We start from the raw sequence: 111392 nt of genomic DNA on the forward strand, positions 1-111392 counted from the left end.
CTACCACAGGCCAGATAGGCCTCAACCCCGTCCACCTGATGGCAAACCTCGTCGGCCTCACCATATTTCCGTTCGTCGCCCGCCCAATCCTTCAAAAGGTAGCCGACGTCGACGACACCAAGTTCAACGAACTCATGCAACAACGAAAAGAGCTCATCCCCCTATGGATGAAAAGCATGCTCCAGGTCCATACCCCTAAATAAAACCCTTCCAGTCCGAACACAAATTTTTTTGCATACAAATTAATCAAATGATTAAATCAAATGTTTTACTGTCGCTGTTGTTCATCCACGCCGCGGCCACAGCCCAGGACACCACGACGACCGCGGGTAAAGACACTCTCTCCCTCCCCGTTGCTACGCCCTCGCAGAAACCAACTACCCCCTTACCCGCCAGCGCGCACTCATCCAAAAAACAAAAGAATACTCAATAGAGAACATCGCCAAAGGCATCTACCCACAGTTCGCCGTCAATGGCTCCGCAACCTACCAGTCGGACGTGACAAAGATCAGTATCCCCCACCTCCGGCATCAACTATCAACATACCCACCGTATCAAAAGACCAATACAAACTCCTACGGCGAGGTCTCACAGACACTCACCGACTTCGGCATCAACAAACAACGCCGGGACATCAGCCGCACAGACGGCGACCTCCACGAAGAGAACCTCAACGCCCAGCTCTACCAGCTGAAAGACCGCATCAACCAACTCTTCTTCGGCATCCTCCTCATCGACGGCCAGCTGCAGCAAAACACGCTCGCCGAAAAAGACGTCCGCACCGGGATCAAGAATACCCAGGCCGCCATCGCCAACGGAACCGCCTACAACAGCAGCCTCAACAAGCTCAGGGCCGAACTGCTAAAGACCAACCAGCAGGCCATCGAACTAAAGGCGTCGAGAAAAGCCTACACCGACATGCTTTCCCTCTTTATCAACGAGCCCGTAACAGAAACGACCACCATCATACGACCGGTACCTCCAACCCTTACCGACTCGATCCGCCGACCCGAACTAAAAGCCTATGACCTGCAGATCCAGTCCTACGTACAACAGAGCCGGCTTACCAGACTCAACACCTACCCGCAGCTGAACGCCTTCTTCCAGGGCGGCATGGGCAAACCCAATCCGGTCAATTTCCTTTCTACCCAACTCAGCGGCTACTATCTCACCGGCGTCCGCCTGACCTGGAACTTTGGCAACATCTATACTTCCAGAAAAGAGCAGCTCATTAATAAGAACAACCAGGAAATGACCCGCGCCGAACGAAGCACCTTCTTATTCAATACACAACAAACACTGAAACAAGAGAACGCAGACATCGAAAAATACCGCCAGCTCATCACCAACGACAACGAGATCGTCGACCTGAGAGAGTCCGTCAGCAAGACCTCGGCCGTACAACTACAGAACGGCGCCCTCACCGCCAACGACTACCTCCTCGACATCAACGCCGCGGCCCAGGCCCGTCAGGACCGACTCGTACACGAGATCCAGCTGCTCCTATCCCAATACAACCACCAGACAACTTCCGGCAATCAGTAAAAGCGGACCACCAGGAAAAAACCACTCATCCAAATCAATCGACACGACATGAAAAAGATACTGACACCAACCCTCTCCATCATCATCTTACTAACTACCGCCTGCAACAACCATAAACTCCAAACCGACGCATCCGGCGTATTCGAATCGGACGAGGTCATCGTCTCCGCCGAACAAAGCGGCAAACTCCTCAACTTCCCTATCCAGGAAGGCGGACTCCCTTACAAAAGGAGCGGTCATCGGCCAGATCGATATGTCCAACACCCAGCTGCAAAAACAACAAATAGAAGCCTCCATCGCCGCGCTCCACCAAAAGACAACCAACCCCACTCCACAGATCGAACTGATCAAACGGCAGCTCGCCGTCCAGCAGTCACAACTCGACCAGCAGCTCCGCGAAAAAACCCGCACCGAAAACCTACTCAAAGCCGACGCCGCCACACAAAAACAACTGGACGACATCAACGCCGCCATCGACCAGCTCCAAAAACAGATCGCCGTCAGCAAACAGCAGATCGCCCTCGATAACTCCAATATCTCCACACAAAACCGAACTATCTACAGCGAACAGGGCCCCCTCGAAAAATCGGCAGCCCAGATCCAGGACCTCATCAACAAAGGCCAGGTCGTCAATCCCATCAAAGGCACCGTACTCATCAAATATGCGCTGCAGGGCGAAACGACCACCACCGGCAAAGCACTCTACAAGATTGCCAACCTCGACACACTCACCCTTAGAGCCTATGTCACCGGTGCCCAGCTCACCCAGGTCCGCCTCGGCCAGCCCGTCAAAATATACTCCGACCAGGGCGCCGACAAATACAAAGAATACCCCGGCGAAGTCTACTGGATCAGCGACAAGTCCGAGTTCACCCCCAAAACCATCCAGACCCGCGACGAACGCGCCAACCTCGTCTACGCCGTCAAGATCCGCGTGAAAAACGACGGCTACCTCAAACTCGGCATGTACGGAGAAGTCAAATTTTAATTCCATGATCAACCTAACCAACATAAAAAAATCCTACAACAAAGGCCGGTCACCGCCGTCTCCAACATCAGCCTCTCGGTCGAACGCGGCGAACTCTTCGGCCTCATCGGCCCCGACGGAGCAGGAAAAACAACCCTCTTCCGCATCCTCACCACCCTCCTCGTCCCCGACGAAGGCACCGCCACAGTCGACGGCCTCGACGTAGTAAACGACTACGCAAAAATTCGCAGCCGCGTAGGCTATATGCCCGGCCGCTTTAGCCTCTATCAGGACCTCACCATCGAAGAGAACCTCAACTTCTTCGCCACCGTTTTCGGCACCACCATCAAAGAGAACTACCATCTCATAGAAGAGATTTACAATCAGATCGAACCATTCAAAGACCGCAGAGCCGGCAAACTATCCGGAGGCATGAAACAAAAGCTCGCCCTCTGCTGCGCCCTCATCCACAAACCTAAGGTCCTCTTTCTGGACGAACCCACCACCGGAGTCGACGTAGTCTCCCGCAAAGAATTCTGGGATATGCTCCAGCGGCTCAAACAGGAAGGCATCACCATCCTCGTATCCACTCCCTACATGGACGAAGCCAACCGCTGCGACCGCATAGCCCTCATACAAAAAGGCAACATTCTTTCCGTCAACACCCCAAAGGGCATCGTAGACGCCTTCCCCCAGGACCTCTTCGCCGTCCGCGCGGCGAAGACCCACCAGCTGCTGAAAGACGTAAGAGACTTCCCGGACACCGACACCTGCTTCGCCTTCGGAGAATCCCTTCACGTCACCTTTAAGCGCAACCCCCAGCCACTGATACCCTGGCTGCAACAAAAAGGGCAGGCCGACGCAACAATGGAAAAGATCACGCCCGGCATCGAAGACTGCTTCATTCACCTCTTAAAAAACTGACACATGGCCCCCGTCATCACCACAAACAAACTAACCAAACGCTTCGGCCAGTTCATCGCCGCCAACGCCCTGACCTTCGAAGTAGGCAAGGGCGAAATATTCGGCTTCCTCGGCGCCAACGGCGCCGGAAAGACGACAGCCATGCGTATGCTCTGCGGACTCTCCACCCCTTCCTCCGGCACAGCTACCGTCGCCGGCTTCGACGTATATACACAGACGGAAAAGATTAAACAGAACATCGGCTATATGAGCCAAAAGTTCTCCCTCTACGACGACCTCACCGTCGCCGAGAATATACGCTTCTACGCCGGCATCTACGGCATGAGCACGCAGGCCATCAAGGCCAAGACCAACCAGCTCCTCCAGGAACTCCAGCTCGAAAAAGAAGCAAAAACCCTCGTAAAAGCCCTCCCCTCGGCTGGAAACAAAAACTCGCCTTCTCCGTCGCCATCGTCCACGACCCCGACATCGTCTTCCTCGACGAACCCACCGGCGGAGTCGATCCCGTCACCCGACGCCAGTTCTGGGACCTCATCTACGCCGCCTCGGACAAAGGAGTAACCGTCTTCGTCACCACCCACTACATGGACGAGGCTGAATACTGCAACCGCGTCTCGATCATGGTGGACGGCGTCATCGCGGCCCTCGACAGCCCGGCCAGCCTCAAACAACAATTCGGCGCGACCAACATGGAAGACGTCTTCTATGAACTCGCCCGCAATGCCAAACGTAAAGCCGACTAGCCATGCGCCAACTATTCACCTTTATCCGAAAAGAATTCCTGCACGTCTTCCGCGACCGCAAGACCCTGCTCATGCTCTTCGGACTACCCATCGCCCAGATCGTCCTCTTCGGCTTCGCCCTCTCCAACGAGATAAAGAATTCCCGCATCGCCGTCGTGGACTACAGCAAGGACGCCACAACGACCCGCCTCATCAGCCGGATCGCCGCCAGCAGCTATTTCGACATCCAGCGCAGCCTGGCCAGCGCCGGCCAGCTGCAGGCAGCCTTTAAAAAGGTGATATCAAAATGGCCGTCATCTTCCCCGCCAGTTTCGGCGACGACCTCCAGCATACCGGCAAAGCGACCATGCAGGTCATCGCAGACGCCTCCGACCCCAACCAGGCCACGACCATCACCAACTACCTCAGCCAGATCGTCACCGACTACAACACCGAACTGGCAAAGGACGCCGGCCAGCCCATGCAGATCAACCCTGAGACCCAGATGCTCTATAACCCCGAACTGCGCGGCGCGCCCAACTTCGTCCCCGGCGTAATGGCCCTCGTGCTCATGCTGGTCTGCACCATGATGACTTCAGTGGCGATCGTAAAGGAGAAAGAGTTGGGGACAATGGAGATACTGCTCGTGTCACCCTTCAAACCCGTCTATATCATCATCTCCAAACTGGCGCCCAACCTGCTCATTTCCGTACTCAACCTTATTGTTATCCTGGTGCTGAGCTGGCTCTTCCTCGACCTTCCCGTAAAAGGCAGCCTTCTCCTGCTCATCACCTGCAGCATCCTCTTCATCCTCACCTCCCTGTCCATCGGCCTGCTCCTGTCCATCAACGCCCAGACACAACAGGCAGCCATGATGGGGTCACTGATGGGCATGATGCTCCCGACCATGCTGCTCACCGGCTTCCTGTTCCCGATAGAGAACATGCCGCCCGCGCTGCAGATACTCTCCAACCTCGTACCTTCCCGCTGGTATTTCATCATTGTCAAAAGGGTGATGCTCAAAGGCCTCGGCATCACCGCCGTCTGGCGCGAAATGCTCATCCTCGCCGGCATGTGCCTGCTGTTGTTCACAATAAGTCTCAGAAAATTTAAAATCAGACTACAATGAGGACCCTAATCTTCCTTCTCGAAAAAGAATTCCGTCAGATACTCCGCAACCGGCAAACTCTCCGGACACTGCTGATCGCCCCGGTGATCCAGCTCGATCATACTTCCCCTCGCCGCCGACTACTCGGTGAAAGATATTTCCCTGGCCATCGTGGACAACGACCATTCCCCTTTCTCCCAAAAGTTGATCAACAAGATCACCGCCTCCGGCCACTTCCGCCTTACCGGCTATGCCGCCTCCTATCCCGAAGCCCTCAAAATGGTCGAAGAGGATCAGGCCGACATCGCGCTCCAGATCCCCGCCCAGCTTCGAACGCGACCTCGTCCGCGAAAACAACAAACAACTCTATATAGCCATCAACGCCATCGAAGGCACCAAAGCCAGCCTCGGCGGCGCCTACCTCGCCAGTATCATCCGCGACTACAACACCGATATCCGCCTCCGCTGGCAGTCCACCTCCTCACCCGAAATCTCCCCACAGGTCGAAGCCGTCTCCACCAACTGGTATAACCCCCTCCTCAACTTCAAACTATATATGGTCCCCGCCATCCTGGTTGTCCTCCTCACCGCCATGGCCGCCATGCAGTCCGCCTTCAACATCGTACAGGAAAAAGAGAGCGGCACCATCGAACAGATCAATGTTACCCCCATCAAAAAACATATCTTCATTCTCGGAAAAATGGTCCCCTTCCTCGTCCTCGGCGTCATCCTCTTCACCCTGGGACTTTTGGTAGGCTGGATTTTCTATGGAGTAGTTCCCGCAGGCAGTCTTTGGGTGCTATATGCATCCCTGATCGTTTATCTGTTCGCCATGCTCGGCCTCGGCCTCCTCCCGGCCACCTATTCAGCTACACAGCAGCAGTCCATGTCCCTCGCCTTCTTCTTCATCAATATCTTCAACATCATGAGCGGCGTATTCACCGCCGTCGACAGCATGCCCGGCTGGGCCCAGGCCATCGTATCCACATTCCCCCCAGCCAGCTCATAAAGATCATGCGCATGGTTGTCCTCAAAGGCAGCGGCTTCAGCGACATCACCTGGCCCCTCACCGCCATGGCCCTCATCGGCCTCTTCCTCAACACCTGGGCCGTACTCAACTACCGCAAAACCTCCTAAAAAAAGGTCGCGTCCCATCACCTGGAACGCGACCCCGGTCATCCGACCCCAATATCAATTATAGAGATACTCCCCTCTTCCAGGGAATAAAATCATCCTGCACATGCCTCACCGCCGCCACCTGCGTGTCCCCGCTCGCCACACCGATCACATAATCCAGTATCCTGGCCCCAGCCTGCTGTATCGTCTCCTTACCCTCGATGATCGTACCCGTATTGATATCCATAATATCCCGCATCCGGTCGAATAACGCCGTATTCGTTGCGATCTTCACCACCGGCGCCACAGGATTCCCGGTCGGCGTGCCCAGCCCGGTCGTGAACAGCACGATATTCGCGCCGCTCGCTACCTCCGCCGTAGTCGACTCCACATCATTACCCGGAGTACACAACAAATTCAGACCCGGCCGCGTCACCTTCTCCGGATAGTCCAGCACCGCCGTCACCGGCGAAGTACCACCCTTCTTCGCCGCACCCGCCGACTTGATCGCATCCGTGATCAGCCCGTCCCGGATATTGCCCGGCGAAGGATTCATATCGAAACCGGAACCCACCGCCTTGGCCCGGTCATTATAGGTATGCATCAGATGCGAAAAACGTTCAGCCGTCTCCACATCCATACAGCGATCGCTGAGATTCTGCTCGACACCGCACAGCTCCGGGAACTCCGACAATATCACGGATCCGCCCAGCGCCACCAGCAGGTCCGACGTATAGCCGATAGCGGGATTCGCCGATATCCCCGAGAACCCGTCCGATCCGCCGCACTCCAGTCCGATACACAGCTTGCTCAGCGGCGCCGGCTGCCTCGTCTGCTGATTGGCCAGCATCACCCCCGCGAAAGTTTGCTTTATCGCTTCCGACAAAAGCTCGGACTCCTTGCCCACCTTCTGCTGCTCGAGAATATACAGCGGTTTGGCAAATTGCGGCGACCTCTTTTTGATCTCCTCCTCCAGCATGCTCACCTGCGCATTCTGACAACCCAGACTCAGCACTGTCGCGCCGGCCACATTCGGATGCGTGATATACCCTGCGAGCAGACCGCACAGCGCCTGCGCATCCTGCCTCGTACCGCCGCAGCCCCCGCTATGATTCAGGAATTTGATACCGTCCACATTAGGGAACAGACGCTGGTTCTCATTGCCGGCATAGTCGGCCTGCAGATCGGCTTCCAGTATCTCTTCCACGCTCTTCCCCGCCCTGTATAATTCCACCAGCTGCTTAGACTGGCGCTGATAGCTTCTGTTCCTTCCATATCCCAGATCCGTGACCAGCGCCTGCTGCAGGACATCCAGGTTCCTGTTCTCGCAGAACACCATCGGGATCACCACCCAGTAATTGGCCGTTCCCACACTGCCGTCCGCCCGATGATACCCTTTGAAGGTCCTGCCGGAAAAAGCCGACACATCCGGCTTAATCCAGTTAGTATCCCTGTCGCCGATTGTAAAATCGTTGGCCGCATGTTTTACGTTGGACGTGCTGATCAATCCGCCTTTTTTTATCGGCTGCTGAGCCTTGCCCACCAGCACCCCGTACATGATGATAGAGTCACCCGCAGCCAGATCCGCCGTAGCAAACTTGTGCTTCGCCTTCACCGGCTCCTGTATAATATAATCCTGACCTTCATAGTTGACGGTCATCCCCTTTTCGAGATTGACCAGCGCCACCAGCACATTATCGGCCGGGTGGACCTTTAAAATAATTTGAGCCCCCATAGTAACTTATTTTTTTGTATTCAGTTGAGCCAGCGCAGCCGCCGCCCCTTTATTCATCAACACATCGAGATTCTTCCGCACCGCCTCTTCGAAACCAGGCACCTCTGTCAGATCTGCGCCCCACAACCCCTGATCACTCAGCGCCGTCTTCACTACCACATCAGGTTCGTTCTGCCACAAATCCTTGAAATACGCTGCCCTATCATCCGTCACCGGGCCCGACTGACCCCGCATGAACAACAGGTAGGCAGCAAAGCCCAGCACTATATGCGGCGGAGGCTCCGGCTGATAGTGCTTCAGCAACACCGGTACCACCCTCATCCGGATCTTCGAGCTATACTGCATCGTAATACTGATCCACTGATGCTGTATATGCGGATTGCGGAACCTGTCCAGTACTTTCAATCCAAAATCCCTCGCCTCCGACAACGACAGCTCATACGGTATATTAGGCGCGATCTCCTTCAGCATCAGGTCCGAAACGAACGCAGAGAACGCCGGATCATCCATCGCACTCTTCACCGTCGGGAAACCCGCCAGTACAGCGAGCCCGCAGCTCAGCGTATGGGTCCCGTTCAGCAACCGCAGCTTCAACTCGCGGTAGATCTCGATATCAGGCGCGATGATCACCCCCGCATCTGCCCCCGCAAACGACAACACCTTCTTCACCTTCTCATCCCCCTCTATCGCCCACAGACGATACACCTCCGATATGGAAAGCAGGTCATCTTTATAACCAAGATCACGCTCCAATTGTTGAAGCGTCGCCGCATCCGGCTTGCCCGGTACGATCCTGTCCACCAGCGAGCTGCACCACCGGCATTGTCCGTCCATCCAGGTCAGGAACGCATCCTCCATCTTATTGAAATTCGCCAGCTGTTTCACAATGCCAGCCAGTTTCTTCCCGTTGTCCACGATCAGCTCGGTAGGCACGATCACCATCCCGCTGTCCGCACTCCCGGAGAACGCCTTATAACGCTCATATAGAAAAGCAAGCAGCTTCCCCGGAAAAGAGGCCGGAACCCGTCCTTCGATGGATTCTTCCACCAGCTGTATACCTACCTCCGTCGTATTGCTGACTATGATCTGCATCTCCGGCCGGTGGGCCAGCTGCAATATCTCCAGACCAGCTGTCCCGGGCAGACAACACCCGGCTGATGGCGCTACTGATAATATTCTCCTCTACTTTTTTCCTTCTTCGATACCCCGCACACACAAGGTATAAAGGCCGTCCTGGCGGTCAAAAGCGCCCGCATCACCGGAATCCGTCGACTTCACCACCACGACACGACCGCCGAACAGGCCCTGCCGGTTGGCCTTATCGATAAAATAATCCGGCAACCCCCTCAGCAACACACCGGTACCGAATTGCAATACTTTTTCAGGCAGAGCAAAGATCTCCGCCGACGGCTTGACCACAGCAGGCGTCTTTACCGACGCCAAGGTCTCTTTTGAAAGATTCATTATCCTTTATTATTTTCTTTTATGACCTCACGCGCGATCTTCAACGCTTTCAGCGTATTCTCATACAAAAGATCGTAATTCTCATTCTTTAAAATGTCCTTGCTGATCAGCTTGCTCCCAAGTCCCACAGCACATACCCCTGCCTTCACCCAGGCCCGGATATTGTTCTCGTCGATCTCCACCCCACCCGTCGGAATGAACAGCTGGTCCTGAAACAACTCCCTGATAGAGCTCACAAACTCCGGACCGAGAATATTCGCCGGAAACAGTTTTATCAGCGCCGCCTTATTCCGCTGCGCCGTATAAATTTCGCTCGGCGTCATACAACCCGGTACCCACAAAAGCCCCGCCTCGTCCGCAACCGCCGCCACCTCCGGATTCACGATGGGAGCGACGATAAAGTCCGCACCCGCCGCCACAAACGCCCGCGCCTCATCAGCCGACTTCACCGTTCCGATACCAAGGTACAGATCGGGCGCCTCGGCCGACAGCACCTTCTTCAACATGGAAAAATTGTCCAGAGCGGCTACACCCCTGTTGGTATATTCTACGGCCCTGACACCCGCCTTATACAGCGTCCGCATCACAGACAAACATACCGAAGGACTCTCCCAATAGAATAGCGGCAGAATACCCTGCCCAAGTATACTCTGTAAAATGACTTTCTTATCGTTCATATGCTGACATAAATTTTTTGATTTCCGTAGCGGGCATATCCGTAGCATCGCTCGGAATGTATAATTTCTGATACGCCGCCGCCGTGGCGAACTCCAGCGTATCCTGCACAGACTCGCCAGTATAAAGACCACGGATCAGCCCGGCCATGAAACAGTCTCCACTCCCCACCTTGTCCAGTATCTTCTCCGACACGTACTCCACGCTGTTATACAACTTCCCTCCGGTATACAGCGCGGTATAGTATTGAATACCACCCGCTCCCTTGTCGAAACGGAACGTGTTGGCCACGTATTTCACCCTCGGGAACCGCTCCATGATCCGCTGGCTGCTTATCAGCGCATGAGGCAGATAGTCCCCCGCAGCAACCAGCTCCTCATCCACCGGTATCCCCAGCATCTTCTCCGCCGCCCAAAGATTGCCCATCACCAGATCGCAGTGCTTCACCAGTCTGGGCATCACCTCCACCGGCGAAACCCCATACTGCCATAGCTTCGCCCTGTAGTTCAGATCGACCGAAATCGTCAGCCCCTTCCTGGCGGAGGCAGCCTCCAGCAACTCCTCGCACACCTGCGCCAATGGCCCGCTCAACGCCGGTGAAATGGCGCTGAAATGCAGCCAGCCAACATCCTCCAGCACCGCGTCCCAGTTCACCATCCCTGGCCGGAGGGCCGCGAACGACGAATGAGCCCGGTCATAAATGACACTGGCATTCTTGAGATCCTTCCCCTTGGGCAGGAAATATAAACCCAGCCTTTCTCCCTGGTAAAGGATGCGGGAGGTATCCACCCCTTCTCCTCCAGATAAGACGCCAGCTGACGACACAATAAATTATCCGGTAATGCAGTAAAATAGGCCGAAGGAACTCCCCATAAAGCCAGCGCCGTAGCTACATTGGCCTCCGCCCCGCCTACATAAAAAGGTAATACATTCTCCCTCACCCAGCCTCCGTCCGCATCCGGACAAATTCGCAGCAACAACTCTCCAAAAGACAAAACTTTTTTGCTCACAGATCAGTCAGTTTTATAATTCAACCATCGCTTTTATCACCCCGTTCGCAGGATCCAGCCAGCCTGCAAACTCATCCTTCACCCTGTCAAACCCGACCCTGTGCGTAATATAGGTAGTCGGATCGATCAGCCCCTTCTTCATCGAATCGATCACCCTTTCAAAATCTTCCCTTGTCGCATTCCGGCTGCTCATCAGTGTCGCCTCCCGCTTGTGAAACTCCGGATGACTGAACGCGATCTCTCCCTTTTGCAGCCCCACCAGCACATACCGTCCGCCATGCGCCATATATTGGAACGCATCCATGATCGCCTTCCGGCTGCCCGTAGCATCGATCACCACCGTAGGCATATCCCCCCGCGTGATCCGTTTCAGTTGTTCCAGCGGCTCCGAAGAAGCATTCACAGTATGCAGAACATCCAGCCGCTCACGACAGAATGCCAGCCTCGCCTCATTGATATCCATCGCAATCACCTCTCCTCCCGCGATCCGCGCAGACTCCATCGTCCCCAGTCCAATAGGCCCGGCGCCCACCACCAGCACAAACTCACCCGGCTGTATCGCCGCGCGGCGAACCGCATGCGCGCCGATCGCCAGCGGCTCGACAAGCGCCAACTGGTCGTGACTCAATCCGTTGCCATGCACAAGAAATTCCGACGGCACCGACAGATATCCCACCATCCCGCCGTCGATATGCACCCCGCAAACCTTTATAGTTACGCAGCAATTAGGCTTTCCATTCCTGCAGGCGATACAGTGCCCGCAGTTGAAGTAAGGGATGATCGTCACCGCTTCTCCGATCACAAATCCGGACGCCTTGTCCATATCGACCAGATCACCCGCCAGTTCATGCCCCAATATCCTCGGGTACTCGAAATAAGGCTGTGTCCCCTCGAATGCATGCAGGTCGGTCCCGCAGATCCCAATCCTCCTGATCTTCAGGATCGAATGCCCGGGCTTCGCGATCGGCGCCTCCGCCTCCTGATACTCCAACTCCCCAGGCTTTATACAAACTAGTGTCTTCATTCTCAAGTCTTCAATTATTTCATCAACAAATAGGCCGAACAGCGGCGGCGCAGTTCACACGAGCGCCGGCTCCACAAAACCCACACACCTCTACGCATTCGCCAGCGCCCTGTCCAGATGCACATACCCCCATCCACATGGATCAGCTGACCCGTCGTATGACTCGATACCTCCGACAACAAAAACACCGTCATATTCGCGATCTCCTCAGCCGTCGTCATCCTGCTTCCCAGCGGTATCTTGCCCTCTATCTCCCTCAACTTACCCGCCGGATCAGGCAGCGTCCTGATCCACTTCTCACTACAACGGCGTCCAGCACTCGGCCACAACGATCGCATTCACACGGATCCCGTACTTCAGCAACTCCACTGCCCATTCTCTCGTCAGCGCATTCCGCCCGCCATTGGCCGCGGCATGGGCAGAAGTCCCGCCCTGACCCGTCTCAGCCGTCTTGCTACTGATATTCACGATAGCCCCCTTCGACGCCTTCAGCGCCGGCAGCGCATGATGCGCCAGCAGATAATAGTGCACCAGACTCTTATGGAGAGAAGCCATGAACGCTTCATAGTTGCCATTCTCCAGACCCACCCCGTCATTCACTCCGGCATTGTTCACCAGTCCGTCGATACGCCCGCACCGGTCCATCACAGCCTGCACCGCAGCAGCGCATTCCTCCGGCCGTGTCAGCTCGGCCACCACCTGCATCGCCTTTCCACCCGTTGCCGCGACCGCAGCCAGATTGTCGGCTTCATTGCGTCCAATGATAAAAGGAATAGCGCCTTCCGCAGCCAGCACCTTTACAATACCCTCGCCGATACCCTTCGCGCCGCCCGAAACGATGATCACCTTGTCCTTTAATCCTAAATTCATAAATTATAAAATTTTATAGCGTTGCCCCCAAAAAAGGCAGCCTGCTCCGTCTCTGAAAAAGAAGAAAAATAGTCTTTTACGATCTGCAACACCTGCTGGTAGCTCGCCGCCACCAGACATACCGGCCAGTCAGACCCATACATGATCCTGTCCACGCCGAAAGCGTCCACCACCGTCTCGATATATACCCTGAAATGCTCCGGCTTCCAGTGCTTCCAATCCGCCTCGGTTACCATCCCGGAGATCTTGCACCAGGCATTGGGATGCGCTCCCACCGCATATATGGCGTCTTTCCACTCGTTGGTTATATAGCGGTCCCTGATATGCGGCTTCGCAATATGATCCACCACAAAAGGCTGCTCGGGAAACGCCGCGACAAAGTCCCTCGTGTACCACAGCTGATCCGGATAGATCAGGATATCATAGGTATACCCGTACTCCTTCAGCAATGCGATCCCCCGTTTGAAATCCGGACTCAGCATCATCGCCCTGTCCTTTTCCCCCTGCAGCACATGCCGGAAACCCTTCATCTTCGGGTAGCGTTTATAGTACGCCAGCTTCTCCTCCACATTCGGACTCCGGAGATCGACCCAGCCCACAACCCCTTTTACCCAGTTGTGAACCTCCGCATTAGCCAGCTGGAAATCGTTCTCGTCCTCCGACGAATCGGACTGGACGACAACACACCCGTCGATGCCCGCCGCCTGTAATACCGGCAGCAGGTCACCAGGCATAAAATCCCGCTGGATCACGGCCATATCCGACCCAATCCAGCTATCCCTTATGGGATCGAATTTCCAGAAATGCTGATGCGAATCGATTTTAAGCATACGCCTGTACTTTTTGCCGGGCCTGTCCCAGCTTGTCAATCCCCAATTCAACTACATCCCCCGGCTGCAGATAAACATTAGGGTTCATACCCAGACCCACTCCCGCAGGAGTTCCGGTAGAGATAACGTCCCCGGGCAGCAGCGTCATGAACTGGCTGGTATACGAAATGAGAAAAGGAATATTGAAAATAAAATTGGACGTCGTTCCGTCCTGCATCTTCTTACCGTTGACGGTCAGCCACAGCCGCAGATTGTGCACGTCTCCCACCTCGTCGGGCGTCGCCATCCAGGGGCCCATCGGAGCGAACGTATCACAGCCCTTGCCCTTGTCCCGGTGCCGCTGCGCTCGATCTGGAATTCCCGCTCGCTGACGTCGTTATGCAGACAATAACCCGCCACATAAGACATAGCCTCGGCCTCCGTCACATAGCTGGCCCGGCGACCGATCACCACCGCAAGCTCCACCTCCCAGTCCGTCTTTTTGGAGTTCTTCGGGATCACGATATTGTCATTCGGTCCGATCAGGGCTGTTGTAGACTTCATAAAGATCACCGGCTCCGGCGGCGGCGTAGCACCCGTCTCCCTTGCATGGTCGACATAGTTAAGTCCGATACACACGATCTTCGAAGGACGCGCTATCGGCGACCCCAGCCGGACACCCCCGGGAAGGGCCGGCAACGCCCCCAGATTCTTCATCACCCATATCTTCAGCCTGTTGAGCCCGTCCGTTTCGAAGAACCGCTCGTTATAGTCCTCTCCAAACGCCGACGTGTCATAAGAAATATTGTCCAGAATGATCCCTGTCTTTTCATTATTGAGCTCTCCGTGTCTGATTAGCTTCATGATAGATTAATTATTCAATTTTAAAAATCCCCGTCGATCGGGTAGTCACATCCGGTAATAAAGGAAGCCTCGTCGCTCGACAGATACAGGATCAGTCCCGCAATCTCCTCCGGCTTCGCCATCCGCCCTATTGGCTGCGTCTTCGACAATTTCTCGAACATCTCCTGTTCCTTTCCCGGATAGTTTTTCTTCAGAAAACCGTCTACAAAAGGCGTGTGTACCCGCGCCGGCGACACGCAATTACACCTGATCTTATCCTTTAGATGATCCTTAGCCACCGACAAGGTCATGGAATAGACCGCACCCTTCGTCATCGAATAGGCAAAACGGTCCGGTATGCCAACCGTAGCCGCGATCGAACACATATTGACGATCACCCCTCCGCCGGCCTTCCTCAGCAAGGGTATCCCGCCCCGGAGACAATTGTATACGCCCTTCACATTTACGCGGTACAAACGATCAAAATCTTCCTCAGACGTCGACTCCGCCGTCCCGATATGCGATACCCCCGCGCTGTTCACGAGTATATCCAGCCGAACCAGCCCCGCAAACATAGCCTCCACATTCTGCTGATTCGACACATCCAGAACCTTCGCCTCGGCCGTTCCACCCGCCGCTGCAATCTCCCTCACTACCTCGTTGGCCTGTTCCAAATTAATATCCGTAACATAGACCGTAGCACCCTGCCGCGCCAGCAACAAAGCCACCGCTTTCCCTATCCCACTGCCCGCGCCGGTCACTACCGCATGCTTATTCAACAAACTGAACATACCATTTATTTTTTTCGAGGCCCCTACAGGGCCTCCTGTAATGAAAAAATCCGATCCATCAACCGCCACTTCTCCCCCGGCTTACCACCGGGAATGGCTACCTGATACTTCCACATCAGCTCTTCCCAGCGCTGCACCGCCGGATTAGCCGCATCCATCGCCGCCTTTCGGTCAAAGCTAAAATCCGGCCCTACTTCCATGATCATGAACAACCGGTTTTCCAGCCGGTAGATCTCCATATTCACAATGCCGCTGTCCAAAATGCTCTTCCTGACCTCTGGCCAGATATCGGTATGCCAGTTCTCGTATTCCGCGATCAGCGCAGCATCCCCCGGCATATCCAGCCCTAAACAATATCTCATGACGCAATTGGTTTAATTTTATGCCCCTTCACCCCAAAGAACAGGATGTACACGAAGCAGACCAGGGGAACGGCATACGCCACCTGTATGCTGCCCGTCGCATCCGATATCGCACCCATCGCCAGTGGCGCCGCAGCCCCGCCGATGATCGCCATCACAAGAAATGACGCCGCCATCTTCGTCTCTTCTCCAAGGTCTTTGATACCCAGGGCAAAAATGGTCGGGAACATTATGCTCATAAAGAAAGGCGTAACCATAATGGCATACACCGCCACATGCCCCTTCGCCAGTACACCTATCGTCACAAGGATCACATTGATCGCCGCGTACAGTGTCAGCAGCCGGGCAGGCTTCACATATCCCATGATAAAGGTACCCAGGAACCGCCCGACCATAAAACCCGCCATGGCTATGAACCATTTCTGACCCGCTTCCCGCTCCGGAATATCTGCCACAAAACGCGAATACTTGACAAAGAAACTTCCCAGCCCCACCTGCGATCCCACATAAAAGAACTCGCCGAATACCGCCCACTTCAAATGGGAGAAACGAAACACTTTCCACGAGAACTGCGTGCCATGCACATCCCCATCCGGCTCTTTTATCTCAGGTAATTTTGTGAAAATGAAGCAGATGGTAACCAGGACTCACCACAGACGCAATCACCAGATAAGGCGGCTTTACCGTATTCGCCTCCGACTGCAGATAGGCCGCCAGCCTGACCATTCGCCTTCATCGTAGCCAGCTCCTGCGGAGTGTGCTCGATGCCCGACAAAATGAACTGCGCCCCCACCAGCGGAGCCACCATCGCCCCGAGACCGTTGAAGGACTGCGCCAGATTAAGACGCTGCTCCGACTTCGAGGGCTCTCCAAGATTGGCGATATACGGATTGGCTACCGTCTCCGGGAACGCCGCCCCGCTGCCACTGACGAACAGGGCGAAAATAAAGAACGGAAAACTCCGCTCCGACGCCGCAGGGATGAATAACAGCGCCCCCAGCGCATAGAGGATCAGCCCAAAAATAATGCCCCTCTTGTATCCATACTTATGCATGAACAGACCCGCCGGTATCGCAATCACGCAATACGCCAGGTAGATCGGAAAGTCTACGAGCGATGACTGGGTGTCATTCAGCTCACAGGCCTTCTTCAGGTGAGGGATCAATATCGGGTTGAGATTGTGCAGAAATGCCCATAAAAAAATAACGAAGTGACCAGGGCGAAGGGAAGTAAATACTTGTTTTTTGACATCGGACTCGTATGGTTAAGAAATCGCAGACTTTTATGTGCGGTATCAGGCTGTTACATCCACCTGATACCCTAAGTCCAAAGAAAACGCATTTCGGCGGAGAACGGACACACTATGTTATCAGACTATTAAGTTATTTTAACATAATTACTGCTAAAATACTGATTTTAAGGAATAAACAATACATCCCAGGCCTTCCCCTAATCATCCCGGGCCTTTTCCCCTGACCATCTCAGGCCCATTTCCCCCGTATCCCCCCCGCACTCATCCTCATTTTTTCATTTTCACCATACGATCCGCAAAATCCAGATACTGCTGCCAGTCATATAATAGAATATTATGCTTCCCGCTGCGGATATGATACCGGACCACATCCCCCACCGGATGCTCCACCCCCGGCATATCCCCGCTGCCAACCCCCTCTTTCCATAAAGACCATAGACTACTCCCGCACCCTGCGCTCCCAAAAACTCCCCCTTCGGATCGGAATTCAGATCTTCCGCCGCACTCGCCACATACAAAGGCCTCGGCGCCATCAACCCCAGCAGCATTGGCTGATCCACCGGCATAGCCGCAACATTGCTCCCATAACTTTTATAGACAGGGCTGAACCACCACGGGAATTTGGCGTTGATGATCGCTACCGTCTCCCCAAAATCCCGCTTCGACAACGCCGCCCCGCCTTCCCCCGATTCATTCGATACCACAAGCGCCCAGCGTGCATCCGACGCCGCCGCCCACAACGCCGTCTTACCCAGCCGCGAATGACCAAACACCATCAGCCGCCGTCCATCCACTCCTTTTTCCGTCTGCAGAAAGTCGGCAATCCTGTTCAACCCCAGGCCCAGGCTCCGATAGCACCCCACTCGGACGGCTCGATATGCAATGCCCCCGCCAGCCTCGTCCGGATCCCCGTCTGCCAGCCGTCATTCCTGTCCGGCTCTATATCCCAGTACCACGCGCTCGCCAAACCATACCCCCTCGACAAGATCTCCTTCAGAGGCCACTTGCGGCGACTCTTTCACTGTCTCATTAGCCCCAAAACTATACCCGACAAACACCGGCGCCTTCTTCGCCTTCACCGGCAGATACAATATCACCCTCAGCGCCGCAGCTTCACCCAAAAAATGTATCGTCACCTGCTTACGCACGCCAACTCCCTCAACTCCCAAAGAGTCCACCGCCTCCGTAGTATAAGTCACAGGCACGACAGCCGATGGCATACGCCCATATACGTTATGTTCAAAAAGTGCGTACAGATAAGGCCGTTGCACCGACTCCCATTCTTTCACAGAGCCCACAAGATGCCCGTCCGCGGCCTGCAGCACATTCGGCTCCCGATAAGCCGGCACCCGCGCCTCATCCAGATTTTCCGCGGCGCCCGACGCTATCTGATAGACCTCGGTCCCCGCCAGCAAAAAACACCCCAACCCATAGTCTTCAAAATCCGGGATCTTATCATAGGTCACCGGCTGCCCATCCTTCGGCTCCTTCCCAGTCCCCTGTACCCAACCCAAAAAGCCATTGGGATGCAGCGACTCCTTTACCATGGCATTCCATGACGCTACCACTACCGGCAGATAAGCTTTCTTGTCCAGATATCCCATCTTTATCCCCCACGCGATCCCATAAGTGAACAGCGCCGTACCCGACAACTCCTTCCCGCCAAAATGCGTCGAATCGTGCAGGCTCGCATTCCAGTATCCGTCCGCCCGCTGAAGGGGAACAATGGCGTGCACCATATCCAGATAGTCCTGCAGATACTCGGCCCTGTGCGGCTCGTTCAGCGGCAGCAGCGCCAACACCCGCACCAACGCCGCCAGTACCCAGCCATTCCCCCGGCTCCAGTAACAATTCTGCCCGTTCGGCTCCTTATACGGCGGCACAAAATCCTTGTCCCTCCACCACAAATGCTCCTGCTGATTATACAACCCGTTCCCGCCATGATTGAATTTCGTAAAATGATACAGGTCATACATCTTCCGGAAATACGACGTATCGTGATACATCACGCCCAGCCTCGTAAACACCGGCATCGCCATCTGGATCGCGTCTATCCAGTGCCAGTCATCGCACTTGTCCGTCTTTACCATATTGTCCATGGTAGCCCTGATAGCCGCCACCCGCTCGGGCCGCGGATCGATATTGAACAGATCGATATAGGTCTGACCACAGCACTGGTCATCCGCATTCCGCACGCTGGTCCCGTTGCGCGGCGTCCACTCATGCTTCACGCCCCAATCCACCGCATAGTCATAGTACGCGGCATTCCGGTCGATCGAATACAGCGCCATCAACCCCTCATAGTATACCGCCCGCGTCCAGATATGGCTCGGGCGCGCAATATTGGTCACGATCTGAATACCGGGATCGGGCCACTTCTTCATAAAATAGTCGTTTGCCCGCCGCATCGCCTGCAAGACATCCGGCTGCGGAGGCAGCTTCTGCGCAAACACCATCGGTCCGGCCAATACCAGGCTGACCCACAATAAATGCTTTCTATAGTTCATAAAAGTTATTTCAAGGCGCTGGATACAAGCCCTCCCACCGGACCTTCCACTTCCCGTTCTTCGGTATACCCGGCTCCGCGCCGCTGCCATCATAACCCGCACACATCAGCGCTATAGCCGAAAGCAGTCCGCCGTTGCCCGGCAAATAACAACGCAGCCGCTCGTCCTGGTAATTATGCCCATCCCTAAGATAAGTATTCTTCTGCACCGGCATCAGCAGCGCATCGATAGCTTTCTCCGGCATACCAAGCCGCGTAGCCGACATCGCCGTCAGCGGAAAATCCCACCCCCATGTCTCCTTCCAGATCCAGTTCGACCATATCCAGTCAAAGGTCCGCCGCATCATCGCCGTATCCAGCCCCTCCGTCGCCGGCAGGAAGCCATAGCCCGCCAGCACAGCCGGGTGGTCACCCCGGTACCTCGGGTTGGTATAAGCATCCCCCGCGCTCTCCGTCGGGAAATATAGCTCCTCCGCTCCAACCCTTCCATGCGGCAGCGCCGACAACCCTCGAATCACCCTCTCCCAATTACTGTCCGGCGCCATCCCCAACCGCTTCCTCCACTCCTGCGCCACACCCAACGCCCACCTCCAGTATGCCAGCTCAAAACACGGATTGAATGTACTGTCCTCCTTGAACCGCTCCTGCGCCGGTATCACACCCGGGCCAAGAACATACCTCCCCGCAGCACTGTCACGCCACGCATACGAAGCCATAAAATCTGCCGACGCAAACACCAGGTCCTTATATTTCTCCAGCACCGCCTTATCCCCCGCTCTGTAACACAACTCCGACATATAAATAAAATGAGGCTGCTGCCAGATCAGGAACGCCCCTACCGAGGATGGACTCTCCCTTCCCTCCGGGTCCGTCATCTTCTGCCAGCGCACCCCCGCATACCCCTGCCGCTCCGCTATCTCCCTGGCGCCGCCAGCCACTTTCTTATACCAGTCCAGCGAACGCTCCAGCAACTCCGGATGCCCCCACAGCGCATAGTGCGCCGCATGCCACCAGTGCATCTCCAGATGCGGCTTCCCATACCAGCTGTTATACGTAAGCCCCGTCTCCTGCGGCGGGTTATCCCCCGCTTCCTGCACCCGCATCAGATACCGCGACAACACCACCCTCCGCTCCAATTCAAAAGCTCTGGGGTCGGTGCTCCCGGAAAAATCAACCGCCGCACCCTTCATCCAGTAATCTTCCCACTCCTTCGCCGACGCCGCCGCCACCCCTTTAAAATCACCGCCAAATGCGTCCGCATAATGAGAGAACACAGCCGTAAACTCCCACTCCCTCCGGCCGACGGCGTTACAAGAAAATAATGCTTCCCTTTCTGCACTATACTCGCCTCTTTCAGCCACTGCATATCCACAAAATAGATCGTAGTATCCAGCTGATGACGGATGATTGCTCCCCATTTAAAGTTTGCCGACAAATGACTCTCATGCGCCCCGGGCTCCACCCAGTTGTCCCCGTCATCCGAAAACTCACCCGTCGGATAAGGAAACCGCACCCGCACTTTCAGCCTTCCCTGCAACAACAAGGACGACCTCACCTTCACTGACACCCCATCCACATAAGGATGCCCCACCGTCTGCACTTCCACAGAATCCCCCTCCAGAATAAAATGACTCGTCACCTCCCCGTCCAGCAATTCAATTCCTGATATATATCTTTTAGATCGGACATCACAGCCTGTGAACCATCCTTCTTTGTCAGTTCGAACCCGATATTGCCCAGTTGCAACCGGTGCAGATTCTGCCTGAACCAGTCCGCTGCCTTCTTATTCCGCTCAGGCTTCGACCACTGCACCGCATACGGCACCTTCCTCCCATGTATCGTATAATCCTTCAACGTTTCCGAAAATTTATAACCCGCGCTGTCGCCCCAACCGTGCCAGCCCCGCTCGGATTCCGTACCCAACGGAACGCCCTTGTCATACGCTTCAGGGAACGACTGCAAACCCGTCGCATCCACCGTCATCGCAAACCGCCCGTTCCCCACCGTGATCGCCCCCATCGGGTCAAATCCTGTATTGACCACATTATGCCTAATCACCAGCGCTTTCCGGTCAATGGAGAGCAAGCCCCCCTCTTTTTTACCCACCCCCGAAAAAGACATATCCTTCCCCGGCTTCAGTTCATCCGGTCCCCTCTTCGTATAACTCGAAAACACATACCTGCTAGGCTCCTCGAACAACCGCTTCACCACACCAAACCCAACCTCCCCCTTCGGTCTAAACTTATCCGACCCCATATATCGCTGTATACTATAATACAGCTGCCTCGCCGCCGGCCTGTCCTCACCTACACCCGGCCCCAGATCCGCAGAACTGACCACCAGCCTCCCCTTCCCCACCCTCGCCTCAAACACCAACCCCAGCCTGCGATTCAAAAACCAGGTGTCTATCGGCTGCACCACCGGCCGAAACCCCGCCGGAAAATCTTCCAGATGCATCACCTGCGTGTTCTTCAATATATCCCACCACTGCAGATCACTCCAATACCGCGTCGGAAAATCCCCGAACATCCCGCTCGCCGTGTCGATCACCAACCCCAGCGTATGCGGCGGCCTCATCTTGAACCACGACGTATTCCAAAACACCGGTGTAAACTGCATCACCACTTCCTTCCCCTTCACCACCTTCCCCGCCGCATTCAAAAACACCTTCCCCCTTGCTCCAATACTTCCCTGGCTCTATCATCCAATTCAGTCGTATAATAAACAGCTTTCTTCTCACCTACCCCTTCCCCACGGTTCATACCATCTCCCCCACTTCCACGGTTCACACCATCTCCCCTGATCACTCCTCCCCCACTTCCACGGTTTACACCTTCCCCGGCCCCGCCGGATACACCCAACAATCCCAGTCATTGACAACCCCCTCCCCCTAACCCCCACCTCTAACCGCAGCCTAACGGGCCCCTTCACCTTCTCCAACGGAACCCTAACCTCCCCAACCCCAAAACAATTTCCAATGGGAATATCCTTCGCACCAAACTCCCCCGAATCAACAACCCGCTGCCCATCCCTCAACACCCAATAAACCACCGCCCCTCTCAACGGCTCCCGGCCAAAATGATACATCTCCACCTTCGCCGTCAACACCTCTTTATTCGTAAACACAAACTTCGGCATCCGAACCAACGGCACCGTCGGCCCGCAAAACCGCGAAAACTCCTTTGCACTAACATACCCCTTCTCTCCCCACAATGCATTCAACACCCCCACCAAAGCCGTCCCCTGCCCCGAATAGTCGTTCAGACACAACAGCTGAAAACCCGCCCCACCAGGCGTCCTGAGCGACTTCTCGATCTCCATCTTATAACACAACGCCTGCAGCTTCCCCGAAGCAAACAGGAACCGCCGCGCCTCATCCCCCATTCCCTGCTCCTGCAACACCTCGCGGAACAACTCGAAATTCTTCTCTTTATAAACACCGGTATACTTCGGGATCTCCGTGAAGTCGGGATACGCACACCACTGCCCCATCTCATGCGTGACATAAGGCACCGCAAACCCTCCCACCACCGCTCCATAGTCATCCATCGACCCCGGCAGCACACTCCAGCTCAGCCCGCGGGGACCCGACTTCACCATATACTCATTGTCCGGCACCAACGGCCAGCTCATCCCAACCGAAGCACCCGTATACACCCTGCGGCTATCTTTTTCCTTCCAATATTTAACGAACCCGCTCAGCCACTCCGCCTGGTGCCCGCCCCTCGGTTCATTCCCATAGGCCAGCATGCACCACGAAGGATGATTACCATAAGCCGAAGACATCCGCTCCGTCTCAGTATAAATGAACTGATCTATCGGCTTCCCATCTCCAAGCGACGACCCATGATTCGCCCAGCTCGGACCCTCCGGCTGCAGATAGAACCCAACCCTGTCCGCCGCCTCAAAAGCAGCCTCCGGCGGACAATACGAATGAAACCGCATATGATTCAAACCCCAGGACCTCGCAATTCGAAACACCTGCTCCCAGCTTCGCCTCATCCATCGGCGCGTACCCAGTCAGCGGAAAGACGCAGTTCTCCACCGTCCCCCGCAGATAAACCGGGCGACCATTCACCTCGAACCTCGTCCCCTTCACCCTAAATTCCCGCATCCCAAACTCCACAAGCCGCTCGTCCCCTCCCAACACCCTAACTTTCAATCTGTACAACGCCGGATCAAACTCATCCCACAACACCATCTTATCTCCCATCGGCAACTCCACCATTACCGAGTCAGAACTATCCTTCAAATTATACGGCACCCGCACAACATCCGTGCTCACACTCACCCCCGTATTAAAACTCTTCGCCGACAACTCCACCATCCCCGATCCCACTGACCCCAGAGACGATCGGATCAGAATCCTCACCCTCGCCCGCCTCCCCGCAACATCCGGAAACACCTGCACATCCTCTACCCGAACTGGCGCCAGCGCCTCCAGCAATAGCTTACCCACCACTCCATTCCAGTTGCCCTGCGTCTGATCCGTCAGACTATGCGAATCCTGCCCAACATTGATATCCTTTATCCGGTTGTCGATGCGAAGCGTGATCCTGTGCCGCCCCGGGCTCAAAACCCCTAACCCAAACTCCTGGGCAGTACAGTAACCGAATTCAGTCCCAACCCGAATCCCGTCGACCCATACCGTAGTCTCGCTATGCGGTCGCTCCAGATATAACCGAACCCGCCGGCCCCTCCATCCGGAAGGCACCACGACCTCGCGCTGATACCAGGCCGCCCCCACATAATGCCTCGCAGGCGTCAGCCAGAACGGCAACTTAAGATTGTCTTTCTCCCGATACTTCGCCATCCGCGGATCAAAAACCACGAACTGTCATAGATACTCGCCGTCCACTTCGTGTCTACCGTCACCTCATCCCCCTTCCCATTCTCCGCCATCGATCCCGGCAGCCACACCGTCCCGGAAGTTCCCTCCTTTCCTGGCAGCCAAAAACGCCACTCCCCCGCCAGCGACAACGTGTCACCCGCAACGGCCCAACCGCCTACCAACACCAACAAAAAAGACAGGACTCCCCGAATCATCATCTATTTTAAGTATTTTTTCAACCCCAACCCATCCGCACCCCGGATCCCCTCCACCACCTTCCCCGCATTCAGCCTCGCCCCCGCCTCATTCGTATGCGTATGATCCCCCGGGAAGTACTCCTTTACTTTATCCGGCCCCAGCCTGTCATATTCATCCGCGATCAGACCATTCAGCTCGACAAAATAAGCCCCGGTCGAACTCGCCGTCTCCTTAGCCCATTTCCCATAGTCATCCGAAGCCCTCAATACCTTCCCGTCCGTAAATATATCCCGCGGGATCGGCGAACAGATGATCGCCACCGCTCCCTTCTCCCTGAGATCCGCCACATACTTCCGCATATACCACCCATAACTATGCACCGTCTCGGACTTCTTCATGATCGGATTGTAAATATCCTTCGACTCCTCACTCGTCCCCTTTATCGTTCCCCTCGCCCTCGCCGTATCGTCCAGCGGCCCTCCGTCATTATGCCCAAACTGCATGATCACATAATCTCCCTTCTTCAACTGCCCCAGCACCTGATCCCAGTGCCCTTCCGTTATAAAGGTCCTGCTGCTCCTCCCTCCAAGCGCATAGTTACGCACCGCCAGCTTCGACGTATCAAAATAGCTATCTAAATAACTGCCCCAGCCCCAGAGTCCCCCATCCCCCTTTCCCTTGCCGTTCTTCACCGTCGAATCTCCAATGATATATAAGGTCGGTCGCTGGTCGGAAAATGTCCCCGCCACCAGCAGCATGCAAACCAAAAAGCTCCTGAAGATCATAAATTTCTTAATTAAAATTAACACCAGTTGAATTCTTCACTACCACCTTCGAACCATCCTTCGACGTGACAACCGCTCGCCTGACCTCCCAGTCCCTGGCATAGTTGATCTCGCCCGCCGTACCGGCGTTTATCGTCACATTGTCGATATGTACCCCGCTGATCATCGACTGATCAAGCCCGGTAGACGAAATTGCCCGTTTGGCGCTTCTCACCTTCATTCCCGAAATATAAATATCCCTGAAATGCGGAATCCCCTTCTCCATCGGCTCCACCTTGTGTAACATGGTCTTCCAGTGCTGCGGCACCGAATCCGGATTATACCCCGCCGGCAGTGTCGAATAGCTGTAGGCAGGATTCCAGTTCATAGTGAACAATATCGCATTCCCCACGCTATCCATGGTAAAATTGCGGATATGAATGTCCTCTACTGTTCCCCCGCGCGTAGTCGCCGACTTGATATGAAACCCATTCCCCGTACCCTTTGCCGTCAGGTCGGTAGCCAGCACATGCCGGATGCCGCCGGAAGTCTCACTGCCCAGGGTCAGCAACCCGCCTCCCTTTCTTGCCGTACAATTGCGAATGACCACATATTCCGTCGGACGATTGACCCGCAGCCCATCCCAATCCCTCCCGGCCTTCAGACAAAAATCGTCGTCATTACAGTCGATATCGCAGTTCTCCACCAACACCCAGCTGCTGCTATCGATATCAACCCCATCGGTGCTCGGCCCATGGCCGTCTTCATTATTCCGTACCGTTATCCCGTCTACCGTCACATACTTCGAATACAACACCTGTACCGTCCAAAAACCCGCATCTACAAACCGAACTCCCTTTACCGTAATATCCTCCGCATCCTGGACCAGCAGCGTCCTGACACGTTTGGCGTCATAATCCACTATCCACCGCAATCCTTTGGCATCATATTCTTTTCTCATCGCCCAGTACTTGTCCCAACAGAACTTCCCCTGCGCGTTTACTGTCCCCTCTCCCGTAACCGCCGCCTTCTTCACTCCGATAATATTCAGCAGCGCAGCCGGCCACTTCATCTCGATACCCGCGATACGGGTCTGTATTTCCGGATAGTCCTCAAAATGCTGGCTACCCCGCAGCTCGACGCCCTTGTCGACCCGCAGCTCCACACCCTCCTTCAAAAAGATAGAACCCGTCAAATAAACCCCGGGCTGAAACACGACAACCCCTCCGCCCTGCTTCGCACATTCGTCGATCGCCGCCTGTATAGCCCGCGTCGCCAGTGCGGAACCATCCTTCGCCGCGCCATATTTATTGACCGCTATCGCCCGCTTTCCCGAAGGCGCAACCCTCGCCCCTACTTCCTTCGTCCACGCCGGATCCGCCGGCTCGCTACCCTTTACCCCCTTTACAGGGACCAACCTCACCGGTCCCATCAGCCCAGCCTCCTCCAGTGGCAGCTTCGTCGCATCGAACAACCCATCCGCTCCCCGGTCCGCCCTCTCATGCGCCGGAAAATTCGTATTGTAGAATTTCTTCCAGACCACTCCTCTCTTATCCAGATCCTCGACCCGGTTGAGCATTCCGCCCGATACCCGAACCTCTAACTTATTCATGGTTCGCATATCCGACTCCGGTATAACCACCCTGAAATCCGGCCCGATCATCGCAGCGATCTTCTTTCCGTTGAAATAAACTTCCGCCACCTGCCTCACCTTCCCCAGATCCAGCTCCCAGGCAGCAAAATTTCCCGCCGGCCGGGCAAACGTGCCCGTATACAACACAGTCCCCGAAAAAGCAGACATCCCGAGCCCAACCCAGGACCGCAAATCCCTCACCTTCATCGGCGCGGGAATAACAGGCCCCCCACTCTCAAACTTCAAATTCCACTCTCCTCCCAATACCACAGCATCCCCCGCAGACCGGTAATACCGGTAAGCCGGCACACCCGGCACACCCTTCATCGTCTGAACAATGCAGCTCTCCCCCGGCAACAGCTCCACATACCTGCCCGCCTCCGCACCATACTGCCCGCTCATCGGATTGTATATTACCGCCGCCGCCCCGGAATCCCTCAACACCAACCGCCCGGCAAAAGCCCTCGACCCATGATTGACGATAAAATAAACCTTCCCCTCTCCATAACTCCTCCTCACAAAATCAAGACTGTCATCCACCATCTTCTCCCTCATATCATCCCCCAGCAACTTCCCCAGATCACTCCCCACCACAAACCGGCCACCCTTCGACAACAACAAACGGAACTCCTCCGTCCGGTTCGACAGATCCCCCAACCCCGGCGGCCCCACCGGCAGGCTCCCGTAAAAAAGAACAGGCACCCCCGCCCTCGCCAATTCATCCAGCTTCTTCATCGCATCCGCAGACATATATCTGCAGCCCGGCACCAAAACAACCTTATACCGCGCACCACCCCCCGTTATTACCTTACCCCCGGCCGCCGAAAGCGCACGCACCTGCTTGTCAGAAATATAATCAAACCCATACCCCTTCTTCACCATCCACTCCGCACACTCCTCAAATCCCGTCCCCTTGAACTCCGGCTCCATCCGGTCATAATGCTTTAGTAAGGCCCTCGACAGATCCCCCGATCCCCCATCAAAACCCTCCATCCAACTATCATAAAAAGGCGCATACAACAACACATCATTATCCGGCTCCCCCTGCTGCAAAAAGACTGAACCCTCGCCACATAGCCATTCAACACCCCCACCTCCTTCCACGCCGGATCATTCGGCGTAAAATGCACAGCAGCATAGAACAGCCACCCCCGGCCACGCATCCTCCTTCGGCGTATAAGCCGTACCGTGATAAAAGACATGATTTACCCCACCCAGCCAGTAATTATCCAGCGCCTTCTTCACATCCGCATAACTGCTCAGAAAATGCTCGTCCAGCCAGGTCACCGTCTCCGCCGATGCCAGCCGCTTCCCGGTCACATGCGCCGCGGAAGTCCCCCACTTAAACCGCAGCACATCAGCGCCCTCCGTCTCCGGTATATCGCTAGCCGCATATAGATCCAGTATATTCGCCGGCGAACCATGCGCCTGATTGCGTATCAACGCCCCCGCGCACGCGCCCAGTCTCCCCAGGGCCTTGTGAACTCATCCAGCAACAGGTCCGATATCGTTTCCCTAAAGTCACACAACACCCTCCCATCCCCTTTCAGCAGCGCAGGCAATCGCATCTTCAGATCATACCCCCTCCGCCGCCGGAACTCATCAAACAGACGGGGAGTCCAGTTCCCCTGGCCCCTCGAGTCGTCCACCTCATACGAATCATTAAAAAAACTACGCAGACCCGCAAGATCATGCCCCGCAAACGCCGAGTCAAAACGGCTCAGATATTTCTTCAGCGCGACCCCGGAAAAATGATCGATGACATTTCCCTCCGCCCCCGGCGCCGCCCGCTCCACCATCTTCCCATGCATCCCCCGGAACGCCCCATACAAAGTCCACCGCCCTCCCGACAAGGGCGCAACCCAATCCAGCAACCCATCAGCCCCCACGCGGGAGCCGACATCCACCACCTCGCCGCTGTCAGAACACGCCACCAGCGCCTGCAACGGCAGCCATCTCCCAAACCGCACCTGGAACAACGCAAGTCCCTGCAGGTCCTTATTCGCAAAAACCGGCTCCGCCAACTGGTCGATCTTCACAGCCCTCCCATCCGTGTGAACATACGGCTCCTGCATATACCTTATCGTGTCGGGCAGCCGATGCCCCCATCCACGACCCAGCTCTTCACAAATAACTCCTTACACGCATAATTGCTGTCGATCAGCGGCCCGCCGCCAAACGGCCAGCCCGTGCCGGTCGACATATCGAGCCCCAGCCCCAGCCGCCGCGCCTCGCGCAGCGTATACTCCAGCATCCTTATCCACTCCGGAGAGAGATAGTTGATGAACTTATTCTCATATCCCCTCACGCCATAAATAGGAGTCAGCTCCATCCCGCCCAGACCCGCAGCCTTGTACTGCTCCAGATTCCAGGTCAGACCCGCCTGATCCACCGCGCTCCCCATCCACCACCATCTCGTCCAGGGCTTAGCCGTCTGTGTAACTTCCGGCCACCCCACCCCGGGCGGCGCCACCTGCGCCAACCCCGTAAGCCTGCAACCTAACAAAACTACTATGCTAAGACTTCTTACATTCCACCGCATATACTTCCTCCTTGCCTTCAAAGTTAGCCCGGAAGATAACCCACTTTCCGTCCGGGGAAAAATGCACATTCGGTTCCAATTTATAATACTGATCCTTCATATTCACCAGCCGCTCCGCCACAAATCGATCCCCGTCCGGATGAAACAGATAGATCCACCGCCCATCCTTCGCATGTGCCACCTGCCCGGCATCACCCCCATCCCCGCAAAACTCCCGCTCGTCAGCAGCGACATTAAAATGAATAGACCACTCGTCCCGCGTCATCGCATACTTCTTCTCCGCACCCGTCGCCACATCCACAGCCCCGAGATAAAAAGTCTGCCCCTTCGGTATCTGCCAGTCAAAATAGATCGTCTTCCCGTCCGGACTAAAGAACTCATGCCCCGCAATCTCATTCCCGACCGTCCGCCTGTGCATTAGCCTCACCTCCCCCGACTTCATCCGGATGGTCCAGATCCTATCCACCTTCTGCCACGGTCCTTCATGACAGAACATCAGCAGGTCGGGGTCCGTCGGCGAATACTGCACATGACCCAGCCAGGTATTCTCCGTATGTATCGGCTTCAGCTCCCCCGTCTTCGTGTTGATCGTAAACAAGGTATTCGGAAGATGCGCGTCAAAGACCCTGTCGAAGAAATCATGCTTCTCGGGATATTTCTTCAATATCTCTTTCTGCTCATCGCTGGCCTTCACACCCGCCAGCAGCGTCTCATCCGCATTCAGCGTCGTGATGCTGCCTTTGAAGTCGGCGGGAAAAACATAGACCAGACGGGTAACCCCATCCGCGATCCTCGTCGCAAAAACGCTATCGTGCGACTGATAATAGACACTATTGCTCTTATGCCCCACGATCTCGCCGTTCGCACCACCCCTTCCGACCTGCCGCAATGCCAGCGTCCTCAGGTCTACCGTATACAGATGCTTCCCGCTGGCATCGGTACTGTAGAAGATCATCTGATTCCCGATAAAGGGATTGTTGTGGAAATAAAAGCTAAGGTTGTCTCCCTCCTTCCTCGACAACCGAACCACCTTGTGATGCGTATCCTGATCGATCCACTCCGGAGGCATCTCTTTCTTTGGACCCGTCTCCGCCAGCGGCTGGGCCCGGACGACCAATTGCAATAATATACAGGCAGCAGACAAAGCCGCACGAAAGGTCAGCGAGTGGTAGGTCATAATGGCTTACTTTATAAAGATCATCAATACCCGGGGTTTTGAACATATAGACCCGGCGCAGCATCCAATTGCGATTGAGGCACCGGGTAAATAATATAATTGGCCGTCACCTGATTGATTCTCTTCTGGGCATCTTCCGAACCGATCCAGTTATTCATGACCGTGAGCAGACTGCCACTCCGCTGCAGGTCGAACCACCTCGAACCTTCGTCGGCAAACTCCTTTCTTCGCTCGTCATACAGTTGCGCCAGGGTAAACCCGGATTTGGCAGCCAGGCCTGCCCTGTTCCTCACCTGGTTGATGATCCCATCCACATCGCTTTGCGAACCGGGCGCCCCATTCAGAATACACTCCGCCTTCATCATCAGGATATCCGTATACCGGAGGGCGATAAAGTTGATGCCCCAGTCAAATCGGCTGGCGCTGGGTATTTTTGTAATATCCACCCACTTCTTAAAGAAAGGCCTTGTCTCCGTGCTTCCGGCACTCGTGTACCCCGCGGTATATATAGTGGAGGCCAGCCGCAGGTCGCCGGGTTCATAATCTTTCACCAGATCGTTCGACACCGGGATAATCTCAAGGCTTCCATTTGACTTTGTATCCTTCAGCGACAGAAAATATCCGCTCGGGGTCAGTTGCCGGGGAAGTCGGCGCCGTAAGTGCCCACCAGGGAAGTGGTCGTACCGCTGATGCCGGAAAGAAACAGGACATCGAATACGGCCTCCTTATTACCCGTCGCAACAGGACTTTGGTTGGTATAGGAGAATATATTGGCATAGCTGGGGTTAAAGGCAAACTGACCACTGCCGATGATATCCTGTATCAATGACAGCGCCTGCGACCATTCGTTGGACGCCAGCCCCGGGCCGCTGATGCCGTAGTTCGGTCCCGAACGGGCCATATAGACCTGCGCCAGGATACCCTCCGCGGCATACCCGGTAACCCGGCCCACATCCACTCCCGTATAGGCAGCGGGCAGATTGGCAATCGCATACTGCAGATCGGAAATGATCAGCTTGTATACGTCGGCAACGGTCCCCTGTTTGATCTTATTGGCCTCATCTACCGCCACAGGATGATCGATGACCGGCAGCTTCCCGAAATACCTCACCAGGTCGAAGTAATAAAAGGCACGGAGGAACGTGGCCTCGGCCTCGGAGACGGGTTGCCAGGCTCGCCGACCCGACGTTGACACCATTCTTCGCCAATTGATCCAAAACGGTATTGGCGCGGAAGATGCCATTAAAATCCGTATTCCAGGCTTCCTCCACATACGTATTGGGAGCGATACCGGGAGAGAAATCATTTATCGGATCCCAGTCCCGGACCGCCACCGATACTCCATAGATATTGTCCGACCGTACCTCACTGAGAAATTGCACGCGGTCCGGATATCCGCGCAGGTCTGCATAGACGGCATTGACGCCTTGAATGAAATCACTGGGAGACTTATAGAATGTCTGGGTCGTGGCCGACGAAATAGGCGCCTGGTTCAGCCGCTTGTTACAGGCGGTCCCCGCAACGATCAGCGCAATGACAATCAGAAAGCATAACTTTTTCATTGTTTACTCGATTTTGAAAGGAACATCAAAAGGTGACGTTTAGACCAACGATCAGCGATTTTGCCAGTGGCAGACCACCATAATCCCCCGCCTCAGGATAAGCCGAATTAGTGCTGATGGTCGTATTGGCCGCTTCCGGATTCAACCCGCCTTTGTATTTATCATACCCAAAAATTCTCGGCGGTGGCATAGATTCGCATGCTCTGAATGGTGTTGGTCCTGATCACCCGCCGTAAGTTATAGCCCAGCGTAATATTTCGCACCCTTATATAGTCAGACCAATACAGCCAGTCGGTATTGGCGACAAATCCAAATGTCGAATAGGCCTTGCTCACACGCCCAGCTCCTGGATTGGAAGGAGACTCCCATCGATGGGTGTAGAATTCCGGGGCATTGTCCGTAAAACCCTGACCGGTACGGGTGATCGCCCGGCCCAGCAACGAATAGATATTTCCCCCCTGTTGCCCTTGCACGAGGATGCTCAGGTCAAATCCCTTATACCGGAACGTATTCGTCATGCCAAATGTAAAGTTGGGGTTCGGATGACCCACTATCTGCTTGTCCGCTTCGGTGATAACGCCATCGCCGTTGATATCCTGGTATTTGGGGTCGCCAACCGTCTCGCCCGTACCATACAAAGCCAGCTTTCTTGTTGATATCGTCCTGGGTTAGGATACCTGTCTGCCGCACGGTATAGATGCTGTTCAGCGGGCTGCCGACACGAAGGATATTGTCCGACACGTCAAAGCCATTGGGAATGATGATCTGCTTCTGGTTGCCATACAAGGCGACGATCTTATTACCGTTATGGCTCACATTGATGCTGGTGCTCCACTCAAAAGCCCCCACAAGGTTCCGGGTCGTCACTTCCAGCTCTTCCCCTATATTCCGTACAGACCCCGCATTCCGCAAGGCAGACTGCTGACCCGTCACCTCCGGCACCGGAACATTCAATAAAAGTTGAGTATTCAGCTTATTGTAATAGTCAAAGGATCCCGTGATCCGGTTGCCCATCAATCCGAAATCGACACCAATGTCATAGGTCTGCGATCTTTCCCACTTCAGATCGGGATTGGAGATCACGTTCGGAGCCTGACCGATCGCCGCGGCAGGGGTCGAACCCAGCACATAACCATAAGACCCCAGGGTGGGGACATTGTAATCACCGATATTATTGTTGCCGTTCACGCCATAGCTGGCTCTCAGCTTTAAGTCGCTGACCACCGGCGCCTTCTTCATAAAATTTTCCTCGATCACCCTCCATCCCAGCGAAGCCGACGGAAATACCCCGTACCGATTGTTGACCCCAAAGCGTGAAGACCCATCCGTGCGCAGGCTCGCCGACAGCAGGTATTTGCTCTTATAAGCATACTGCGCGCGGCTGAAATAAGAAACCAGTACATTCTGAGTCGATCCGTTGGCGCCGGTTAGCGCAGTCCCGGCTACAGATGCCTGCGTGATCGTCCGGATCGAGCTGCTGGTAAATCCACCCACCGAGGTGACCCCGAACTGGTCCAGGCGATCGATATTGTAGGCCTGTCCCGCCAGCAGGTTCAGACTATGATCGTCATGGATCACCATATTATAGGTCAGTGTATTCTCATTGACAAAGGTCAGCCTCCTGTAATTGCTGTACGTACCGGAAGTAGCAGACGTCAGGTTGGAATTGGTAGCCGCATTAAAAGTCCGGCTGGCCTGCGTGCCCGTCGTGATATAAGGAACATAAGTGCTCGTATTGCTGTTCGTGTTGTCCAGATTCACCGTACTCCTAAACGTCAGCCCTTTGATGAGCTGCACCTCTCCATACAGACTGCTCAGGACACGGGACCGCTTCGTCTGACCGATATTGTATTGCAGCTTTCCCAGGGGAGCATTGGTACTATTGCTCCAAAGATACTGGGCATTCTTGCCGATATTGGGATAATCACCCACCGAGTCTTCCTGGACAGGCGACATGCTCAGGGCCTGGTGGAAGATATTGTCCTTTCCCTCGACACCCGGGTCATTCGAAATGGAATAAGACGGCGCGGCCGCAATACCGAACTTCAGAACCTTGCTGGCATTGATGTCCACATTCGCCCGTGCCGAATACATCGTATAATCCAACCCCTTTACAAAACCTTCCTGCTTCGCATAGTTCCCGGAAACATAATACCGCACCGCATCATTCCCACCACTGACGGCAACCTCTCCATTCTGCATCATCCCCTTCCGCTCGATCACCTTCTGCCAGTCTTTGAATTCCAGACCAGGATGACCCGGCTGCGCCCACCGCGGATCGATCATATATTGTACGTTGACCTGCCCCGGAGCCAGCCCGATGATTGCAGCACGGGTAGCAGGAGCATCACCCGCCGTAGCGCCCGAAGCTCCATATTTGAGCACATAGGCCGCATTGATCATCTCCGTAGCCCGGTCGATCCACTGCTGGCCGTTCAGCATTTCCAACTTTTTTGCGGCCTGGTTGTAACCGGTATAACCATTCACACTAATCCTCGGCTTGCCGCTCAGACCGTGCCTGGTCGTGATCAGCACGACGCCATTCGACGCCCTGGATCCATAAATGGCCGCTGCAGCAGCATCTTTCAACACCTGCACGCTTTCGATGTCGTTCGGACTGATATTATCGAGAGGATTGCCGCCTATAAAAGACCCATTACCCGTGTTGGAAGAGTTATTGGCCAGAGGCATACCGTCGATCACATACAGAGGCTCATTACCAGCGCTGATAGAACCCGAACCTCTTACCTGAATACTGAACGCCTTACCCGGCACCCCGGTCGTTTGCCTGACACCGACGCCTGCCAGCTGTCCGACAAGAGCCTGATCGACCCGGGTAATAGGCCGCTCATCGAAATGCTCGTTCTTCAGCATCGCCGTAGCGCCGGTAACATTGGCCCGTTTCTGAGTTCCGTATCCAACTACCACGATGTCGCCGAGCGAAGCGCCGGTCAGCTTCATCGACACGTCTATCTGGTGACGGGATGCCAGCCTCACCTCCTGTGTTTCGTACCCGATAAAACTAAACATAATGGTAGCATTTCCGGACGCGGCATCCAGCGCAAACGACCCGTCAGCACCCGTAGTAGTGGCGGAACGGGCTCCCTTTACCTGAACGGTAACATTGGAAAATGGCGCACCCGCCTGATCTGTCACTTTCCCGGTGACATGAAAACTACCCGGGAAAAAGAAAAAATGGAAAGACTAGCAGCAATGTCGCTAAGGACACTGCCACTGGGAGAATGGACTTTTTCATACAGCAAAGCAGTTATTAAATTAATCGGACAGACTAAAAATAGAATTATTGAATGCCCGAACTATCCTGCCGCATCCTGCTTTTCAGGGGGAATCTACGCAATCGTTACCGGAAGTGTAAAATTGACAGTTAAAGAAATCCCAGCTCCAGCTTGGCTTCTTCCGTCATCATTTCCTTCGTCCAGGGCGGATCGAAGGTCAGCTGTACATGACAATCCATAACACCCTCGATACCCTCCACCTTCTGCTGTACGTCCTGTACGATCTCTCCGGCCACGGGACAGGCCGGCGCTGTAAGTGTCATTGTGATCTTTATTTTTCCACCATCATTGATCCGAATCTCGTACACCAGACCCAGATCAAAAATATTCACCGGTATCTCCGGATCGAATACCGTCCGCAAAGCGTCCTCTATCCGGTCGCGCAAATTGTCGCCACCAGATGCTCCACCAGGAGCAATCTCCCCCTTATTCGGCTCACTGCTGCCGGTTTCAACTACTTCATTCATTGCTTAACCGATTTAGCCATGTACCCCACGGCATATAACTTAATTTGTTTAACCATCGACAACAACCCGTTCGACCTCGTCGGCGAAAGATGACTGCTCAACCCGATAGCATCGATAAATGTAATTTCCGCCTCCGCGATCTCTTTAGGCGTGTGTCCCGAAAGGACCTTGATAACCAGACTGATCAACCCTTTGGTGATCACAGCATCGCTGTCCGCCGTAAACTCCAGCTTCCCATCGATGTAGTCAACGTGCAGCCAAACCCTCGACTGACAGCCCCGGATCAGATTGTCATCCGTTTTATACTTGTCTTCTATAAGAGGTAATTCCTTCCCAAGCTGGATAATATACTCGTACTTATCATCCCAGTTACCCAAATATTCAAAATCGGAAACTATATCTTCCTGTTGTTCCTGGATCGTCATAAGTTTCTACCCCAGCATTTTTGCAGCCTTCTTAATCCCCGCAGCCAGCCTGTCTATATCCTCCCTCGAGGTATACACCGCCATCGAAGCCCGGACCGTACCCGGAATACAATATCTGTCCATCACAGGCTGTGCGCAGTGGTGACCCGTCCGCACCGCAATCCCCTGCTTGTCCAGCAGTTCGCCGAGGTCGAACGGATGGATATTCCCAACCAGAAAAGATATCACACCGGCCCTCCGCGAAGCATCCGTCCTGCCGATAAGCCGCAGCCCGTCAATATCCCCCAGCACCCCCAGCGCATATTCCATCAACTCGTGCTCAGCTCGCTGAATATTCTGAATACCCAGCCCCTGGACATAGTCGATAGCCGCGCCAAGACCGACCGAACCGGCCATATCCGGCGTGCCCGCCTCGAACTTATACGGAAGATCATTGTACGTCGTCTTTTCAAAGCTCACCGTCTTGATCATCTCTCCCCCACCCTGATAGGGCGGCAGCTGATTCAGCCACTCCTCCTTGCCATACAGTATCCCAAATCCGGTAGGGCCATACAGCTTGTGGGAAGAGAACGCCAAAAAGTCCACGTCCAGCTGCTGAACATCGACCTCCATATGCTGTACCGCCTGCGCCGCATCCAGCAGCACAGGGATCCCATGCTTATGTGCCGCCGCTATGATCGTCGCCACCGGGTTGATCGTCCCCAGCGCATTCGAAACATAATTGAACGCTAACAGCTTTACTCCCTCCAACAATTTATCCAGCTCGTCCAGCACCAGCTCGCCGTTGTCGTCGATCGGGATCACCTTCAGCTGTGCACCCTCTCTTCCGTTACCAGCTGCCAGGGAACGATATTCGAATGGTGCTCCATGCCGCTGACAAGAATACTGTCCCCTTCTTTCAGGAACTTCTTCCCGAAACTAGCCGCCACCAGATTGATGGACTCCGTCGTACCGCGCGTAAAAATGACCTCGTGCGTATGACGCGCATTGATGTATTCCGCCACCTTCCGGCGACCATCCTCGTAGGCGTCTGTAGCCAGCTGGCTCAGATGATGGACACCCCGGTGAACATTGCTGTTGATCGTGGTATAGTAGTCGTCCATCGCCTTCAGTACGGAGACGGGCTTCTGCGTCGTCGCCGCATTATCCAGATACACCAGGGGATGACCAAACACCGTCTGCCCGAGGATCGGAAAATCTTTCCTGATCCTGGCAATATCCAGCCGGCTCGTCCCCGATATGGAAATCATACCAATCTCACTCATCATATCAATTTTGTGTTTGACTCGGAATATGCTGACTGATCAGCTCATTCACATATGCCTCTACTGCCTCATGCTTTATCTTCTCCGTCACGTCAAATGCAAACGCTGCGATCAGCAACGCCTTCGCCGTTTCCTCCCCAAGCCCGCGGGCACGGAGATAGAACAGGGCCTCGTCGCTGAACTGCCCCACCGTCGAACCATGACTGCACTTCACGTCGTCTGCATAGATCTCCAGTTCCGGCTTGCTGTCTATCGTTGCCTGCTTGCTGATGACGAGGTTATTGTTCTGCTGAAAAGCATTCGTCTTCTGCGCGTCCTGGTGTACATATACCTTTCCGTTGAATACTCCCGTCGACTTCTCCAGCAGAACGCCCTTGTAGAGCTCGTTGCTGAAACAATGTGGCTTCTGGTGATCGACCAGCGTATGATTGTCCACCAGCTGCCCGCCGGCCGCCAGATACAGACCGTACAGATGCGTCTCCGTATGATCCTCCTCCAGGCGCGCCTGCAGGTCATTCCGCACCAGCTCGGCGCCGGGCAGAGTAAAAGTATAGTTGTTGTACAGGCTCTGCTTCTGCTGCCGCACCGTCGTATGCTGCACCAGCCGGACTCCCTGACCCGCCGTCTGCAGGACAACATGATCCAGTTTGGCATCGGTCTTCGCAAATATCTCCGTAAGACGATTCACCCACAGCTTCACTTCACCCGCGGCCGAAACGACGGACTCAACGATAGAGGCTTCAGAATTACGCCCGGCGACAATTACATGCCTCGGCTGTATCAGTAGGTTGCGGTCGGACGTAAAGACGTTCACAACGTGCAGAGGCTTCTCCACCACGGCGCCATCCCTGACCCGGATAAACAGTCCATCCGTAAACAACGCCGTATTCAAATACGCAAAATGCTGATTACCCCATTTCCCGTTACCGAAATAACCGGCGAACTGAGGGTCTTTCAACACCTGCGCTACCCGGAATAACTCGATTCCCTTCGGCAGCTCCCCCTTGATCTTTCCGTCCCACACGCCATTGACCAGCACGACCTGACAGGCATCAAATCCGGGGATCGTAGCCTTCGCCACCACACCGGCAGGCGCAGCCACAGCCGCAACAGGTTCACTACCCGGCACCAGTCCATTCAGCGCAAACTCGTCCTTCAGATAGCGGGTGATATTCGTATACTTCCAGTCCTCATTGCGGATAGACGGAAAGCCCAGCAGCCTGAACTGATCGAAAGCCGACTGCCTCGCACGGCTAACCTCGTCCACATCCGCTCCGGCGGCCGACAACTCATGATAGCCCCTGACGACGGCGTCGTACAGGGGAATAGCCGGTTCTTGTATTAAGCTCATGATTTTTTGCTCTTAGTTCAATCTTAAATTGTACCTACTTCCTCTTCTGGAATACCCAGCTTCTTTTTAGACAGTACCTACTTCCTCTTTCTCCTTCAGCCAGTCATACCCCTTCTCTTCCAGTTCGAGGGCCAGTTCCTTCGTGCCGGATTTGACGATACGTCCGTCGTACAGCACGTGTACAAAATCAGGAACGATATATTCGAGCAATCGCTGATAGTGCGTGATGATCAGAAACGCATTCTTGTCCGAACGCAGCTTGTTGACACCCTTGGCAACGATCCGAAGTGCGTCGATATCCAGACCCGAATCCGTTTCGTCAAGAATGGACAGCGAAGGCTCCAGCATCGCCAGCTGAAAGATCTCATTCCTCTTCTTCTCCCCCGGAGAACCCTTCGTTCAGCGACCGGTTGACCAGCTTAGCGTCGAATTCCACCAGCTTCTGCCTTTCCTTCGACAGCTGCAGAAAAGCCTTCGCATCCAGCGGCGGCAGATTCCGGTAAGCCCTTATCTCGCCAAGCGCCGTTTTCAGAAAATTGATATTCGAAACACCCGGTATCTCCACCGGATACTGAAACGCCGAGGAACACACCCTCACGGGCCCTGTCTTCCGGAGACATCTCCAGCAAATTCTTGCCTTCGAACCAAACCTCACCCTCCGTGACCTCATAGTTCTCGCGGCCTGCCAGCACGGAAGCCAGCGAGCTCTTACCAGCTCCGTTCGGCCCCATGATCGCATGCACTTCGCCTGCATTGACCGTCAGATTCAACCCTTTCAAGATCTGTTTCCCTTCAACCTCAGCATGTAAATTTTTAATGATCAGCATCTCTATATATTGTTTAAACTAGCCTACACTACCTGGCCCCCGCGGAGGCCGTAAAAAATTACCCTACACTACCTTCTAATGTGATTGACAACAACTTCTGCGCTTCCACAGCAAACTCCATCGGCAGCTGATTCAGCACTTCCTTCGCATAACCGTTGATGATCAGCGCCACCGCCTTCTCCGAATCGATACCCCGCTGGTTCAGATAGAATATCTGGTCCTCGCCGATCTTCGAGGTCGTCGCTTCGTGCTCGATCGTCGCCGTATTGTTCTTCGATTCGATATAAGGGAATGTATGCGCGCCGCAGCGATCGCCGATCAGCAGAGAGTCACACTGCGTAAAATTTCTCGCATTGTCTGCCTTCGGCCCCATCTGCACCAGGCCGCGATAGCTGTTCTGGCCGTGTCCGGCCGAGATCCCCTTCGAAATGATCCTGCTCTTCGTATTGCGGCCGATATGGTGCATCTTCGTACCCGTATCCGCGATCTGCTTGTTCTTGGTCACCGCCACCGAATAGAACTCCCCGGTGGAATTGTCCCCCTGCAGGATCACGCTCGGATATTTCCAGGTGATGGAAGAACCCGTCTCCACCTGCGTCCAGGATATCTTGGAATTGGCTCCCTTGCAGATCCCCCTCTTCGTCACGAAATTATAGATCCCGCCCTTGCCGTCCTTGTCACCGGGATACCAGTTCTGGACAGTAGAATACTTGATCTCCGCATTCTCCATCGCGATCAGCTCCACAACCGCGGCATGCAGCTGATTCTCGTCCCGCATCGGCGCCGTACAACCTTCCAGATAGCTAACATAACTGCCCTCGTCGGCGATGATCAGCGTCCGCTCGAACTGACCCGTATTCTCCGTATTGATCCGGAAATAGGTGGACAACTCCATGGGACAACGCACCCCCTGGGGATATATACAAAGGACCCGTCCGAGAACGCCGCCGCATTCAGGGCAGCAAATATGTTGTCGGAATGGGGAACCACCGAACCGACGTATTTCTGCACCAGCTCAGGATGCTCCCTGACCGCCTCACCAAAACTACAGAAGATGATACCCAGCTCCTTCAGTTTATCCTTATAGGTAGTCGCAACCGACACACTGTCAAACACTACGTCCACGGCTACCCCAGCCAGCGCCTTCTGCTCGTTCAGCGGAATACCCAGCTTCTCGAAAGTCGCCAGCAGCTCCGGATCCACCTCGTCCAGACTGTCGTATTTCTTCTTGCTCTTCGGCGCAGCGTAATACGATATTTTTTGGAAATCGATGGGCGGCATCTCAAAATTCTGCCATGCCGGCAGCTTCTGCCTGCCAAAAGCCTGCAACCCCTTCAGCCTCCACTCCAACAGCCACCCGGGTTCATTCTTTTGGCAGAGATATAGCGTATCGTTTCCTCGTTAAGCCCAGCCGGCGCCACATCCATCTCAATGTCCGTGACAAAACCAAACTCGTACTCCTTATTGGCTATATTGTCAATTATTTCGTTGTCGTTGGCCATAATTTTATTTCGTACTTCTTTATTCTAAAAATCTCTCCTTTCCCCACTCAGCGGTTCACATCCATCTCCCCTGCCCTTCTGCGGTTCCCGCCCCTCCTAAACCGAAAAACTCTCCCCACAACTACAGGTCCGGGAAGCGTTCGGATTATTAAAAGTCAACCCCTTCCCATTCAACCCACCCGAATAATCCAATTCCGTCCCATACAGATAGAGCAAACTCTTCATATCCACAACTACCTTCACCCCCTTGTCCTCAAATACCTGATCCCCCTCCTTCTGAACAGTGTCAAAATCCATCTTGTATTCCAGACCGGAACACCCCCGCTCTTCACCCCTACCCGAACAAAAGTCTCAGGCGCCGCATGCTGATCACTCATCAGCTGCGATATATAGTCTTTCGCCCTATCAGAAACTGTAATCATAAATTTTCCCTTTTCTATTATAACAAATTACCACCCCAAGAGTTAAGCAATCCGCTTGCGAAATCAGAAATAAAACCTCCCAAAATCCCCTCCGGAACCATCCTCCCCCCTTTATCACCCGACCAAACCCATCCCCCTTCATCCAATCAAATCCCATCCCCCTCATCCAATTAAATCCACCCCGGCCAATTTCTAACAGCAAAAGTCCGGCAAATACCCCACAATTCCATACGATTTCAGCCTTTTTACCGCTTTCGTAAGCGAAAAGGCCCCCCATACGCCGGGAGGCCCAATTCTGTATACATTCTGTGGAAAAAAACCAAAAATTCCGTGAGCATTCCCAATCTCCCGCCGTATCCTTCTGATCCCCAGCCGGCCAACCCCACCTATTTCTTCAAAACCTCCATTATAGGCTTCCCCACACACCCGTTTGGCAACTGCACATGAAGCAAACTCGCCACCGTCGGCGCAATATCAGTCATATACACCACCCTGCTCGTGTGCCCGGCCTTGACACCCCATCCCATGAACAACAATGGAATATGCGTATCATAAGGATTCCAGGTCCCGTGCGAAGTCCCCGTCTTCCCCCTGCCTTCAAACCATCCGGCATTGGGAATCAATTGAATAACTCCCGAACGCTTCGAATAATACCCATTCATCACCATACTCCTCACCGGCTCCGCCACCGGCGACTCCCCGACATTTGTCATATCGATCGCATACGTGATCCCCGGCTGCTGCCTCAACCACTCCACCGCCGCCTTCCGGATCGCCCCAAACTCCAGCTTCCTCTCCTTTATCGTCTTCATCGAGAAACTTACCTGGTAATTCGAGATCGTATCCACCAGCCCCTGTACCCCAAATCCCCTGGCCAGTACACCGTTCAAACTGTCAGTCAACAAATTAGCCGGATTGAAATAGTCCGCCGGAATATCGTGATTCTGCGAGTACCACACCGCGTTCGCCGCCCCATGATCCGCCGTCAGGAACAAGGTATACTCGCCTTTGCCGACCGCCTCGTCCAGATACCCGAAGAACTCCGCAAGGTCTTTATCCAATCGCAGATAGGTATCTTCTGTTTCGATCGAATTGATCCCAAACTGGTGACCGACATAATCCGTTGATGCACAATTTATCGTGAGAAAATCCGTAAACTCGTCCTGCCCCAGCTGATAGCCCTTCACCGCCTCCTTCGCAAAATCCAGCGTCAATGTGTTCCCAAATGGCGTCGTCCGAAAACTGGCTTTTGACACCTTGTATGACGAATCCAGATTGTGTGGAAATGCCGTCGTGCTATCCCCCTTGAACTTACCCTCATATGGTTGGTCGTCAGTATCGCTCTGACCATAGGTATTCTTTGCGTATAAAGTTGTCCAGGGACCCTTCATATACTGCTTCACATACTCCTTTTTGTTAAAAGAATCCACCCATCCAGGCAAACCAGTCATATAATAATTGCTCGTAATAAAATGTCCCGTTGAATCCTCCAGCCAGAAAGCACCCGTCGCCGTATGGCCCGTCGGCAGAATAGCAGCCCGGTCCTTCAGCGATACACCCACGACCTTCGACCGGAAATTATCCGCCATCATCATCTCATCGGTGATCGTAGAGACCAGCATATTCCGCGGAGACATCTTCCCCTCCTTCGACTCCGGATCCGCCGCACCAACTCCCTTCACCGTGCTGTCATCCGTACAATACATCCGCTGACCCGTCGCCTGTTCCACCCAGTCATTTCCCGCAATGCCGCTGAAGGCCGGCACACTCCCCGAGAACACACAGGAATGCCCCACCCCGGTAAACGCGGGTAAGTAAGGGATCATCGTGTTGTCACAGCTGAAGCCATGACGCATCAGCCGCTTAAACCCACCCTCTGTATAACGGTCATAGTACCTGTACAAAAAATCCCATCGCATTTGGTCGACAACTATACCAACGACGAGTTTGGGCCGTTTGACAGTCCCGGCATGTTTGGAATTACAGGCCGAAAAAACACTCAGCAGTAAAAAACACAGGTAGAGCCTACGGTTCATAGATGAAAATGGCATTAAAGTTTATAAAAAGCCAGCCACACAATTAGCGGTTTATCCGCCACCGGCATTTGGCGCGCAAGATATTGGATTGGGCGCAACGCCAAATGCGTTATTTTTGCGCCAGTGTCAACCTTAATAATTTCATAATATGGCAGATATCTTTGAAAAATTAGTAAAGCACAACGGACCAATAGGTCAACACAGAGAGAGAGCGCACGGATATTTTGCCTTCCCCAAACTGGAAGGTGAGATCGGAAGCCGCATGAACTTCCGCGGAAAAGAAAAAATTGTTTGGAGTCTCAACAACTATCTTGGACTCGCCAACCACCCCGAGATCAGAAAGGTTGACGCAGAAGCAGCAGCCCGCTTCGGCATGGCCGCCCCTATGGGCGCAAGGATGATGAGTGGCAATAGCAACTACCACGAACAACTCGAAGCAGAACTGGCCGCCTTCGAAGGAAAAGAAGACGCCACCCTCTTCAATTACGGATATCAGGGCATCATGAGCGCCATCGACGCCATTTGCGGCCGCCACGACGTCATCGTCTACGACGCCGAAAGCCACGCCTGCATCATCGACGGCCTCCGCCTCCACCCCGGTCACCGCTACGTCTTCAAACACAACGACGTCGAAGACTGCGAAAAACAACTCCAGCGCGCAACCGCACTCATCGAGAAACAGAATGCCGGCGGCATCCTCGTCATCTCCGAAGGCGTATTCGGCATGGCCGGCGACCAGGGCAAACTCAAGGAAATAGCCGCCCTCAAATCACAATACGATTTCCGCTTCCTCGTCGACGACGCCCATGGCTTCGGCACCCTCGGCAAAACCGGCGCAGGCGCCGGAGAAGAGCAGGGCGTCCAGGACCAGATCGATCTCTATTTCTCCACCTTCGCCAAATCGATGGCCTCCATCGGCGGCTTCATGGCCGGCGACGCGGCGATCATCGACTACATCCGCTACAACACCCGCTCGCAGATCTTCGCCAAAAGCCTGCCCATGCCCATCACAATCGGCAACCTCAAAAGACTCGAGCTCCTGAAGACCCAGCCCCAGCTGCGTAAAAAACTCTGGGACGTCGTGGGCAAGCTCCAGAAAGGCCTGAAGGATAGCGGTTTCGACATTGGTCAAACCAACTCCGCCGTAACCCCCGTATACATGAAAGGGGACGTTCCCGAAGCAACGGCAATGGTCATGGACCTCCGCGAGAACTACAACATCTTCTGCTCCATCGTCGTCTACCCGGTGATTCCGAAGGGCCATATCATCTATCGCCTGGTGCCGACATCCGTTCACACCGACGAAGACATCGCCCTCACCCTCGAGGCCTTCCGCGCTACCAAGAAAAAGCTGGACGCCGGAGACTATAAAGTACAGGCGATCCCCGACATGGCAGAAGCGTAATGATAATTTGCAAATTAATTAATGGTAACCATTCGCCCCGGGTCCTGAAAAGCCCGGGGTTTTTATCTAGATTACAGTAAAGCAGGGGCTACAGCAGGAAAAAATTGAACAAAACCAATAAAAAGCCCCGCTGACGCGGGGCTGCACTAATCAAATACCATTAACCATTAAACCTTATCCTATGAAAAAACAAAGGTAGTGTCTTCGCATTGAAATAGAAGCATTACCCGTTAATTTTTTTACCCAGTTACCATTATCTTGATTTGGATCAATCATTTTCCCTACAGATAACCCTTTAGAGCTAAACTTGCGGACGGCTACGGCTAAATCGTTATAGTGCATACCCTCCCTGCCCCATTTTTTTTACCAACTTCCCTTAAAACTTTTCTGATACGCGTCAAAAGATTTAGACCGGTAAACCCCTCTCCAAAATACTTCACCAGCAACTCCAGATCCTTCGGCTCCAGATATCCTGGCACCGCCTGTGGCTCCTCTCCCGGCGGAATAATTATCGTCGTCGGAAATTCCAGCTGGCCCCGCGTCAGATACATCGCAAACTCATTGACCCGGTACTTCGGACTGAAAGAATAAGCCTTCCCCATCCAGTTCACCGTCGAATGCGTCTCCGCATCCATCTTTACCGTATAGAACTTATCCTGCAGATACGCCGCCACCTGCTTGTTCGAGTAAGTCTTCTTGTCCATCTGCCTGCACCACCCGCACCAGGTCGTATACAGATCGACGATCACCGGCTTCTTTGCCGCCTTTAACTTCTCGCCCGCCTCGTCTACCGTCATCCACGAGATGGCCTCACTCCGCGGCCTCCCCGCAACCTCAGGCCTGTCCGCAGCCTTCCACCCCACAATCATCCCCAGTAAAACCACTCCACCCAGGAAAAATGCTCTTTTCATAGTATTTTTGTTATTCGTTAAAAACGCTCCCATCATGCACAAAATTGTCGTTGCCATCACCGGCGCCAGCGGCTCGATATACGCCAGACTACTCCTCGAAAAACTAACCGCCCTCCAGGCGCAAGTGGTCCGCCGTCTCCATAGTCATGTCCGAAAACGCCCGCGAAGTATGGCGCACCGAGCTCGGCAACGATTCCTATAACCTGTTGTCCTTTCCCGTCTTCTCCCAGCGCGACTTCCACGCACCCTTCGCCTCCGGTTCAGGCAAATACAATACCATGATCATCGTCCCCTGCTCCATGGGCACCCTCGGACGCATCGCCTCCGGCGCATCCACCGACCTCATCACCCGCGCCGCCGACGTCGTCCTGAAGGAAAGACGCAAACTCATCTGCGTCATCCGTGATACCCCCTACAACCTCATCCATATCCGCAACATGGAAACCCTAACCCTCGCCGGCGGCATCATCTGCCCGGCCACCCCCTCCTTCTACAGCATTCCAAAGACTATAGACGAAGTCGCAGCTACCGTCGTCGACCGCGTCCTCGACCTCGCCGGCCTCGATATCTCCACCTTCCGCTGGGGCAGCAAATAAAAAACCCGGCCGACGGGCCGGGCATATTCGAAAATCTTAACAAATCTAATTCCTCAGATCTACCTCTTCCGCGCCGGGAAACTTCGCCTTATTATAGGCGAGTTGCGCGTCCGAAACAGCAGCGTTACCATTCAGCTTGCTCGTCTCCAGCGTGTACCTGTTCCCACCCTTGTCGAACCACTTAATGCTCACCAGCGTATGCTGCACCTTGTCGATATACAACAAGGCCTTGAAAAAATTCTTCGTCTTATCCATCGGCGTCAGCTCGACCTCCTGCACCGTCTTCGTCCCGATCTTGCTCTCCCCATTCAGCTTATACAAAAATCCTTGTCATAAAAATTCGTAAAGATCTTATCCGGGCTGATCGTCTGCGTAGTCGGATCGGCCTTAGTGATCGTCACCTCGTTCGAACCCTTGTCATACGTCCAGATATCCTTCCCATCACTGAAAATATCCTGTCCACCCGCAACACTCACATGATATCGGCTGCCCTTCAGATAGATCGTACCGGTCTTGCTGCCCTGCAGCTTCCCCTTCGAATCCTCTACCTTCAGCGTAAAGCTCGACTGCACCGCCTTAAAAGACTTCAGCTTCGCGCTCAGCCCGTCCAACACCTTCTTCGCGTCCGGATCATTCTTACCAAGACTGTCTATTCTGCGCCTGCGCGAAAACAGCTCAACCCCATCACCACACTCAAAAACATCGACTTTCTGCTTACTTTCATTTGTTTTATTTTAGGGTCAGTATTTGAAGTACCCACGTCTGCCGCCCCATCCAACCGGTCTCAACCCTCCCTCCATCTTTCCACCCACCCCCTTCACCAGTCACAACTCTCACCACCCACCAATTCTCTCCACCCCAATCCCTTGGACGGTCGATCCGCCGCAAATATCGGTACTCCCGCATTAAATCCTTCTTAAAATTGATCGGAAATGTGCCGGGGACACCCTTTCCTTCACCACCCAACACCGTTGGATGTCTCCTTCTAGGGATTCAAATACTGATCCAGCTCCATTTCAGACTTGATCAGCACATCCCTCGGCTTACTCCCCTGCCCCGGCCCCACAACTCCCCGCAGCCTCCAGCTGATCCATCAGCCGGCCAGCCCGGTTATACCCCAGCTTCATCTTACGCTGTATCAATGACGTAGATCCCAGTTGATTCATAACGATCAGCCGCGCAGCCTCCTCGAACAACGGATCCCTGTCCCCCAGATCGAAGTCCTTCGCCTCCATATCCTTCTCATCCACATACTCCGGCAATTTGTATGCCTCCGGATAACCCCGCTGCTTGCCGATGAACTGCGTGATCGCTTCCACCTCCGGCGTATCCACAAAGGCGCACTGAAGCCTCGTGATCTCCCCGTTGAAGGATATCAGCATATCCCCCTTCCCGATCAGCTGATCTGCTCCACCCGCATCCAGAATTGTTCGCGAGTCGATCTTCGAAGACACCTTGAATCCGATACGCGCAGGGAAGTTCGCCTTGATCGTACCCGTAATGATATTTACCGAAGGCCGCTGCGTAGCAATGATCAGATGTATCCCCACCGCACGCGCCAGCTGCGCCAGCCGCGCTATCGGCATCTCTACCTCCTTACCCGCCGTCATGATCAGGTCTGCGAACTCATCCACCACCAGCACGATAAAGGGCAGATACTGATGCCCCTTCTGCGGGTTCAGCCGCCGCTTGATGAACTTGTCATTATATTCTTTGATATTCCTCGCATTGGCCTCCTTCAGCAGGTCATACCGGTTGTCCATCTCGATACACAACGCATTCAGCGTATGTACCACCTTCTTCGTATCCGTAATGATCGCCTCCTCTTCCCCCGGCAGCTTCGCCAGAAAATGCTTCTCGATGATCCGGTAGATACTCAGCTCTACCTTCTTCGGGTCCACCAGCACCAGCTTCAACTGAGAAGGATGCTTCTTGTACAGCAACGATACCAGAATGGCATTCAACCCTACCGACTTACCCTGACCCGTAGCCCCCGCCATCAGCAGGTGAGGCATCGCGGACAGATCGACAATAAAATTCTCGTTGTCGATCTTCTTCCCAACGGCGATCGGCAGATTGAACGGGCTGTTCTGAAACTTGTCCGACGCCAGCAGCGTACGCATGCTCACCACCGTCTTCTTCACATTCGGTACCTCGATACCGATCGTTCCCTTGCCGGGTATCGGCGCGATGATACGTATTCCCAGCGCCGCCAGACTCAGCGCGATATCGTCTTCCAGATTCTTGATCCTCGAAATACGCAACCCCCGCCGCCGGCACGATCTCGTAAAGCGTCACCGTCGGGCCCACCGTAGCACTGATCTTCGAAATGGATATATCGTAATTCTTCAGCGTATTGATGATCTGGTTCTTGTTGGCCTCCAGCTCCGACGGGTCCTGCACGATCTTCTCGCTGCCATGCGCCTCCAGCAGGTCCAGCGAGGGATACTTGTAGTCCCGCAGATCGAGCGTGGGTTCATAGTCTGGCAGATTCTCCGGCACCAGCGGCTCGTTTATATCCGACCCATCAGCCGCTTCCGGCCCCTGGGCGCTTTTTATCTCCAGCTCCAGTTCTCCCGGCACCGGCGTCTTCACCAGCGGCGGCACCGGCGGGATCTCCATCGGCGCGATCCTCGTCGGCGGTGCAGGTTCTTCACCCGGCTCTTCCTCCAGATCATCTTCCTCCTCATCCTCCCATGGCGGCGACACAGCCTCTTCATCTTCCCCCCACCTCTTCCGGCTCCCGCTCCGTGATCGTAAACTCGATCTCCGGCTCTCCCTTCACCGGCGGCGCCAGCGCAACTACCCCACTCTCCTCCTTCAGCACATTCCCCTTACCCTGACTGAATTCCTCATCGATGAACAGCTTCGCTCCTTCTTTGCCCCCATCTTTAGATTCCTCATCGGCCTTCTTACCCTTCTTTCCCTTTTTCGGCTTTTCCTCCACCTCGGCCACCGGCTCAGGCACAGCCACCGCATTCTCCTTTACCGGCCGCGATGGCACCTTGAAGACGGGGTTGAACCGCCAGATAAAATAGGCGAGACCCGCCACCAGCAACAACGCCGCCGTACCGATCCAGCCGAGGAACCGCGTCAGCCACTCGCTGATCATATCCCCAACGGCTCCGCCCCACGGAAAACCACTCCCCTGAGTAATAAAAGCAAAAGCCACCGAAAAGAACAGCAGCCCCGTCAGTACATACCGAAGATTGCGCGGTATAGAAAAACACGACGCTTGAACAACAGGTTTACACCTACTATAAAAAAATGGAACAGAACAGATATGACGCCAGCCCAAAACCCTTGTAAAAGAATTCGTGCGATACCAGCGCCCCCAGATTGCCCAGCAGATTCGTCACCTTGACATGCGAGGATGGCAAAAGGATCGACGCACCCTGAAAGACCTTGTCCTGGTCTTCCTTCCAGGTAAAAAGATAGGAAGTGAATGCAATGAAAAGAAAGACGGCCATTAAGAGGAATACAGCCCCAGTGATCTTGTGGGTACGTTCGTCTTTGACGATCTGCTTTACTGTTACCTGACTCTCCTTTTCAGGCTTCAGCTTATCCGAAACAGGCGCCTGGCTCTTCTTTGACTTAAGTCGGTTTGCCATGGATACAAAGATAATATTCCAACTAGTAAATTTAGTTACTATATATTATTTACTTTACCTTTAAAAAACTCGCCCGGAACCGCCAATGGCGGTTCGTCCTTAACCGAACGGAGTGAAGGTTACGGGCAAGCTGAACCGTGTCGAAGCAGGTTCGGCGAAGCTCAACAGAAATTAACGCCTATCGAGAGATGCGTTAAATTTCTGAAAAACGCATCTCTCGGATATTTAAAGCCATGCCGGCCAAGCCGCAACCAAACCTGATCATCCTTGTCCGGGCCACCTTAGGGGCCGTCCTTTCGGTCCTCTCCCTGCTCTTTTTCAATCCTGCCGCCCAGGCCCAGACCATAACCGACCCACCCGCCTCAGACCTTTCCCAGACCGGCCTCCTCAACGACCTCTCGGAAAACACCTGGTACTACTTTTCTCCAAATAAGAACGTCGACGTCAACCAACTGCCCTCCCTCCCATACAAGAAAGGTACCCGAAAATTCGACCACTACGTCTCCCCCGCCCAGAGTCAACAAAAAGGCCGTACTCCGGTTTACACTAACGAACAACAGTGACCGCCCCCAAACCGCCTTCTTCTGCCCGGGCTATTTCATGGACTCCATCCAGCTGTACCGGCTCGATTCAACGTCCACCACCGGCGCGGCTACAACATCCACCATCACCGGCACCACCCCATCCACCCCCGCCGCGTCCACACCATCCCTCACCCCCGTCCCCGACATCCTCCCAAACGACCCCGACAGCCTCGGCTACCGCCAGATCACCCTCAACCCCCACGAAAAAACCACCTTCTTCGCCCTGATCTCGTTTATCAAGGCCCCAACCAACTCCATCAACCCCGGGCTGACCCGCGACACCCTCATCCGGCAGGCCATCATGCTCACCCATAAGAACAGCACCAACATCGACGTCATCACGAACCTCTTCGCAGGCATCATGCTGATGATGATCTTCTACGCCACCAGCGAATACATCCAGAGCCGCAAACCCGAATTTCTATACTACGTAGGCTATTCACTCTGCATCAGCGTCCTCCTGTTCCTCAAATCCACCCTCCACCGGTCCACCACCGGCTTCAACTATTTCTTTGAATCTTTTCTCGATAATATCATCTTCTCCGTCGGATACATCTGCTATATCGTCTTCCACCGGAAATTCCTGGAAACTAGCAAGAACTATCGGACGCTCGACCGCTACCTCTTCTGGGGCTCCATCGCCATCACCACCCTCATGAGCCTCTACGTCATCTTCTACTTACTGTCCCCTGACTTCCGGATCGCGAACACTATCGAAGACTCCACCAAGATCCTGTTGCTGGTCATTTCCATCGTCTTCGTCCTGAAAGGGCTGACCTACCACAACCAGCTCATGAACTACATCGTCATGGGGAACATCTCCCTCTGTCTGCTCTCCATCATCTCCCAGGTCATGATCTCTACCAATTTCCACACTGTAAAAGGGCAGTCCGTCCTCAACCTCGCCCTCTTCTACTACGAAGGCGGTATCACCATCGAACTCCTCTTCTTCCTCTTCGCCCTCACCTATAAGAATAAAATGGAGATCATCCAAAGCCTCCGGAAAGAAGAGAAACTCAAACTCGAAGCCCAGCGTAAGGAAATGGAAAAACAGTGGCCGTACTCGCCGCCAAACAGGACGAACGCAACCGCATCTCCGTCGACATGCACGATGAACTCGGCTCCGGCGTCACCGCCATCCGGCTCATGAGCGAAATAGTGAAAAGCAAAATGAAGGACGCAACCCTGCCCGAAATAGAAAAGATCTCCAACTCGGCCAACGAACTGCTCAACAAGATGAACGCCATCATCTGGACCATGACCAGCTCCAACGATACCATCGAAAACCTCGTCGCCTATATCCGCTCATACGCCGTGGAATTCTTCGAGAACACCTCCATCGACTGCTTCTTCAGCATGCCCGCCACGATACCGCCCCGCGAGATCAGCGGGGAGAAACGGCGGAATATCTTCCTCTCCGTAAAAGAAGCCCTCAACAACGTTCTCAAACACTCCCAGAGCTCGGTCGTCCGGATCAACGTCACCGTCAACCCCCACCTCACCATCGAGATTCAGGACGACGGCGTCGGCATCAACTTGGAAAAACTACGCAAATTCGGAAACGGCCTCAACAACATGAAGAAAAGAATGGCCTCCATCGACGGAGAATTTAATATAGAGAACAGGGAAGGCACCCGAACCACCTTCCATCTCACACTCTAGATCTTCGTCGGAACTGCTTCGCCACGTTCAGAACTTCGTCGAAGCGGCGTTCCTTGCTTCTCCTCGTTCGTTCCCTTCGGTCCCCTCGGGAACAATCGTAACCTTCACTTCGTTCGGTTATCTATCACGTTTACTCACCCCCACATAAAGGAACAACCACCCCAGAATAAAGAACACCCCACCCACCGGCGTCATGATCCCCGCCAGCGTCCTGTGCGTACTCTCGGCAATCGCCAGCGCCGTCAATGCATACAGCGAACCACAGAACAAAACGATCCCCATGATAAAACAATTCCCCGACCAGATCATCCACTTGTTGTGGATCTTATCCGACAGGAACGCCACAAAAAGCAGCGCAAAAACATGATAGAACTGATATCGCACACCCGTCTCGAAGATCGCCACCGTCTCCGGACTCGTCATCTCCCGCAGCTTGTGCGCCGCAAAAGCTCCCAGCGCCACCGACAGCGCCCCCAAAAAGCCGCAACTGATAGAAAATTCCTTTTCATAAGTAATCCCTCTGTCTTTAGATTCACAATTCTTCCTTCATCCTGTCCGACTCCTGATCATTCAGCAACAACTGGATCAACTCCTCTAAATTCGTATTCTCTTCCGTCACCGTCACATCCGCCTGCTGATAGTACATCCTCCTCTCACTCAGCTTCTTCACAATATACCTCCTCAGCTCTTCGTCGTTCACCTCACTGATCAGCGGCCTCGTCTGCCTCTCCTTTAATAACCGCTGTTTCAGTATATCCACCGACGTATTCAACCAGATCACCTTCCCGCTCTTTTTCATGAACTCGATATTGTTGAAGAAACAGGGCGTCCCCCCGCCGCACGACAGGATGAAACTCTCCATCTCCACCACGATCGCCTCCAGCATCTCTTTCTCCTGGTATCGGAAATACTCCTCCCCGCTCTCTTCAAAGATATCCGCTACCGTCCGGTGCTCCCTCTCCACGATCACACTGTCCAGATCGTAAAAAGGCAACCCCAGCTTCGCCGAAAGCTGTCTGCCCCAGTGCGTCTTCCCCGACCCCATAAATCCTATCAGAAAAATCTTCATTTAAATGCATTTAATCCGGTAATATCCATTCCCGTGATCAGCAAATGTACGTCATGCGTTCCCTCATAAGTGATCACACTCTCGATATTCATCATATGCCGCATGATCGGATATTCCCCCGTGATCCCCATGCCTCCCAGTATTTGCCGGGCGTCATGGGCTATCTGCGAAGCAATTTCACAACCATTCCGCTTGGCCATCGACACCTGCGACGGTGTCGCCTTCCCGTCATTCATCAGCACCCCCAGCCTCCAGTTCAGCAACTGCGCCTTCGTGATCTCCGTGATCATCTCCGCCAGCTTCTTCTGCTGCAGTTGAAAACCACCGATGGGCCTGTCGAACTGTATGCGCTCCTTACTGTACCGCAGCGCCGTATCATAACAATCCATCGCCGCACCGACCACTCCCCACGCGATCCCGAACCTCGCCTTGGTCAGACAGCTCAATGGCCCCTTCAACCCCTTGATATTCGGTAAAATATTAGCCTTCGGCACCTTTACATGGTCAAAAACCAGCTCCCCGTGGCCGACGCCCGCAGACTCCACTTTCCATGAGTGGTAGGCGTCGAAAACCCTTCCATCCCCCTTTCAACGATCAGCCCCCTGATCTCACCCTCCTCATCCTTTGCCCACACCACCGCTACCCGGGAAAAAGGAGCGTTGCTGATCCACATCTTGCTGCCATTGAGGACAACATGATCGCCCGCATCGGTAAAATTACTCAGCATCCCCGCCGGGTCGCTCCCATGATTGGGCTCCGTAAGACCAAAACACCCCAGCCACTCCCCGCTGGCCAGCTTCGGAAGATATTTCCGCCGCTGCTCCTCACTACCATATTGATAGATCGGGAACATCACCAGCGAGCCCTGGACACTGGCCGTACTCCTCACCCCGCTATCCCCCCTTTCCAGCTCCTGCATCATCAGACCATAACTGATATAGTCCAGCCCCCCACCGCCATATTCAGCTGGAATAGTAGGCCCAAAACACCCCATCTCCCCCAACTGCTTGACTATCTGCTGGGGGAACTCCGCGCGCTGAGCATAATCCTCGATAATGGGCGAAATTTCCTTCTTCACATAACTTCGCACGGAATCCCGGACGAGTTTGTGCTCATCTGTCAGTAAATCATCCACTTGGAAGTAATCCGGGCTCTGGAAAATATCTACCTTTAGACTAGGATTCGGTGTCGCAGCCATGGCAAGGGCATTTATTTACCCGCAAAATAAGAAAAAGGCTGGGATGGGATGCAACATCGGGAAAACACCTGTGTATTTAACTCAGAGACAGGCGCAAAGCCCAGCTCTGACAGCACATGAACGCTAAAATGGCCGAATTGGAGATAACTGAACCAATACTACACGACGAATTGGTGGAACGCTGCAAAAAGGGGATTCCCGGGCATATGCAGCGCTGTACCAAAAATATGCAAAGGCGATGTACAACACCAGCCTGCGCATTGTCAACCATACCGGCGATGCGGAGGACGTAACACAGGAAGCATTCACCGACGCGTTCCGCTCCCTTGAGGATTTTCACTACAAATCCACCTTCGGAGCCTGGCTGAAAAGGATCGTCATCAACAAATCCATCAACCAGCTGCGCCGCCGAAAAATGGACCTTATCGACATCGACAAACTAACATCGGCCACCTGCCCGAAGAAGACAGCATCGACGAACAGGAGATCGGCCTGAAAGTAGAAGAGATAAAAAAGCAGTGACCCTGCTGCCCAACGGATATCGCACCGTCCTGACCCTCTACCTTTCGAAGGCTACGACCAGGGAAGAAATAGCAGAGATCCTGCAGGTATCGCATGCCACCGTGAGAACACAGTACATGCGCGCAAAACAAAAATTGTTACAATTTATAAAACAAGGAGTATCATGAACGACAGGTTAAAACAATTTGTCAGTGACCACCGGGAAGAGTTTGACTCCGAAGAGCCGGACCTCAGCATCTGGGATAAGATCAGGGAGGACCTGGAACCCGGCAAAAAACCGACCCCCGTGGTCCGGATGCAGAGCCATTGGAGGAAGTATAGCGTAGCCGCCGCCGTCATCCTTCTGCTGGGAGGCGCCCTGTGGTACCTCAGGACCAGCAAAACCACACAGCCCGACACCGCCCAAAGGACTACCACATCCCCGGCGGCCACGGACACCAATAACCCGGACACCAACAACTCAAAGAACAACCTCGCCCAAACACCCGCGCCGGCCGGTGCTGACCACAATTCCGATTCTTCGGCCCTCGCAGCCATCCGGCCCAGGAATGACAACAAGGAACTCGAGTCTTCCATGGACGAAGAGATGTACCACTACGCCAAACTCGTCGAGATAAAACACAAAGAACTAAAGACCATAGAGAAGGACGAACCCCTCCTCTACAAACAGTTCGCCTCCGACGTCTACAAACTCGACAGCGTCTACCACGACCTCCGGGGACAACTGCCCAACAACCCTAACCGCGAGCAACTACTCGAAGCGATGCTTCAGAACCTCCAGCTGCAGATGGAACTCCTGAATCACCAGCTCGAAATCGTTAGACAAATAAATCATACTAAAAAATAGAATATGAAAAAGCATATAAAACTATCTAGTTTTATTGCCGTTCTCGCCCTCTCGGCCATCCTCCTTCCCCCGCAGGCACAAGCCCAGCAGGTGAGAAGACAACGGATGATCAACAAATCCTACCCCGTAACAGCCGACGACAAGCTTCAGATATACAACCAGTTTGGTAACGTATCCGTCAGCACATGGGACAAGGAGGAGATAACCGTGGACATCGAGATCGGCGCCCGGGCATCCAACGAAGACAAGGCAAAAGAGATAATGGAAAAGCTCGACGTAAAGGAATCCAAAGAAGCCCATACCATCACCTTCAAGACCACCGTCGACGAGATCCAGAATGGCAACGGCGGTAAAAAGAACGGCGAAGGCGACCGGTCCTTCTACATCGACTACGTGGTTCATATGCCCACCGGTAATCGCCTCGAAATAGAGAACAGCTTCGGCAAAATAGGCGTCACCGACTTCAAAGGCCCGATTTCGCTCAGCAGCAAATTCGGCAGCCTCAACACCGGCAAACTCGACAACGTCGACTTCATCGACGTCGAATTTGGCAAAGCCTTTATCACCGAGATCAACAACGGCAAGATCCTCTTCAAATACAACGACCAGTCCCGCATCGGCAAGGTGAATGGGAACGTAAAGATCACCAGCGAGTTCTCAGGCAACGTACAGTTCAACGTCGCCAACAATATCCAGGACCTCTCCGTCTTCGAATCCTATTCCACCGTTCGCATGGTCGTCGACCAGAACCTATCCGCCGACATCGACGTCCACACCAGCTTTGGCAGCTTCCGCAACGAAAGCGGCTTTAACATCGCCGAGAACAGACCCGAAGGCGGCGACGACTTCGGTCCCAAATTCGACAAAGACTACAGCGGCAGGGCCGGCGAAGGCAAGGCGAAAATAAAGATCAAGAGCAGCTTTGGCACCGTCCGCCTATCCCACTATGGCACAGGAAAGGACAAGGGAGAAAAAGACAAGGAAAAGGACAAAGACGACAAGGATGACGACAAAACTACCTAGGCCCGCACCTAACAACATTTAACGCATTAATACCATATCTTGCATTTCTATAAAATCTCGGAAATGCAGGTATCAACGATAGCCACAGCCACGCTCGAATACGCGCAGCAAAAAGACCGGGAGGACAAGCTCAGCAGCTTTCGCTCCCGGTTCTACTTCCCCTCTCCCCCAGCGGCGACAGCCAATCCATATATTTCTGCGGCAACTCCCTCGGCCTGCAGCCCCGCCACACCGCCGACTACTTTCAGCAGGAACTGCAGGACTGGCAAAACCTCGCCATCCATGGCTACTGGCAGGCCCGCAACCCCTGGATGACCTTCCCGCAGTCACTCCGGCCATCCCTCGCCCGCATCGCAGGCTGCCTCGAAGACGAAGTAACGGTCATGAACGCCCTGACCGTCAACCTCCACCTCCTGCTCCTCACCTTCTATCGCCCTACACAACAGCGGTATAAGATTCTCATCGAAGCCGGAGCCTTCCCCTCCGACCAGTACGTCGTCGAAACCCAGTCCGGATGGCACGGCTTCAACCCCGCCGACGCCGTCATCGAGATACGGCCGCGCGAAGGCGAAGACACCATCCGCGAAGAAGACATACTAAAGGCCATCGACGAACACAAGGACCACCTCGCCCCTGGTATTGCTCGGTGGCATCAACTACTATACCGGCCAGCTTCTTCGACATGGCCGCCATCACAACCGCCGCCCACAAAGCCGGCGCCCTGGCGAGCTTCGACCTCGCACACGCCATCGGCAACGCCCCGCTGCGTCTCCACGACTGGGACGTAGACTTCGCCGTATGGTGCTCGTACAAATATCTCAACGGCGGACCCGGCGCAGCCGGCGGCGCCTTCATTCACTGAACGCTTCGTCAAAGACACGCACCTCGCCCGACTCGGCGGATGGTGGGGCAACGACGAATCCAGCCGCTTTAAAATGGAAAAAGGCTTCGTCCCCAAACCCACAGCCGAAGGCTGGAGCATGAGCACGGCCCAGGTCTTCAATATGGTCGCACTAAAAGCCTCCCTCACCCTCTTCGACGAGGCCGGCATATCAACCCTGCAGACAAAAAGCCGCGAACTCACCGAATATCTCTACCACCAGCTCACCTCCATCGACAACCCGATATTTAAGATCATCACCCCCTCCGAACCCCACCGGCGGGCCGCACAGCTCTCCCTCTATTTCGGACCGGAAGGGAAACCCATCCACCAGCGCATGATCGACGCCGGTATCGTAGTCGACTGGCGCGAACCGGGCGTAGTCCGCGTAGCCCCCACCCCTATGTACAACTCATTCGAAGACGTCTTCCGCTTTTGCGATATCCTGCAACAAATATGAGAACCTCCGTACTCGACCGATTCTCCCGCAATCTGACATGGATAGTTCTGATCGCCCTTATAGGTGCTGTCCTTCTCGGCTACTTCGCGCCCGCCGTCGCCGTAAAAACCGAATGGATGGGCGTACAGTTCGTCAACCTCGTAAAACTCTTCATCCCCTTTATCATTTTCCTTACCATCGTCTCCGGCATCAGCGGGATGAGTGACCTAAAGAAAGTCGGTCGCATAGGCGTCAAAGCCCTGCTCTATTTCGAGATCGTCACGACCGTCTCACTGGCCATCGGCATCGCCGTAGCCTACCTCCTCCGCCCCGGCGAGATCGACAAGACCGGGCTCCCCATCCAGGACGCCACCAAATACACCAGCCAGGGCGCACATGGTTTCAACTGGATTCAATTTTTCAGGACGAACTTAACCCTTCAGGTGCTGGCGCTGGCCATCCTCACGGGCATCGTCATTAGCCTTATCCCAAACAAAACAAAGACCACCGACGCCTTCCACAAGGCCAGCAAGTTCGTCTTCCGGCTCCTGCGCTACGTCATGCTCCCTCGCGCCCCTGGGCGCCTTCGGCGGCATGGCCTTCACCATCGGTAAATATGGGATAAAGACACTTATCCCACTGGCCAAACTCATGGGCTCCGTCTACCTCACCATGGCCCTCTTCGTCGTCATCGTCCTGGGCCTCATCCTTCGCTATTTCAAACTCAACGTCTTCACCTACCTTAAAAATATACGCGAAGAGATCCTCATCGTTCTCGGCACATCATCCTCCGAAGCAGCCCTTCCCTCCCTCATGGCCCGGCTCGAACAAATGGGCTGCAGCCAGCCGGTCGTAGGCACTGGTCGTACCCACCGGCTACTCCTTCAACCTCGACGGCACCTCCATCTATCTCTCCATGGCCACTATCTTCCTCGCCCAGCTATACAACGTCCACCTCTCCGCAGGCGAACTCCTCACCATCCTCGGCATCCTAATGGTTACTTCCAAAGGCGCCGCAGGCGTCACCGGCAGCGGCTTCATCGTCCTGGCCTCTACCCTCACCGCCATCCAAAGGATACCCGTGGAAGGCCTCGCCTTCCTCCGGCCGTAGACAAATTCATGAGCGAAGCCCGCGCCATCACCAATATCATCGGCAACGGCGTAGCCACCCTCGTGATCGCAAAAAGTGAAAAGGAATTTACAGATACCCCTGCATCTCACGGTGATACCCCTCCGCAGCCTTCGCCGCCAGCTGCAGCAAAATCTTCCCCGGCCGAAGCATAAATAACAGCCCTGCTCGCATTCACCAGCAGACCCACGTCCCCGTTCATCGCCCGCCTCGAGATCTCCTCCAGACTCCCCCCTGCGCCCCCACACCGGGAACCAGATAAAAATGATCCGGCGTCAACCGGCGGACATTGCGAAAGGCCTCCGCCTGAGTGGCGCCTATAACGAACATCAAATTCTCAGGACTACCCCATACCGCCGCCTTCATCAGCACCTGCTCGTATAACAATCCGTCTCCGGCCTCCTGCAGCTCGAAATCCCGGGCCCCCGAATTAGAGGTCAGCCCCAGCAGGATCGTCCACTTGTCCCTGTATTCCAGAAAAGGCCGCACACTGTCCTCTCCCATGTAAGGAGCGACCGTAACGGCATCGAAAGCCAATGTCTCGAAAAAAGCACGCGCATACTGGGAGGACGTATTGCCGATATCTCCCCTTTTGGCATCGGCAATGGTAAAATGAGTGGAAGGAATATAATTGACCGTCTTCTCCATCGTCTCCCAGCCTTTTAACCCGTCGGCCTCATAAAATGCGGTATTTATCTTGTAGGCCACACAATGATCCTTCGTGGCGTCGATGATTTGCTTGTTGAACTCGAAAACCGGATCTTTATGCGAATGAAGATGGGCGGGTATCTTCGTGCTGTCACTGTCAAGTCCTACACAAAGATATGACCCTACACTCCGTATCTGGGCTACTAGCTGCTGACGTGTCATTCGCCAAAAATAGGATTATTTCTCCTCTTCCCCACCGGGCCGCTCACTCCTCCGCCGTGGGTCCACGTCTCCTCTTCATCTCCACCGCTACTTTCTTCGATACCTCATTCCCCTTATCCAGTTCCTCCACCACATGGTGATAACTCTCCTTATCCCGGTTCTGACTCAGCTTATAAGCCGCCTGTACCTCCTCCATGCTGATCTCAAAACCTACAATACCCCTCAGATCATCATTCAGTGCCTTCTCCGGTATTTCCCCCATCGTCACCGGCCTGGGCATATGCTGCTCATATGTATCCATCAGCCGGGACAAAGCCGCCCGCAGCTCTTCCCCCTCCACGATCCTTACCCTCCCATAAATGTGTACTGAAATATAGTTCCACGTAGGCACCTTCATCTCCGTATACCATCGCGGCGAAACATACGCGTGCGGCCCGGGAAAAATAGCCAGCACCTTCGCCCCATCCACCAGCGTATACTTCTGCTCATTCCCTTTCGAGATATGCCCCATCAGCACGTCCTCCCCCGCGGCATTCTTCTCCAGCTGCAGCGGGATATGCGTACCCAGCGGCACACCGTCTTTTACCGAAACCAAAATAGCAAAGGAATTTTCTTTGATAAAGGCATGGATAGTCGCCTTATCCTTTTCTTCATATCGGCGGGGGATGTACATCCGCCAAAGTTATTAAATTCTCAATTCACCCCGATCCACCCCGTAACACCGCCTCCTTTCTGACCATCATCCGCATCTTCTTCAACTTCTGCCGGCAGAAACAACCCCTCTGACCTTCCTCCGCCACGGCAAACACTCTATCCCACAACCTCCACCACCTTCTCCCTGTTCATATTCGCGTTGACCATCGCAATACTCCTCGCCGCATTCCCCGCAAAATCCGAGAACGCCTTCTTCGTCACCGCATCATCACCCGCCATGATCGGCACCCCGTAGTCTCCACCCTCCCGGATACTCTGAACCAACGGTATCTGGCCCAGGAAAGGTATATCGTACTCCTCAGCCAGTCTCTTTCCACCCTCCTTTCCAAAAATATAATACCTGTTATCGGGCAGCTCCGCCGGAGTAAAATAGCTCATATTCTCTACCAGGCCGATGATCGGCACTTTCAGCTGCGCCTGACCGAACATCGCAATCCCTTCTTCGCATCCGCCAGCGCCACATCCTGCGGCGTCGTCACCACGATCACTCCCGTCACCGGCACCAGCTGCATCAGGGTCAGATGAATATCACCCGTTCCCGGAGGCATATCGATCACCAGATAATCCAGCTCATCCCAGTAGACATCGGTTACGAACTGGCGGATCGCACTGCTCGCCATCGGCCCGCGCCAGACCACGGCATTTTTTCATCTACCAGTAACCCTATGCTCATCAGCTTGATACCAAACTTCTCCAGCGGTACGATCAGCCCCTTCCCATTTTCGCCGCCAGCCATCATCTTCGGACGCTCGCCCCGCACCCCAAACATTATCGGAACACTTGGTCCGTATATGTCCGCATCCATCAACCCCACGCTCGCCCCGCCCCTGGCCAGCGCCATCGCGAAATTCGCCGCCACCGTGCTCTTCCCTACGCCACCCTTGCCACTAACCACCGCAATGATATTCTTCACCTTAGGCAGCGTCTCGCGCGAATCCTTTCGCTGGGACGTCGTATTGGCCGTAAAATTCACCTTTACCGTCGCATCTTTATTTACCAGCAGTCGTACCGCATTGATACACGCATTCTTAATATGATCCTTCATCGGACAGGCCGGAGTCGTCAGCACCACCGTAAAGGACACATAATTCCCATCGATGGTCAGATCTTTAACCATTTTTAATGTCACAATGTCGTTACCCAGATCCGGTTCCTGAACATTCCCGAGGGCCTCTAAAACTTTTTCCGCCGTCATTAGCAAGATTTTGTTAAAAACTCTATTTTGAGACAAAATTAACCAATGACCTCCGTAATTTGTTCAAGATTCGAACGGTGGCAAAAAAATAAACTCCATCCGGTTCTCGGGTTTAAAAGTTAATTTTGACCGAATGAAAAAAATTGTACTATACGTTCTTCTGCTGTCCGCCCCGTTCGCCGCTCACGCCCAGTTCGACAAGCTAAAAGACTCTGTGGTACAATTATATGGCGTCATTATGACAGCCGATAGCCTGAAAGGAATACCGGCCGTCAGCGTAGTCGTAAAAGGACGTAACCAGGGCACCTACTCCAACGACCAGGGCGTCTTCTCCATCGTCGTCCTCAAAGGCGATATCATCGAATTTTCCAGCGTCGGCTACAAAGCATTTACCCTTAACGTCCCCGACACTTTCCACGGCAATCAATACAGCGTCATCCAACTGATGGTCACCGACGCACAATACCTGCCCGCTACCATCATTCGGCCCCGGCCGACACGCGAACAGTTCGAACGGGACTTTGTCAACACCAAAGTCCCCGACGACGACATCGAGATCGCCCGGCAAAATAACGACGTCGCCAAACGCCGCGTCCTCGCCCGAAGCCTGCCCGCCAGCGCAGGCGAAGCCGCCTCCACCTATCTCCGCCAAAGCGCCACCCGCTACTCCTACCAGGGACAGGCCCCCCCTCAGAATATCTTCAACCCCCTCGCCTGGGCCGAGTTTATCCAGGCCTGGAAACGAGGCGATTTCCGAAACAACAACTAACTTCGCGCGAAATCAATCCCGCATAAGCCATATGCATAACATCTCCGTTATCGGCGCCGGTACCATGGGTAATGGCATCGCCCACGTCTTCGCACAGAAAGGATTCTCCGTCACCCTCATCGATACCCAACCCGCACAACTGGAAAAAGCGCTCCGAACGATTGCCCAGAACCTCGACCGACAGATCGCCAAAGGCGCCATCACCGACCAGGACAAACAGTCCACCCTCGACTCCATCACCACCTCCGCAAACCTCGCCGAAGGCGTCGCAAATGCCGACCTCGTCGTCGAAGCAGCCACGGAGAACGTCGATCTCAAACTCAATATCTTCCGCCAGCTGGACGAACGCGCTCCTCAGTCCGCCATCCTCGCCTCCAATACCTCGTCGATATCCATCACACGTATCGCCGCAGTCACCCGGCGCCCCCAGTCCGTCATCGGACTCCAGCTTCATGAACCCTGTACCCGTCATGCGACTGGTCGAGATCATCAACGGCTACGCAACGGATCAGGCCGTCACCAAAAAAATGACCGCCCTCTCCGAACAACTCGGAAAAGTTCCCTGCGTCGTCAACGACTACCCTGGCTTCATCGCCAACCGCATCCTCATGCCCATGATCAACGAAGCCATCAGCAGCCTCTTCGAAGGCGTCGCCGGCGTACAGGAGATCGATACCGTAATGAAATTGGGAATGGCCCACCCCATGGGTCCGCTGCAACTGGCCGACTTTATCGGCCTCGACGTCTGCCTCTATATCCTCCGCGTACTCCAGGACGGATTCGGCAACCCGAAATACGCCCCCTGTCCCCTGCTCGTCAACATGGTGACAGCCGGATACCTCGGCGTAAAAAGCGGTGAAGGATTCTATAAATACACCCCAGGCAGCAAAGACCTCGTAGTCAGCGACAGGTTTACTTCCTAGTCGATCGCCCTGGTTATCCTAATTGGTCCTCTTTATCTTAAAACTACCCGTTATCGTCTGCTGCGGGCCCGACTGACCATAAACAGGACCGGTAAAACTGCCTTCTATAACGCCGCCCACAGGGCCAAAGGAAGTGATGGTACATTTAAGATAAGCCCCTCCATAATAAGACGTAGGCACATGGACGGTTATCGAATCCTGCACCGTCCCCGTCGTACCGTTCAACTGCGCAAATTGCATATTGATCCACGTCTGACCGGAGTTGGTCTGATAGCCGCTGAGATAGGTTATTCCACTATAAACATTTTCTTCTATATCGTCGGGCGGCGTCGTCAGGTTGTACGTGCTCCCCCCGACACTGAACTGGATGAACTGATCAATGGTAACCCCACAGGCCGTTAATTTACCCGCATCCACTGTATCGGCCGAACCCACCGCAACTGACACCTGACCGCCCTGCTGCGATGACTTAAAGTCGACCGGCGTCAACAACGCCGTAGTCGACGAACTGGAACTAACGGGTGACCGGCAGCATGAACGCCCCCTTTATCACGGCAGCATTGTAATTCAGGCCATCGATATGCACCGAGACAACGCCGCTGTCCACCGGATTGAGACTGCAGTCTACTACGGTCCCTTTCACAACGACGCTGGCATGTTCGATAGCTACAGTCAGCGTCCCAAGGTCCTGATCAGACACCGCCGGCCCAACATTCGCACCCGCTATCATACTCCCGCATTCCGTCACCACCTGCATCACCAGCGCCTGCCCCTTCGGGATCAACCCCTGTGCAAAACCGTCATAGTCCGTATACCCCCGCGCGTCCCCCAACTCTGTGACTGAAACTGTATATACGTATACGCCAGCGGATTCCCATGCTGGTCCTTCACGTGAACTTTAAAATTGACCGTACCCGAAGCCGCGTCACAGTTCCAGTACGAGAAATGCCCCACCTGGCCCACATAGCTGTTCCCCACGCGTATAGCACTCCCCTCCTGGATCCACCGCCCGCTCGAGTCATTGAAATACCATAAGGGAATGGTAGCCGGCGCCGCAGTCTGCAGGGCCGCCGGTATCGCCCACGTGAGCGTTGCCTTCGCACCCGAAGCCAGTTGAAGCTTCTCCCCCGCATCCCCCTGCAGCTCTACACCCAGCATTCCAAAACTCTGCAGAGCCGTTTCCTTACCGTCCGTACCGATACCCCTCAGATCACCGGGCATGTATTTATAAAGATTGACATCCGTCGGATCGAGATAAGTAGCATATACATTTACGTTCCCGGTATAGGCGGCATTCGTCGAAGCGTTGACAAAACTGCTGCCCGTGAAATCCGCTGTATCACCGGTCTTAACCAGCACCTTCTTGCCCGCAGCAGCCCCAAAACTACCGGTTAACACCCTGGGCACCAGCTGTATGCTAACGTAATTTGAGGCGCCTCCATTGGTAATGATGCTCCTTGAACCCGTAAAATAACCGGCCTTGCTCACCTTCACGAAACCAAACCGGCTCGACATCGATATCTTGGAAAACGAAAAGACCCCATTCACGTCGGTCGTAGTCGTCGCCGACCCGCTGCTCACAGCAGCACCCTGTACCGGCATCCCTTTTTCATCAAGTACGCGACCCTGTAAACTGGCCGTCACCGTCTGCTCGGCAGGAATATTGTTGGGATTCGTCGTCATCGACCCATTGTCGGAAGACGAACTCTTATTACACGCATAAAATACCAGGAGGGTTATGACCGCAGCGGTCAGCGCAATAGGGTACAGGAGCTTTTTCAAAAGATAGAATTTTGGATACCCCTAAGAACGCGATATCCGGCTTCGATAGTATACACCTTCCTACCCCGCTACGGGATTCAGCTCTACATTCCTGATCTCCTGTAACTTATAAACGGTTTCCATCACCCTGTTCTTCGGGATGGCTATGGTCATACTGCAAAAAAGTTGCATTTCCTGACGCACGACCCGGCAATTGTATTGCTTCACCACAGCCATGATCTCTCCTACTTGTGTATAATCAAATTGTACTATATATTCTTTTTCCACCTGCTTCTGCGCCAGCGGGGTCATCTGCAGCGCCAGTGCCGCAGTCGACTTATAAGCGTTGATCAGCCCCGGCACCCCCAGCAAAGTCCCTCCGAAATACCGCACAACTACAACAAGGGTATTCACCAGCTCCTTGCTGTCTATCTGACCGAGAATAGGCCGCCCCGCACTCCCCGAAGGCTCCCCGTCATCGCTCACCCGGAACACATTTCCGTCCAGACCCAGCCGGTAGGCGAAACAATCGGTGCGTAGCCCTGGGATGCTCCTTCTTGATCTCGTTCAGCCGGTCCTTGAACTCATCGACACTCTTTATCGGGCAGGCATACCCGATAAACTTACTGCCCCTGTCCTTGAACTCGGCAATAGCCTCCTTTTCGATCGTGTAATAGAATTCCTGTTCGGTCATATATTCCTGTAATAACGTATTGTATCGGTGAACAGGCTTTCGTGAGATATTGGCTGTATAGTACCCAACACCGGCGCAGACAACCCGCCCGGCAATTCCAGTTGAGTATTCGTAATTACCCTCGCCTCATCCCAGTACCCCTCATCGATAAAGGACTGCAGCAAACGCGCGCCCCCTTCCACCAAAACACTCTGTATTTTCAGCCGGTGCAGGGCGATCATCAGCTGGTGAACAAGACTGCTGTCCCCAGCCAGCTGATAATAAGAGAGCATATCCCCTTCCTCATGCCTCGACGAATTGAATACGATCGTCCTCACCTTTCCGTCGAACAGTTTCAGCGACGCCGGCAACGACAACTCCTTGTCGACCACCAGCCGCACCGGATCCGGCCCCTTCCACAGCCGCGCCGTCAGTGCGGGGTCATCCATCAACGCCGTCCGCGTCCCGACCAGGATAGCCGCCTCTTCCGACCGCCATCTGTGAACCAGTCTGTTGGTATATTCATTGGAAATAAGCACGCGCCCTTCGCCCGGCCCCGCAATCCTTCCGTCCCCGCTCTGTGCCCACTTCAGTACAATATAAGGCCTGTGCTTCGTATTAAATGTAAAAAACCTCCTGTTCAGCTCCACACACTCCTCCTCAAGGATCCCAACGGTCACTTCCACACCCCCGCCACCAGTTTCTCGATCCCCTTCCCGTTCACCTGGGGAAAGGATCACGGCAACCAACCACCACCCTGGGTATCCGCCGCGATAGGATCAGGTCCGCACAGGGCGGCGTCTTCCCGTGATGCGCACAAGGCTCGAGCGACACATAGATCGTCGACTGCTCTATCAGCGGCTGATCCTCCTCCTTCACAGAGTTGATGCAATTGACCTCCGCATGCGCCTTTCCATACAGCTGGTGATACCCTTCGCCGATAATGCGGTCCCCATATACCAGCACCGACCCCACCATGGGGTTCGGCGCCACACGTCCGGCCCCCAGCAGAGCCAGCTCCAGACAGCGTCGCATATATGTTTCGGGGAAATTCATCGGGCCGGCAAAGTTACGCCAAACTCCCCTATTTTTACGGATGGATTGGCTACAGGCCCAGAAATCGCTCACCACTCAATTGCTCCCCCTCTACGGAGACCGCGAAGCCGCCATCATCACTGACTGGGTGCTCGAAAACCTCTCCGGATGGAAAAAGATCGACCGAATCCTCCACCGGTCCGAACCCCTGCCAGACCAAACCCTCTCCACGCTGCGTCGCTATTCCCAGGAGCTCCTGACCCATCGCCCCGTCCAGTACGTCCTCAACGAGGCCTGGTTCGCCGGAATGAAACTCTATGTGGACGAAAACGTCCTGATCCCCCGCCCCGAAACCGAAGAACTGGTGGATTGGGTACTTGAGTCCATTCCGCCTGCGCCAGGCATCGGCACTATTCCGGCCGGCGCCCCCACCATCCTCGACGTCGGCACCGGCAGCGGCTGCATCCCCATCACCCCGGCCAAACGTCTCCCCACCGCGCAGATCCACGCCTGCGACCTCAGCACCAAAGCACTCGAAGTCGCCCGCCGCAACGCCAATAGCCAAAACACCCCCATCAACTTCCACCACCTGGACTTCCTGAACCCCGGATCATGGAACGACCTCCCCACCATCACCTGCCTCGTCAGCAATCCCCCTACATCCCCCTCAACGAAAAGTCGCAGATGGCGACCCACGTCACGGAATTTGAACCCGGCCCGGCCCTGTTCGTTCCAGACAACGACGCCCTTCTCTTTTACCGCGCCATCAGCCAATTCGCCGTCCGGCAAATGCCACGCAGCAGCCAGGTCTTCGTCGAGACCCACGAAGAAATGGGCGAACAGGTCCTCGGCCTCTTCCGCTCTGCCGGCCTTAGCAACCTAATGCTACGCAAGGACCTGCAGGGAAAAGACCGCATGGTAAAAGCAACGACGTAACATTAATATATTTTAAAACCTTCAGCCGGAAGGCTAGTTTTGCGCAACTTTTATTCCAAGGAACAATGCGTAGGACCCAACTATTTCTGCTCACCGCACTCTCGTTCGCCTTATCCCGATCCTCTTCGGCACAGTCGTCATCCCCCTCCAAATCCGACGCTCTCTTAAAAGATTCAGGCTGGTCCTATCATTTCCAGTTCACCGGCATCGTCCAGTGGCACCCCACCTTCCCGGCCCCCTACGCCGGCCAGAACAGCATGACCAACCAGCAGGAACGCGCCTTTTCCGTCACAGCCACTGCCTATCTCGGCAGAAAACTCTGGCACGGAGCCGCCCTCTACTTCAACCCGGAAATGGCCGGCGGCAAAGGCGTCGGCAGCACCCTCGGAATAGCAGGGTTCCCCAACGGCGAGACCTTCCGCATCGGCAACCCCGAACCTACGGTATACGTAGCCCGCATCTTCTTCCGCCAGCACTTCGACCTGGACAAACAGCACTACGAAGACCTCGACGACGACGCCAACCAGGTAAAAGAAAGAGTCTCCACTTCCCGTATCACCCTGTCCGCGGGAAAATTCTCCGTCGGCGACTTCTTCGACAACAGCAACGTCAGCCACGACCCCCGCATGGACTTCATGAACTGGGCCTTTATGAATAATGGAGCCTACGACTACGCCGCCAATACCCGCGGTTACACCTACGGCGTCGTGGCCGAGCTCGTCAAACCCGGCTGGACCCTGCGCCTCGGCACCGCCCTCGAGCCAACCTACGCCAACGGACCCGAACTAGACTGGCACTACGGTAACACCAGCAGCGAAAACATCGAATTTGAAAAACGCTATACCATTCACGGCTATAAAGGCGCCGTCCGCCTCCTCGGCTTCTACAACATAAACAAAGCCCCACACTACCGGGACGTCATCAATGACAAAATTAGCGGCGCAGATACCTCCCTCGACGTACTGATAGGCAAATCCTATGGCAACAAGAAGCCGGGACTGGGTATCAACGCAGAACAGGAACTCAGCCACTCCGCCAGCGCCTTCCTCCGCCTGGGCTGGAACAACGGCAAAACCGCCTCCTGGGCCTTCGCCGAAATAGACAACACCATCAGCGGCGGCATCCGCGTCTATGGCAACAGCTGGCACCGCCCCTCCGACAACTTCGGCGTAGCCCTGCTGAGCAACGGCATATCCAAAGACCACCGCGATTTTCTGGCAATTGGCGGCTACGGCTTCATGATAGGAGATGGAAAACTGCCCAACTACGGGCGCGAAGCCACAGCCGAACTATTTTATGAAGTGAAACTTTTTAACAACCTCTGGGCGACCGCAGACTATCAGTTCGTCAACCACCCGGCCTACAACAAAGACCGCGGGCCCATCAACTTATTCGCGGGAAGAATACACATAGAATTTTAACCATCACCCGCACCCGGATACCCCAACGATTCACAACCCCGGCCGGCCGTTCCCGGCAACACCCCTACTGCACCCCGTTCTTGTCCACGGCCAGCACCGTCCTCGCCCCCAGCTCGCGCGCGACCCGCATCACCGCCACCACATCGTCGACAGGCACCGACTTGTCCGCATTGATAACTATCGAAGGCTGATCCGTCTCCTTCGCGAGGAACGGCTGCAACCTCGCCTTCAGCTCTTCGATCGTCACCTTCGTCGTCCCCACATAGAACTGCTTATTGGCATCGATCGATACCACTACCGTCTGCTTGGCCTTCGTATCACTCTTTGACTTGGGCTGGGAAAGCTTCACCACGTTAGGGTTCGCCAGCGTACTTACAATGAGGAAGAACAGCAGCAGAATGAACAGGATATCATTCAGCGGTCCCGTATGCACTTCCGCCTCTTCTCTATGACGATTTCTTAGATTCATCGGGCCTCCTCCTGTAAAATATCGATGAAATCAGCACTCGCAGCCTCCATCCGGTTAGTCGCCTTGTCGATCTGGCTGATCAGGAACCGGTAGCCCACATAGGCGATGATCCCGATAATAAGCCCCGATGCCGAAGAGATCATCTTGACATAGATACCCCCCGCAATATTCGAGATACTATATTCTCCCGTACTGGCAATGCTATAGAACAGTTCGAACATCCCCGCAATGGTCCCTAGGAACCCGAACAGCGGCGCAATATACCCGATCACCGAAAGGATCGCCAGATTCCGCTCCATCTTGTACAACTCCAGCTTGCCCACATTCTCCATGCTCCGCTCGATCGCCTCGATCGGCTTGCCCACCCGCTGAATACCCTTGTCCACCATACGCGCCGTCGCAGTAGGCGTATTCTTCGAAACACTGCGCGCCGCCGAAATATTACCGGATATGATATGGTCCCGGATAATATTCATGAAATTGTCGTCCAGCTTCGCAGCTTTCTTGATGGCAATATACCGTTCGAAGAACACGAAGATCGCAATGACCAGCAGTATAGCCAGCGGGATCATCAGCGGCCCCCCTTGATGAGGATATCCCACAAATTCTCCTTTTGCTGAGCCGCCGTCATAGCCACCCGCGCAAGGCTGTCCTTGATCTTTGCCGAATCCAGTATTACCTGCAGAAAAAAAGAGTCATTCCGGTATCTGTTTTTAATTTATGAGGCGGGCCCTTCGGGACCCGATGGATAAAAATAAGACTTAACCCCTATAACGGCCCCCTCCCACTTCTATTTTTTAACAAAATGCTAAAATTGTGCCGCTTCTGCAATCACATGCAGCGGCCAGCCCCACCCCTCCACCGGCTCGTCCCCACTACCCCCACAGCCAGTCTCCACCCCTCCACCGACCTCGGCCAGCTATTGCCCGTTGGCCTGCCTCACCATCAGCGACTGTATCTGCTTCATCGTCTTATCCATCCCCTCACTGCTCCCGTCGAGAAAAATGATATTCCCCTTCCCCGCCTCGGCAAAATTCTTTATCGCCTCCGTCCACATGCTGAAAAGGATCACATTCGTATCCAGATTGGCCCGCTTCATCTCCTCCGCCGCCTCGCTCATCCCATGCGCCACCTCCTGACGGAACAACGCAACACCCTGCCCCCGCAGCCTCGCCGCTTCCTTCTCCGCCTCAGCCGAGATCTTTATCGCATTCCCCTCGGCCTCCGCCGACTTCGTCTTCGTGATCAGCAAAGCCTGCCCCTCATTCTCCGCGGCCGCCTTCAGGTTATTACTCGCCACCACCCTGCTCATCGATTCGATAATGGCCTTGTCGAACGTAATATCGTTGATCTGAAGGTCCATCAGATGATACCCCCAGTCCTCCAGCGAATGATCGATCTGCTCCTTCACGAACTCCACTATCTCCTTACGCAGACCCAGTATCTCCGCCTGCTTCTTCGTCGCTACAAAGCTGCGGATACTTCCCTCGATCGTCCTCGTCAGAGCCTGCATCAGATCCCTGTCGCTGATGAACTTAAAGGCAACCCTCTTGATCGTCTCCTCATCCGCATTCTGCACCGCATACAACAGCATGCTTTTGAAATAAACATTCGCCTGATCCGCCGTCACCGCCTGGAACTCCAGCTCCACACTCCGGTTCTGGATCGATATCTTTTTATAGACCGCCTCGAGGAAAGGTAGTTTAAAATTCAACCCCGGACGCAGGATCCGCCGGTATTTGCCGAACATCGTGACTACGTATATATAGCCCTGGTTTACACTGACCGCACAGCTGAAGACAATGGCCACGGCTATCAGCGCAACAATAATATAAAAAACATTAACGGTATCCATGGTAAGAGTTTTGTGCGTGAATGTACATAAATTTGTGAGCAAGTAATATGTTAAACAACTACAATCTCGTCATCATCGGCGGCGGCCCCATCGGCATCGCCTGCGCCCTCGAAGCGCAAAAGGCCGGCCTCGGCTACATCGTCCTCGAAAAAGGCTGCCTGGTCAACTCCCTCTACAACTACCCCGCGAACATGACCTTCTTCTCGACCTCCGAACGCATCGAGATAGGCGGCGTACCCTTCGTCAGCAACAACGTGAAGCCCAACCGCAGCGAAGCACTGGAATACTATCGCCGCGTAGCCGTCTCCAACCACCTGCACATCCGCCTGCAGGAAGGCGTACAACAGATAAGACCCATCGGCGACGGATTCGAGATCATCTCCGACCACCGGACCTATACCGCCACCTATGTCATCATCGCCACCGGCTTCTACGATATCCCCGTCCTGCTCGGCGTCCCCGGCGAATCACTTCCAAAAGTCACCCACTACTATAAAGAACCCCAGCTTTTACGCCATGCAGAAAGTGATCGTCATAGGAGCCAGCAACTCCGCCGTCGACGCAGCCCTCGAAACATGGCGGAAAGGCGCGGACGTGACCATGGTCATCCGGGGAGAAGGCATCGGTCCCCGCGTCAAATACTGGGTCAAACCGGACATAGAGAACCGTATCAAAGAAGGCAGCATAAAGGCATACACCCACTCCTCCATAGCCGCCATCCGACCAGACGAGGTGGATATACTAACCCCCGACGGAATAGTAACCATCCCTAACGACTACGTGATCGCGCTCACAGGCTACCAGCCCAACTTCGACTTCCTCCGGAGTACCGGCATCCGGTTATCCGACGACAGCCGCCTCCAGCCTTTCTACGACCCCGCAACGATGGAAACCAATATAAAGAACCTCTTCCTTGCAGGCGTCGTCTGCGGTGGCATGAACACCCATATCTGGTTCATCGAAAACTCCAGGATTCACGCGGAAATGATCATGCGCAGGATCAGCTCTTCTCTTCCCAAATCATCGAAAGATGCACAATAGTCTCCACCGACTTCTGCATATCCTGTATGCTTACGTATTCATGCTTTCCATGAAATGCCATTTCTCCCGTAAATAAATTGGGGCACGGCAGGCCCATAAAGGACAGCCGCGAACCATCCGTCCCGCCCCTCGCACTGCTCTTGCGAACCGCAACCCCAGCCCGCACAATCGCCTCCTCCGCATAGGCGCTCACCTGCGGATGAAGATCCAGCACTTCCTTCATATTGCGGTACTGCTCCTTCACCACCACTTCCGCCGCCGCGCCCGGAAACTTCTTCAAAGCCTCCTGCACCTTGTCCCGCAATATCTCCTCATATGCCTCCACCCGGAAAGTGAAAAAATCCCGCACGATAAATTCCACAACCGCCTTCTCCACCAATCCCGATATCCGGACCGGATGAACGAAACCATAGGGACCCTCCGTGGTTTCCGGCGACCATTCATCCTTTGGCAGCAGCTCGACAAAATAAGACGCCACCTTTATCGCATTGACCAGCTTGTCCTTCCCATACCCCGGATGCGCACTCTTCCCATAAAACGTGACCGTCATCCCATCCGCGGAAAAGGTCTCGTCTTCCAGCGAACCCCGCTCACCCGCATCCAGCGTATAGCCGAAATCGGCCCCGAGTTTTTGCATGTCCAGTTTGTCCACGCCCCTGCCGATCTCTTCATCAGGAGTGAACAATATCCGGATCTTCCCGTGCTTCAGCTCGGGATGACCCACAAAAAAATGAACCATATCCATTATCACGGCAACCCCCGCCTTATCGTCGGCCCCCAAAAGGGTCGTACCACTCGCGGTGATGACGTCGTCCCCCACCCGCGACGCCAGATACGGATGCTCCGCCGGAGAGATGATCTGACCGGGGTCATCCGGCAGAACGATATCCCCCCGTTATACGCATGATGAACGATCGGCTTCACTCCGGTACCACTACTGTCGGAAGAAGTATCCATATGCGCGCAGTAACAGATCACAGGAACCGGTTTGTCCGTATTGGCCGGGAGTGTGGCATACACATATCCAAATTCGTCCATATCTGCATCGGACAAACCCGCCGCCTGCAGCTCCTGCACCAGCAGCCGGCCCAGGTCCTTCTGCTTTTCGGTGGAAGGATACGTGGTCGACTGGGGATCACTCTGGGTATCGATCTGAACATACCGTAGGAATCTTTCCGCCACGGTAAAAGAGTAGTTTTCAAACATGATTCGTATATTTAGTACTGTCCGAACAGGTCACGGTCTGGTTTGGACCAAACGAATATACCCAACTATGTCCGATCAGGTTATAAAAAATCCGGTACTCCCGCAAGGCTGGCTGCGGGTGCTTCTGTTTGGCTGTGGCTTCTTTCTGCTCACCCTGCTGCTTGCCGCCACGGCCCTGATGACGATCACGGGAACTACCCTCCGGCAACTGGAGACAAATCCCCTGCCCACGATCTCCGGCCTGCTGACGGGCAGCTACCTATGGCTGATGGTCTTGCTTGAATTGGTCATCTCCCTCGTCTGCGTCGCCGTTTTCCGGCAGTTCGTGGATCGCCGCAGCTTTATGAGCCTGGGATGGCCCCTGATGGGATATATCAACGAGGCGCTGACCGGTCTCCTGATGGGACCAGGCCTGATGGGTCTGACCGCAGTGCTGCTATTGCTCAGCGGACACCTCGAATGGACCGATATCGTCTTCGACCCCTCTTCATTTTTCGTCTCCTTCGGACTGATGGTCTTCATCGCCTTCAGCGAAGAACTCGTGTTCCGCGGTTACATCCTCGGCAACCTGCTGGACAGCTTTTCCAACAAATGGATCGCCCTGGGCATCTCCGCCTTCCTTTTCGCCTGCTTTCACCTCACTAACCCGGGCATGCATACCCTTGCCTTCGCCAACCTGTTCCTGGCCGGCCTCCTGCTCGGGATAAACTATATTTTTACAAGAAATCTCTGGTTCTCCTTCCTCTTTCACCTCACCCGGAATTTCTTCCAGGGCCCAATACTCGGTTTCCGGGTCAGCGGCCTGAACCTGCCCTCCGTTCTACAGGCCGATCCCAAAGGCGACCTTTTCCTGACAGGCGGGGACTTCGGACTGGAAGGCTCCATCCTCAATACCGCCGTGTCCCTGATCAGCCTGCTGGTCCCGGCACGGGCCTTCGAGAAAAATACAACTCCCACACCCCGACCCATATCCCACCGGCAAAACCCAGCGCAGCCTGACCCGCCTCGGCAGCGGTTCACACCCCTAACCAATGGTTCATACGTCCACCTCACCTGCAGTTCACATCCCCACCCAACGGTTCACGCGACCACCCGGCTAGCGTTAAACCTTACTGCGGTTCACACCCCAACCAATGGTTCACACCGCGTCAGGCGGTTCACAGCCCATCCAATAAAATTTAAGGCATAATTATCCGTGAAGGAGTATTGATCTCAACCAGTTCGAGATCAAAAATAAGATCTTCACCAGCCAGCTGATGATTGGCATCCAGCACCACAGCATCCGGCCTAACCTCTACGATGGTTACCGGCATCTGCTGCCCCGCGCCATTGTTCATGGCCAGCTGCATCCCTACCTCAGGCTTGATATTCGGAGGAAAACGATCTATCGGAAACTCGATGATCGCCTGAGGGTCCCTCGGTCCATAGGCATCTTCCACCGGGATCTCAATGGTCTTCTTCTGGCCAACGGTCATACCGAGAACACCATCATCAAATCCCTTTATTACCATACCGCCGCCCACTTCGAACTCCAGCGGACTACGTCCTTCAGAGCTATCAAATGTTGTCCCATCGGTCAGACGTCCGTGATAATGAACTTTTACGGTATCTCCAACTTTTACTTCTTGTGCCATATGTTTTACATTTAAAGTCCCGGGCAAGGGACATGGCTGCAAGGTAGGATTAAATAATTAAATTGCGGCCTATGCGAATCATATCTCTTTGCCTCGTATCGCTTTCTCTGCAATTTGTGCGCCCCGCTACATGCAGCGCCACCAGCCCCGCCGACGCGGCCATCACCACTCCGACGACAACCGTCACCACCAGCCCCATCCAGACCGGTGCCGATCAGATGAACCTCTATCTTCACCTCCTCAGGGGAAAGAACGTCGCCATCTTCGCCAACGCAACCTCCGTTATCGGCAACACCCACCTCGTAGATACACTCCTGAAAAGAGGTATCCGTGTAGTAAAAATATTCTCCCCCGAACACGGTTTCCGCGGTGAGGCAGACGCCGGCGCCAAAGTCGGCAACCAGCAGGATCCCTCCACCGGCATCCCCATCATCTCCCTCTATGGCACAAAGAATAAACCATCTCCCTCCGACCTCGAAGGCGTAGACATCCTGGTGTTCGACATCCAGGACGTCGGCGTCCGCTTCTACACATACATATCATCGATGCAAAAATATCTGGAAGCAGCCATCGAAAACCACCGCACCCTCATCATCCTCGACCGCCCCAACCCCAACGGCTTCTACGTCGACGGCCCCATACTGGATACAAAATACCGGTCCTTCGTCGGCATGCAGCCCATACCCGTCGTCTACGGCATGACCATCGGCGAATACGCCAAAATGCTCCTCGGCGAAAAATGGCTCTCCCCCTCCGACTCTATAACCGTGGCCACCGCGAAAACCGCCGCGGCCACGGCGCCTACCACCACAGCCGCCACCAACAACCCAACCACCACCATACCCGCAACCACTCCCGGCTCATCAACCACCTATACCTCATCCATCAAAAACACCGCCACCGGAGACTTCCGCCTGATCGTCATCCCCTGCAGGAACTACACACACAAAAGCAGATATACTCTACCGGTAAAACCTTCCCCCAACCTCCCCAATATGCAGTCCGTATACCTGTACGCCTCCCTCTGCCTCTTCGAAGGGACCCCCGTCAGCCTGGGCCGCGGCACCACCAAACCCTTCCAGCAATTCGGAAACCCCTCCTTCCCCTCCACCGGCTACAGCTTCACGCCCCAAAGCCTCCCCGGCGCAACAAGTCCGCCACAACTCGGCAAGACCTGCAACGGCTACGACCTCAGCCAGGGCGACGCGGAAAAAGCTACCGGCAACCGGTGGACGCTAAAATGGGTGCTCGAAGCCTACCGCCTCTTCCCGGACAAAGACTCCTTTTTCCTGCACAACGGCGGCGGCTTCGACCGCCTCGCCGGCGGCCCCACCCTCCGCCAGCAGATAAAAGAAGGACTCAGCGAAGACGCCATCCGCAAGACCTCGGGAACCCGCACTCTCCAACTTTAAAGCAATCAGAAAAAAATATTTACTCTATGCCGACTAGTCCACGTATCATCTTCATGGGCACACCCGAGTTCGCCGTTGCCTCACTCGACGCCATCCTCAAAGCCGGCTACAACGTCATCGCCGTCATCACCGCACCCGACAAACCCGCCGGCCGCGGCATGCAGCTCACCGAAAGCGCCGTAAAAAAATACGCGAAAGAAAAAGGACTGCCCATCCTGCAGCCCGAAAAATTAAAAGACCCGACATTCCAGGAAGAACTTCGCGCCCTCAAAGCCGACCTCCAGATCGTCGTCGCCTTCCGCATGCTTCCCGAATCCGTCTGGTCCATGCCCCCCATGGGCACCGTCAACCTCCACGGGTCCCTGCTCCCCCAATACCGCGGCGCAGCACCCATCAACTGGGCCGTGATCAACGGCGAGACTGTCACCGGCGTCACGACCTTCCAGCTGCAACACGCCATCGACACCGGAAACATCCTCCTCCAGGACCGCTTCCCCATCGCCCCCGACGCAACAGCAGGCGACGTCCACGATATCATGAAAGAGGTCGGCGCCCGCCTCCTCGTCACCACCATCGCCGGACTCTCCACAGGCTCACTGAAAGCCTCCCCCAGCAGGACAGCACCGACCTGAAACACGCTCCCAAAATATTTACAGAAACCTGCCTCATCGACTGGAACAAACCCATCGAAGACATCTACAATCTGATCAGAGGCCTCTCCCCCTTCCCCGCCGCCTTCACACACCTCGACGGTAAGATCCTCAAGATCTATCACTCCGAAAAAGAAAAAAGACTCCCGGCATTCAGCCAGGAGCCTATGAAACAGATCAAAAATCATATCTGAGATTCGCCGCCTCCGACGGCTATATCCGCGTCACCGATATCCAGCTCGAAGGCAAAAAAAGAATGAGGATCGAAGACTTCCTCCGGGGATTCCGCCAAAACCCCGCCAACCCGTCCCCTAATAACTGACCGACACACTGAACCGGCCTTCCCCTTCACCCAGCTCGGACGCAGCAGCATTGCTGATCCGGATGGACAGACCCGCGCTCTCCTTCATATCAGGCAGCGCACCCAGCACCTTTGCATAAACACTCTTCCCAGTATTACCATCACTCACCTTCACGATCGTCCCGACAGAAATATTATTCATCAGCGCATAGTATTTCCCGTCCTGCCAGCCGCTGGTACTCTTGAAGGTACCGGCCACCCCGGACGCAGACTTACCGGATTCGTTAAATTCTCCCTTGAAAACACCCCCGTTATGATTCGACGCCGTCCCCCCGCCAGACCCCATCCCTCCACCGGAAGTCGTCCCTCCACCCGGGGCCGTCGCCACCTTCACAGACTCTGCCGACCCACCACCCGATGCGGGCTTAGCCGTCGCCGCCACATCTCCCCCTTCACCGACGCCCCCGTCCCCTCATTCGCCTTCGTCGTCTTCACTACACCCCCATCACTCCCCTTCGTCTTCCCCACCGTCCCTTCACTACCCTTTGTCTTCCCTGCCGCCGGACTAACCGGAGCCACAACCGCCGAATCCACCTCATTCTTCGCCGCAGCAACATTCCCATCTTTCGATCCACCCCCGTCCTTCGATCCTCCCCCATCTTTCGATCCAACCCCGTCCTTCGATCCACCACCAGCAGCCGGAGCCGAAACACCACCAGCCACCACGGATCCCGTCACACCACCTGGCTTCGCCAGGGCCGACAACGCCGTCTTCACCCTCAAATATCCCACCACCAGATGCATACCCGAATGCACCTGGTCCTTATTTATACTATTCCATTTCTCAAGATTCGGGATCGGCACCTTATTATGATTCACACTGATCCTGTACATCCATTCCTTCTCCTGGACCACATGATACACCGGTACCAGCGTCTCTCCCGTCCCCTTCTGTCCATTCTGTGAAAAATTAACAGTCGTCAGCGGGACCTCCAGCGTCTGACCGACGACCAGCGGCTGAGTCAGCGCCAACTTATTGTACGTAGTAAGTTCCTTAGGCGTGATATTATAAAGCCTGCCTACACTATACCAATTCTCTTTCGCAACAACGATATGCTCCAGGTGCAGATTCCCGGTCTGGCCCAATACAAGTAATTCATTCGACTGGGCCCCGACAGGCTTAACAAAAAAACAACTGATCATTAAAAGTACGGCAACAGGACATCGCATAGTGATATTTTTTTAAAGTCCACTTCAGGACAAAGATGCAATATTTTCCGTGAAGGTCAAATCTACCCTCCTTCTCTGCCCGATCCACCATCCACCCCGCGGTCACCCCACCCTTCTTCCCCCAGTCGATCCACCATCAACCAGCGGTCAATCCCCCCAACCCTTATCTCTTCAAAATCCTCCACTCCTTCGGATAATAATTATTCGACCTCCTCGGCAAAACCTTTATCCACCCCAAATTCAACCCCTCATACGCCACCAGCGTCCAACCCAGCGGGCTGTCCCCCGGAGCAATCTCCTCCTTCCTCAGATATACCAACGATTCCTCCTTCGTCAGAGACAGCACCGGCAACGACGGACTCACCACCACACTCACCGCCAGATCATGTTCCGGGATAAGCTCCTTCGCCGACAACGCCCCCAGCGGCACCCCCGCCCGCTTCAGATACAAGGCCGACTGTAGTATCGGCAAAGAAGCCACCACCGGCTCCGCCAGGGCATTGATCTGCTCCTGATGGCGAAAAACACCCATCCCCCTCACGAACCCATGGCCTTATACGCTGATCTTCCTGTTTCGTCACCCGCTCCGGCGACGCCAGCTTCCTCGGCGCCACATAGTCACCTCCATCCCTCTTCCGGACAGCAGCAAGAAAAATCCCTCACCTGCCAGCCGGTCCGGCCAGCAACGGTAACCATAACTATCGCCAACACCAGTCTCGACGATATTCCACTCCCCCGGCACCTCCAGCCGGCAACCCTCCGCATCCATCCCCTCCATCACCCAAGTCAAAATATCTTCATCCTCCTCCCGCGAATACGAGCAGGTCGAATAGATCAAAATTCCATCCTGCCGCAAGGCCGGCCACACATCAGACAATATCCTCTGCTGACGCGACTGGCAAAGCCGCACACTGTCCGGACTCCATTCCCCGATCGCCTCCGGCTCCCTCCTGAACAATCCGCTCCCGCTGCACGGCGCATCGACAACTATAACATCGAAAAAATCCTCCAGCCTCCGGAAATCCTGCGGGTCGTTGCTCGTGATCACCGTATTCGCCACCCCCATTTTACCATATTCTCCTGCAGGATATGTACACGCCCACGGATCACCTCATTGCTCACCAGCAGACTATCCGCACTCAACAACGACTGTATCAGCGTAGACTTCCCGCCGGGAGCCGCACACAGGTCCAATACCCGCAACGGCCGCGAAAGATCGACGGTCTGCCTCAACGCCTGCTCAAGGAACATACTCGACGCCTCCTGCACATAATAAGCCCCCGCATGTAACAAAGGATCGAGAGTAAAAGACGGCCGCTCTGGAAGATAATAGCCGTTCGAAGACCACGGCACTCCGCGACGCGCCGTCCGCAAAGGCAGCCGGCGCACTACTTAGCTTCTGCGGATTGACCCGAATAGAAGTCACCTGCCGCCCCGCGGCATGTACCGCTATGAACGCCTCCGCGTCAAATCCGGGAAGCCCCTCTAATGAAGAAATCAACTCTGTAGGTAAATTCACGATCGCCAAAGATACCCAATTCCCCGGCTCCATCAACTCCCCGGCCCCATCAACTCCCCGGCCCCATCCCCCGCGAGCCCCCATCAATTCCCCCCGGATCATCCAGTAAATTCTCCGACCCGCCGCCCCGATCCACAACCTCTTCTGCCGGCCGCCCCAAAATCTTTATCAGCACCTTCACAAAAAGGCATGCGCCGCCAGCGTCATAGCCCAATAAATGTACATATACATCGTATCGATATTCCTCACCCACAGCCGGGACTCAAACGGCCCGGCCCCCGCCCTCACAAAAATCACCACAGAACTCCGCAACACCGGCAACCCCAGCCAGGATCAAAAGACCCGGATTATACGTCATCCGCGTTACCCTGAACAAAAAATAGGCGCCAAACAGCGCCCCGGTAACCAGCGTCAGACAAAAAGCCCCCACAAAAGGTCTTTGCATCATAAATTACAGATTCTTGATCGCGGCATTCAGCTCCTGCAGCACCTTCTTTGCATCTCCAAACAACATCGCCGTCTTCGGCCGGAAGAACAGCTCATTCTCGATGCCGGCATAACCCGGCTTCATACTTCTTTTGTTTACGATACAAGTCTTGGCGAGCTCCACGTCCAGGATAGGCATCCCATAGATCGGAGAGGAAGGGTCGGTACGCGCCGCCGGATTCACCACATCATTGGCGCCGAGCACGATCACCACATCGGTAGTGGGAAATTCAGCATTGGCCTGCTCCAGTTCCAGCAGCTTGTCATAGCTGACATCAGCCTCCGCCAGCAATACATTCATATGCCCAGGCATCCTCCCCGCCACCGGATGGATCGCATACTTCACCTCCACACCCTTTTCGCCAAGCAGTTTCTCCAGCTCATGACAGGCATGCTGCGCCTGTGCCACCGCCAGCCCATAGCCCGGCACGATCATCACCTTATGCGCATAGTTCATCAGCAACGCGGCATCCGACACGCTGATCTCCCGGTACGCCCCCTGCTCCTTGGGCCCACCGCCGGACGCCGCCGCCTTCGAACCAAACGATCCTATCAATACATTCCTCAAACTCCTGTTCATCGCCCTGCACATCATGATCGTCAGCAGCGTACCCGCCGCACCCACCAGTATCCCGCCCGTCAGCATCGCCTTATTATCGTACAAAAATCCGCCGCAGGCCGCCGCCACCCCGGTAAAGGAGTTCAGCAACGAAATAACCACCGGCATATCCGCCCCTCCTATCGGAAGAACGAATAATACCCCATACACCAGCGCCAGACCAAAAACTAAATAAAACAACAACCGCGCCCTCTCCAAATCAGGCCCCTCGAACACGAACCTCCCTTCAAGCACATTCTTCAAACTATCCGCTTTGACCGTCGGCGTCACCATTACATAATGATAAACAAATCCCGCGACCACAATTATCAGCCCCAGCAGCAACAGATTGATCCAGTGCTGCCGTTTAAAAGCATAGTCCTTTATCCGTCCGTTCAGCTTGCCCCAGGCTATCACACTCCCCGCAAAAGACACAGACCCGATCAGCAAACCCGCTAAAATGATCAGCAACTCTCCCCGGGCTTCCGCAAACGGTCCATAGACATCCCCATCACCCTGCGCCGACAATGGAGGATAGGCCGTCCACCCCGTCGGACTGTGCAACAACCGGCCAAACTCCACTATCGAGATCAGCGCCGCACACGCTCCCCCATCCCATTGAACAAACTCACCATCTCCGGCATCGCCGTCATCTTCACCTTGCGCGCCACCAGCACCCCCACCACACCACCAATGACCAACCCCCCAAATATCCAGACATGATTCCCCAGCCTCCTCCCGTCTTCCCCTCTGTACAAAAAGATCGTCCCCGCGATCGCCAGCAACATTCCACCCGCCGCGATCCAATTCCCCTTCCTCGCCGTCGCAGGATTCGACAACAACTTCAATCCGAGAATGAACGTCACGGATGCCAGTAAATAAATAATGGTAAGTATCTCTCCTCCCATAAAACTATTTTCTCTTCTTGAACATCTCCAGCATCCTGTCCGTCACGACAAATCCGCCTACCACATTCAAAGTCCCAAGCACCACCGCCAGAAAACCCAGCCCCAGCGCAATATAATTGTCATCCTCCGCCCTCCCCATCACTATGATCGCCCCGATGATAACCACCCCGTGAATTGCATTGGCCCTGCTCATCAGCGGCGTATGCAGCACCGCTGGCACACGACCGATCACCTCGATCCCCAGAAAAACCATCAGCACCACGATATAGATCATTTGCTGATGCACGCTCACCCAATCTAAAATATGACTCATACGGCCCAATTTTTAACCTTCTCATTCACCACCTCTCCCCCATGCGTAACACAACACCCCTTTACAAGATCATCCGCCATATTCAGCTTCAGCTTACCCTCTTTATCCATGATCAACTCCAGAAAATTCAACACATTCTTCCCGTATAATTTACTCGCATCATACGGCATCGCCGCGGCCAATGCCGAATTTCCCACGATCGTCACCCCATCCCGGACTACCGTCTCATTATCCCCTGGTCAGCGCCGTATTCCCACCCGTTGCCGACGCCATGTCTATGATCACCGAACCAGACCGCATCGTCTCGATCATCGCTTCTGTCACCAGCACCGGCGCCCGACGGCCAGGTATCTGCGCCGTAGTAATGACCACATCGGCCCGGGCAACGCTCTCAGCGATCCGGTCCTGCTGCCGCGCCGCAAACACCGCCGACTGCTCTACCGCATAACCGCCCGCCCCCGTCGCATCCGCAGCCCCATCCACCTCGATGAACTTGCCCCCCAGACTCATTACTTCCTCCTTCACCGCCGGCCGCGTATCGAATACCTCCACAACCGCCCCCAGCCTCCTCGCCGTGGCAATAGCCTGCAGACCGGCCACACCGGCTCCCAGCACCAGCACTTTCGCGGGAGGAATACTACCCGCCGCTGTCATGAACATTGGAAAATATCGGGGAAACAGACCCGCGGCCAGTAACACCGCCTTATAACCCGCGATATTGGCCTGCGAACTCAACACATCCATCGACTGAGCCCGCGTCGTCCGCGGTAGCATATCGAGACTCAGACTGGTAATGCCCCCACGGGCCCAATCCGCCATCAGCGCGGCATTCCACAACGGTTGAAATACGCCGACCGCCACCTTATCCCGTAAAGTAATAGGAATATCCTCAGCATGTATCCCAAGCACCACATCGGCCGAAGCCAGCAACTCCTCCCTCGTCCTGATCTGCACACCAACACCTGTATACGCCGCGTCCGGACAGTAGGCCTTCACGCCCGCACCAGACTGCACCCAAACTTCTATGTTACGCTTCACCAGAACCGCCGCACCCTCTGCGAGCAACGAAACTCTGGATTCAAATGTTGGTTCACTGAGTACGCCGACGATCATAGTAGAGGGTTAGTTATACCCTTTAAGATACGCATTATTTCCTACTTAACAAGAATCGATTTCGTCTGGGAAGTATGCGCACTGAAATACCCCAGCGCGCCACCCGAAATATTGGTCACCGGATTGGCAGCCAGCGTCCCCCTCACCCAAAGAAGACTGGTCCACACTGAACCAATACTTGTACATGGCCTTATCGATACACTGCATCTCCACATCCACCTTATCATTGACGTGCAGCGTACTGTCCGGATCCGGCCGCAGCAGGGAGAAACTGCTGGTCTTCCCGTCGGTATAGTCGTCGTTCTGATAGAAAAGATTCTTATCCAGCACCCCATTGATCGTCTCGTTGAACAGATAGGAATTCCCCTGACCCTTCGGATCCGTGAACACCGGAACCACCGCCTTCACCATCTTGGAGAAATTGTATACGTCGACGATATAGAGGCTGTCCAGGTTCACCCGGTGCGGCATCGTAGAACTCGCCGTATAACCCGTACCACCCACCACAACACTGAGAGAATATGTCCTTCCCTCCACACCCTGCAGCACCGAACCCTGATAGACACCCGGCTCCACCTCCTTTAAGACCTCGGTATTTCCCGCGTCATCCCGAACACTGACGCTGGCCCCGCTCACCCCCTGAAATACCCAATCCGCATTCACTTCCCCCGTCTTCCCTACCGTCACCCGGTACGGCCCCGGCAGATTGGTAATATTTCCCTCAATCACATACTTCCCCGAATCTTTCTTCAATTTCAGGTCGATCACTTTCTGACACCCAGCCAAAAATACAAACCCAAAAACGACTAATATTTTGTATCGCATTGTTAAAATTTAAAATTGTAGGAAATAAAAGGCACCGCGCTGAACAAGGTGGTCTGAACCGCCTCCGTCTTATTCGGGTCATTTTTGTTGTCCCGGAAAGTGATTATAAACGCATTGTTACGGGCATAGGCATTATAGACCCCAAAGGCCAGCTCCGAAGAAAACCGCCTGCTCTGCTTCAGTTGAACGGTTGCGCTCAGATCAAGTCTGTGGTAAGCAGGCATCCGGTAACCATTGCGCTGAGAATAATAATAGACCGTCCTTCCGTCAACCTTATACTTACCGCTCGGTAAGCTCACCGCGTTCCCCGTATTATATACCCAGTTCGCGGACAGACTCCACTTCCTGTTCCACTGGTACATCCCTACGACGGACACATCATGGGTTCTGTCCTGGAACGCATTATACCACCGATCGTCGTTGATACCGTCGATCTTCTTCTCCGTCTTCGACAAGGTATACCCGATCCAACCCGTCAGTTTCCCCGTCTTCTTCCTCAGCAGCCACTCGACGCCATACGCACGCCCCTTGCCATACAGCAGCTCGGTCTCGATGGTTCCATTGCTCAGCACGTTGGCCCCATCCCGGTAGTCTATCTGATTCAGCAATGCCTTATAGTAGGTCTCGACGGTCACCTCATACTTGTCGTCCTGGAGATTCTTATAAAAACCCAGCGATACCTGATGCGACCGCTCCGGCCGGATCATATTGTTGCTCAGCACCCACCTGTCAGTCGGCAACCCGGCACCGCCCGAAGATACCAGGTGCATATTCTGCGTATTCCCGGCATACGCTGCCTTTACCGATGTATTCGCACCCAACTGATAGCTCACCGCCGCACGGAATTCGGGATTGACATAGGTCTTCAGTATCTGCCCGCTACCGTTATGCACGGTGTCCAAAACCTTTCCATCGGTGTTGACGCTGACAAAATCTCCCTTCCCTACCGCGCTGAACACCTCCAGCCTTCCCCCATAGGTGAAATTCAGCCGGTCGGAAACTTTCCAGTCATTGCTCAGATAGACCGCATTCTCCAGCCCATACCGCTTTTGCCAGGCAGAATCATTGACACCACTGTTACCATCCGATTTTAACACCGCCGGTATCATATAATGATAGATCGAATTGAATCCAAACCTCAACGTATTCCTCGGGTTGAGATAAAGCTGCATCTCTTCCTTCAGATTCAGATCCCTCAGCTCCGACTTGACGGTAAAATCACCGCTGTTGTCGTTGAACCGGAGCTTGTAATTGTAGTCGCTGTAGATCAGCGAAGTATTAGAGAACAGACGCGGCCCGAAAACGTGATTCCACCTCATGGTCGCCGTCGCATTCCCCCAGTTCATTCCAAACACATCCGCGCTCGATAGATTGTCCCGGCCAAAATACCCGGAAATATACAGCCTGTCCTGACTGCCCAGTTTAAAGTTTACCTTTCCATTAAGATCATAAAAATACAGGCTGTTCTTGTTTTTCGTAGAATCCCCCGACAACTTCAGGAACTGATCGACATAGGTCCTCCTCGCCGTCAGCAAAAATGACGACTCGTCCTTCTGAATAGGTCCCTCCACATTGATCTTGGCCGATATCAGCCCGATACCACCGGTGACATGGAAGCCCTGGTTGTTCCCCTCGTTCATCCGCACGTCGACTACCGAAGAAAGCCTTCCCCGTACTGCGCCGGCATATTTCCTTTATAGAGGGTAACATCCTTGATGGCGTCGGAATTGAACGTCGAGAAAAATCCCAGCAGATGGGAGGCGTTATAAACCGGCGCCTCATCCAGCAGTATCAGATTCTGGTCTGTGCCCCCACCCCGTACACTGAGCCCGCTATTGCCCTCCGCGACGGACTTCACGCCCGGCAGCAGTTGCAGGGTCTTCAGCACATCCTTTTCTCCAAACAGCACAGGCACGCTTTTGATCTCGTTAGTGCTGATATGCTCCACCCCCATCTGCGTTCCCCGGATACTCCTGCCCCGGCCCGTCGCAGTAACAACCACATTCTGCAACTCCCCTGTTCCTCAAGAAGTGTCACCAGTTGGATATTTTCTTTCAGATCGACCTCCACCGTCTGCATCTGCCTGCCGGCAGAAGAAATCTGCAGCGTGTACTTCCCTTCAGGCAGCGTCAGCGAATAATAACCGTAGTCATTGGTCGTTACTCCGGTACGCTGCCCAGACACGATCACCGTCGCCCGGATAATGCTCTCACCAGTATTCTTCGCCTTCACCGACCCGCTGATGGTGTGCTTCACCTGCGCCTGCAGACCCAAAGCCCCAAATAACAAAACAATGGACAATAATAACTTCATACTACTTTATTTGTTGGTTAGTGAAATAGTGATACCTCCCGTGGCCCCGAAGAATAAGCCATAGTAATTGTGGGTATTCCTGTCGCTCCAGGCGAAATGGTCGACGATACCCTCACCCTGTCCGTTCCTGGCATGGAGATAATTGAAGGATGGCCCCGCAAACAGTTCTACGCGATGCGAGACGCGATAGACGGGCAGCACCCTGAACGAAGACTTCATCCAGTCGCCCGCTTTGAAATCGGTCAGACCGATATTCACAATTTCCAGATTCAGCCGGAATCTTTCCGTGGTCACCACGTGCGCGCCAAACCCCGCCTCCCAGGCAGCCAGACTACGGACGCCCTTGTGATTATACCCAAAACCTACGATACCATACAGTTTCTTGCCTCCGCTGCGGAAACTGGCCAGAGTGGTCAGCGTTTCATCAGTGCTAACTCCCGCGCTCATCTCCCCGTTGCGGACGATATTGATCAGCGCCACCGGATAGTCGCTGCTGTCCGCGATATTGATAAACCCCGCGACCTGAACGCCTTTCACCCTGCGGGCAATATTCATGAACCCGGCCACCTGCGTATGCACATCGGCCGCCTTGTTGAGAAACCCTGCCGTCTGTACACCGGCATTGTGCTTATTGACATTCTCGAACCCCGCGACCTGCACTCCTTTGGATGAACCAAACACGAGGTTCCCAAAACCGCCAACCATCGCCCCCTGGCAGAACCGACAACCACATTCCCAAAACCGGCCACCATCACTCCCCGCGCGGAATCGAGTACCACGCTTCCAAATCCCGCGACGCACACCCCGGTCTCGGCATAGGAGACACCACCAATCGCATTAAGAGATAGAGAATTCGTCCGACTCTTTGCTTCGGGACCGTTCGTACTTATCGGATATACAAGACCGATATTAATATGTTTTCTGGCTGTATCCTGTGCCCTGACATTTGACAGCGCGAACAGCGCAATGATCTGGAGTAAAAAAATTTCGCTTTCATATAGGGATAGACACCCTACACAAAAACGACCCCTATCTCCCGTCAAAAAAATTTACGCCGATCGTCCAACCAAACCACGCCACCGCATTGCCGGGATCGAACGTGTGGTAACCCGCCCTCGGTAATATCATCTTATACCCGTCGGGAGCGAGAGCCTTCGTCGGAGCGGTTATAGAAATGGCAGGCCCCGCATATATGGAGAATCCTTTCATCCCATTCCACCGCAGCATCGCCTGCAGCCTGGATACACCGGGCAGTTCCCGCCCATGACCCACTATAAAACTCGAGAACACGTACTCGGTATTTAGCGCAAAGCTCCGCCCCAGCCCCAGCTCGTTCCCGAGACCTATCCCATAGCCATATGCGCGTTCGTCATTCGAGAAGTCAGCACCCGCCTGGACAATGGTATACATCTTCCTTGTACCGGACTTGTAGGCGACATTTATCGGTAGCATTTCATTACTGAAAACCGAGAACTCGTGTATCCCGTTCTTTACGATATTCACAAGCCCGATCGTGAACCCCGAACAGCTGTCCGCAATATTGACTACCCCCACCTGCACACCCTTCACCTTTCTGGCTTTATTGAGTATCCCCGACACCTGTACACCGCTAACGTCTCCCTTCGCCTCGTTCACAATACCCGCCAACTGTACCCCTTCGACGCTGCCCCACACCTGGTTGCTGATCCCCCCGCCTGCACCCCATACAGAGAGTCGAGGTCTTCATTATGGATACCCGCCAGCTGTACTCCCGACACATTTCCCCCAACCAGATTGGCGATCCCCGATGCCTGAACCCCTCGTACTTCCCCCTTGTCGAAATTGGCGATCCCCGCCAGCTCCACTCCTTTCATACCGGCCGAATAACCCGCAATCAGGTTAAGGGATAACTTATTCACCACCTGTCCGCTCATCTTTCCGTGCGTACCCAGACCTGGGATCAGCGACATCTGTACCGGCTTATTGGCAAAGAAATCTCCAAGATTCAGACTCTGCACGATCTGTTTCGAAGACAGGAACAGCTTCCCCACCCAGGTCTTCTCCACCTTATTCGTAACGACAAAAGGCGTCAGATCTGACACCTTCTCCCGCGCGATCGGCACCGTGACCTGCTGGTCATAACCCGGTCGCAAAAAGATGACCGTATCGCGATAGAACTGCTTGCTGATCACCAGCTCTGCATGGGCATACTTGTTATCCCTCAGGCGTAGCCGGAAAAAGCCATTGATATCCGTTAAAGTGGATACCAATTGGCCGCTCTCGTACACGCTTACATTGCCTACCTTTTCCTGCGTCGAGTCGTCTTTAATATAACCGCTGATAGTATATTGCCTGACGGGAGGTGCGTTGGTTCGGGGAAGGATGATGACGTATTTACCGCTCTCCGTAAATTCATACCCACTTGCCCAGGAGCTGCTCCAATATCTGGAGTACAGGCTTGCCCGCCGCATCTACGTTCACAAGACTATCTCCACTGAGTATTTTGGTATTATAGGAGAAGGTGAACCCACCCTTCCGGCTGATCTCTTTCAGCGCCTGAGACAGCGCCTTTTGATGAATGGATACGGATATCTCCTTTTTGAGCTGCCCCTGCGCCTGCGCGCGAACACCAGATAGCAAAAGTACACTCCCCCGATAAATAAGTAAGAATAAGGTTTCATTTCAATATATATTCCTTTTCGCTTGGATGCTCCACCCTGCTGCCCGGGAACGTTACCCTGATAATATCCAGTATCTCTTCCGGCGACCTGTCGACAAAGCTCGTCGTCACCTGCTTGTTTCCAAGGCTCTCATTCCTGATTACGATATGTACGGGATAAACTTCATTCAGTTTCTCCACCAGCCTCCACAACGGAGTACCATTGCACTCAAAAACATGCGTCCGGTAATAATCGTATAAATGATCCTGGTTCGGCCCCATTACCGGCTCACCATTGGCTGACGCGACCAATTTTTCATGAGCACGAACCCTCCATACCTTGCCGCCCTTACGAACCTCTACCAGCCCCGTCTCCACAATAACCTCCGTCTTCCCCCTGAATTTTTCACGTTGAACGAAGTCCCAAGCACCGTGATCGTCATCCCATTGGTACGTACAACAAAAGGTTTTTCCTTATCCCGTGCCACCGCAAAGAACGCCTCCCCTTCCATATCTATCCCCCTGTCAACACCCGCAAAATCTTTTATATACCGTATCGAAGATTGTTTATTCAGCGTGACCAAAGACCCTTCCGGCAGAGTATCCAGCAATACCTGTCCCCCCGAGCTGACCGCCAGATACTGCACCGGCCGGCCGCCGTAAAAGAACCACCCGCCCACGGCTATAAAGAGTATTGCAGCCGCCGCCACCAGCCACCGATAACTTCTCCGCGGCTTCATCTCCACCATAGGCGCCTCCCCTTCATCCACCAGTGATCGCTCTCCATCCTTCACCCTGCGCCTGAAACTATCCCACGCCACCTCCTCATCTACCTCACTCTTCACCGCCAGATTCCTGCTCTCTTCCCAAATCCGCCGGAAGTCCTGAAAATACCGCTCATTTGCGGCGCTTTCCGCCCTCCAGCCCTGGACATGCCGCAGCTCCTCCCCGGTGGATTCCCCGAGGACCACCTTCGCCAGGAGATCATCTATGTTATTTTTTTCTATCATAATATCATCACTAAAAAGTCAGCAAGCTTCAATCGTAGCAGCTTCAACGCCTTCCCCATCTGGTTCTCTATCGTCTTCACGGATAGCCCCAGCTTATCCGCGATCTCCCTGTACTTAAGGTCTTCGAACCGGCTCAGCTGAAAGATCGTCCTGCACTGCTCCGGCAATTCCTGCAGGGCCGTCTCCAGCCTCTTCTCCAGTTCCCCAAACACGACCTTCTCGGCCGGCTTCTCCTGTTCGTTTTGTTTATGTTGACGCATAGCATGAGATTGATACGCGGCCCTCACTCTCCGGTGCCGCAGGTAATTAAGACTTTCATTGTGTACCGCCCTGTACAAATAAACAGCGGGATTTTCCCTGATATTGATCTCCTCCCTCTTCTCCCAAAGTTTTAAAAAGATGTTTTGGACGATCTCCTCGGCCGGCGCAGAATCCCTTATGATGGTACAGGCATAGGCGTGCAGACCCTTGAAGTGCGACTTAAAGACCTGTTCAAAAAAAGCTTCTACCCCTTGGTTTCCAGCTCCTTCCAACGATAAAATGCCAAGACTGTTTGTCATCATCAATAGTATGACACGGTGAGAAACCCTTACCCCCATCCAAAAACAAAAATTTTTTCCTCCTCCCCAATATCCGCCGCCACACCCACTTGCCGCGAGTCCACCCAAACCTTGCCAACCGCTTTACCCCCGCCGCCAATTCCCCTTCCACCCGGGTTTATCAGCCGGCCCCCGCGAATCCACCCCTTCCCCGGCAAAACGGCCCCCCGCCTCCGGGTCAACCATTCCCCCAGCTCATCCACCCCTAATACCTGATAGTAAAATTCTGTTTCACCCTGAACTCTTCCCGGAGAAAAACGATCCCTATAAAAAATAGATCTACAGTAAGATATACGCGCGGGTCCCGGGTAATGATACCCCAGGCCTCCTCCATTTCCGCGCTCCAGTGGATATCGTCAAAAATAATTATCGCCTTCTCCCCCATATTCCCCATCAACTGCTCAAAATAAGCCAGCGTAGGTTCCCGCCGGTGATTCCCATCCACAAAAGCCAGATCGACCGGCCCGATCCGCTTCAGCAACCCCGGCAACACCCCATCAAAATTCCCCTCCAGCACTTCCACATCCAATCCCAAACCAGCCAGATTCTTTCTCGCCACCTCCGCCACCTGCCCCGAACCTTCCACCGTCCATAACCTGCTTTCCTTTCCCGCCGCACCATCCACTCCCCCGCGGCCATCGGCCGTCCCCTTCCCCCGGCCGCCAAATAAGCCGCCGAGAACCCCAGCGAGGTCCCCAACTCCAGCATCACCCCAGGCCGATAATACCGGGCAATCCGGTACAACAACTGCCCCAGCCCCGGCGCCTTCGCCGCCCGGCGAGTAATATCCCCGACAGTCCGCTGCCTCGCCTCCTTCCACGCCGACCCCGCCCCAAGATCCTCTACCTCGAGCAAAGTCCCGTCCCCGCGAAGCCGCCGCCGAAGCCCCTCGATCGCCTCGTAATCCGCATACCGCTTCCGGTCATTCAGGACATGGATAATAAAGTCATAGACAAATGGCGAATGAACACCATGCCCCTTACCATTGGCAGCCGTAAAATAATAGTGAAGATATTTCTGCGCAAGTACACGACGGGAATACATAGGCTATTCTTTTATCCCAGGCCTATTTTCTCCTCTCCCAGACCTGAAAACTATATGCGTAGGCATGCTTCTCATCGATAGAAAAATCCCTGTTGTCCACCAGCACCCACATCTTCTCATCGATCTCGGGGAACAATGTGTCCCCTTCCAGCATGGCATGTACACGCGTCATATAGATCCGATCGGCAACAGACATCGACTCGGCATAAATCTGCCCCCTCCGATGACAAAGATTTCCTTACAGTCCGTTTCCGCCGCCATCCGCAGCGCAGTCGTCAGGTCCGGCGCCACCTTAGCCTTCTCATTATGCGGGTCCCAGTCGCGGTTACGCGTGATCACGAAATTGAACCGCCCAGGCAAAGGCTCCCCAGCCAGCGCGTCATAAGTCTTACGCCCCATCACCACCGGCATCCCCCAGGTGGTATTCTTAAAAAATTTCATATCATTCGGAAGATGCCACAGCAGATGATTGTCCTTCCCGATAACATTATTGGTGCTCGCAGCTACAACAAGACTAATGATCATATAAATTATTTTGGACGGCCATCGCTACTCCACCGGGGACGGCCATCTCCTTACACCGCCACAGGCGCCTTTATCGCAGGATGGCTTTCATAATTCTCCAGACTGAAATCCTCAAAACTGAATCCCAGTATATCCTTCACCGCCGGATTCAGTTTCATCACCGGCAACGCCAATGGCTTACGCGTCAGCTGCAACTTCGCCTGCTCCAGATGATTGCTGTACAAATGAACGTCACCGAACGTATGAACGAACTCTCCCGGCTCCAGCCCGCACACCTGCGCCACCATCAGCGTCAGCAGGGCATAGGAAGCGATATTGAAAGGGACCCCCAAAAACACGTCGGCGCTCCGCTGGTACAGCTGACAACTCAGCCTTCCTTCCGCAACGTAGAACTGGAATAAGGCATGACAGGGCATCAGCTTCATCTCCGGCAGATCCGCCACATTCCATGCGCTCACGATCAGCCTCCGGCTGTCCGGTGTCTTTTTGATCTGCTCGACCACCTGCGATATCTGGTCGATGGTTTTCCCGTCGGCGCCTTCCCAGCTCCGCCACTTGCTTGCCATACACCGGCCCCAGCTCTCCATTCTCGTCCGCCCATTCATCCCAGATGGATACCTTATGTTCCTTCAGGTACTGAATATTTGTATCCCCCTCAGGAACCACAGCAGCTCATAAATGATGCTCTTCATATGCACCTTCTTCGTCGTCACCAGCGGAAACCCTTTCGCAAGATCAAACCGCATCTGATAACCAAAACAGCTGATCGTTCCCGTCCCCGTACGGTCCGTCTTTACGGCCCCCTTATCCAATATATGCTGTAACAGATCGAGATATTGTTGCATGGGGTGCAATTTACAGAAATTTTAGGACGCAGACTGGACTCCGTCCAGTCCCGACATCAATGGAATTGGGGAAAAAAAAGATTTTTTTCCTGCTTTTTTTCCCCAATTTAACGTCTCACCCTCTATTTCCCCTAAAACCCAACCGCATTGCAGCTGCTGAAAATTACGACTCCCGCCAGCGAGCCCGCCCTTAGGCCGGGACGGATCTATTTATCAACACCGCTCAAGAAACCCAAACGCTTCGACCTCATCAGCTACCGCGCCGTACTTCCCAACACCGGCCTAACGCTTATGACCCACCGCCTCTGCGGCCTTCCCGGAGACTTCGTCGAGATAAAGGCAGGCCTGCTCTACGTCAATGGCGACGACGCCGACAGCCAGCTCCGGCTCAAACACATATACAAAGTCAGCACCCAGGCCATCCCCTCACTCTCCTACGACAAAGCCCAGTCCTATACGGTCGCACCCTACCCCGACCTCGTGTACGTTTCCCTCGAGGACAGATACGTCAAAAAGAACGGACTCGCCTGCCAGCGCCATATCCTGCCGCCAGGCCTCCGCGACGAAGCCGTCTTCAAAACCTATAAAAAAAATTGGAATCGTGATCACTTCGGTCCTATCCGCGTCCCCTCCGGCCGCTACTTCGTCCTTGGCGACAACCGCGGCCAGTCCACGGACTCCCTCACGCTGGGATTCATCGAAAAAAATAAATTCACAGGAACCGTACTCTGGAAATAAAATCACCCCGGGCCGCACCACCCGTCAACGGCCAGCCACTACCCCGGAACCCTCACCACCCCGGGCCGCACCACCCGCGAACCACAAATCACCCCCCGGGTCCCTACTTCGCCAGCATCCCATTCACCGTATCATAAAACTCCTGCTTCTGCTCCGTATAGTGCTCCCCCGTCCCCGGCCCGCTAAAACCAGTATGGATCTTCTCGATCTGCCCCTTCTTATTCACAAAGATGGTAGTCGGAAAATTTAATATCTTATCCAGCTGCGGCAACGTCTTCTCCGCGCGCTGCGGGTCGCCAACCGCCACACCCGTGATCAGCATCGGATATTTCACCTTAAAGCGCTGCTGAAAACTTCTCAGGCTCACCCGCGAACGCTCAACATCTGTACTCCTCTCATACGCCAGCCCCACAATCTCCACACCCTTACTGTGGTACTCGTTATAAAATTCGCTCAGGAATCTTGTTTCATCCATACAATTCGGACACCACGAGCCCATTATCTGCACCAGCACCACCTTACCCTTAAACCTCGGCTCGCCCAGCGAAACCTCTTTACCATCGATATCCCTGAAACTAAAAGTGAAAGGCATATCCTTCTTCCACTTCGTCATCGCAAACTGATCCTCTAATTTTGCATGCGCATCCCTTACAGCCGTCCACGTCTCATGCGCGACAGGTCCGGAATACTGCTGCCCGCCAACAAGCCTGTTCCCCTCGATCCGGGCCGAAAAGAAGTAGGCATGCGTCCCGTCAAAACAGGACAACTTCAGCGAATCCCCGCTGACCACCCCTTCCAGATAACGGAGATCCCCACCCGCATCCAAAAAAGTACCCGTTACCCTGTCTCCCTGTTGCCTGAACTCCCCTACCCTGAACGTCGTATCGTCACCGCGCGTCGACCGGAATACCGCAGCCCAACGGCCCGCCACGTTCGCCTTACCCTTCTCCGCGGCCCACCGGTAATTGATCCCGTAAAACGCCTTGAAAGGCACTGCCTGCCAGTCCGACACCAGATGCCTCATCCACACACCCTCGAGGTTCCCTTCCTTCGTCACCACCGCTCTCAGCTGCGACTCATAAAAAGGTAGCCGGATGATCACCGAATCCCCTTCCCTGGAAATATCATCCACCAGCAGCCGCTCACCCGCATTCCGTATATACAGCACCTTCTTCCCCGCACTGTCCCTAACATCGAAGTTGAAAACGATATTGTTGCCATCCTGCCGCTCCAGATAGGCCCGCCATGGACCATTACGAAAAGCAGACGGCACACCCTGCCCACCGGCACGGGACACACCCGCAGACGGCATAACACCCACAACAACAGGCGCCGCAACGGCAATCACAGCATTCAGAAGGAAAACCAAAAGGAAACAGGTCGAAATTCTCAGCATACGGGGCTATATTAAAGGTGCAATTTAACGAAAATAACCCAAAGTCCACCAATACGGTAGGATAACCACCCCCTCTCCCAAACGGCGCTCCATACTCCAAAACCACCATGGGCCACTGTCCTTCCCCCAAACATCCCGTCATTCTTCAACTCCACCCCAAAATCCTCACCCTAATCCAAATTCTCCATCATATCCTTCGTCATCCTCGTCAGATCATACTCCGGCTTCCACCCCCAGTCCGCGCGGGCAACCGAATCATCGATGCTCTGCGGCCAGCTGTCCGCTATATGCTGCCGGTAGTCAGGCTGATACTGAACCGCAAATTCAGGTATATGCTTTTTGATCTCTGCCGAGATCTCCTTCGGAGAAAAACTCAGCGCAGACACATTATACGACGTCCTCACCGTCAGCTTTTCAGCCGGCGCTTCCATCAGTTCGATCGTAGCCCGGATAGCATCCGGCATATACATCATCGGAAGATAAGTGTCTTCCTTCAAAAAGCACGTGTACTTCTTTTCTTCCAGCGCTTCATGGAAGATCTCCACCGCATAGTCCGTTGTGCCGCCGCCTGGCGCCGATTTATAGCTGATCAACCCTGGATAGCGCAGGCTCCGCACATCCACTCCGTAACGTTCGAAAAAGTAATTGCACCAGAACTCCCCGGCGTACTTGCTGATGCCGTACACAGTACTGGGCTCGATGATCGTCCGCTGCGGACAATTCTGCCTCGGCGAGGTCGGCCCGAATACCGCAATACTGCTCGGCCAGTACACTTTATGGAGCTTCTCTTCCCGGGCGATATCCAGCACATTCAGCAACCCCTGCATATTCAGATGCCACGCCAGATTCGGATTCTTCTCACCAGTAGCCGAAAGAATGGCCGCCAACAAATAGATCTGTGTGATATTCTGCCGGATCACCTGGACGTGCAGCATCTCCTTGTTCATAACGTCCAGCGACACATAGGGGCCGCTGCCGCGCAGAAGCTCGTTCTCTTCACGCAGGTCCGAGGCTATGACGTTCGTATTGCCATAGATCTTCCGGAGGGCAAGCGTCAACTCAACTCCGATCTGCCCGCTGGCGCCGATCACTAATACTTTTTCTTTAGCCATTACAATAGGGTTTTGGGGTGCAAACCTACCAAAAAAACCATCCGCCGGCTCCCATTGGACCAGCCCCTCCGGACAGGGACCAAACACACCCTCTCCCCACCGGCCCCACCACCGTCGTCACCCGCCGGCCCACCCAAATTCACCATTTTACCGTAGGTTTGCGCCATGGAATTCCTACATCAACTCTTTAAAGACCAGTCATACGACAAAAATAACTTCTTCCTCATCGCCGGCCCCTGCGTGGTCGAAAGCGAAGAACTCGTCATGGAAGTCGCAGATAAAGTATCCGCCATCTGCCGCAACCTCGGCATCCCCTACGTCTTTAAAGCATCCTACCGCAAAGCCAACCGTACCAGCGCCTCGTCTTTCACCGGCATCGGCGATGACAGCGGCATGCACCTCATAAAAAAGGTCGGTGAAAAATACAATGTCCCGACAACTTCGGACATCCACTCCCACGACGAAGCCGCCCCCGCAGCCCAATATGTCGACATCCTCCAGATACCCGCCTTCCTCTGCCGGCAGACCGATATCCTCCTCGCAGCCGCAGCCACAGGCAAGGTTGTCAACGTAAAAAAGGCCAGTTCCTCAGCGGACCGGCCATGAAATTTGCAGTGGAAAAGATAAGGAAGGCTGGCAACGACAAGATCGTCCTCACAGAAAGAGGTACCACATTCGGCTATCAGGACCTCGTCGTCGACTATCGTAACATTCCATGGATGCAGGAACACGGTACACCCGTCGTAATGGACTGCACCCACTCCCTCCAGCAGCCCAACCAAACAAGCGGAGTCACCGGCGGCAACCCGCAGCTGATCAGTACGATCGCAAAGGCTGCCATTGCCACCGGCGCCAATGGTCTGTTCATAGAAACACACCCTAATCCCGCAGTAGCCAAGAGCGATGGTGCAAATATGCTACGACTGGATCTTTTACAGGGATTACTGGAACAGTTAGTAAAGATTCGTAAGGTAGTTTCTCAGTTGTAAGAGTCTGGATCTGGGTTGGTCTTTCCTGGATCGATACATGTAACTCATGTATTTACTGGAGTATACCAGTTAGGAATTAAAAACGGGACAGTTGAATTGAATTGGGCCAAAAAAATAATCTCGATAAAAAAATTTTTTGTACCAATACCACCTATTGATTGTACACTTCGTGTACGAACTGGATCGTGTCCAGTTCACCCTATGCTTGTTGCTCAAAAAACTACTGTAAAATTACACCCGCCGGCCCGTTTTCACTAGCTGAAAAAGTGATTCGGAGTAGCTGTAAAATCTATTTAACGTTTTCTGTTAATAAGCTGTCAATAACTTACTGGGTAACAGACCGAACTCTTTTTTGAACGCGATCGTAAAATTGCTCAGATTGGAATAACCCAGCTCCATCGCAACCTCTTTTTACCGAATGCCCGCCCGCCAGCAGCTTGTCCTTGGCCGCCTGCATCCGCACCTTCTGAAAATACTCGTACACCGGTACACCATAAAGAAGTTTGAAATCCTTCTTCAGCTTCGACTCGCTGATCGATACCATCTTCGCCAGCTCGACTGATCGTAGGCGCCGGCTCGAAAATATCCCTCGTCAGCACCGCCTCCACCTGCATTACCCTGTCGATATCGGCCTTGGACATGGGAATATTGAAATATATATTCTTCTTCCGCTCGTAAATGCGGATAAAGAACCGCTCGATGAGAAGCATCACCCTATTCTGGATAATGGGCAGCCGCATCGGATTGCCCTCATCCACCTCCGAAATTTCCTGTATCAGCCTTCTGTATTCACTGTCCAGCGGCTCCCGGTGTACATTCTCCACCTGCAGCGAAAGATAAGTGGAAAGCACGTCGTCGATATGCTGAACCCCCAGGTAATTGGCTAGCCAGGACGCATTGAACAAAATATCGATCCCCTTGTAGATTGTCCCTTTAGCGCCCAGATAGGCCCAGTCGGACAGCGAATTCGTAAGATACGCGATCGACCTGGTCGTATGCGACTCCCTCATGCGCTCATCGCCAATACGTATCTCCAGCGTCTCGGGAATGGTCAGCTCGTGAAACCGCAGCGTGTAATACTCATCCTTCATCTTCCTGCGGCAGATCAGCCAGTCCTGATTCATCCTGCAGTTGACCATATTGACGTGGATCCCGTTTGGCAGCTTCACAAAGGTCAGACTCCCGGTGGCTACGGCCTCCGGAAAAATCAGCTGATTGTTGACGACAGGCACCTTCAACCGCTGCGCCAGATCATCCATCAGTTGCCCATAGTCTGCGTAGGAATAATCAAATTGGAACAATGAAAGGATTTTACCGTGTACAAATGCATATCCAAAGGGTCAAGAGCTTTGAACTAATCAGCAGCCGTCCGGTAAGCGGTCACTCATTCCCGGCGAGGGGGTCACTCAGGTAAGTTACGAACAAAATGGCAGTCAACCTACCTGAAAATGAATTGCAACAAAAAATACCCAGTCCGGTTACGGCTGGTTATTACAGGTATTTCAGCGGATTCCGCCGCGCGGAGAGTATATACCGTTTGATGTTCATCCAAAACGCCAGGACAAAATAAACGATAAGGGGGAGCCCATCGTGAGGAAGGAAATGTAGATAAACCAGGTCCGGATACGGGAAGTGGCAATACCCATTCTTTCTCCAATTGCCGTACACACACCAAAAACCTGCCACTCGATGAAGTTCTTGAATCTGTTCATAGCTCTAATATACCAAATTTTAGCCTTTTTTAAGTAAATTGCCGGCCCAAAGCCCGAGCACAGCGAGGAGCGTCCGAAGGACAGACATTGGCCCCGGTAGGTACCGCAGGTACCGTTGAAGGCTCGCGAGTCACCAACCGTAATTTAACCAACATCTGTCTTATCAGCTACTAACAAATTAAATAATTTCATCATGGTCTTCGATCTGGATCTAATTAAAAAGTTATACGGAGCCCTGCCCTCAAAGGTGGACGCCGCCCGCAAGCTAGTAGGTAAGCCTCTGACATTAGCCGAAAAAATCCTGTATTCCCACCTTTTCGAAACTCCAGCCCGCGCCTACGAACGCGGCAAGGACTACGTCGACTTCGCACCCGATCGCGTCGCCATGCAGGACGCGACCGCTCAGATGGCCCTGCTTCAGTTCATGACCTGCGGACGCGACAAAGTCGCCGTCCCCTCCACCGTCCACTGCGACCACCTCATCCAGGCAAAGACCGGCGCCAACGCCGACCTGGCGACCGCACTCGACGTCAACAAGGAAGTATACGATTTTCTCGCCTCTATCTCCAATAAATACGGCATCGGCTTCTGGAAAGCCGGCGCCGGCATCATACATCAGGTCGTTATCGAAAACTATGCCTTCCCCGGAGGCATGATGATCGGTACCGACTCCCATACCCCCAACGCCGGCGGCCTCGGAATGATCGCCATCGGCGTAGGCGGCGCAGACGCAGTAGACGTTATGGCCGGCCTCCCCTGGGAACTCAAAATGCCCAAACTCATCGGCGTAAAACTCACAGGTAAACTCAGCGGCTGGACCTCCGCGAAAGACGTCATCCTCAAAGTCGCCGGCATCCTCACCGTAAAAGGCGGCACCGGTGCTATCGTGGAATATTTCGGCGAAGGCGCCGACAGCCTCAGCGCTACCGGCAAAGGCACTATCTGTAACATGGGCGCCGAGATCGGTGCGACCTGCTCCGTATTCGCCTACGACGAGAAAATGGCAGCCTACCTGAAAGCCACAGGCCGCGAAGAAGTCGCAGCCCTCGCCGACGGCATCAAAGACTACCTCCGCCCCGACAAGGAAGTATACACCGATCCCAAAAATACTACGACCAGGTCATCGAGATCAACCTCAGCGAACTCGAACCCCACGTCAACGGGCCCTTCACTCCCGATCTGGCATGGCCAATCAGCAAATTCGCCGAAGCCGTAAAAGCCAACAACTGGCCCGAACGCCTCGAAGTAGCCCTCATCGGCAGCTGTACCAATTCTTCTTACGAAGACATCAGCCGCTCTGCATCTCTCGCCCAGCAGGCCATCGACAAGAACCTGAAGACAAAAGCCGAATTCACCATCACTCCCGGCTCCGAACAGGTTCGCTTTACCATCGAGAAAGACGGCTTCCTCAAAACATTCGACAAGATAGGCGGTGTTGTACTCGCCAACGCCTGCGGACCCTGCATCGGCCAGTGGGCCCGTCATATCGACGACCCCAACCGCAAGAACTCTATCATCACCTCCTTCAATAGGAACTTCGCCAAGCGCAACGACGGCCTCGCAAGCACACACGCCTTCGTCGCAAGCCCCGAGATCGTAACGGCATTTGCAATCGCCGGCGACCTCACCTTCAACCCCCTGAAGGACAAGCTGAAGAATGAAAAAGGTGAAGACGTTATGCTCGACGAACCCACCGGCGTAGAACTGCCTCCCAAAGGCTTCTCCGTCGACGACCCGGGCTACCAGGCTCCCGCAAAAGACGGCAGCGGCGTTCAGGTCGTAGTAAAATCCGACTCCCAGCGCCTCCAGCTGCTTGCACCATTCGCCGCATGGGAAGGTACCGACCTCAAAAGCCTCAGACTGCTGATCAAGGCAAAAGGAAAATGTACCACCGACCATATCTCTATGGCAGGCCCCTGGCTGAAATTCCGCGGCCACCTCGATAATATTTCGAATAACATGCTCATCGGCGCAGTCAACTTCTTCAACGACAAGACCGACAGCGTTAAGAACGAACTCACCGGCGAATACGGTCCGGTACCCGCCACCGCCCGCGCCTACAAGGCAAAAGGCGTAGGCTCCGTCGTCGTAGGTGACGAGAACTACGGTGAAGGCTCCTCCCGCGAACACGCCGCAATGGAACCCCGCCACCTGGGCGTACGCGCCATCGTAGTCCGCAGCTTCGCCCGTATCCACGAGACTAATCTGAAGAAGCAGGGCATGCTCGCCCTCACCTTCGCCAACAAGGAAGACTATGACAAAGTGCAGGAAGACGACAGCATCGACATCATCGGACTCGGCAGCTTCGCTCCCGGCAAACCGCTGACCATGGTCCTCAACCACAAGAACGGCAGCAAGGACGAGATCAGCCTCAACCATACCTACAACGAACAGCAGATCGGCTGGTTCAAAGCAGGCGGAGCGCTCAACGTCATCAGATCACAGTTCGCAAAATAAACTCCAGGTCGCCCCGCACACGCGGGGCGACTCTTTTAACCCCACGAGAACGCATCGCCCGAGGGTATATGCGTCACCGTTATACCCGGCGCCTTCTTCTTTAACACCGGCACCAGCCACTCCAGCCCGGGCTCCTCACTGACCGCATGCCCCAGCACGATAAGCCCCAGCTTCCGGCCCTGGTAACGGGCATCCCGGACATACTCGCTCGTTTCCCACTCATTCAGCTCCCCGCAGATCAGCAGGTCCGGCCTATACTTCTGTATCGTTCCTATCTGCCTCTGCCCGCCCGCCGCACCAGGCATCAGAGCGATGCGCCGGCACGTCTGCGCCGGATCGCCGATATACTTCAGCTTGTCGATCCCCAGTTTCTCCTTCACATGCGTGATCATCTCCTGTAGCGTGATCGCTGGCAACTCTACCAGAGGAGGATCGTCGAAATTATAGTACTTCTCCCACCCAAGTACCTGCACAACCCCGAACCGAACCCCATCCGGCGTGTGCGCATGCAGCCCGTCGTGAAAACGCCATACCACGATCCCGTGCTTATCCAGCAACGACCGTTTGTAGTTCAATACCTCATCGTTACCCAGCCAGCCAGTCTCGTCCGTATGACTGTAAAAGGTCGGCTCGTGCGCGATGATAAAATTGGCGCCAAGCCCCGCAGCCTTCGTTATAACTTCATCCGTGGCGAACATCGTCGTCACCATACCCTTTACCTCCTGGTCCTGATCGCCCGCCTTTATGGTATCCACCGTCTTCGGAAATGGCGTCCCCGGAATATCCGCCTGCAGACTGTCGATCACCTGGCGGATAGTCATCGCCCGCCCGGCAGACTGCCTGACACCCCCGTCCCGCACAAAACCCCCTCCACGCTCAAAACCCTTTCCCCCTGCCATAACCGCCAGTCCCATTGCTAAAAAATCCCGGCGTCGCCAGGCGTTACCCCTTTCCATAAGTAATTTTTTATTGCCTCTAAATATACCGTTAATCTTTTGGTCCGGCATTACAATCCTCTTATATTAGACACTCACAGTTCGAAAAACCCGTGCTTATGCGCCCCCTGCTGTACATATTCTTAGCCGTCCTTATCCCATTTTTGGGCAACGCTCAGTCTCACCGCTCCCATCATGCGGGCGACCTCGCCGTCATCGGCTACTACGCCGGCCGCAACACCGCCATCGACAGCTTTCCCACGCAGAAACTAACCCATATCATCTTCAGCTTCTGCCACCTTAGAGGCAATCAGCTTTCCGTAAATAACGCGGGCGACAGCGCCATCATCCGGCACCTCGTCAGCCTGAAGGAAAAGAATCCGCGGCTCAAAGTCATACTCTCACTCGGCGGCTGGGGAGGCTGTAAGACATGCCCCGACGTCTTCTCCACCGACAGCGGCCGCAAAGAATTTGTTGCCAGCGTAAAAGACCTCACCAACTTCTTCCATACCGACGGCATCGACCTCGACTGGGAATATCCCGCGCTGGAGAACGTTCCCGGCTATGCCTATACTCCCGGAGACAAAGACAATTTCACCGCCCTGATAGTACTCCTCCGCCGCCAGCTCGGCAGGAAACAACTCATCAGCTTCGCGGCGGGTGGCTTTACAGACTATCTCCGCACATCCATCGACTGGACGCAGGTTACACCCCTGATCGACTATATCAACCTGATGAGCTACGACCTCGTCAACGGCTACAGCACCCGAACAGGCCACCACACCGCCCTCTACTCCACACCCGAACAGATCGAATCCACCGACCATGCCGTCCGCTTCCTCGACTCCGTCGGCGTCCCGATGAAAAAGATCGCCATCGGCCTGGCCTTCTATGCCCGTATCTTCGCAGACGCAGACAGCACGAACAACGGACTCTACCAGAACTGCCATTTCCAGAGGGGAGTACCCTACCGGAACCAGGCCACGCAACTGTCGCCGGATAGCGGCTACGTATACCATTGGGATCCGGTAGCCCAGGCTCCTTACGCTTACAACGCGAGACAAAAGACATTTGCCACCTTTGACGACTCCACCTCCATCCGCCTCAAGACGCTCTACGCCATGCACAAACAGCTGGGTGGGGTCATGTTCTGGCAGGTCACCGAAGACCGTTTCTCCGACGGCCTGCTCGACATCATTGATAACACTAAAAAGGAGGCCACTACTGCAATAAAATAGTATTTTCACGCATGACCTCCCATCGCCGCCTCTTCTCCTTTTCCCAATGGCTCCTGATCTTTACCCTGGCTCTTACGTCCTGCGGACCCTCCAAAAAATATCCACGCCCCCACCGGCACCCGTCCCCGCGTCGGACGCGCTGCCCGCCCTCCCTCCTTCAGAAATCGACCTGCCCATCAAAATCGTCGGGCAGCCACTTATCGCCACCGCAGACTCCCTTACACCAAAAGAATTCATATCCACAGGTTGGCCAGGCTACCTGCAGACCTCCTGCGACTTTAGATACAAATACCGGTTTGTTCGCTCAGGCTTTACCATTCAATGCGTAAACAACAGGCTTTCCGTCGCCCTCCAGGGTCACTACCAGGTGGCGGGGGACGCTGCCTCTGCGTCAACGACAAACCCGTCTCGCCCTGGGTCTCCGGCTACTGCGGATTCGACAAAGAGCCCATGCGCCGCGTCGACCTCTCATTCAGCACCCAGCTGAGCTTTCAGCCGGATTACCGCCTGCATACCGCCTCCGGCCTCGACAAGCTGAACGCACTCGACCGCTGTACCATGTCCGTCTTCTCCATCGATATGACCCAGCAGAGCCTGGACAGTATCGGCTCCTCAGTAAACGCATTCTGTAAAACACTCGACGTCTCCATTGCGAAAATGAACTTCTCCGGCAATCTCCACCAGAGCGCCACAAAAGCCTGGCAAAAGATAGCCATCGGTCCATACGGCTACCTCGCCGTCAATCCCACCGCCATGCGCATCGGCACCCTCAACTACCTCAGGGATACCTTCAATATCAGCATGGGCATCAGCTGCGCGCCACAGCTTGGATCCGACAGTAGCAACCCCGTCAGACTGCCTCCACTTCCACCCCTGCAAAGCGGCGCGAATCGCAGCGGCGTCACCCTCTACCTCCCCGCCACATACGACTATGCATTTATCAACAAGCTCCTCAACGACTCGTTCCGCAACAGGACCTTTGAATACCAGGGCAGAAAGTGATCCTTAAAACTCTCACTGTCAGCAGCATGCCCCACCATAAAATAAAAATGGAAGTCGATTTTGGCGGCAGCCACGAAGGGCAATTCTCCGTCTGGGGCACCCCCACCCTCGACACCACCAAACAGGAACTCCGCGTACCCGATATCCAGTACGAGCTGAAAAGCAAAGAGTTCGCTATCAAACTCGCCCGCATCCTCTTCAAGAACAAGATCCGCGAGAACGTCAAAGGCAACAGCTTCCTCGACCTCGCCGCCCTGCTAAAAGCCAACCTCCCCACCCTCAACGCCCAGCTCAACAGGACGATCGCCCCCGGCATCTTCACCACCGGCGAAGTGAAACAATTGAAAATGATTGGCTTACAGGCCACTGAAAACGGTATCCAGGCCCAGGTCAGCCTCAGGGCCGACATCGCCGTCACCTGCACCCGCCTGCCGCGCTAGCGCCACACCTTCCCCCTGTCACCCAGCGCCCACCCGCCGCGATAACCCGCTCACCCTCACCATTCACCGGCACAATTCTTTTCCCTACCACTTTGAAGCAACCATTAACATTTCATTTGCGTATCTATCGGATTAGGACGACTAGTTTGCGCGTTGTTATTATCTACCACTCAACTACAGCAAACCCGAATTGATTACAGGACACACGCCAATAACGACCTTAATTGAAGGCTGCCGTTCCAACGACCGTGCAAGCCAAAAAGAGCTTTACAACGCGCTCAGGGACTATGCCGTGAAAATTTGTTACCGGTATCAAAATAATTTGGAACAAGTGGAAGAGATCATGAACGAAGGGTTTATCAAGCTTTTCAAAAACATACATCAGTTCGAAGAAACCCGGCACTCCGACGTCCTCGCGTCGCTCAAGGGCTGGTTCAAACGTATCCTGGTCAATACCTGCATCGACCACTATCGGAAAAACGCATCCTACATCAACGGCCAGATGCTGTCCGAAGACGCAGAGAATATCGCTGACAAACAGGAGACGGGCATCGATATCCTCTCCTACAAAGAGATAATAGAGGCCATCCGGCAGCTGTCCCCTGCCTATCGCACCGTATTCAATCTGTTCGTTATAGAAGGACTGACCCACGAAGAAATAGCAGAACACCTCGGGATCTCCATCGGGTCATCCAAATCCAATCTCTCAAAAGCCAGAGAAAACCTTAGAAAAATCCTTATAAAAAAAACTGACCATTTAGCTTATGTTAAACCTCTCCGATAAAGAATTGGACCGCCTGAGTCGAGAGGCGGCCCGGGAACATGACCCGGGAGACATCTTAGGCCCCCGGTCCTCGGGAAAAATTGGCGCCCCGGCTCGATGCCGATCTGGGGAAGACCGGCTCGGGCCTCCTGCGCGGCTTCCGCCGTTTTCCCTTTTACTTTACACCTGCCGCCATCTTATTGGTAGCCGGCGTCATTTTCTTTGCCGCTAAGAACCACCATCCGGCACAAAACCAACCCTCCGGCGGTCCCCCCACGGCAACGACCTCCGCAAACCAGTCTATTTCTCTACCCAAAAATTCAGAACATAGCATAAACTCTACTCCTTCCGTCAGCTCGTCCGCAACAGCCGAATCCACCGCCGCAGCCAGTCCCCGGACCACAGCAACCGGCGCCCAAAACAACCCGGCGAACCTTTCCAATCCGGCCACCCAATCCAGTGCTGCCGCCACTTCAGGCAACGCGGCCGTCACCCCATCAGCTTGCCGCCACCTCAGGCAACGCGGCCAGGCCCCCTCATCTACCACCGAACCCGCAGTGACTACCACCCCCTCTGCCATATCCGCAGACCCCAACTCAACAGCCACCAACGGAATTTCCTCCGGGACCTCCACCACCGGAACAACCTCCCGAACCTACGCCACCGGGTCAACCCGCAATTCCACATCTGGCTCCGCCCCCAAATCCACCGTCGGGTCATCCCCCGCAAACTCGTCCGGCAACAGAACACGCAACCACAAACTCACCCCCACCAAACCCGATAGAAATTCCGGCGGTTCGGACAAAAACACCGGCACCCCGGACAAAAACACCGTCGCCACCAACAACAACACAACCGAGGCGACCATTGGCCGGAACACCACAACCGGGGGTTCAGCCAACCCGGCCAAACCCACCGTCAACTCCCCCGCGAGCTGACCCACGCCAATCTGCCAAAACCCCGCCGCCTCCAGCAACGGGCCGCGATCGACGACTCAGCCCTTAGAGCATACACAGCTAAATCAACGATACAGATCGGCAAGAACAAAAGCCTCCGCATCAACCGGCGGCTCCAGTTCGGCCTCTCCTGGCGCCCGATTTCTCTTCCGTCAATTCTCTGGCCGGAGACAAACCCGGCAGCACCATCGGACTCACCCTCGACTACCAGTTCGCCAACCGCTGGTACCTGAGCACGGGCCTCCTCCTCGACCGGAAGAACTACGCCGCCCGGGCACAGGACTACCACGCCCCATACGACTACTACCGCGCCAACGGCATCCATAATCTGGACTTTGTAAAAGGATCATTCAGCATGCTGGAGATTCCGCTGAATCTGCGCTATGACTTTAGCGTTGCCGGCAATACCCTCTTCTTCGCGACCGCCGGCTTATCGTCATATTTCATGACCAGGGAGAACTGCAATTACTATTTTAATGCATTCGGTCCGCGCGAAGAATGCAAAAGCTTCAACTATTCCAACAACAGCAGCAACCTCTTTTCCTCCGTCAATCTTTCCCTCGGCGTAGAGACCGGCATCAGCGACGACTTGTCCCTGCTAATCGCGCCCTATATCAAACTGCCCTCCCGGAACATTGGCTTCGGACAGGTGTCGATGAGCAGCGTCGGCGTCACCTTCGCCCTAAAATTCGCGCCCGTCATCAGCAAACGGCGTAAATAAACAACACTCCCTTTATTAACATCCCCTGCGACGATCACGTCGCAGGGGATCATACTCCCTACTCCCCGCCTTTATCAAACCACACCGGCATTTCATTATCCCAATCCCCGTTATAATTGATAAAAAGCTCCTCGCCCGCTTTTATCGCCCTGACCGTCCTCACCGATATCAACTGCCGGTCATAGTCCATATCATACTCGCAATTCGACCGGTAAGAATGGTTATACAGCGGCACATAGCCCAACGCCATACAGCACCCCTTCTTCCTCAAACCCCACTCGAAAATATAATCGTGCAGCAGGGTCCGGTCCAGAAGAACCCGCTCCTCCGCCGTCATAACGATCACCGGCGAAACCTCGATCACAGTCCCCTTCTTAATAGCAACCGACGTAAACACACCCCGTCCCATCTCCCCGCTTGGCGCAATAAACAATTGAGGCAGTATCAAACCATTTAATTTTAGCGGAACAAGTTACCACTTTTTCAAAACCCGGCCCCACACCCCAATAGAACACCCAAACACGGGACTCCGCGGAAACACCCCCAACCCTAAGGGACACCCCTTTTCATTCTCCCCCTCTTCACGGGACACCCCCTTTTCCTTTGGGAGAATTAACATTTTGCCGTAGGTTTGACCTATGTCTTCCGAAGTCGAACATATTGATGCAAATGACCAATTCGCCGAGATCATCCAGTCCGAGGACGTACTGGCCATCAGGGAATTCCTGAACAACCAGAACATCAGCGACGTGGCCGAACTGATCTATGAATTCCCCGAATACGAGACCCAGATCGTCGCCAATCTCAGCATCCACCGGGCTTCCAGCACCTTCAAGATCCTGGACGTACCCACTCAGAAACGCATCATAGGAGAACTACCCGCCTTCAAGACAGCCGAACTGCTCAATGACCTCTCCGCCGATGACCGCACCTCCTTCCTCGAAGAACTGCCCAGTGAAGCTGGTGAAAGAGCTGATCAAAACCCTGGACCCCGAAGAAAGAAAGATCACCCTCTCCCTGCTCGGCTACCCCGAACGCAGCGTCGGCCGCCTCATGACCCCCGACTACATCGCCGTCGAAAAGGACTGGACCGTAAAAGAAGTCATCGAACACATCCGCGAAGTCGGCAAAGACAGCGAAACCATCGACGTCATCTACGTCGTAGACGACAAGGGCATCTTCATCGACGACGTCCGGATCCGCGAGATCATCCTCGCCAATCCCGACAAAAAGATCGAAGACGTCATCGACAACCGCTACATCGCCCTCAACGTCAATGACGACCAGGAGACCGCCAGCGAAGCCTTCAAAATGAACAACCGCGTGGCCCTCCCCGTACTGGACAATAATAATATCCTCCTCGGCATCGTCACCATCGACGACGTCCTCTGGATCACCCAGGAAGAATTCTCCGAAGACATCCAGAAGATCGGTGGTACGGAAGCCCTCGACGAACCCTATCTCGAAATACCGATCCTGAAACTATTCAAGAAAAGGGTCGTCTGGCTCATCGTCCTCTTCCTCAGCGAAATGCTCACCGCCACTGCAATGGCCTATTTTGAAGACGAGATCGCCCGGGCCGTAGTCCTCGCCCTCTTCGTCCCGCTCATCATCAGCAGCGGTGGCAACAGCGGCTCGCAGGCCTCCACCCTCATCATCCAGGCAATGGCCCTCGGCGAGATCACCATCGCAGACTGGTTCCGCGTCATCCGCCGCGAACTCATGTCAGGTCTCATGCTCGGCGCCGTCCTCGGCATCATCGGATTTACCCGCATCATTCTCTGGAATATGATCTTCCACACCTATGACCCCCACGCTGTAGTCCTGGCCTTCACCGTCGGTTTCTCCCTCATCGGGGTCGTTCTATGGGGTACCATCGCCGGCAGTATGCTGCCCATTGTTCTTAAAAAGTTCGGCGCCGACCCGGCCACTTCATCCGCCCCCTTCGTAGCTACCCTCGTCGACGTCACAGGGCTGGTGATCTATTTCTCTGTCGCCTTCATAATCATGCACAATACACTGATCACCAGCGGATAAAACATCAACAAAAGAAGCATTTGTTAAAGAACGGTCATTCTTTAAACCTTGGCAGCCGGCCCCGGTCTAATAGCCGTACTTTACATTACAGGAGGCCCCGGAAGGGCCTCATCCAAAGGACAATCATTAGCGCTTTGCTGGAAATACGCTAATTTTTGTTAAAGCGTT

At 54.4% G+C, this 111392-nt stretch carries 134 protein-coding genes and 18 pseudogenes; 45 read left to right on the forward strand and 107 right to left on the reverse strand.

The genetic code is table 11. From position 1 onward, the window contains the following. Positions 1 to 38: 38 nt before the first annotated feature. The 11 genes from ACQ86N_RS35005 (at position 39) to ACQ86N_RS35055 (ending at position 6403) form a co-directional block, all read left to right on the forward strand. Positions 39 to 203 (forward strand): hypothetical protein, encoded by a 165-nt coding sequence (locus ACQ86N_RS35005; RefSeq protein ID WP_431218028.1) that lies wholly within the window; start codon positions 39 to 41, stop codon positions 201 to 203. A gap of 47 nt (positions 204 to 250) precedes the next feature. Beyond that, a complete protein-coding gene (locus tag ACQ86N_RS35010) occupies positions 251 to 433 on the forward strand; it encodes a hypothetical protein (protein WP_431211100.1) in 183 nt (60 codons plus the stop codon). Then, entirely contained in the window at positions 406 to 1545 is a 1140-nt protein-coding gene (locus ACQ86N_RS35015; protein WP_431217713.1) for a TolC family protein, read from the forward strand. The genes ACQ86N_RS35010 and ACQ86N_RS35015 overlap by 28 nt, the downstream gene beginning before the upstream one ends. Before the next feature lie 253 nt (positions 1546 to 1798). After that, positions 1799 to 2533 (forward strand): HlyD family secretion protein, encoded by a 735-nt coding sequence (locus ACQ86N_RS35020; protein WP_431211101.1) that lies wholly within the window; start codon positions 1799 to 1801, stop codon positions 2531 to 2533. A 4-nt stretch (positions 2534 to 2537) separates the two neighbouring features. Then, positions 2538 to 2738: a hypothetical protein gene (locus tag ACQ86N_RS35025; protein WP_431211102.1), complete on the forward strand. Its 201-nt coding sequence runs from the start codon at positions 2538 to 2540 to the stop codon at positions 2736 to 2738. Beyond that, positions 2639 to 3436, forward strand: a complete 798-nt coding sequence (locus ACQ86N_RS35030; RefSeq protein ID WP_431217714.1) for an ABC transporter ATP-binding protein — start codon at positions 2639 to 2641, stop codon at positions 3434 to 3436. Before ACQ86N_RS35025 ends, ACQ86N_RS35030 begins: the two co-directional genes overlap by 100 nt. Positions 3437 to 3439: 3 nt before the next feature. Beyond that, positions 3440 to 3997, forward strand: coding sequence for an ABC transporter ATP-binding protein (locus ACQ86N_RS35035; protein ID WP_431211103.1), 558 nt, complete (start codon positions 3440 to 3442; stop codon positions 3995 to 3997). Further along, on the forward strand, positions 3904 to 4179 hold the full coding sequence (locus tag ACQ86N_RS35040) for a hypothetical protein (RefSeq protein ID WP_431217715.1): 276 nt from the start codon (positions 3904 to 3906) through the stop codon (positions 4177 to 4179). The genes ACQ86N_RS35035 and ACQ86N_RS35040 overlap by 94 nt, the downstream gene beginning before the upstream one ends. Positions 4180 to 4465: 286 nt before the next feature. Continuing rightward, positions 4466 to 5287 (forward strand): ABC transporter permease, encoded by an 822-nt coding sequence (locus tag ACQ86N_RS35045; RefSeq protein ID WP_431211104.1) that lies wholly within the window; start codon positions 4466 to 4468, stop codon positions 5285 to 5287. A 229-nt stretch (positions 5288 to 5516) separates the two neighbouring features. Beyond that, positions 5517 to 6275 (forward strand): ABC transporter permease, encoded by a 759-nt coding sequence (locus tag ACQ86N_RS35050; protein WP_431211105.1) that lies wholly within the window; start codon positions 5517 to 5519, stop codon positions 6273 to 6275. 5 nt (positions 6276 to 6280) lie between these two features. Continuing rightward, positions 6281 to 6403, forward strand: coding sequence for a hypothetical protein (locus ACQ86N_RS35055; RefSeq protein ID WP_431211106.1), 123 nt, complete (start codon positions 6281 to 6283; stop codon positions 6401 to 6403). 58 nt (positions 6404 to 6461) lie between these two features. Here ACQ86N_RS35055 and ACQ86N_RS35060 read toward each other — a convergent pair whose 3' ends face one another. The 46 genes and pseudogenes from ACQ86N_RS35060 to pafA all read right to left on the reverse strand — a co-directional run bounded on the left by ACQ86N_RS35060 (position 6462) and on the right by pafA (position 44021). Continuing rightward, positions 6462 to 8117, reverse strand: a complete 1656-nt coding sequence (locus ACQ86N_RS35060) for a UxaA family hydrolase (protein ID WP_431211107.1) — start codon at positions 8115 to 8117, stop codon at positions 6462 to 6464. 6 nt (positions 8118 to 8123) lie between these two features. After that, positions 8124 to 9233, reverse strand: coding sequence for a tagaturonate reductase (locus tag ACQ86N_RS35065; RefSeq protein ID WP_431211108.1), 1110 nt, complete (start codon positions 9231 to 9233; stop codon positions 8124 to 8126). 66 nt (positions 9234 to 9299) lie between these two features. Beyond that, on the reverse strand, positions 9300 to 9581 hold the full coding sequence (locus tag ACQ86N_RS35070) for a hypothetical protein (protein ID WP_431211109.1): 282 nt from the start codon (positions 9579 to 9581) through the stop codon (positions 9300 to 9302). Further along, positions 9581 to 10258, reverse strand: coding sequence for a bifunctional 4-hydroxy-2-oxoglutarate aldolase/2-dehydro-3-deoxy-phosphogluconate aldolase (locus tag ACQ86N_RS35075; protein ID WP_431211110.1), 678 nt, complete (start codon positions 10256 to 10258; stop codon positions 9581 to 9583). The genes ACQ86N_RS35070 and ACQ86N_RS35075 overlap by 1 nt, the downstream gene beginning before the upstream one ends. After that, positions 10248 to 11266, reverse strand: a pseudogene (locus ACQ86N_RS35080) (PfkB family carbohydrate kinase). Before ACQ86N_RS35080 ends, ACQ86N_RS35075 begins: the two are co-directional and overlap by 11 nt. Positions 11267 to 11279: 13 nt before the next feature. Continuing rightward, positions 11280 to 12290, reverse strand: coding sequence for a zinc-binding alcohol dehydrogenase family protein (locus ACQ86N_RS35085; RefSeq protein WP_431211111.1), 1011 nt, complete (start codon positions 12288 to 12290; stop codon positions 11280 to 11282). Positions 12291 to 12304: 14 nt separating this feature from the next. Beyond that, a complete protein-coding gene (locus ACQ86N_RS35090) occupies positions 12305 to 12628 on the reverse strand; it encodes an SDR family oxidoreductase (protein ID WP_431211112.1) in 324 nt (107 codons plus the stop codon). Then, positions 12591 to 13160 carry an SDR family NAD(P)-dependent oxidoreductase gene (locus ACQ86N_RS35095; RefSeq protein WP_431211113.1) on the reverse strand — a complete coding sequence of 190 codons (570 nt, stop codon included), beginning with the start codon at positions 13158 to 13160 and terminating at the stop codon, positions 12591 to 12593. Before ACQ86N_RS35095 ends, ACQ86N_RS35090 begins: the two co-directional genes overlap by 38 nt. Then, positions 13157 to 13990 (reverse strand): amidohydrolase family protein, encoded by an 834-nt coding sequence (locus ACQ86N_RS35100; RefSeq protein WP_431211114.1) that lies wholly within the window; start codon positions 13988 to 13990, stop codon positions 13157 to 13159. The genes ACQ86N_RS35095 and ACQ86N_RS35100 overlap by 4 nt, the downstream gene beginning before the upstream one ends. Further along, a complete protein-coding gene (locus ACQ86N_RS35105) occupies positions 13983 to 14288 on the reverse strand; it encodes a fumarylacetoacetate hydrolase family protein (protein ID WP_431211115.1) in 306 nt (101 codons plus the stop codon). Before ACQ86N_RS35105 ends, ACQ86N_RS35100 begins: the two co-directional genes overlap by 8 nt. Further along, positions 14225 to 14833, reverse strand: coding sequence for a fumarylacetoacetate hydrolase family protein (locus tag ACQ86N_RS35110; RefSeq protein WP_431211116.1), 609 nt, complete (start codon positions 14831 to 14833; stop codon positions 14225 to 14227). Before ACQ86N_RS35110 ends, ACQ86N_RS35105 begins: the two co-directional genes overlap by 64 nt. A gap of 20 nt (positions 14834 to 14853) precedes the next feature. After that, complete coding sequence (locus ACQ86N_RS35115) at positions 14854 to 15603, reverse strand: SDR family NAD(P)-dependent oxidoreductase (protein ID WP_431211117.1); 750 nt, start codon at positions 15601 to 15603, stop codon at positions 14854 to 14856. A 23-nt stretch (positions 15604 to 15626) separates the two neighbouring features. Continuing rightward, a complete protein-coding gene (locus ACQ86N_RS35120) occupies positions 15627 to 15965 on the reverse strand; it encodes an L-rhamnose mutarotase (protein WP_431211118.1) in 339 nt (112 codons plus the stop codon). After that, positions 15962 to 16549: a hypothetical protein gene (locus ACQ86N_RS35125; protein ID WP_431211119.1), complete on the reverse strand. Its 588-nt coding sequence runs from the start codon at positions 16547 to 16549 to the stop codon at positions 15962 to 15964. Before ACQ86N_RS35125 ends, ACQ86N_RS35120 begins: the two co-directional genes overlap by 4 nt. A 17-nt stretch (positions 16550 to 16566) precedes the next feature. After that, complete coding sequence (locus ACQ86N_RS35130; RefSeq protein WP_431211120.1) at positions 16567 to 17130, reverse strand: MFS transporter; 564 nt, start codon at positions 17128 to 17130, stop codon at positions 16567 to 16569. 368 nt (positions 17131 to 17498) lie between these two features. After that, positions 17499 to 18080: a hypothetical protein gene (locus ACQ86N_RS35135; protein WP_431211121.1), complete on the reverse strand. Its 582-nt coding sequence runs from the start codon at positions 18078 to 18080 to the stop codon at positions 17499 to 17501. Positions 18081 to 18140: 60 nt separating this feature from the next. Continuing rightward, positions 18141 to 19724 carry a glycoside hydrolase family 88/105 protein gene (locus tag ACQ86N_RS35140; protein WP_431211122.1) on the reverse strand — a complete coding sequence of 528 codons (1584 nt, stop codon included), beginning with the start codon at positions 19722 to 19724 and terminating at the stop codon, positions 18141 to 18143. A gap of 10 nt (positions 19725 to 19734) precedes the next feature. Continuing rightward, positions 19735 to 20952, reverse strand: a complete 1218-nt coding sequence (locus tag ACQ86N_RS35145) for a hypothetical protein (protein WP_431211123.1) — start codon at positions 20950 to 20952, stop codon at positions 19735 to 19737. After that, entirely contained in the window at positions 20910 to 21377 is a 468-nt protein-coding gene (locus ACQ86N_RS35150; RefSeq protein ID WP_431211124.1) for a hypothetical protein, read from the reverse strand. Before ACQ86N_RS35150 ends, ACQ86N_RS35145 begins: the two co-directional genes overlap by 43 nt. Next, positions 21359 to 22390, reverse strand: coding sequence for a hypothetical protein (locus ACQ86N_RS35155; protein ID WP_431211125.1), 1032 nt, complete (start codon positions 22388 to 22390; stop codon positions 21359 to 21361). The genes ACQ86N_RS35150 and ACQ86N_RS35155 overlap by 19 nt, the downstream gene beginning before the upstream one ends. A gap of 69 nt (positions 22391 to 22459) precedes the next feature. After that, entirely contained in the window at positions 22460 to 23668 is a 1209-nt protein-coding gene (locus ACQ86N_RS35160; protein ID WP_431211126.1) for a hypothetical protein, read from the reverse strand. Then, a complete protein-coding gene (locus ACQ86N_RS35165) occupies positions 23628 to 24536 on the reverse strand; it encodes a sugar-binding domain-containing protein (RefSeq protein WP_431211127.1) in 909 nt (302 codons plus the stop codon). The genes ACQ86N_RS35160 and ACQ86N_RS35165 overlap by 41 nt, the downstream gene beginning before the upstream one ends. Beyond that, positions 24488 to 24772, reverse strand: a complete 285-nt coding sequence (locus tag ACQ86N_RS35170; RefSeq protein ID WP_431211128.1) for a hypothetical protein — start codon at positions 24770 to 24772, stop codon at positions 24488 to 24490. The genes ACQ86N_RS35165 and ACQ86N_RS35170 overlap by 49 nt, the downstream gene beginning before the upstream one ends. Further along, positions 24773 to 25537 carry a rhamnogalacturonan acetylesterase gene (locus ACQ86N_RS35175; RefSeq protein ID WP_431211129.1) on the reverse strand — a complete coding sequence of 255 codons (765 nt, stop codon included), beginning with the start codon at positions 25535 to 25537 and terminating at the stop codon, positions 24773 to 24775. Between the two features lie 7 nt (positions 25538 to 25544). Further along, on the reverse strand, positions 25545 to 28202 hold the full coding sequence (locus tag ACQ86N_RS35180; protein WP_431211130.1) for a glycosyl hydrolase family 28 protein: 2658 nt from the start codon (positions 28200 to 28202) through the stop codon (positions 25545 to 25547). 57 nt (positions 28203 to 28259) lie between these two features. After that, positions 28260 to 28592, reverse strand: coding sequence for a glycosyl hydrolase (locus ACQ86N_RS35185; RefSeq protein ID WP_431211131.1), 333 nt, complete (start codon positions 28590 to 28592; stop codon positions 28260 to 28262). Next, the gene (locus ACQ86N_RS35190) at positions 28589 to 29224 is read right to left on the reverse strand and encodes a glycosyl hydrolase (protein WP_431211132.1); all 636 of its coding nucleotides are present in this window, start codon (positions 29222 to 29224) and stop codon (positions 28589 to 28591) included. Before ACQ86N_RS35190 ends, ACQ86N_RS35185 begins: the two co-directional genes overlap by 4 nt. Before the next feature lie 5 nt (positions 29225 to 29229). Continuing rightward, positions 29230 to 29691, reverse strand: coding sequence for a glycosyl hydrolase (locus ACQ86N_RS35195; protein ID WP_431211133.1), 462 nt, complete (start codon positions 29689 to 29691; stop codon positions 29230 to 29232). Beyond that, on the reverse strand, positions 29666 to 30868 hold the full coding sequence (locus ACQ86N_RS35200) for an oligogalacturonate lyase family protein (RefSeq protein WP_431211134.1): 1203 nt from the start codon (positions 30866 to 30868) through the stop codon (positions 29666 to 29668). The genes ACQ86N_RS35195 and ACQ86N_RS35200 overlap by 26 nt, the downstream gene beginning before the upstream one ends. Before the next feature lie 23 nt (positions 30869 to 30891). Then, on the reverse strand, positions 30892 to 31419 hold the full coding sequence (locus ACQ86N_RS35205) for a RagB/SusD family nutrient uptake outer membrane protein (protein ID WP_431211135.1): 528 nt from the start codon (positions 31417 to 31419) through the stop codon (positions 30892 to 30894). 80 nt (positions 31420 to 31499) lie between these two features. Next, complete coding sequence (locus ACQ86N_RS35210) at positions 31500 to 31979, reverse strand: RagB/SusD family nutrient uptake outer membrane protein (protein WP_431211136.1); 480 nt, start codon at positions 31977 to 31979, stop codon at positions 31500 to 31502. After that, positions 31927 to 32430 carry a hypothetical protein gene (locus tag ACQ86N_RS35215; RefSeq protein WP_431211137.1) on the reverse strand — a complete coding sequence of 168 codons (504 nt, stop codon included), beginning with the start codon at positions 32428 to 32430 and terminating at the stop codon, positions 31927 to 31929. The genes ACQ86N_RS35210 and ACQ86N_RS35215 overlap by 53 nt, the downstream gene beginning before the upstream one ends. 161 nt (positions 32431 to 32591) lie before the next feature. Beyond that, positions 32592 to 32948 (reverse strand): hypothetical protein, encoded by a 357-nt coding sequence (locus ACQ86N_RS35220; protein WP_431211138.1) that lies wholly within the window; start codon positions 32946 to 32948, stop codon positions 32592 to 32594. Next, positions 32926 to 35589 (reverse strand): annotated as a pseudogene (locus tag ACQ86N_RS35225) (SusC/RagA family TonB-linked outer membrane protein); the annotation flags it as partial. The gene ACQ86N_RS35220 and the pseudogene ACQ86N_RS35225, both read right to left, overlap by 23 nt. Before the next feature lie 226 nt (positions 35590 to 35815). Then, the gene (locus ACQ86N_RS35230; protein ID WP_431211139.1) at positions 35816 to 36193 is read right to left on the reverse strand and encodes a DUF59 domain-containing protein; all 378 of its coding nucleotides are present in this window, start codon (positions 36191 to 36193) and stop codon (positions 35816 to 35818) included. Next, positions 36190 to 36618, reverse strand: coding sequence for a SufE family protein (locus ACQ86N_RS35235; RefSeq protein WP_431211140.1), 429 nt, complete (start codon positions 36616 to 36618; stop codon positions 36190 to 36192). Before ACQ86N_RS35235 ends, ACQ86N_RS35230 begins: the two co-directional genes overlap by 4 nt. 6 nt (positions 36619 to 36624) lie before the next feature. Next, positions 36625 to 37886: pseudogene (locus ACQ86N_RS35240) on the reverse strand (aminotransferase class V-fold PLP-dependent enzyme). A 1-nt stretch (position 37887) separates the two neighbouring features. Further along, positions 37888 to 39234 (reverse strand): Fe-S cluster assembly protein SufD, encoded by a 1347-nt coding sequence (gene sufD, locus ACQ86N_RS35245; protein WP_431211141.1) that lies wholly within the window; start codon positions 39232 to 39234, stop codon positions 37888 to 37890. 66 nt (positions 39235 to 39300) lie between these two features. Further along, positions 39301 to 39582 carry a hypothetical protein gene (locus ACQ86N_RS35250; RefSeq protein ID WP_431211142.1) on the reverse strand — a complete coding sequence of 94 codons (282 nt, stop codon included), beginning with the start codon at positions 39580 to 39582 and terminating at the stop codon, positions 39301 to 39303. 16 nt (positions 39583 to 39598) lie between these two features. Then, complete coding sequence (locus tag ACQ86N_RS35255) at positions 39599 to 39832, reverse strand: hypothetical protein (RefSeq protein WP_431218029.1); 234 nt, start codon at positions 39830 to 39832, stop codon at positions 39599 to 39601. A 76-nt stretch (positions 39833 to 39908) separates the two neighbouring features. Then, positions 39909 to 40061, reverse strand: a pseudogene (locus tag ACQ86N_RS35260) (ATP-binding cassette domain-containing protein); the annotation flags it as partial. A 58-nt stretch (positions 40062 to 40119) separates the two neighbouring features. Next, positions 40120 to 40956 carry a Fe-S cluster assembly protein SufB gene (sufB, locus tag ACQ86N_RS35265; RefSeq protein WP_431211143.1) on the reverse strand — a complete coding sequence of 279 codons (837 nt, stop codon included), beginning with the start codon at positions 40954 to 40956 and terminating at the stop codon, positions 40120 to 40122. Continuing rightward, entirely contained in the window at positions 40893 to 41411 is a 519-nt protein-coding gene (locus ACQ86N_RS35270; RefSeq protein WP_431211144.1) for a hypothetical protein, read from the reverse strand. The genes sufB and ACQ86N_RS35270 overlap by 64 nt, the downstream gene beginning before the upstream one ends. Next, entirely contained in the window at positions 41396 to 41563 is a 168-nt protein-coding gene (locus tag ACQ86N_RS35275) for a hypothetical protein (protein WP_431211145.1), read from the reverse strand. Before ACQ86N_RS35275 ends, ACQ86N_RS35270 begins: the two co-directional genes overlap by 16 nt. 96 nt (positions 41564 to 41659) lie before the next feature. Further along, positions 41660 to 41860, reverse strand: coding sequence for a HesB/IscA family protein (locus ACQ86N_RS35280; protein WP_431211146.1), 201 nt, complete (start codon positions 41858 to 41860; stop codon positions 41660 to 41662). A 511-nt stretch (positions 41861 to 42371) separates the two neighbouring features. Next, the gene (gene pafA / locus ACQ86N_RS35285) at positions 42372 to 44021 is read right to left on the reverse strand and encodes an alkaline phosphatase PafA (RefSeq protein ID WP_431211147.1); all 1650 of its coding nucleotides are present in this window, start codon (positions 44019 to 44021) and stop codon (positions 42372 to 42374) included. 148 nt (positions 44022 to 44169) lie between these two features. Between pafA and ACQ86N_RS35290 the strand changes: the two genes are divergently transcribed. Next, positions 44170 to 45426, forward strand: a complete 1257-nt coding sequence (locus tag ACQ86N_RS35290) for an aminotransferase class I/II-fold pyridoxal phosphate-dependent enzyme (protein ID WP_431211148.1) — start codon at positions 44170 to 44172, stop codon at positions 45424 to 45426. Positions 45427 to 45749: 323 nt separating this feature from the next. On the opposite strand, the gene ACQ86N_RS35295 is transcribed toward ACQ86N_RS35290, so the two are convergent. After that, positions 45750 to 46337, reverse strand: coding sequence for a thioredoxin family protein (locus ACQ86N_RS35295; RefSeq protein ID WP_431211149.1), 588 nt, complete (start codon positions 46335 to 46337; stop codon positions 45750 to 45752). A gap of 146 nt (positions 46338 to 46483) precedes the next feature. Between ACQ86N_RS35295 and ACQ86N_RS35300 the strand changes: the two genes are divergently transcribed. After that, complete coding sequence (locus ACQ86N_RS35300; protein ID WP_431211150.1) at positions 46484 to 46933, forward strand: UbiX family flavin prenyltransferase; 450 nt, start codon at positions 46484 to 46486, stop codon at positions 46931 to 46933. Between the two features lie 45 nt (positions 46934 to 46978). Here ACQ86N_RS35300 and ACQ86N_RS35305 read toward each other — a convergent pair whose 3' ends face one another. The 7 genes and pseudogenes from ACQ86N_RS35305 to ACQ86N_RS35335 form a co-directional block, all read right to left on the reverse strand. Then, positions 46979 to 47254 (reverse strand): LolA family protein, encoded by a 276-nt coding sequence (locus ACQ86N_RS35305; RefSeq protein WP_431211151.1) that lies wholly within the window; start codon positions 47252 to 47254, stop codon positions 46979 to 46981. After that, positions 47242 to 47547 (reverse strand): outer membrane lipoprotein carrier protein LolA, encoded by a 306-nt coding sequence (locus tag ACQ86N_RS35310; RefSeq protein ID WP_431211152.1) that lies wholly within the window; start codon positions 47545 to 47547, stop codon positions 47242 to 47244. Before ACQ86N_RS35310 ends, ACQ86N_RS35305 begins: the two co-directional genes overlap by 13 nt. Before the next feature lie 429 nt (positions 47548 to 47976). Next, positions 47977 to 49056, reverse strand: coding sequence for an FtsK/SpoIIIE domain-containing protein (locus tag ACQ86N_RS35315; RefSeq protein ID WP_431217716.1), 1080 nt, complete (start codon positions 49054 to 49056; stop codon positions 47977 to 47979). Between the two features lie 75 nt (positions 49057 to 49131). Continuing rightward, positions 49132 to 49197, reverse strand: a pseudogene (locus ACQ86N_RS35320) (hypothetical protein); the annotation flags it as partial. Positions 49198 to 49252: 55 nt separating this feature from the next. Further along, a pseudogene (locus tag ACQ86N_RS35325) lies at positions 49253 to 49555 on the reverse strand (DNA translocase FtsK); the annotation flags it as partial. Between the two features lie 94 nt (positions 49556 to 49649). Beyond that, positions 49650 to 50105, reverse strand: coding sequence for a hypothetical protein (locus ACQ86N_RS35330; protein WP_431211153.1), 456 nt, complete (start codon positions 50103 to 50105; stop codon positions 49650 to 49652). Between the two features lie 85 nt (positions 50106 to 50190). After that, positions 50191 to 50544 carry a DNA translocase FtsK 4TM domain-containing protein gene (locus tag ACQ86N_RS35335; protein ID WP_431211154.1) on the reverse strand — a complete coding sequence of 118 codons (354 nt, stop codon included), beginning with the start codon at positions 50542 to 50544 and terminating at the stop codon, positions 50191 to 50193. 233 nt (positions 50545 to 50777) lie between these two features. Here ACQ86N_RS35335 and ACQ86N_RS35340 point away from each other — a divergent pair, with 233 nt between their 5' ends. From ACQ86N_RS35340 to ACQ86N_RS35350, 3 genes are read left to right on the forward strand one after another with little or no spacing between them, the layout of a single operon-like run. Next, entirely contained in the window at positions 50778 to 51107 is a 330-nt protein-coding gene (locus ACQ86N_RS35340) for a hypothetical protein (protein ID WP_431211155.1), read from the forward strand. A gap of 37 nt (positions 51108 to 51144) precedes the next feature. Further along, complete coding sequence (locus tag ACQ86N_RS35345) at positions 51145 to 52278, forward strand: 7TM-DISM domain-containing protein (RefSeq protein WP_431211156.1); 1134 nt, start codon at positions 51145 to 51147, stop codon at positions 52276 to 52278. Next, positions 52182 to 52790 carry a sensor histidine kinase gene (locus ACQ86N_RS35350; RefSeq protein ID WP_431211157.1) on the forward strand — a complete coding sequence of 203 codons (609 nt, stop codon included), beginning with the start codon at positions 52182 to 52184 and terminating at the stop codon, positions 52788 to 52790. Before ACQ86N_RS35345 ends, ACQ86N_RS35350 begins: the two co-directional genes overlap by 97 nt. 117 nt (positions 52791 to 52907) lie before the next feature. Here the strand turns inward: ACQ86N_RS35350 and ACQ86N_RS35355 are convergent, their stop codons facing one another. Genes ACQ86N_RS35355 through ACQ86N_RS35370 form a run of 4 tightly spaced genes read right to left on the reverse strand, consistent with a single transcriptional unit; the run spans position 52908 to position 54994 of the window. Next, positions 52908 to 53267 carry a DUF423 domain-containing protein gene (locus ACQ86N_RS35355; protein ID WP_431211158.1) on the reverse strand — a complete coding sequence of 120 codons (360 nt, stop codon included), beginning with the start codon at positions 53265 to 53267 and terminating at the stop codon, positions 52908 to 52910. Between the two features lie 55 nt (positions 53268 to 53322). Next, the gene (locus tag ACQ86N_RS35360; protein ID WP_431211159.1) at positions 53323 to 53859 is read right to left on the reverse strand and encodes a shikimate kinase; all 537 of its coding nucleotides are present in this window, start codon (positions 53857 to 53859) and stop codon (positions 53323 to 53325) included. Further along, positions 53856 to 54404, reverse strand: coding sequence for an acyl-CoA dehydrogenase family protein (locus tag ACQ86N_RS35365; RefSeq protein ID WP_431211160.1), 549 nt, complete (start codon positions 54402 to 54404; stop codon positions 53856 to 53858). The genes ACQ86N_RS35360 and ACQ86N_RS35365 overlap by 4 nt, the downstream gene beginning before the upstream one ends. Further along, complete coding sequence (locus tag ACQ86N_RS35370) at positions 54356 to 54994, reverse strand: acyl-CoA dehydrogenase family protein (RefSeq protein ID WP_431211161.1); 639 nt, start codon at positions 54992 to 54994, stop codon at positions 54356 to 54358. The genes ACQ86N_RS35365 and ACQ86N_RS35370 overlap by 49 nt, the downstream gene beginning before the upstream one ends. Before the next feature lie 301 nt (positions 54995 to 55295). Between ACQ86N_RS35370 and ACQ86N_RS35375 the strand changes: the two genes are divergently transcribed. From ACQ86N_RS35375 to ACQ86N_RS35415, 9 genes and pseudogenes are all read left to right on the forward strand, one after another. Continuing rightward, on the forward strand, positions 55296 to 55553 hold the full coding sequence (locus ACQ86N_RS35375; protein WP_431211162.1) for an RNA polymerase sigma factor: 258 nt from the start codon (positions 55296 to 55298) through the stop codon (positions 55551 to 55553). A gap of 22 nt (positions 55554 to 55575) precedes the next feature. After that, a complete protein-coding gene (locus ACQ86N_RS35380; protein WP_431211163.1) occupies positions 55576 to 55746 on the forward strand; it encodes an RNA polymerase sigma factor in 171 nt (56 codons plus the stop codon). Then, the gene (locus ACQ86N_RS35385) at positions 55743 to 56426 is read left to right on the forward strand and encodes a hypothetical protein (RefSeq protein WP_431211164.1); all 684 of its coding nucleotides are present in this window, start codon (positions 55743 to 55745) and stop codon (positions 56424 to 56426) included. The genes ACQ86N_RS35380 and ACQ86N_RS35385 overlap by 4 nt, the downstream gene beginning before the upstream one ends. A gap of 3 nt (positions 56427 to 56429) precedes the next feature. Then, positions 56430 to 57449, forward strand: a complete 1020-nt coding sequence (locus tag ACQ86N_RS35390) for a hypothetical protein (RefSeq protein WP_431211165.1) — start codon at positions 56430 to 56432, stop codon at positions 57447 to 57449. A 63-nt stretch (positions 57450 to 57512) separates the two neighbouring features. Next, positions 57513 to 57764 (forward strand): hypothetical protein, encoded by a 252-nt coding sequence (locus ACQ86N_RS35395; RefSeq protein ID WP_431211166.1) that lies wholly within the window; start codon positions 57513 to 57515, stop codon positions 57762 to 57764. Then, positions 57761 to 58237 (forward strand): hypothetical protein, encoded by a 477-nt coding sequence (locus ACQ86N_RS35400; RefSeq protein WP_431218030.1) that lies wholly within the window; start codon positions 57761 to 57763, stop codon positions 58235 to 58237. Before ACQ86N_RS35395 ends, ACQ86N_RS35400 begins: the two co-directional genes overlap by 4 nt. Beyond that, positions 58171 to 58311 carry a hypothetical protein gene (locus ACQ86N_RS35405; RefSeq protein WP_431217717.1) on the forward strand — a complete coding sequence of 47 codons (141 nt, stop codon included), beginning with the start codon at positions 58171 to 58173 and terminating at the stop codon, positions 58309 to 58311. The genes ACQ86N_RS35400 and ACQ86N_RS35405 overlap by 67 nt, the downstream gene beginning before the upstream one ends. Before the next feature lie 73 nt (positions 58312 to 58384). Next, positions 58385 to 58789, forward strand: a complete 405-nt coding sequence (locus ACQ86N_RS35410) for an aminotransferase class V-fold PLP-dependent enzyme (RefSeq protein WP_431211167.1) — start codon at positions 58385 to 58387, stop codon at positions 58787 to 58789. Further along, a pseudogene (locus tag ACQ86N_RS35415) lies at positions 58786 to 60052 on the forward strand (cation:dicarboxylate symporter family transporter). The gene ACQ86N_RS35410 and the pseudogene ACQ86N_RS35415 overlap by 4 nt, the downstream one beginning before the upstream one ends. Before the next feature lie 43 nt (positions 60053 to 60095). On the opposite strand, the gene pyrF reads toward ACQ86N_RS35415, so the two are convergent. From pyrF to ACQ86N_RS35435, 4 genes and pseudogenes are all read right to left on the reverse strand, one after another. Continuing rightward, positions 60096 to 60767: an orotidine-5'-phosphate decarboxylase gene (gene pyrF, locus ACQ86N_RS35420; protein ID WP_431211168.1), complete on the reverse strand. Its 672-nt coding sequence runs from the start codon at positions 60765 to 60767 to the stop codon at positions 60096 to 60098. A gap of 43 nt (positions 60768 to 60810) precedes the next feature. After that, on the reverse strand, positions 60811 to 61440 hold the full coding sequence (locus ACQ86N_RS35425) for an FMN-binding negative transcriptional regulator (RefSeq protein WP_431211169.1): 630 nt from the start codon (positions 61438 to 61440) through the stop codon (positions 60811 to 60813). A gap of 137 nt (positions 61441 to 61577) precedes the next feature. Next, positions 61578 to 62101, reverse strand: a pseudogene (locus ACQ86N_RS35430) (P-loop NTPase). Beyond that, positions 62071 to 62676 carry a P-loop NTPase gene (locus ACQ86N_RS35435; RefSeq protein WP_431211170.1) on the reverse strand — a complete coding sequence of 202 codons (606 nt, stop codon included), beginning with the start codon at positions 62674 to 62676 and terminating at the stop codon, positions 62071 to 62073. Before ACQ86N_RS35435 ends, ACQ86N_RS35430 begins: the two are co-directional and overlap by 31 nt. 133 nt (positions 62677 to 62809) lie before the next feature. Here ACQ86N_RS35435 and ACQ86N_RS35440 point away from each other — a divergent pair, with 133 nt between their 5' ends. The 3 genes and pseudogenes from ACQ86N_RS35440 (at position 62810) to ACQ86N_RS35450 (ending at position 64368) form a co-directional block, all read left to right on the forward strand. Continuing rightward, entirely contained in the window at positions 62810 to 63445 is a 636-nt protein-coding gene (locus ACQ86N_RS35440) for a carboxypeptidase-like regulatory domain-containing protein (RefSeq protein WP_431211171.1), read from the forward strand. A 64-nt stretch (positions 63446 to 63509) separates the two neighbouring features. Further along, a pseudogene (locus tag ACQ86N_RS35445) lies at positions 63510 to 63833 on the forward strand (3-hydroxyacyl-CoA dehydrogenase family protein); the annotation flags it as partial. 64 nt (positions 63834 to 63897) lie between these two features. Then, positions 63898 to 64368 carry a 3-hydroxyacyl-CoA dehydrogenase family protein gene (locus ACQ86N_RS35450; RefSeq protein ID WP_431211172.1) on the forward strand — a complete coding sequence of 157 codons (471 nt, stop codon included), beginning with the start codon at positions 63898 to 63900 and terminating at the stop codon, positions 64366 to 64368. An 18-nt stretch (positions 64369 to 64386) separates the two neighbouring features. Here the strand turns inward: ACQ86N_RS35450 and ACQ86N_RS35455 are convergent, their stop codons facing one another. From ACQ86N_RS35455 to ACQ86N_RS35485, 7 genes are read right to left on the reverse strand one after another with little or no spacing between them, the layout of a single operon-like run. Next, positions 64387 to 64857 (reverse strand): hypothetical protein, encoded by a 471-nt coding sequence (locus ACQ86N_RS35455; RefSeq protein WP_431211173.1) that lies wholly within the window; start codon positions 64855 to 64857, stop codon positions 64387 to 64389. A 25-nt stretch (positions 64858 to 64882) separates the two neighbouring features. Next, positions 64883 to 65200 (reverse strand): hypothetical protein, encoded by a 318-nt coding sequence (locus ACQ86N_RS35460; protein WP_431211174.1) that lies wholly within the window; start codon positions 65198 to 65200, stop codon positions 64883 to 64885. Beyond that, on the reverse strand, positions 65149 to 66150 hold the full coding sequence (locus ACQ86N_RS35465; protein WP_431211175.1) for a carboxypeptidase-like regulatory domain-containing protein: 1002 nt from the start codon (positions 66148 to 66150) through the stop codon (positions 65149 to 65151). Before ACQ86N_RS35465 ends, ACQ86N_RS35460 begins: the two co-directional genes overlap by 52 nt. Before the next feature lie 60 nt (positions 66151 to 66210). After that, a complete protein-coding gene (locus tag ACQ86N_RS35470; RefSeq protein WP_431211176.1) occupies positions 66211 to 66615 on the reverse strand; it encodes an IMPACT family protein in 405 nt (134 codons plus the stop codon). Further along, complete coding sequence (locus tag ACQ86N_RS35475; protein ID WP_431211177.1) at positions 66605 to 66823, reverse strand: YigZ family protein; 219 nt, start codon at positions 66821 to 66823, stop codon at positions 66605 to 66607. Before ACQ86N_RS35475 ends, ACQ86N_RS35470 begins: the two co-directional genes overlap by 11 nt. Beyond that, positions 66820 to 67488 (reverse strand): RibD family protein, encoded by a 669-nt coding sequence (locus ACQ86N_RS35480; protein WP_431211178.1) that lies wholly within the window; start codon positions 67486 to 67488, stop codon positions 66820 to 66822. The genes ACQ86N_RS35475 and ACQ86N_RS35480 overlap by 4 nt, the downstream gene beginning before the upstream one ends. A 34-nt stretch (positions 67489 to 67522) precedes the next feature. Next, the gene (locus ACQ86N_RS35485; protein ID WP_431211179.1) at positions 67523 to 67837 is read right to left on the reverse strand and encodes a bifunctional diaminohydroxyphosphoribosylaminopyrimidine deaminase/5-amino-6-(5-phosphoribosylamino)uracil reductase RibD; all 315 of its coding nucleotides are present in this window, start codon (positions 67835 to 67837) and stop codon (positions 67523 to 67525) included. Between the two features lie 61 nt (positions 67838 to 67898). Here ACQ86N_RS35485 and ACQ86N_RS35490 point away from each other — a divergent pair, with 61 nt between their 5' ends. Together ACQ86N_RS35490 and ACQ86N_RS35495 are read left to right on the forward strand one after the other, a co-directional pair. Next, positions 67899 to 68720 carry a N5-glutamine methyltransferase family protein gene (locus ACQ86N_RS35490; RefSeq protein ID WP_431211180.1) on the forward strand — a complete coding sequence of 274 codons (822 nt, stop codon included), beginning with the start codon at positions 67899 to 67901 and terminating at the stop codon, positions 68718 to 68720. Positions 68721 to 68838: 118 nt separating this feature from the next. Next, complete coding sequence (locus ACQ86N_RS35495; RefSeq protein ID WP_431211181.1) at positions 68839 to 70194, forward strand: carbohydrate porin; 1356 nt, start codon at positions 68839 to 68841, stop codon at positions 70192 to 70194. 64 nt (positions 70195 to 70258) lie between these two features. On the opposite strand, the gene ACQ86N_RS35500 is transcribed toward ACQ86N_RS35495, so the two are convergent. From ACQ86N_RS35500 to ACQ86N_RS35510, 3 genes are all read right to left on the reverse strand, one after another. After that, positions 70259 to 70663, reverse strand: a complete 405-nt coding sequence (locus ACQ86N_RS35500; protein WP_431211182.1) for an ExbD/TolR family protein — start codon at positions 70661 to 70663, stop codon at positions 70259 to 70261. Continuing rightward, positions 70660 to 71265, reverse strand: coding sequence for a MotA/TolQ/ExbB proton channel family protein (locus tag ACQ86N_RS35505; protein ID WP_431211183.1), 606 nt, complete (start codon positions 71263 to 71265; stop codon positions 70660 to 70662). The genes ACQ86N_RS35500 and ACQ86N_RS35505 overlap by 4 nt, the downstream gene beginning before the upstream one ends. Positions 71266 to 71582: 317 nt before the next feature. Then, positions 71583 to 72518: an SPFH domain-containing protein gene (locus ACQ86N_RS35510; protein ID WP_431211184.1), complete on the reverse strand. Its 936-nt coding sequence runs from the start codon at positions 72516 to 72518 to the stop codon at positions 71583 to 71585. Between the two features lie 47 nt (positions 72519 to 72565). On the opposite strand from ACQ86N_RS35510, the pseudogene ACQ86N_RS35515 reads away from it, so the two are divergent. Further along, positions 72566 to 73559, forward strand: a pseudogene (locus ACQ86N_RS35515) (YpdA family putative bacillithiol disulfide reductase). Here the strand turns inward: ACQ86N_RS35515 and pepT are convergent. Then, entirely contained in the window at positions 73519 to 74418 is a 900-nt protein-coding gene (gene pepT, locus ACQ86N_RS35520; RefSeq protein ID WP_431217718.1) for a peptidase T, read from the reverse strand. The pseudogene ACQ86N_RS35515 and the gene pepT overlap by 41 nt on opposite strands. Continuing rightward, the gene (locus ACQ86N_RS35525; protein ID WP_431211185.1) at positions 74307 to 74765 is read right to left on the reverse strand and encodes a hypothetical protein; all 459 of its coding nucleotides are present in this window, start codon (positions 74763 to 74765) and stop codon (positions 74307 to 74309) included. The genes pepT and ACQ86N_RS35525 overlap by 112 nt, the downstream gene beginning before the upstream one ends. A gap of 67 nt (positions 74766 to 74832) precedes the next feature. Between ACQ86N_RS35525 and ACQ86N_RS35530 the strand changes: the two genes are divergently transcribed. Next, complete coding sequence (locus tag ACQ86N_RS35530; RefSeq protein ID WP_431211186.1) at positions 74833 to 75954, forward strand: lysostaphin resistance A-like protein; 1122 nt, start codon at positions 74833 to 74835, stop codon at positions 75952 to 75954. Here the strand turns inward: ACQ86N_RS35530 and ACQ86N_RS35535 are convergent. After that, positions 75944 to 76399 carry an FKBP-type peptidyl-prolyl cis-trans isomerase gene (locus tag ACQ86N_RS35535; protein WP_431211187.1) on the reverse strand — a complete coding sequence of 152 codons (456 nt, stop codon included), beginning with the start codon at positions 76397 to 76399 and terminating at the stop codon, positions 75944 to 75946. The genes ACQ86N_RS35530 and ACQ86N_RS35535 overlap by 11 nt on opposite strands. A gap of 71 nt (positions 76400 to 76470) precedes the next feature. On the opposite strand from ACQ86N_RS35535, the gene ACQ86N_RS35540 reads away from it, so the two are divergent. The 3 genes and pseudogenes from ACQ86N_RS35540 (at position 76471) to ACQ86N_RS35550 (ending at position 78783) form a co-directional block, all read left to right on the forward strand. After that, entirely contained in the window at positions 76471 to 77811 is a 1341-nt protein-coding gene (locus ACQ86N_RS35540; protein WP_431211188.1) for an exo-beta-N-acetylmuramidase NamZ family protein, read from the forward strand. 26 nt (positions 77812 to 77837) lie between these two features. Then, positions 77838 to 78443, forward strand: coding sequence for a methionyl-tRNA formyltransferase (locus ACQ86N_RS35545; RefSeq protein WP_431211189.1), 606 nt, complete (start codon positions 77838 to 77840; stop codon positions 78441 to 78443). A 71-nt stretch (positions 78444 to 78514) separates the two neighbouring features. Next, positions 78515 to 78783: pseudogene (locus ACQ86N_RS35550) on the forward strand (hypothetical protein). Here the strand turns inward: ACQ86N_RS35550 and ACQ86N_RS35555 are convergent. From ACQ86N_RS35555 to ACQ86N_RS35675, 25 genes and pseudogenes are all read right to left on the reverse strand, one after another. Next, positions 78773 to 79204, reverse strand: a complete 432-nt coding sequence (locus tag ACQ86N_RS35555) for a hypothetical protein (protein WP_431211190.1) — start codon at positions 79202 to 79204, stop codon at positions 78773 to 78775. The pseudogene ACQ86N_RS35550 and the gene ACQ86N_RS35555 overlap by 11 nt on opposite strands. Next, on the reverse strand, positions 79153 to 79908 hold the full coding sequence (locus ACQ86N_RS35560) for a LysM peptidoglycan-binding domain-containing protein (protein ID WP_431211191.1): 756 nt from the start codon (positions 79906 to 79908) through the stop codon (positions 79153 to 79155). Before ACQ86N_RS35560 ends, ACQ86N_RS35555 begins: the two co-directional genes overlap by 52 nt. A 247-nt stretch (positions 79909 to 80155) precedes the next feature. Next, positions 80156 to 80524 (reverse strand): methyltransferase RsmF C-terminal domain-like protein, encoded by a 369-nt coding sequence (locus ACQ86N_RS35565; protein WP_431211192.1) that lies wholly within the window; start codon positions 80522 to 80524, stop codon positions 80156 to 80158. A 45-nt stretch (positions 80525 to 80569) separates the two neighbouring features. Beyond that, positions 80570 to 81381 (reverse strand): annotated as a pseudogene (locus ACQ86N_RS35570) (hypothetical protein). Between the two features lie 392 nt (positions 81382 to 81773). Beyond that, a complete protein-coding gene (locus ACQ86N_RS35575) occupies positions 81774 to 81959 on the reverse strand; it encodes a hypothetical protein (RefSeq protein WP_431211193.1) in 186 nt (61 codons plus the stop codon). Between the two features lie 3 nt (positions 81960 to 81962). Continuing rightward, positions 81963 to 83503: pseudogene (locus ACQ86N_RS35580) on the reverse strand (NAD(P)(+) transhydrogenase (Re/Si-specific) subunit beta). 4 nt (positions 83504 to 83507) lie between these two features. Beyond that, the gene (locus tag ACQ86N_RS35585) at positions 83508 to 83816 is read right to left on the reverse strand and encodes an NAD(P) transhydrogenase subunit alpha (protein WP_431211194.1); all 309 of its coding nucleotides are present in this window, start codon (positions 83814 to 83816) and stop codon (positions 83508 to 83510) included. Next, complete coding sequence (locus ACQ86N_RS35590; protein ID WP_431211195.1) at positions 83813 to 84022, reverse strand: hypothetical protein; 210 nt, start codon at positions 84020 to 84022, stop codon at positions 83813 to 83815. The genes ACQ86N_RS35585 and ACQ86N_RS35590 overlap by 4 nt, the downstream gene beginning before the upstream one ends. A gap of 22 nt (positions 84023 to 84044) precedes the next feature. After that, positions 84045 to 84929 carry an NAD(P)(+) transhydrogenase (Re/Si-specific) subunit alpha gene (locus ACQ86N_RS35595; protein WP_431211196.1) on the reverse strand — a complete coding sequence of 295 codons (885 nt, stop codon included), beginning with the start codon at positions 84927 to 84929 and terminating at the stop codon, positions 84045 to 84047. A 45-nt stretch (positions 84930 to 84974) separates the two neighbouring features. Beyond that, the gene (locus ACQ86N_RS35600) at positions 84975 to 85754 is read right to left on the reverse strand and encodes a DUF4249 family protein (RefSeq protein WP_431211197.1); all 780 of its coding nucleotides are present in this window, start codon (positions 85752 to 85754) and stop codon (positions 84975 to 84977) included. A 2-nt stretch (positions 85755 to 85756) separates the two neighbouring features. Beyond that, positions 85757 to 87394 carry a TonB-dependent receptor plug domain-containing protein gene (locus ACQ86N_RS35605; RefSeq protein ID WP_431211198.1) on the reverse strand — a complete coding sequence of 546 codons (1638 nt, stop codon included), beginning with the start codon at positions 87392 to 87394 and terminating at the stop codon, positions 85757 to 85759. An 11-nt stretch (positions 87395 to 87405) separates the two neighbouring features. Continuing rightward, positions 87406 to 87663 carry a TonB-dependent receptor plug domain-containing protein gene (locus ACQ86N_RS35610; protein ID WP_431211199.1) on the reverse strand — a complete coding sequence of 86 codons (258 nt, stop codon included), beginning with the start codon at positions 87661 to 87663 and terminating at the stop codon, positions 87406 to 87408. Next, the gene (locus ACQ86N_RS35615) at positions 87636 to 88067 is read right to left on the reverse strand and encodes a carboxypeptidase-like regulatory domain-containing protein (RefSeq protein WP_431211200.1); all 432 of its coding nucleotides are present in this window, start codon (positions 88065 to 88067) and stop codon (positions 87636 to 87638) included. Before ACQ86N_RS35615 ends, ACQ86N_RS35610 begins: the two co-directional genes overlap by 28 nt. A gap of 6 nt (positions 88068 to 88073) precedes the next feature. Next, on the reverse strand, positions 88074 to 88772 hold the full coding sequence (locus tag ACQ86N_RS35620) for a hypothetical protein (RefSeq protein WP_431211201.1): 699 nt from the start codon (positions 88770 to 88772) through the stop codon (positions 88074 to 88076). Positions 88773 to 89096: 324 nt separating this feature from the next. Then, entirely contained in the window at positions 89097 to 89741 is a 645-nt protein-coding gene (locus ACQ86N_RS35625; RefSeq protein ID WP_431211202.1) for a hypothetical protein, read from the reverse strand. Continuing rightward, positions 89699 to 90334, reverse strand: coding sequence for a hypothetical protein (locus tag ACQ86N_RS35630; protein ID WP_431211203.1), 636 nt, complete (start codon positions 90332 to 90334; stop codon positions 89699 to 89701). The genes ACQ86N_RS35625 and ACQ86N_RS35630 overlap by 43 nt, the downstream gene beginning before the upstream one ends. Positions 90335 to 90458: 124 nt before the next feature. Further along, a complete protein-coding gene (locus ACQ86N_RS35635; protein ID WP_431211204.1) occupies positions 90459 to 90686 on the reverse strand; it encodes a hypothetical protein in 228 nt (75 codons plus the stop codon). 37 nt (positions 90687 to 90723) lie between these two features. Then, on the reverse strand, positions 90724 to 91083 hold the full coding sequence (locus ACQ86N_RS35640) for a FecR domain-containing protein (RefSeq protein ID WP_431211205.1): 360 nt from the start codon (positions 91081 to 91083) through the stop codon (positions 90724 to 90726). Further along, the gene (locus ACQ86N_RS35645; protein ID WP_431211206.1) at positions 91065 to 91715 is read right to left on the reverse strand and encodes a FecR domain-containing protein; all 651 of its coding nucleotides are present in this window, start codon (positions 91713 to 91715) and stop codon (positions 91065 to 91067) included. The genes ACQ86N_RS35640 and ACQ86N_RS35645 overlap by 19 nt, the downstream gene beginning before the upstream one ends. Then, positions 91712 to 92314 carry an RNA polymerase sigma-70 factor gene (locus ACQ86N_RS35650; RefSeq protein ID WP_431211207.1) on the reverse strand — a complete coding sequence of 201 codons (603 nt, stop codon included), beginning with the start codon at positions 92312 to 92314 and terminating at the stop codon, positions 91712 to 91714. The genes ACQ86N_RS35645 and ACQ86N_RS35650 overlap by 4 nt, the downstream gene beginning before the upstream one ends. Positions 92315 to 92519: 205 nt before the next feature. Then, positions 92520 to 92900: a class I SAM-dependent methyltransferase gene (locus ACQ86N_RS35655; protein WP_431217719.1), complete on the reverse strand. Its 381-nt coding sequence runs from the start codon at positions 92898 to 92900 to the stop codon at positions 92520 to 92522. Then, complete coding sequence (locus tag ACQ86N_RS35660) at positions 92789 to 93358, reverse strand: hypothetical protein (RefSeq protein WP_431218031.1); 570 nt, start codon at positions 93356 to 93358, stop codon at positions 92789 to 92791. The genes ACQ86N_RS35655 and ACQ86N_RS35660 overlap by 112 nt, the downstream gene beginning before the upstream one ends. 22 nt (positions 93359 to 93380) lie before the next feature. After that, positions 93381 to 93883, reverse strand: a pseudogene (locus ACQ86N_RS35665) (dihydrofolate reductase). Between the two features lie 50 nt (positions 93884 to 93933). Next, the gene (gene thyA, locus ACQ86N_RS35670; RefSeq protein ID WP_431211208.1) at positions 93934 to 94449 is read right to left on the reverse strand and encodes a thymidylate synthase; all 516 of its coding nucleotides are present in this window, start codon (positions 94447 to 94449) and stop codon (positions 93934 to 93936) included. Positions 94450 to 94512: 63 nt separating this feature from the next. Beyond that, the gene (locus tag ACQ86N_RS35675) at positions 94513 to 94728 is read right to left on the reverse strand and encodes a thymidylate synthase (RefSeq protein WP_431211209.1); all 216 of its coding nucleotides are present in this window, start codon (positions 94726 to 94728) and stop codon (positions 94513 to 94515) included. A gap of 147 nt (positions 94729 to 94875) precedes the next feature. On the opposite strand from ACQ86N_RS35675, the gene lepB reads away from it, so the two are divergent. After that, complete coding sequence (lepB, locus tag ACQ86N_RS35680) at positions 94876 to 95466, forward strand: signal peptidase I (RefSeq protein ID WP_431211210.1); 591 nt, start codon at positions 94876 to 94878, stop codon at positions 95464 to 95466. 103 nt (positions 95467 to 95569) lie between these two features. Here lepB and ACQ86N_RS35685 read toward each other — a convergent pair whose 3' ends face one another. Beyond that, entirely contained in the window at positions 95570 to 96862 is a 1293-nt protein-coding gene (locus ACQ86N_RS35685; protein ID WP_431211211.1) for a peroxiredoxin family protein, read from the reverse strand. A 170-nt stretch (positions 96863 to 97032) separates the two neighbouring features. Beyond that, on the reverse strand, positions 97033 to 97974 hold the full coding sequence (locus ACQ86N_RS35690; protein WP_431211212.1) for an NAD-dependent epimerase/dehydratase family protein: 942 nt from the start codon (positions 97972 to 97974) through the stop codon (positions 97033 to 97035). A 264-nt stretch (positions 97975 to 98238) separates the two neighbouring features. Between ACQ86N_RS35690 and kdsA the strand changes: the two are divergent. After that, positions 98239 to 98963, forward strand: a pseudogene (gene kdsA / locus ACQ86N_RS35695) (3-deoxy-8-phosphooctulonate synthase). A gap of 325 nt (positions 98964 to 99288) precedes the next feature. On the opposite strand, the gene ACQ86N_RS35700 reads toward kdsA, so the two are convergent. Continuing rightward, complete coding sequence (locus ACQ86N_RS35700) at positions 99289 to 99507, reverse strand: helix-turn-helix domain-containing protein (protein WP_431211213.1); 219 nt, start codon at positions 99505 to 99507, stop codon at positions 99289 to 99291. Positions 99508 to 100868: 1361 nt separating this feature from the next. On the opposite strand from ACQ86N_RS35700, the pseudogene ACQ86N_RS35705 reads away from it, so the two are divergent. Together ACQ86N_RS35705 and ACQ86N_RS35710 are read left to right on the forward strand one after the other, a co-directional pair. Beyond that, positions 100869 to 102235: pseudogene (locus ACQ86N_RS35705) on the forward strand (aconitase family protein); the annotation flags it as partial. Between the two features lie 117 nt (positions 102236 to 102352). After that, positions 102353 to 103132: a hypothetical protein gene (locus tag ACQ86N_RS35710; protein WP_431217720.1), complete on the forward strand. Its 780-nt coding sequence runs from the start codon at positions 102353 to 102355 to the stop codon at positions 103130 to 103132. A 35-nt stretch (positions 103133 to 103167) separates the two neighbouring features. Here the strand turns inward: ACQ86N_RS35710 and ACQ86N_RS35715 are convergent, their stop codons facing one another. After that, entirely contained in the window at positions 103168 to 104088 is a 921-nt protein-coding gene (locus ACQ86N_RS35715) for a Nif3-like dinuclear metal center hexameric protein (protein WP_431211214.1), read from the reverse strand. 98 nt (positions 104089 to 104186) lie between these two features. Between ACQ86N_RS35715 and ACQ86N_RS35720 the strand changes: the two genes are divergently transcribed. From ACQ86N_RS35720 to ACQ86N_RS35730, 3 genes and pseudogenes are all read left to right on the forward strand, one after another. After that, positions 104187 to 105305: a glycoside hydrolase family 18 protein gene (locus ACQ86N_RS35720; protein WP_431211215.1), complete on the forward strand. Its 1119-nt coding sequence runs from the start codon at positions 104187 to 104189 to the stop codon at positions 105303 to 105305. Positions 105306 to 105755: 450 nt separating this feature from the next. Then, a pseudogene (locus ACQ86N_RS35725) lies at positions 105756 to 106747 on the forward strand (DUF4403 family protein). Positions 106748 to 106937: 190 nt separating this feature from the next. Next, positions 106938 to 107531, forward strand: coding sequence for an RNA polymerase sigma factor (locus ACQ86N_RS35730; protein ID WP_431211216.1), 594 nt, complete (start codon positions 106938 to 106940; stop codon positions 107529 to 107531). A 154-nt stretch (positions 107532 to 107685) separates the two neighbouring features. On the opposite strand, the gene ACQ86N_RS35735 is transcribed toward ACQ86N_RS35730, so the two are convergent. Beyond that, positions 107686 to 108147 (reverse strand): hypothetical protein, encoded by a 462-nt coding sequence (locus tag ACQ86N_RS35735; protein WP_431211217.1) that lies wholly within the window; start codon positions 108145 to 108147, stop codon positions 107686 to 107688. An 18-nt stretch (positions 108148 to 108165) separates the two neighbouring features. Next, positions 108166 to 108486: a hypothetical protein gene (locus tag ACQ86N_RS35740; RefSeq protein ID WP_431211218.1), complete on the reverse strand. Its 321-nt coding sequence runs from the start codon at positions 108484 to 108486 to the stop codon at positions 108166 to 108168. Positions 108487 to 108626: 140 nt separating this feature from the next. On the opposite strand from ACQ86N_RS35740, the gene ACQ86N_RS35745 reads away from it, so the two are divergent. Then, the gene (locus tag ACQ86N_RS35745; protein ID WP_431217721.1) at positions 108627 to 109187 is read left to right on the forward strand and encodes an outer membrane beta-barrel protein; all 561 of its coding nucleotides are present in this window, start codon (positions 108627 to 108629) and stop codon (positions 109185 to 109187) included. 58 nt (positions 109188 to 109245) lie between these two features. Here the strand turns inward: ACQ86N_RS35745 and ACQ86N_RS35750 are convergent, their stop codons facing one another. Next, a complete protein-coding gene (locus ACQ86N_RS35750) occupies positions 109246 to 109635 on the reverse strand; it encodes an SET domain-containing protein (RefSeq protein WP_431211219.1) in 390 nt (129 codons plus the stop codon). 190 nt (positions 109636 to 109825) lie between these two features. Between ACQ86N_RS35750 and ACQ86N_RS35755 the strand changes: the two are divergent. Then, positions 109826 to 110098 (forward strand): annotated as a pseudogene (locus ACQ86N_RS35755) (magnesium transporter); the annotation flags it as partial. A 10-nt stretch (positions 110099 to 110108) separates the two neighbouring features. Further along, complete coding sequence (gene mgtE, locus ACQ86N_RS35760; protein ID WP_431211220.1) at positions 110109 to 111224, forward strand: magnesium transporter; 1116 nt, start codon at positions 110109 to 110111, stop codon at positions 111222 to 111224. Positions 111225 to 111392 lie beyond the last annotated feature (168 nt).

The organism is Puia sp. P3, assembly GCF_050632245.1.
In the GTDB taxonomy this organism is placed as follows: Bacteria; Bacteroidota; Bacteroidia; order Chitinophagales; family Chitinophagaceae; genus Puia.

Bases quoted from the DNA above. Each gene is read 5' to 3' on its own strand.
- ACQ86N_RS35005 (WP_431218028.1), top strand. From the start codon at position 39: ATGGCAAACCTCGTCGGCCTCACCATATTTCCGTTCGTCGCCCGCCCA.
- ACQ86N_RS35010 (WP_431211100.1), top strand. From the start codon at position 251: ATGATTAAATCAAATGTTTTACTGTCGCTGTTGTTCATCCACGCCGCG.
- ACQ86N_RS35020 (WP_431211101.1), top strand. From the start codon at position 1,799: ATGTCCAACACCCAGCTGCAAAAACAACAAATAGAAGCCTCCATCGCC.
- ACQ86N_RS35025 (WP_431211102.1), top strand. From the start codon at position 2,538: ATGATCAACCTAACCAACATAAAAAAATCCTACAACAAAGGCCGGTCA.
- ACQ86N_RS35035 (WP_431211103.1), top strand. From the start codon at position 3,440: ATGGCCCCCGTCATCACCACAAACAAACTAACCAAACGCTTCGGCCAG.
- ACQ86N_RS35045 (WP_431211104.1), top strand. From the start codon at position 4,466: ATGGCCGTCATCTTCCCCGCCAGTTTCGGCGACGACCTCCAGCATACC.
- ACQ86N_RS35050 (WP_431211105.1), top strand. From the start codon at position 5,517: ATGCCGCCTCCTATCCCGAAGCCCTCAAAATGGTCGAAGAGGATCAGG.
- ACQ86N_RS35055 (WP_431211106.1), top strand. From the start codon at position 6,281: ATGCGCATGGTTGTCCTCAAAGGCAGCGGCTTCAGCGACATCACCTGG.
- ACQ86N_RS35060 (WP_431211107.1), bottom strand. From the start codon at position 8,117: ATGGGGGCTCAAATTATTTTAAAGGTCCACCCGGCCGATAATGTGCTG.
- ACQ86N_RS35070 (WP_431211109.1), bottom strand. From the start codon at position 9,581: ATGAATCTTTCAAAAGAGACCTTGGCGTCGGTAAAGACGCCTGCTGTG.
- ACQ86N_RS35075 (WP_431211110.1), bottom strand. From the start codon at position 10,258: ATGAACGATAAGAAAGTCATTTTACAGAGTATACTTGGGCAGGGTATT.
- ACQ86N_RS35085 (WP_431211111.1), bottom strand. From the start codon at position 12,290: ATGAAGACACTAGTTTGTATAAAGCCTGGGGAGTTGGAGTATCAGGAG.
- ACQ86N_RS35090 (WP_431211112.1), bottom strand. From the start codon at position 12,628: ATGCGATCGTTGTGGCCGAGTGCTGGACGCCGTTGTAGTGAGAAGTGG.
- ACQ86N_RS35095 (WP_431211113.1), bottom strand. From the start codon at position 13,160: ATGAATTTAGGATTAAAGGACAAGGTGATCATCGTTTCGGGCGGCGCG.
- ACQ86N_RS35100 (WP_431211114.1), bottom strand. From the start codon at position 13,990: ATGCTTAAAATCGATTCGCATCAGCATTTCTGGAAATTCGATCCCATA.
- ACQ86N_RS35105 (WP_431211115.1), bottom strand. From the start codon at position 14,288: ATGGGCCCCTGGATGGCGACGCCCGACGAGGTGGGAGACGTGCACAAT.
- ACQ86N_RS35110 (WP_431211116.1), bottom strand. From the start codon at position 14,833: ATGAAGCTAATCAGACACGGAGAGCTCAATAATGAAAAGACAGGGATC.
- ACQ86N_RS35115 (WP_431211117.1), bottom strand. From the start codon at position 15,603: ATGTTCAGTTTGTTGAATAAGCATGCGGTAGTGACCGGCGCGGGCAGT.
- ACQ86N_RS35120 (WP_431211118.1), bottom strand. From the start codon at position 15,965: ATGAGATATTGTTTAGGGCTGGATATGCCGGGGGATGCTGCGCTGATC.
- ACQ86N_RS35140 (WP_431211122.1), bottom strand. From the start codon at position 19,724: ATGAACTATAGAAAGCATTTATTGTGGGTCAGCCTGGTATTGGCCGGA.
- ACQ86N_RS35160 (WP_431211126.1), bottom strand. From the start codon at position 23,668: ATGCGGTTTCATTCGTATTGTCCGCCGGAGGCTGCTTTTGAGGCGGCG.
- ACQ86N_RS35165 (WP_431211127.1), bottom strand. From the start codon at position 24,536: ATGGCGAAGTATCGGGAGAAAGACAATCTTAAGTTGCCGTTCTGGCTG.
- ACQ86N_RS35170 (WP_431211128.1), bottom strand. From the start codon at position 24,772: ATGATGATTCGGGGAGTCCTGTCTTTTTTGTTGGTGTTGGTAGGCGGT.
- ACQ86N_RS35175 (WP_431211129.1), bottom strand. From the start codon at position 25,537: ATGATCTTCAGGAGCTTTTTGGTTTGCATGCTGCTGGTGGCGGGGACA.
- ACQ86N_RS35190 (WP_431211132.1), bottom strand. From the start codon at position 29,224: ATGCAGGAGCCGTATGTTCACACGGATGGGAGGGCTGTGAAGATCGAC.
- ACQ86N_RS35195 (WP_431211133.1), bottom strand. From the start codon at position 29,691: ATGCGGTGGAATGTAAGAAGTCTTAGCATAGTAGTTTTGTTAGGTTGC.
- ACQ86N_RS35200 (WP_431211134.1), bottom strand. From the start codon at position 30,868: ATGACCTACCACTCGCTGACCTTTCGTGCGGCTTTGTCTGCTGCCTGT.
- ACQ86N_RS35215 (WP_431211137.1), bottom strand. From the start codon at position 32,430: ATGAAAAAGTTATGCTTTCTGATTGTCATTGCGCTGATCGTTGCGGGG.
- ACQ86N_RS35220 (WP_431211138.1), bottom strand. From the start codon at position 32,948: ATGACGAATACGTTCCGGTATAAGGGATTTGACCTGAGCATCCTCGTG.
- ACQ86N_RS35230 (WP_431211139.1), bottom strand. From the start codon at position 36,193: ATGAATGAAGTAGTTGAAACCGGCAGCAGTGAGCCGAATAAGGGGGAG.
- ACQ86N_RS35235 (WP_431211140.1), bottom strand. From the start codon at position 36,618: ATGACGATCCAGGAACAACAGGAAGATATAGTTTCCGATTTTGAATAT.
- sufD (WP_431211141.1), bottom strand. From the start codon at position 39,234: ATGAGCTTAATACAAGAACCGGCTATTCCCCTGTACGACGCCGTCGTC.
- ACQ86N_RS35250 (WP_431211142.1), bottom strand. From the start codon at position 39,582: ATGCTGGAGCCTTCGCTGTCCATTCTTGACGAAACGGATTCGGGTCTG.
- sufB (WP_431211143.1), bottom strand. From the start codon at position 40,956: ATGGAGTTGTCCACCTATTTCCGGATCAATACGGAGAATACGGGTCAG.
- ACQ86N_RS35275 (WP_431211145.1), bottom strand. From the start codon at position 41,563: ATGGCCAACGACAACGAAATAATTGACAATATAGCCAATAAGGAGTAC.
- ACQ86N_RS35280 (WP_431211146.1), bottom strand. From the start codon at position 41,860: ATGGATTTTGACACTGTTCAGAAGGAGGGGGATCAGGTATTTGAGGAC.
- pafA (WP_431211147.1), bottom strand. From the start codon at position 44,021: ATGAACCGTAGGCTCTACCTGTGTTTTTTACTGCTGAGTGTTTTTTCG.
- ACQ86N_RS35290 (WP_431211148.1), top strand. From the start codon at position 44,170: ATGGCAGATATCTTTGAAAAATTAGTAAAGCACAACGGACCAATAGGT.
- ACQ86N_RS35295 (WP_431211149.1), bottom strand. From the start codon at position 46,337: ATGAAAAGAGCATTTTTCCTGGGTGGAGTGGTTTTACTGGGGATGATT.
- ACQ86N_RS35300 (WP_431211150.1), top strand. From the start codon at position 46,484: ATGTCCGAAAACGCCCGCGAAGTATGGCGCACCGAGCTCGGCAACGAT.
- ACQ86N_RS35315 (WP_431217716.1), bottom strand. From the start codon at position 49,056: ATGCGTACGCTGCTGGCGTCGGACAAGTTTCAGAACAGCCCGTTCAAT.
- ACQ86N_RS35335 (WP_431211154.1), bottom strand. From the start codon at position 50,544: ATGGCAAACCGACTTAAGTCAAAGAAGAGCCAGGCGCCTGTTTCGGAT.
- ACQ86N_RS35340 (WP_431211155.1), top strand. From the start codon at position 50,778: ATGCCGGCCAAGCCGCAACCAAACCTGATCATCCTTGTCCGGGCCACC.
- ACQ86N_RS35345 (WP_431211156.1), top strand. From the start codon at position 51,145: ATGGACTCCATCCAGCTGTACCGGCTCGATTCAACGTCCACCACCGGC.
- ACQ86N_RS35360 (WP_431211159.1), bottom strand. From the start codon at position 53,859: ATGAAGATTTTTCTGATAGGATTTATGGGGTCGGGGAAGACGCACTGG.
- ACQ86N_RS35375 (WP_431211162.1), top strand. From the start codon at position 55,296: ATGTACAACACCAGCCTGCGCATTGTCAACCATACCGGCGATGCGGAG.
- ACQ86N_RS35385 (WP_431211164.1), top strand. From the start codon at position 55,743: ATGAACGACAGGTTAAAACAATTTGTCAGTGACCACCGGGAAGAGTTT.
- ACQ86N_RS35390 (WP_431211165.1), top strand. From the start codon at position 56,430: ATGAAAAAGCATATAAAACTATCTAGTTTTATTGCCGTTCTCGCCCTC.
- ACQ86N_RS35395 (WP_431211166.1), top strand. From the start codon at position 57,513: ATGCAGGTATCAACGATAGCCACAGCCACGCTCGAATACGCGCAGCAA.
- ACQ86N_RS35400 (WP_431218030.1), top strand. From the start codon at position 57,761: ATGACCTTCCCGCAGTCACTCCGGCCATCCCTCGCCCGCATCGCAGGC.
- ACQ86N_RS35410 (WP_431211167.1), top strand. From the start codon at position 58,385: ATGGAAAAAGGCTTCGTCCCCAAACCCACAGCCGAAGGCTGGAGCATG.
- pyrF (WP_431211168.1), bottom strand. From the start codon at position 60,767: ATGACACGTCAGCAGCTAGTAGCCCAGATACGGAGTGTAGGGTCATAT.
- ACQ86N_RS35425 (WP_431211169.1), bottom strand. From the start codon at position 61,440: ATGTACATCCCCCGCCGATATGAAGAAAAGGATAAGGCGACTATCCAT.
- ACQ86N_RS35435 (WP_431211170.1), bottom strand. From the start codon at position 62,676: ATGACGGCGGAAAAAGTTTTAGAGGCCCTCGGGAATGTTCAGGAACCG.
- ACQ86N_RS35440 (WP_431211171.1), top strand. From the start codon at position 62,810: ATGAAAAAAATTGTACTATACGTTCTTCTGCTGTCCGCCCCGTTCGCC.
- ACQ86N_RS35450 (WP_431211172.1), top strand. From the start codon at position 63,898: ATGAACCCTGTACCCGTCATGCGACTGGTCGAGATCATCAACGGCTAC.
- ACQ86N_RS35475 (WP_431211177.1), bottom strand. From the start codon at position 66,823: ATGACCGAACAGGAATTCTATTACACGATCGAAAAGGAGGCTATTGCC.
- ACQ86N_RS35485 (WP_431211179.1), bottom strand. From the start codon at position 67,837: ATGCGACGCTGTCTGGAGCTGGCTCTGCTGGGGGCCGGACGTGTGGCG.
- ACQ86N_RS35490 (WP_431211180.1), top strand. From the start codon at position 67,899: ATGGATTGGCTACAGGCCCAGAAATCGCTCACCACTCAATTGCTCCCC.
- ACQ86N_RS35495 (WP_431211181.1), top strand. From the start codon at position 68,839: ATGCGTAGGACCCAACTATTTCTGCTCACCGCACTCTCGTTCGCCTTA.
- ACQ86N_RS35500 (WP_431211182.1), bottom strand. From the start codon at position 70,663: ATGAATCTAAGAAATCGTCATAGAGAAGAGGCGGAAGTGCATACGGGA.
- ACQ86N_RS35510 (WP_431211184.1), bottom strand. From the start codon at position 72,518: ATGGATACCGTTAATGTTTTTTATATTATTGTTGCGCTGATAGCCGTG.
- ACQ86N_RS35525 (WP_431211185.1), bottom strand. From the start codon at position 74,765: ATGTTTGAAAACTACTCTTTTACCGTGGCGGAAAGATTCCTACGGTAT.
- ACQ86N_RS35530 (WP_431211186.1), top strand. From the start codon at position 74,833: ATGTCCGATCAGGTTATAAAAAATCCGGTACTCCCGCAAGGCTGGCTG.
- ACQ86N_RS35535 (WP_431211187.1), bottom strand. From the start codon at position 76,399: ATGGCACAAGAAGTAAAAGTTGGAGATACCGTAAAAGTTCATTATCAC.
- ACQ86N_RS35540 (WP_431211188.1), top strand. From the start codon at position 76,471: ATGCGAATCATATCTCTTTGCCTCGTATCGCTTTCTCTGCAATTTGTG.
- ACQ86N_RS35545 (WP_431211189.1), top strand. From the start codon at position 77,838: ATGCCGACTAGTCCACGTATCATCTTCATGGGCACACCCGAGTTCGCC.
- ACQ86N_RS35565 (WP_431211192.1), bottom strand. From the start codon at position 80,524: ATGGGTGTTTTTCGCCATCAGGAGCAGATCAATGCCCTGGCGGAGCCG.
- ACQ86N_RS35575 (WP_431211193.1), bottom strand. From the start codon at position 81,959: ATGATGCAAAGACCTTTTGTGGGGGCTTTTTGTCTGACGCTGGTTACC.
- ACQ86N_RS35585 (WP_431211194.1), bottom strand. From the start codon at position 83,816: ATGAGTCATATTTTAGATTGGGTGAGCGTGCATCAGCAAATGATCTAT.
- ACQ86N_RS35595 (WP_431211196.1), bottom strand. From the start codon at position 84,929: ATGATCGTCGGCGTACTCAGTGAACCAACATTTGAATCCAGAGTTTCG.
- ACQ86N_RS35600 (WP_431211197.1), bottom strand. From the start codon at position 85,754: ATGCGATACAAAATATTAGTCGTTTTTGGGTTTGTATTTTTGGCTGGG.
- ACQ86N_RS35605 (WP_431211198.1), bottom strand. From the start codon at position 87,394: ATGAACGAGGGGAACAACCAGGGCTTCCATGTCACCGGTGGTATCGGG.
- ACQ86N_RS35615 (WP_431211200.1), bottom strand. From the start codon at position 88,067: ATGAAGTTATTATTGTCCATTGTTTTGTTATTTGGGGCTTTGGGTCTG.
- ACQ86N_RS35620 (WP_431211201.1), bottom strand. From the start codon at position 88,772: ATGGTTGGCGGTTTTGGGAACCTCGTGTTTGGTTCATCCAAAGGAGTG.
- ACQ86N_RS35645 (WP_431211206.1), bottom strand. From the start codon at position 91,715: ATGATAGAAAAAAATAACATAGATGATCTCCTGGCGAAGGTGGTCCTC.
- ACQ86N_RS35650 (WP_431211207.1), bottom strand. From the start codon at position 92,314: ATGGGGGTAAGGGTTTCTCACCGTGTCATACTATTGATGATGACAAAC.
- ACQ86N_RS35660 (WP_431218031.1), bottom strand. From the start codon at position 93,358: ATGTATTCCCGTCGTGTACTTGCGCAGAAATATCTTCACTATTATTTT.
- thyA (WP_431211208.1), bottom strand. From the start codon at position 94,449: ATGGCAAGCAAGTGGCGGAGCTGGGAAGGCGCCGACGGGAAAACCATC.
- ACQ86N_RS35675 (WP_431211209.1), bottom strand. From the start codon at position 94,728: ATGCAACAATATCTCGATCTGTTACAGCATATATTGGATAAGGGGGCC.
- ACQ86N_RS35685 (WP_431211211.1), bottom strand. From the start codon at position 96,862: ATGCTGAGAATTTCGACCTGTTTCCTTTTGGTTTTCCTTCTGAATGCT.
- ACQ86N_RS35690 (WP_431211212.1), bottom strand. From the start codon at position 97,974: ATGGCTAAAGAAAAAGTATTAGTGATCGGCGCCAGCGGGCAGATCGGA.
- ACQ86N_RS35700 (WP_431211213.1), bottom strand. From the start codon at position 99,507: ATGGTATCGATCAGCGAGTCGAAGCTGAAGAAGGATTTCAAACTTCTT.
- ACQ86N_RS35710 (WP_431217720.1), top strand. From the start codon at position 102,353: ATGCTCGACGAACCCACCGGCGTAGAACTGCCTCCCAAAGGCTTCTCC.
- ACQ86N_RS35715 (WP_431211214.1), bottom strand. From the start codon at position 104,088: ATGGAAAGGGGTAACGCCTGGCGACGCCGGGATTTTTTAGCAATGGGA.
- ACQ86N_RS35720 (WP_431211215.1), top strand. From the start codon at position 104,187: ATGCGCCCCCTGCTGTACATATTCTTAGCCGTCCTTATCCCATTTTTG.
- mgtE (WP_431211220.1), top strand. From the start codon at position 110,109: ATGACCGCACCTCCTTCCTCGAAGAACTGCCCAGTGAAGCTGGTGAAA.